This is a genomic window from Haliea sp., assembly GCF_041395985.1.
GTDB lineage: Bacteria > Pseudomonadota > Gammaproteobacteria > Pseudomonadales > Halieaceae > Haliea.
This window is the reverse complement of the sequence record NZ_JAWKZJ010000002.1, coordinates 100001-213537: the sequence shown is the minus strand read 5'-3', so window position 1 is coordinate 213537 and position 113537 is coordinate 100001. Positions and strand designations below refer to the sequence as shown.

The 113537-nt window shown below is 63.0% G+C and carries 105 protein-coding genes, 1 tRNA gene and 1 pseudogene (2 of these 107 running past the window's edge); 53 read left to right on the top strand and 54 right to left on the bottom strand.

All coding sequences use genetic code 11. From position 1 onward, the window contains the following. The 6 genes from R3E49_RS04545 to cysG form a co-directional block, all read left to right on the top strand. Positions 1-1069: the final stretch of a DNA translocase FtsK gene (locus R3E49_RS04545; protein ID WP_371293963.1), read on the top strand. 1244 nt of this gene lie to the left of the window's left edge; the window shows 1069 of its 2313 coding nt (coding positions 1245-2313); the start codon falls outside the window, past its left edge; its stop codon occupies positions 1067-1069. 37 nt (positions 1070-1106) lie between these two features. Next, a complete protein-coding gene (lolA, locus tag R3E49_RS04540; protein WP_371293962.1) occupies positions 1107-1730 on the top strand; it encodes an outer membrane lipoprotein chaperone LolA in 624 nt (207 codons plus the stop codon). Between the two features lie 3 nt (positions 1731-1733). Further along, positions 1734-3071: a replication-associated recombination protein A gene (locus R3E49_RS04535; RefSeq protein WP_371293961.1), complete on the top strand. Its 1338-nt coding sequence runs from the start codon at positions 1734-1736 to the stop codon at positions 3069-3071. 84 nt (positions 3072-3155) lie between these two features. Next, positions 3156-3530, top strand: a complete 375-nt coding sequence (crcB, locus tag R3E49_RS04530) for a fluoride efflux transporter CrcB (protein ID WP_371293960.1) — start codon at positions 3156-3158, stop codon at positions 3528-3530. 33 nt (positions 3531-3563) lie between these two features. Continuing rightward, the gene (serS, locus tag R3E49_RS04525) at positions 3564-4856 is read left to right on the top strand and encodes a serine--tRNA ligase (protein ID WP_371293959.1); all 1293 of its coding nucleotides are present in this window, start codon (positions 3564-3566) and stop codon (positions 4854-4856) included. A 28-nt stretch (positions 4857-4884) separates the two neighbouring features. Further along, positions 4885-6321 carry a siroheme synthase CysG gene (cysG, locus tag R3E49_RS04520; protein WP_371294291.1) on the top strand — a complete coding sequence of 479 codons (1437 nt, stop codon included), beginning with the start codon at positions 4885-4887 and terminating at the stop codon, positions 6319-6321. Positions 6322-6341: 20 nt separating this feature from the next. Here the strand turns inward: cysG and R3E49_RS04515 are convergent, their stop codons facing one another. The 3 genes from R3E49_RS04515 to R3E49_RS04505 all read right to left on the bottom strand — a co-directional run bounded on the left by R3E49_RS04515 (position 6342) and on the right by R3E49_RS04505 (position 9876). Then, a complete protein-coding gene (locus tag R3E49_RS04515; RefSeq protein WP_371293958.1) occupies positions 6342-6935 on the bottom strand; it encodes a DUF938 domain-containing protein in 594 nt (197 codons plus the stop codon). Positions 6936-6943: 8 nt separating this feature from the next. Further along, positions 6944-7654, bottom strand: coding sequence for a PAS domain-containing protein (locus R3E49_RS04510; protein WP_371293957.1), 711 nt, complete (start codon positions 7652-7654; stop codon positions 6944-6946). Positions 7655-7752: 98 nt separating this feature from the next. Beyond that, positions 7753-9876, bottom strand: a complete 2124-nt coding sequence (locus R3E49_RS04505; protein ID WP_371294290.1) for a carboxy terminal-processing peptidase — start codon at positions 9874-9876, stop codon at positions 7753-7755. A 192-nt stretch (positions 9877-10068) separates the two neighbouring features. Here R3E49_RS04505 and R3E49_RS04500 point away from each other — a divergent pair, with 192 nt between their 5' ends. Then, complete coding sequence (locus R3E49_RS04500) at positions 10069-11793, top strand: potassium/proton antiporter (RefSeq protein ID WP_371293956.1); 1725 nt, start codon at positions 10069-10071, stop codon at positions 11791-11793. Positions 11794-11797: 4 nt separating this feature from the next. Here the strand turns inward: R3E49_RS04500 and R3E49_RS04495 are convergent, their stop codons facing one another. Beyond that, positions 11798-13318, bottom strand: coding sequence for a 4-hydroxyphenylacetate 3-hydroxylase family protein (locus tag R3E49_RS04495; protein ID WP_371293955.1), 1521 nt, complete (start codon positions 13316-13318; stop codon positions 11798-11800). Positions 13319-13506: 188 nt separating this feature from the next. Between R3E49_RS04495 and R3E49_RS04490 the strand changes: the two genes are divergently transcribed. The 3 genes from R3E49_RS04490 to R3E49_RS04480 are packed head-to-tail and all read left to right on the top strand — an operon-like array spanning position 13507 to position 16989. After that, positions 13507-15117: an amidohydrolase family protein gene (locus R3E49_RS04490; RefSeq protein ID WP_371293954.1), complete on the top strand. Its 1611-nt coding sequence runs from the start codon at positions 13507-13509 to the stop codon at positions 15115-15117. Position 15118: 1 nt separating this feature from the next. Further along, a complete protein-coding gene (locus tag R3E49_RS04485) occupies positions 15119-16105 on the top strand; it encodes an NADP-dependent oxidoreductase (RefSeq protein ID WP_371293953.1) in 987 nt (328 codons plus the stop codon). A 20-nt stretch (positions 16106-16125) separates the two neighbouring features. Continuing rightward, a complete protein-coding gene (locus R3E49_RS04480) occupies positions 16126-16989 on the top strand; it encodes an SDR family NAD(P)-dependent oxidoreductase (RefSeq protein ID WP_371293952.1) in 864 nt (287 codons plus the stop codon). A gap of 11 nt (positions 16990-17000) precedes the next feature. Here R3E49_RS04480 and R3E49_RS04475 read toward each other — a convergent pair whose 3' ends face one another. After that, positions 17001-18569, bottom strand: coding sequence for a fatty acyl-CoA synthetase (locus tag R3E49_RS04475; protein ID WP_371293951.1), 1569 nt, complete (start codon positions 18567-18569; stop codon positions 17001-17003). A 218-nt stretch (positions 18570-18787) separates the two neighbouring features. Here R3E49_RS04475 and R3E49_RS04470 point away from each other — a divergent pair, with 218 nt between their 5' ends. After that, positions 18788-19837: a Dabb family protein gene (locus R3E49_RS04470; protein WP_371293950.1), complete on the top strand. Its 1050-nt coding sequence runs from the start codon at positions 18788-18790 to the stop codon at positions 19835-19837. 51 nt (positions 19838-19888) lie between these two features. After that, positions 19889-20743 carry an SDR family NAD(P)-dependent oxidoreductase gene (locus R3E49_RS04465; protein WP_371293949.1) on the top strand — a complete coding sequence of 285 codons (855 nt, stop codon included), beginning with the start codon at positions 19889-19891 and terminating at the stop codon, positions 20741-20743. Between the two features lie 25 nt (positions 20744-20768). Here the strand turns inward: R3E49_RS04465 and R3E49_RS04460 are convergent, their stop codons facing one another. After that, the gene (locus R3E49_RS04460) at positions 20769-23387 is read right to left on the bottom strand and encodes a cation-translocating P-type ATPase (RefSeq protein WP_371293948.1); all 2619 of its coding nucleotides are present in this window, start codon (positions 23385-23387) and stop codon (positions 20769-20771) included. Between the two features lie 61 nt (positions 23388-23448). Next, complete coding sequence (locus R3E49_RS04455; RefSeq protein WP_371294289.1) at positions 23449-23898, bottom strand: YaiI/YqxD family protein; 450 nt, start codon at positions 23896-23898, stop codon at positions 23449-23451. Positions 23899-24442: 544 nt separating this feature from the next. Here R3E49_RS04455 and R3E49_RS04450 point away from each other — a divergent pair. Further along, complete coding sequence (locus R3E49_RS04450) at positions 24443-25180, top strand: endonuclease/exonuclease/phosphatase family protein (RefSeq protein WP_371293947.1); 738 nt, start codon at positions 24443-24445, stop codon at positions 25178-25180. Positions 25181-25209: 29 nt separating this feature from the next. Here the strand turns inward: R3E49_RS04450 and R3E49_RS04445 are convergent, their stop codons facing one another. Continuing rightward, positions 25210-25656, bottom strand: coding sequence for a nuclear transport factor 2 family protein (locus R3E49_RS04445; RefSeq protein ID WP_371293946.1), 447 nt, complete (start codon positions 25654-25656; stop codon positions 25210-25212). 178 nt (positions 25657-25834) lie between these two features. Here R3E49_RS04445 and R3E49_RS04440 point away from each other — a divergent pair, with 178 nt between their 5' ends. The 3 genes from R3E49_RS04440 to rimK all read left to right on the top strand — a co-directional run bounded on the left by R3E49_RS04440 (position 25835) and on the right by rimK (position 29025). Beyond that, positions 25835-26773 (top strand): NAD(P)-dependent oxidoreductase, encoded by a 939-nt coding sequence (locus R3E49_RS04440; RefSeq protein ID WP_371293945.1) that lies wholly within the window; start codon positions 25835-25837, stop codon positions 26771-26773. Positions 26774-26799: 26 nt separating this feature from the next. After that, positions 26800-28035 (top strand): DegT/DnrJ/EryC1/StrS family aminotransferase, encoded by a 1236-nt coding sequence (locus R3E49_RS04435; RefSeq protein WP_371293944.1) that lies wholly within the window; start codon positions 26800-26802, stop codon positions 28033-28035. A 72-nt stretch (positions 28036-28107) separates the two neighbouring features. After that, on the top strand, positions 28108-29025 hold the full coding sequence (rimK, locus tag R3E49_RS04430; protein ID WP_290739443.1) for a 30S ribosomal protein S6--L-glutamate ligase: 918 nt from the start codon (positions 28108-28110) through the stop codon (positions 29023-29025). A gap of 5 nt (positions 29026-29030) precedes the next feature. On the opposite strand, the gene R3E49_RS04425 is transcribed toward rimK, so the two are convergent. Next, positions 29031-29657: a trimeric intracellular cation channel family protein gene (locus R3E49_RS04425; protein ID WP_371293943.1), complete on the bottom strand. Its 627-nt coding sequence runs from the start codon at positions 29655-29657 to the stop codon at positions 29031-29033. Between the two features lie 81 nt (positions 29658-29738). Here R3E49_RS04425 and R3E49_RS04420 point away from each other — a divergent pair, with 81 nt between their 5' ends. Further along, a complete protein-coding gene (locus R3E49_RS04420) occupies positions 29739-29957 on the top strand; it encodes a hypothetical protein (protein WP_371293942.1) in 219 nt (72 codons plus the stop codon). Beyond that, a complete protein-coding gene (locus tag R3E49_RS04415) occupies positions 29941-32202 on the top strand; it encodes a fatty acid cis/trans isomerase (RefSeq protein ID WP_371293941.1) in 2262 nt (753 codons plus the stop codon). Before R3E49_RS04420 ends, R3E49_RS04415 begins: the two co-directional genes overlap by 17 nt. A 9-nt stretch (positions 32203-32211) precedes the next feature. On the opposite strand, the gene sohB is transcribed toward R3E49_RS04415, so the two are convergent. From sohB to R3E49_RS04390, 5 genes are read right to left on the bottom strand one after another with little or no spacing between them, the layout of a single operon-like run. Beyond that, the gene (gene sohB, locus R3E49_RS04410) at positions 32212-33267 is read right to left on the bottom strand and encodes a protease SohB (protein ID WP_371293940.1); all 1056 of its coding nucleotides are present in this window, start codon (positions 33265-33267) and stop codon (positions 32212-32214) included. Positions 33268-33271: 4 nt separating this feature from the next. Beyond that, positions 33272-34087: an NAD(+) diphosphatase gene (gene nudC, locus R3E49_RS04405; RefSeq protein WP_371293939.1), complete on the bottom strand. Its 816-nt coding sequence runs from the start codon at positions 34085-34087 to the stop codon at positions 33272-33274. Beyond that, positions 34084-34806, bottom strand: a complete 723-nt coding sequence (gene dnaQ / locus R3E49_RS04400) for a DNA polymerase III subunit epsilon (RefSeq protein ID WP_371293938.1) — start codon at positions 34804-34806, stop codon at positions 34084-34086. Before dnaQ ends, nudC begins: the two co-directional genes overlap by 4 nt. 23 nt (positions 34807-34829) lie before the next feature. After that, on the bottom strand, positions 34830-35303 hold the full coding sequence (rnhA, locus tag R3E49_RS04395; RefSeq protein ID WP_371293937.1) for a ribonuclease HI: 474 nt from the start codon (positions 35301-35303) through the stop codon (positions 34830-34832). After that, positions 35300-36055 (bottom strand): class I SAM-dependent methyltransferase, encoded by a 756-nt coding sequence (locus tag R3E49_RS04390; protein WP_371293936.1) that lies wholly within the window; start codon positions 36053-36055, stop codon positions 35300-35302. Before R3E49_RS04390 ends, rnhA begins: the two co-directional genes overlap by 4 nt. 80 nt (positions 36056-36135) lie before the next feature. Between R3E49_RS04390 and gloB the strand changes: the two genes are divergently transcribed. The 5 genes from gloB to R3E49_RS04365 all read left to right on the top strand — a co-directional run bounded on the left by gloB (position 36136) and on the right by R3E49_RS04365 (position 41605). Continuing rightward, a complete protein-coding gene (gene gloB, locus R3E49_RS04385) occupies positions 36136-36912 on the top strand; it encodes a hydroxyacylglutathione hydrolase (protein WP_371293935.1) in 777 nt (258 codons plus the stop codon). Between the two features lie 53 nt (positions 36913-36965). Then, positions 36966-38276: a LysM peptidoglycan-binding domain-containing protein gene (locus R3E49_RS04380; protein ID WP_371293934.1), complete on the top strand. Its 1311-nt coding sequence runs from the start codon at positions 36966-36968 to the stop codon at positions 38274-38276. Next, positions 38260-39423 (top strand): class I SAM-dependent methyltransferase, encoded by a 1164-nt coding sequence (locus tag R3E49_RS04375; protein ID WP_371293933.1) that lies wholly within the window; start codon positions 38260-38262, stop codon positions 39421-39423. Before R3E49_RS04380 ends, R3E49_RS04375 begins: the two co-directional genes overlap by 17 nt. A gap of 123 nt (positions 39424-39546) precedes the next feature. After that, entirely contained in the window at positions 39547-40416 is an 870-nt protein-coding gene (locus R3E49_RS04370; protein ID WP_371293932.1) for a TIGR03619 family F420-dependent LLM class oxidoreductase, read from the top strand. A 109-nt stretch (positions 40417-40525) separates the two neighbouring features. Beyond that, on the top strand, positions 40526-41605 hold the full coding sequence (locus tag R3E49_RS04365; protein WP_371293931.1) for a 3-deoxy-7-phosphoheptulonate synthase: 1080 nt from the start codon (positions 40526-40528) through the stop codon (positions 41603-41605). A 25-nt stretch (positions 41606-41630) separates the two neighbouring features. Here R3E49_RS04365 and nfuA read toward each other — a convergent pair whose 3' ends face one another. Further along, positions 41631-42206 (bottom strand): Fe-S biogenesis protein NfuA, encoded by a 576-nt coding sequence (gene nfuA / locus R3E49_RS04360; protein WP_371293930.1) that lies wholly within the window; start codon positions 42204-42206, stop codon positions 41631-41633. A 166-nt stretch (positions 42207-42372) separates the two neighbouring features. Between nfuA and metH the strand changes: the two genes are divergently transcribed. Both metH and R3E49_RS04350 read left to right on the top strand, forming a co-directional pair. Then, on the top strand, positions 42373-46062 hold the full coding sequence (gene metH, locus R3E49_RS04355; RefSeq protein ID WP_371293929.1) for a methionine synthase: 3690 nt from the start codon (positions 42373-42375) through the stop codon (positions 46060-46062). 46 nt (positions 46063-46108) lie between these two features. Further along, positions 46109-46357, top strand: coding sequence for a DUF2970 domain-containing protein (locus tag R3E49_RS04350; protein WP_371293928.1), 249 nt, complete (start codon positions 46109-46111; stop codon positions 46355-46357). Here the strand turns inward: R3E49_RS04350 and R3E49_RS04345 are convergent. Then, positions 46354-46467 (bottom strand): methionine synthase, encoded by a 114-nt coding sequence (locus R3E49_RS04345; RefSeq protein WP_290739492.1) that lies wholly within the window; start codon positions 46465-46467, stop codon positions 46354-46356. The genes R3E49_RS04350 and R3E49_RS04345 overlap by 4 nt on opposite strands. Before the next feature lie 235 nt (positions 46468-46702). Here R3E49_RS04345 and R3E49_RS04340 point away from each other — a divergent pair, with 235 nt between their 5' ends. Both R3E49_RS04340 and R3E49_RS04335 read left to right on the top strand, forming a co-directional pair. After that, positions 46703-48367 (top strand): nitrite/sulfite reductase, encoded by a 1665-nt coding sequence (locus tag R3E49_RS04340; protein WP_371293927.1) that lies wholly within the window; start codon positions 46703-46705, stop codon positions 48365-48367. After that, complete coding sequence (locus R3E49_RS04335) at positions 48351-48830, top strand: DUF934 domain-containing protein (protein WP_371293926.1); 480 nt, start codon at positions 48351-48353, stop codon at positions 48828-48830. The genes R3E49_RS04340 and R3E49_RS04335 overlap by 17 nt, the downstream gene beginning before the upstream one ends. On the opposite strand, the gene R3E49_RS04330 is transcribed toward R3E49_RS04335, so the two are convergent. The 4 genes and pseudogenes from R3E49_RS04330 to istA all read right to left on the bottom strand — a co-directional run bounded on the left by R3E49_RS04330 (position 48827) and on the right by istA (position 55185). After that, entirely contained in the window at positions 48827-50239 is a 1413-nt protein-coding gene (locus R3E49_RS04330; protein ID WP_371293925.1) for a phospholipase D family protein, read from the bottom strand. The genes R3E49_RS04335 and R3E49_RS04330 overlap by 4 nt on opposite strands. Before the next feature lie 110 nt (positions 50240-50349). Further along, positions 50350-52770 (bottom strand): annotated as a pseudogene (locus R3E49_RS04325) (Tn3 family transposase); the annotation flags it as partial. 105 nt (positions 52771-52875) lie between these two features. Continuing rightward, a complete protein-coding gene (istB, locus tag R3E49_RS04320) occupies positions 52876-53631 on the bottom strand; it encodes an IS21-like element helper ATPase IstB (protein WP_371293924.1) in 756 nt (251 codons plus the stop codon). 12 nt (positions 53632-53643) lie between these two features. Further along, positions 53644-55185: an IS21 family transposase gene (gene istA, locus R3E49_RS04315; protein WP_371293923.1), complete on the bottom strand. Its 1542-nt coding sequence runs from the start codon at positions 55183-55185 to the stop codon at positions 53644-53646. Positions 55186-55312: 127 nt separating this feature from the next. Here istA and R3E49_RS04310 point away from each other — a divergent pair, with 127 nt between their 5' ends. Then, complete coding sequence (locus R3E49_RS04310) at positions 55313-55846, top strand: integrase core domain-containing protein (protein ID WP_371293922.1); 534 nt, start codon at positions 55313-55315, stop codon at positions 55844-55846. Between the two features lie 38 nt (positions 55847-55884). Here R3E49_RS04310 and R3E49_RS04305 read toward each other — a convergent pair. From R3E49_RS04305 to rpsU, 7 genes are all read right to left on the bottom strand, one after another. Continuing rightward, a tRNA-Ile gene (locus R3E49_RS04305) sits at positions 55885-55961 on the bottom strand. Between the two features lie 82 nt (positions 55962-56043). Further along, positions 56044-56790 (bottom strand): hypothetical protein, encoded by a 747-nt coding sequence (locus tag R3E49_RS04300; RefSeq protein ID WP_371293921.1) that lies wholly within the window; start codon positions 56788-56790, stop codon positions 56044-56046. Positions 56791-56948: 158 nt separating this feature from the next. Further along, positions 56949-57941 carry a glycosyltransferase gene (locus tag R3E49_RS04295; RefSeq protein ID WP_371293920.1) on the bottom strand — a complete coding sequence of 331 codons (993 nt, stop codon included), beginning with the start codon at positions 57939-57941 and terminating at the stop codon, positions 56949-56951. 65 nt (positions 57942-58006) lie between these two features. Beyond that, positions 58007-59815, bottom strand: coding sequence for an RNA polymerase sigma factor RpoD (gene rpoD / locus R3E49_RS04290; protein WP_371293919.1), 1809 nt, complete (start codon positions 59813-59815; stop codon positions 58007-58009). Between the two features lie 235 nt (positions 59816-60050). Continuing rightward, on the bottom strand, positions 60051-61898 hold the full coding sequence (dnaG, locus tag R3E49_RS04285; protein WP_371293918.1) for a DNA primase: 1848 nt from the start codon (positions 61896-61898) through the stop codon (positions 60051-60053). A 119-nt stretch (positions 61899-62017) separates the two neighbouring features. Beyond that, positions 62018-62473, bottom strand: coding sequence for a GatB/YqeY domain-containing protein (locus R3E49_RS04280; RefSeq protein WP_371293917.1), 456 nt, complete (start codon positions 62471-62473; stop codon positions 62018-62020). Between the two features lie 34 nt (positions 62474-62507). After that, complete coding sequence (gene rpsU / locus R3E49_RS04275; protein WP_027950376.1) at positions 62508-62723, bottom strand: 30S ribosomal protein S21; 216 nt, start codon at positions 62721-62723, stop codon at positions 62508-62510. A 233-nt stretch (positions 62724-62956) separates the two neighbouring features. On the opposite strand from rpsU, the gene tsaD reads away from it, so the two are divergent. The 3 genes from tsaD to folK all read left to right on the top strand — a co-directional run bounded on the left by tsaD (position 62957) and on the right by folK (position 64988). Then, positions 62957-63982 (top strand): tRNA (adenosine(37)-N6)-threonylcarbamoyltransferase complex transferase subunit TsaD, encoded by a 1026-nt coding sequence (gene tsaD, locus R3E49_RS04270; RefSeq protein WP_371293916.1) that lies wholly within the window; start codon positions 62957-62959, stop codon positions 63980-63982. A gap of 131 nt (positions 63983-64113) precedes the next feature. Then, a complete protein-coding gene (gene folB / locus R3E49_RS04265) occupies positions 64114-64476 on the top strand; it encodes a dihydroneopterin aldolase (RefSeq protein WP_371293915.1) in 363 nt (120 codons plus the stop codon). Next, on the top strand, positions 64473-64988 hold the full coding sequence (gene folK / locus R3E49_RS04260; protein WP_290741848.1) for a 2-amino-4-hydroxy-6-hydroxymethyldihydropteridine diphosphokinase: 516 nt from the start codon (positions 64473-64475) through the stop codon (positions 64986-64988). Before folB ends, folK begins: the two co-directional genes overlap by 4 nt. Before the next feature lie 24 nt (positions 64989-65012). Here folK and R3E49_RS04255 read toward each other — a convergent pair whose 3' ends face one another. Genes R3E49_RS04255 through rsmA form a run of 4 tightly spaced genes read right to left on the bottom strand, consistent with a single transcriptional unit; the run spans position 65013 to position 68300 of the window. Further along, the gene (locus tag R3E49_RS04255) at positions 65013-66242 is read right to left on the bottom strand and encodes a multifunctional CCA addition/repair protein (RefSeq protein WP_371293914.1); all 1230 of its coding nucleotides are present in this window, start codon (positions 66240-66242) and stop codon (positions 65013-65015) included. Further along, positions 66239-67075: a symmetrical bis(5'-nucleosyl)-tetraphosphatase gene (locus R3E49_RS04250; RefSeq protein WP_371293913.1), complete on the bottom strand. Its 837-nt coding sequence runs from the start codon at positions 67073-67075 to the stop codon at positions 66239-66241. Before R3E49_RS04250 ends, R3E49_RS04255 begins: the two co-directional genes overlap by 4 nt. Positions 67076-67084: 9 nt before the next feature. Beyond that, positions 67085-67507, bottom strand: a complete 423-nt coding sequence (apaG, locus tag R3E49_RS04245) for a Co2+/Mg2+ efflux protein ApaG (RefSeq protein WP_371293912.1) — start codon at positions 67505-67507, stop codon at positions 67085-67087. Between the two features lie 4 nt (positions 67508-67511). Further along, entirely contained in the window at positions 67512-68300 is a 789-nt protein-coding gene (rsmA, locus tag R3E49_RS04240; RefSeq protein ID WP_371293911.1) for a 16S rRNA (adenine(1518)-N(6)/adenine(1519)-N(6))-dimethyltransferase RsmA, read from the bottom strand. Between the two features lie 154 nt (positions 68301-68454). Here rsmA and R3E49_RS04235 point away from each other — a divergent pair, with 154 nt between their 5' ends. Continuing rightward, positions 68455-69228 (top strand): ABC transporter permease, encoded by a 774-nt coding sequence (locus tag R3E49_RS04235; RefSeq protein ID WP_371293910.1) that lies wholly within the window; start codon positions 68455-68457, stop codon positions 69226-69228. Continuing rightward, positions 69225-69932 carry an ABC transporter ATP-binding protein gene (locus tag R3E49_RS04230; RefSeq protein WP_371293909.1) on the top strand — a complete coding sequence of 236 codons (708 nt, stop codon included), beginning with the start codon at positions 69225-69227 and terminating at the stop codon, positions 69930-69932. The genes R3E49_RS04235 and R3E49_RS04230 overlap by 4 nt, the downstream gene beginning before the upstream one ends. Before the next feature lie 24 nt (positions 69933-69956). Here the strand turns inward: R3E49_RS04230 and pdxA are convergent, their stop codons facing one another. Genes pdxA through R3E49_RS04215 form a run of 3 tightly spaced genes read right to left on the bottom strand, consistent with a single transcriptional unit; the run spans position 69957 to position 74737 of the window. Then, a complete protein-coding gene (pdxA, locus tag R3E49_RS04225; RefSeq protein ID WP_371293908.1) occupies positions 69957-71000 on the bottom strand; it encodes a 4-hydroxythreonine-4-phosphate dehydrogenase PdxA in 1044 nt (347 codons plus the stop codon). 7 nt (positions 71001-71007) lie between these two features. Continuing rightward, positions 71008-72288 (bottom strand): peptidylprolyl isomerase, encoded by a 1281-nt coding sequence (locus tag R3E49_RS04220; RefSeq protein ID WP_371293907.1) that lies wholly within the window; start codon positions 72286-72288, stop codon positions 71008-71010. Continuing rightward, positions 72278-74737, bottom strand: a complete 2460-nt coding sequence (locus R3E49_RS04215; RefSeq protein WP_371293906.1) for an LPS-assembly protein LptD — start codon at positions 74735-74737, stop codon at positions 72278-72280. Before R3E49_RS04215 ends, R3E49_RS04220 begins: the two co-directional genes overlap by 11 nt. Between R3E49_RS04215 and R3E49_RS04210 the strand changes: the two genes are divergently transcribed. The 8 genes from R3E49_RS04210 (at position 74736) to trpC (ending at position 82152) form a co-directional block, all read left to right on the top strand. Further along, positions 74736-75764, top strand: a complete 1029-nt coding sequence (locus R3E49_RS04210) for an aminoglycoside phosphotransferase family protein (protein ID WP_371293905.1) — start codon at positions 74736-74738, stop codon at positions 75762-75764. The two genes, R3E49_RS04215 and R3E49_RS04210, sit on opposite strands and share 2 nt — an antisense overlap. Before the next feature lie 5 nt (positions 75765-75769). Next, a complete protein-coding gene (murU, locus tag R3E49_RS04205; RefSeq protein ID WP_371294288.1) occupies positions 75770-76456 on the top strand; it encodes an N-acetylmuramate alpha-1-phosphate uridylyltransferase MurU in 687 nt (228 codons plus the stop codon). Between the two features lie 55 nt (positions 76457-76511). Further along, complete coding sequence (gene rpe / locus R3E49_RS04200) at positions 76512-77192, top strand: ribulose-phosphate 3-epimerase (RefSeq protein WP_371293904.1); 681 nt, start codon at positions 76512-76514, stop codon at positions 77190-77192. Continuing rightward, positions 77189-78679, top strand: a complete 1491-nt coding sequence (trpE, locus tag R3E49_RS04195) for an anthranilate synthase component I (protein WP_371293903.1) — start codon at positions 77189-77191, stop codon at positions 78677-78679. Before rpe ends, trpE begins: the two co-directional genes overlap by 4 nt. Beyond that, positions 78676-79578: a class I SAM-dependent methyltransferase gene (locus R3E49_RS04190; RefSeq protein WP_371293902.1), complete on the top strand. Its 903-nt coding sequence runs from the start codon at positions 78676-78678 to the stop codon at positions 79576-79578. Before trpE ends, R3E49_RS04190 begins: the two co-directional genes overlap by 4 nt. Positions 79579-79709: 131 nt before the next feature. Next, a complete protein-coding gene (locus R3E49_RS04185) occupies positions 79710-80303 on the top strand; it encodes an aminodeoxychorismate/anthranilate synthase component II (protein ID WP_371293901.1) in 594 nt (197 codons plus the stop codon). Beyond that, on the top strand, positions 80303-81349 hold the full coding sequence (gene trpD, locus R3E49_RS04180) for an anthranilate phosphoribosyltransferase (RefSeq protein ID WP_371293900.1): 1047 nt from the start codon (positions 80303-80305) through the stop codon (positions 81347-81349). Before R3E49_RS04185 ends, trpD begins: the two co-directional genes overlap by 1 nt. Further along, positions 81349-82152 (top strand): indole-3-glycerol phosphate synthase TrpC, encoded by an 804-nt coding sequence (trpC, locus tag R3E49_RS04175; RefSeq protein ID WP_371293899.1) that lies wholly within the window; start codon positions 81349-81351, stop codon positions 82150-82152. Before trpD ends, trpC begins: the two co-directional genes overlap by 1 nt. Here trpC and crp read toward each other — a convergent pair. Next, positions 82149-82793, bottom strand: a complete 645-nt coding sequence (gene crp / locus R3E49_RS04170) for a cAMP-activated global transcriptional regulator CRP (protein ID WP_371293898.1) — start codon at positions 82791-82793, stop codon at positions 82149-82151. The genes trpC and crp overlap by 4 nt on opposite strands. Before the next feature lie 122 nt (positions 82794-82915). On the opposite strand from crp, the gene R3E49_RS04165 reads away from it, so the two are divergent. Then, positions 82916-83344: an OsmC family protein gene (locus tag R3E49_RS04165; protein ID WP_371293897.1), complete on the top strand. Its 429-nt coding sequence runs from the start codon at positions 82916-82918 to the stop codon at positions 83342-83344. 35 nt (positions 83345-83379) lie between these two features. On the opposite strand, the gene coq7 is transcribed toward R3E49_RS04165, so the two are convergent. From coq7 to dusB, 5 genes are read right to left on the bottom strand one after another with little or no spacing between them, the layout of a single operon-like run. Beyond that, positions 83380-84024, bottom strand: a complete 645-nt coding sequence (gene coq7, locus R3E49_RS04160) for a 2-polyprenyl-3-methyl-6-methoxy-1,4-benzoquinone monooxygenase (protein ID WP_371293896.1) — start codon at positions 84022-84024, stop codon at positions 83380-83382. Between the two features lie 24 nt (positions 84025-84048). Further along, the gene (gene purD, locus R3E49_RS04155; RefSeq protein ID WP_371293895.1) at positions 84049-85332 is read right to left on the bottom strand and encodes a phosphoribosylamine--glycine ligase; all 1284 of its coding nucleotides are present in this window, start codon (positions 85330-85332) and stop codon (positions 84049-84051) included. Positions 85333-85343: 11 nt separating this feature from the next. Next, complete coding sequence (gene purH / locus R3E49_RS04150; RefSeq protein WP_371293894.1) at positions 85344-86918, bottom strand: bifunctional phosphoribosylaminoimidazolecarboxamide formyltransferase/IMP cyclohydrolase; 1575 nt, start codon at positions 86916-86918, stop codon at positions 85344-85346. A 17-nt stretch (positions 86919-86935) separates the two neighbouring features. After that, on the bottom strand, positions 86936-87250 hold the full coding sequence (gene fis / locus R3E49_RS04145) for a DNA-binding transcriptional regulator Fis (protein WP_371293893.1): 315 nt from the start codon (positions 87248-87250) through the stop codon (positions 86936-86938). Then, the gene (dusB, locus tag R3E49_RS04140) at positions 87247-88233 is read right to left on the bottom strand and encodes a tRNA dihydrouridine synthase DusB (RefSeq protein ID WP_371293892.1); all 987 of its coding nucleotides are present in this window, start codon (positions 88231-88233) and stop codon (positions 87247-87249) included. Before dusB ends, fis begins: the two co-directional genes overlap by 4 nt. Positions 88234-88377: 144 nt before the next feature. On the opposite strand from dusB, the gene R3E49_RS04135 reads away from it, so the two are divergent. Then, positions 88378-89223: an SDR family NAD(P)-dependent oxidoreductase gene (locus R3E49_RS04135; protein ID WP_371293891.1), complete on the top strand. Its 846-nt coding sequence runs from the start codon at positions 88378-88380 to the stop codon at positions 89221-89223. Between the two features lie 4 nt (positions 89224-89227). On the opposite strand, the gene prmA is transcribed toward R3E49_RS04135, so the two are convergent. From prmA to R3E49_RS04110, 5 genes are all read right to left on the bottom strand, one after another. Next, positions 89228-90121, bottom strand: a complete 894-nt coding sequence (gene prmA / locus R3E49_RS04130) for a 50S ribosomal protein L11 methyltransferase (protein ID WP_371293890.1) — start codon at positions 90119-90121, stop codon at positions 89228-89230. Continuing rightward, a complete protein-coding gene (gene accC / locus R3E49_RS04125; protein WP_371293889.1) occupies positions 90121-91473 on the bottom strand; it encodes an acetyl-CoA carboxylase biotin carboxylase subunit in 1353 nt (450 codons plus the stop codon). Before accC ends, prmA begins: the two co-directional genes overlap by 1 nt. Positions 91474-91516: 43 nt before the next feature. Then, positions 91517-91984, bottom strand: coding sequence for an acetyl-CoA carboxylase biotin carboxyl carrier protein (gene accB / locus R3E49_RS04120; RefSeq protein WP_290741790.1), 468 nt, complete (start codon positions 91982-91984; stop codon positions 91517-91519). 25 nt (positions 91985-92009) lie between these two features. Beyond that, positions 92010-92453, bottom strand: a complete 444-nt coding sequence (gene aroQ / locus R3E49_RS04115; RefSeq protein ID WP_290741788.1) for a type II 3-dehydroquinate dehydratase — start codon at positions 92451-92453, stop codon at positions 92010-92012. Positions 92454-92686: 233 nt separating this feature from the next. Next, positions 92687-94423, bottom strand: coding sequence for a protein-disulfide reductase DsbD family protein (locus tag R3E49_RS04110; RefSeq protein WP_371293888.1), 1737 nt, complete (start codon positions 94421-94423; stop codon positions 92687-92689). A 154-nt stretch (positions 94424-94577) separates the two neighbouring features. On the opposite strand from R3E49_RS04110, the gene R3E49_RS04105 reads away from it, so the two are divergent. Then, entirely contained in the window at positions 94578-95045 is a 468-nt protein-coding gene (locus tag R3E49_RS04105; protein WP_371293887.1) for a copper chaperone PCu(A)C, read from the top strand. 28 nt (positions 95046-95073) lie between these two features. Continuing rightward, positions 95074-96111, top strand: coding sequence for a DUF2333 family protein (locus tag R3E49_RS04100; RefSeq protein ID WP_371293886.1), 1038 nt, complete (start codon positions 95074-95076; stop codon positions 96109-96111). 7 nt (positions 96112-96118) lie between these two features. On the opposite strand, the gene R3E49_RS04095 is transcribed toward R3E49_RS04100, so the two are convergent. Next, complete coding sequence (locus tag R3E49_RS04095; RefSeq protein WP_290741780.1) at positions 96119-96463, bottom strand: pentapeptide repeat-containing protein; 345 nt, start codon at positions 96461-96463, stop codon at positions 96119-96121. Positions 96464-96534: 71 nt separating this feature from the next. Between R3E49_RS04095 and R3E49_RS04090 the strand changes: the two genes are divergently transcribed. Continuing rightward, entirely contained in the window at positions 96535-98919 is a 2385-nt protein-coding gene (locus R3E49_RS04090; protein ID WP_371293885.1) for a DNA polymerase II, read from the top strand. A gap of 32 nt (positions 98920-98951) precedes the next feature. Here the strand turns inward: R3E49_RS04090 and R3E49_RS04085 are convergent, their stop codons facing one another. Beyond that, the gene (locus tag R3E49_RS04085) at positions 98952-99950 is read right to left on the bottom strand and encodes an adenosine kinase (protein WP_371293884.1); all 999 of its coding nucleotides are present in this window, start codon (positions 99948-99950) and stop codon (positions 98952-98954) included. A gap of 65 nt (positions 99951-100015) precedes the next feature. On the opposite strand from R3E49_RS04085, the gene mrcB reads away from it, so the two are divergent. Together mrcB and R3E49_RS04075 are read left to right on the top strand one after the other, a co-directional pair. Next, a complete protein-coding gene (mrcB, locus tag R3E49_RS04080) occupies positions 100016-102295 on the top strand; it encodes a penicillin-binding protein 1B (protein ID WP_371293883.1) in 2280 nt (759 codons plus the stop codon). Next, positions 102295-102732 (top strand): tetratricopeptide repeat protein, encoded by a 438-nt coding sequence (locus R3E49_RS04075; protein ID WP_371293882.1) that lies wholly within the window; start codon positions 102295-102297, stop codon positions 102730-102732. Before mrcB ends, R3E49_RS04075 begins: the two co-directional genes overlap by 1 nt. Here the strand turns inward: R3E49_RS04075 and R3E49_RS04070 are convergent. Continuing rightward, complete coding sequence (locus R3E49_RS04070) at positions 102729-104207, bottom strand: ATP-binding cassette domain-containing protein (RefSeq protein ID WP_371293881.1); 1479 nt, start codon at positions 104205-104207, stop codon at positions 102729-102731. The two genes, R3E49_RS04075 and R3E49_RS04070, sit on opposite strands and share 4 nt — an antisense overlap. Before the next feature lie 80 nt (positions 104208-104287). On the opposite strand from R3E49_RS04070, the gene R3E49_RS04065 reads away from it, so the two are divergent. Continuing rightward, entirely contained in the window at positions 104288-104908 is a 621-nt protein-coding gene (locus R3E49_RS04065; RefSeq protein ID WP_371293880.1) for a CoA pyrophosphatase, read from the top strand. A gap of 10 nt (positions 104909-104918) precedes the next feature. On the opposite strand, the gene R3E49_RS04060 is transcribed toward R3E49_RS04065, so the two are convergent. From R3E49_RS04060 to R3E49_RS04045, 4 genes are all read right to left on the bottom strand, one after another. After that, complete coding sequence (locus R3E49_RS04060) at positions 104919-105581, bottom strand: delta-aminolevulinic acid dehydratase (RefSeq protein ID WP_371293879.1); 663 nt, start codon at positions 105579-105581, stop codon at positions 104919-104921. A gap of 10 nt (positions 105582-105591) precedes the next feature. Next, entirely contained in the window at positions 105592-106599 is a 1008-nt protein-coding gene (gene hemB, locus R3E49_RS04055; protein WP_371293878.1) for a porphobilinogen synthase, read from the bottom strand. A 16-nt stretch (positions 106600-106615) separates the two neighbouring features. Then, a complete protein-coding gene (gene hemL, locus R3E49_RS04050) occupies positions 106616-107896 on the bottom strand; it encodes a glutamate-1-semialdehyde 2,1-aminomutase (RefSeq protein ID WP_371293877.1) in 1281 nt (426 codons plus the stop codon). A gap of 97 nt (positions 107897-107993) precedes the next feature. Further along, positions 107994-108413, bottom strand: coding sequence for a CopD family protein (locus R3E49_RS04045; protein ID WP_371293876.1), 420 nt, complete (start codon positions 108411-108413; stop codon positions 107994-107996). 182 nt (positions 108414-108595) lie between these two features. Here R3E49_RS04045 and argC point away from each other — a divergent pair, with 182 nt between their 5' ends. The 4 genes from argC (at position 108596) to erpA (ending at position 111231) form a co-directional block, all read left to right on the top strand. Beyond that, complete coding sequence (argC, locus tag R3E49_RS04040) at positions 108596-109627, top strand: N-acetyl-gamma-glutamyl-phosphate reductase (protein WP_371293875.1); 1032 nt, start codon at positions 108596-108598, stop codon at positions 109625-109627. Then, entirely contained in the window at positions 109602-110387 is a 786-nt protein-coding gene (locus tag R3E49_RS04035; RefSeq protein WP_371293874.1) for a DUF6776 family protein, read from the top strand. The genes argC and R3E49_RS04035 overlap by 26 nt, the downstream gene beginning before the upstream one ends. After that, positions 110374-110808, top strand: a complete 435-nt coding sequence (locus R3E49_RS04030) for a polymer-forming cytoskeletal protein (protein ID WP_371293873.1) — start codon at positions 110374-110376, stop codon at positions 110806-110808. The genes R3E49_RS04035 and R3E49_RS04030 overlap by 14 nt, the downstream gene beginning before the upstream one ends. A 69-nt stretch (positions 110809-110877) precedes the next feature. Beyond that, positions 110878-111231, top strand: coding sequence for an iron-sulfur cluster insertion protein ErpA (erpA, locus tag R3E49_RS04025; RefSeq protein ID WP_371293872.1), 354 nt, complete (start codon positions 110878-110880; stop codon positions 111229-111231). Here erpA and R3E49_RS04020 read toward each other — a convergent pair. Both R3E49_RS04020 and R3E49_RS04015 read right to left on the bottom strand, forming a co-directional pair. Then, the gene (locus tag R3E49_RS04020) at positions 111224-112384 is read right to left on the bottom strand and encodes an anhydro-N-acetylmuramic acid kinase (protein WP_371293871.1); all 1161 of its coding nucleotides are present in this window, start codon (positions 112382-112384) and stop codon (positions 111224-111226) included. The genes erpA and R3E49_RS04020 overlap by 8 nt on opposite strands. 1 nt (position 112385) lies before the next feature. After that, positions 112386-113537, bottom strand: the 3' portion of a protein-coding gene (locus R3E49_RS04015) for a peptidoglycan DD-metalloendopeptidase family protein (protein ID WP_371293870.1). It continues 243 nt past the right edge of the window; the window shows 1152 of its 1395 coding nt (coding positions 244-1395); its start codon lies off the right edge, out of view — the gene reads right to left on this strand; it ends in the stop codon at positions 112386-112388.

Genomic DNA, 113537 nt, shown 5'->3' with positions numbered 1-113537 from the left:
CCACCTGCTGGTGGCAGGTACCACAGGGTCTGGCAAGTCCGTCGGGGTTAACGCCATGCTCCTCAGTCTGCTGTACAAATCCACCCCCGCCGATGTGCGGTTGATCATGGTCGACCCGAAAATGCTTGAACTGTCGGTATACGACGGGATCCCACACTTGCTGACGCCGGTGATCACCGACATGAAAGACGCAGCCAATGGGCTGCGCTGGTGCGTGGCGGAAATGGAGCGACGTTACAAGCTGATGGCGCATCTGGGCGTGCGCAACCTGGCGGGCTACAACCGCAAGCTGGCAGACGCAGAGCGCGAGGGCACCCCGATCACGGACCCGCTGTGGAAGCCCGACCCGATCCTGGCGCTCACCGACGAGGAGCAGGAGGCACCGCCGCTGGAGCGCCTGCCTTCCATCGTGGTTGTGATCGACGAGTTCGCCGACATGATGATGATCGTGGGCAAAAAAGTGGAAGAGCTTATTGCACGGATCGCACAGAAGGCGCGTGCCGCTGGTATTCACCTGATCCTGGCCACGCAGCGACCCTCTGTGGATGTCATTACCGGGCTGATCAAGGCCAATATTCCCACCCGCATTGCCTTCCAGGTGTCCTCGAAGATCGACTCGCGCACCATTCTTGACCAGGGCGGGGCAGAGCAGTTGTTGGGACACGGCGACATGCTGTACCTGCCTCCGGGTTCCGGGCTGCCTACACGGGTGCACGGTGCGTTCTGTTCCGATGAAGAGGTGCACCGGGTGGTCGCGGACTGGAAGCGACGCGGAGAGCCCCGTTACATCGAGGGCCTGCTGGACGAGGGCAGCAGTACGCCGGTGACGGCAGGGGAACTCCAGGCCAGCAATGGTGACGAAGATCCAGAGAGCGACAACCTGTATGACGAGGCCGTACACTATGTGACCCAGAGTCGGCGGGCGTCGATATCGTCGGTACAGCGCAAGCTGCGTATCGGTTACAACCGGGCCGCGCGCCTTATCGAAACCATGGAGCAGGCCGGAGTGGTCAGCGAAATGGGCAGCAACGGGCAGCGCGAAGTGCTCGCGCCGCCGCCGGCAGAGTGAGCCAGCCAATGAACCCTCTTTGCACAGGACTGACAGAGTGCCCAATTCACTGACATTATTGCGTCTTTGCGCGCTGCTTATGCTCCTGGCGCCCTTGCCACTGCGTGCGGAAGCCGTTGACGAACTGCTGCAGGCCCTGCAGCCCATCGAGCGCCTGCAGGGCGAGTTCCAGCAGCGGCAGTACGCCGCGGACGGTGACGTCGTAAGCGAGTCGGAAGGGCGTTTCCGGCTGCTGCGGCCCGGCTACTTTGCCTGGGAGATACGCGCGCCTGACAGCCAGTTGATCATCGCCAACCGCGACTACCTGTGGCACCACGACCGCGACCTGGAAACCGTGACGCGCCGCCCGGTCGTGGGCAGTGAAGCCATGACGCCGCTGCAGGTGCTGGGGGGCGACAGCGAAGCGCTGCGGCGGGACTACACCGTGCATCGGGATGAGCAACAGCGCTTTGTCCTCGTGCCCACGGGCACCGGCAGCGGGTTCCGGGAACTGGCGCTCTCGCTGGCAGGCAATACCATTCTCGGCATGGAGGTGCGGGATAACCTCAACCAGCGCGTGGTCATCACCTTCAGTGCGCTGGACACGCAAACACCGATGACACCTGCCGAGTTCGACTTCGCACCGCCGCCCGGTGCAGACCTGTTCTATCAGGCAGAGTAACCCTTGGCGGAGGATCTGTTCAGCGCCGCGGGCGAAGCCGGTTACCAGCCCCTGGCAGCGCGCCTGCGGCCCGACACGCTGGACAGCTTCGCGGGGCAGTCACACCTGCTCGGACCGGGCAAGCCGCTGCGCCAGGCGATCGAACGACGCCAACTCCATTCAATGATCTTCTGGGGGCCGCCCGGGGTCGGCAAGACCACCCTGGCACGCATTGTCGCGGGCGCCGCCGACGCGCATTTTCTGCAGCTTTCAGCCGTGTTGGCCGGTGTGCGCGAGATTCGCGAGGCGATCGGAGAGGCGCGCCAGCACCGCGTCGCCGGGCGGGACACCGTGCTGTTTGTGGACGAGGTGCACCGGTTCAACAAGAGTCAGCAGGACGCCTTTCTGCCTCACGTGGAAGACGGCACCGTGATCTTTGTTGGCGCCACCACCGAAAACCCTTCCTTCGAATTGAATAACGCGCTGTTGTCGCGGGCGCGTGTCTACAAGCTGCGATCGCTGGGATCCGACGACCTGCAACAGGTACTGCTGCGCGGGGTTGCGCTGTTGGTGCCGGCAACGGCCATCGACAGTGACTGCCTGCGACAGATCGCCGAGCAGGCGGACGGTGATGCCCGCCGCGCACTGAATCTGCTGGAACTGGCTGCAGACCTCGCCACCGAGGAGCACGGTCGCCGCCGGATTACCGCCGTCACGCTCGAGGAAGTTTTGCAGGCCTCACTGAGGCGCTTCGACAAGGGTGGTGACCTGTTCTACGACCAGATCAGTGCATTGCACAAGGCCGTGCGCGGTTCGGCACCAGACGCTGCAGTCTACTGGCTGTGCCGTATGCTGGATGGTGGTTGTGATCCGCTGTACCTGGCTCGACGCATCGCGCGCATGGCCAGCGAGGACATCGGTAACGCCGACCCGCGCGCACTCACCCTGTGCCTTGATGCCTGGCAGGTACAGGAGCGGCTGGGCAGCCCGGAAGGCGAACTCGCGCTGGCACAGGCGGTCATCTATCTCGCCTGCGCGCCGAAGAGCAACGCAGTCTACAGCGCCTACAAGGCTGCCCTCGCGGAGGTGCAGAGTCAGGGCAGCGTGGAGGTGCCCTTGCACCTGCGTAATGCGCCGACTGCCTTGATGAAAGCCGAGGGACACGGCGAAGATTACCGCTACGCACACGACGAGGAGGGGGCCTACGCAGCGGGGGAAAGCTACTTTCCCGAAGCACTCAAGGCCCGACGCTATTACTTTCCCGTCGCACGGGGCCTGGAGCAGAAGATCGCCGAAAAACTCGAGTACCTGCGCAGCCTGGACGAGACCAGCAGCCGGCAACGCTATCCGAACAAGTCGTGACACTGACGCGCCCCCCGGACGCTGCCCCCTGCCGCTAAAAATCAGTACAATACGCATTGGCAATTGCACCCTGCGGGTTATTCCATGAAGTACCTGGTCTTCGTTGCATTGGGGGGCGCAGCGGGCTCGGTCTCGCGCTATCTGCTCTCACAGTGGACCCAGGCGCAGTGGCAGGGCGGTTTTCCGCTGGGCACACTGCTGGTCAACCTCCTTGGCTCCTGCGCCATCGGTGTCGTGTTTGCCCTGCTGGAGAGGCAGGTTCTGCACCCGGACTGGAGAGGCCTGCTCATGGTGGGATTCCTCGGGGCGTTTACCACCTTCTCGACGTTTTCACTGGAGGCGTTTGCGCTCTGGGAATCCGGACAGACGCTGCAGGCATTGGGCTATGTGCTGGCCAGCGTCACGTTCTGCATTTTCGGCGCCAGCCTCGCAATCACCCTGACCCGGGCCTTGCTCTAGCAGCCCGACACAACAGACAACAGGAACAGAACGATGCTGGATATCAAGGCGGTGCGACAAGATCCGCAGGCAATCGCGGCGCAACTGGCGCGACGCGGTTTTAGCTTCGACGTCGCCGTTTTCGAGGCGCTTGATGCGCAGCGCAAGCAGGCCGACATGGACAGCCAGGCGCTGCTGGCCGAGCGCAAGCGCGCCTCCAAGACCATCGGCCAACTGGTCGGACAGGGTATGAGCGTCGATGAGGCCAAGGCCCAGGTCAACCTGACGTTGGACAAGATAGCCTCACAGCTGGATGAGCTGACTGAACAGGCGAAGGCAGTACAGGGCAGGCTCGAGGATTTCATGTTGGGTGTACCCAACCTGCTGGCACCCGAGGTACCGGATGGCGCGCGCGAAGAGGACAATGTCGAGGTGGCACGTGTCGGCGCCCCGCGGGCATTTGATTTTCCGCTCAGGGACCACGTGGCGCTGGGCGAGGCACTCCAGCAACTGGATGCGGAAACGGCGGGCAAGATTACAGGCTCCCGTTTCACCGTAATGTACGGGCCCCTCGCGCGCCTGCACCGGGCACTGACCCAGTTCATGCTCAATCTGCATACCGGGGAGCATGGTTACCGAGAGGTCTATGTGCCCTACATTGTGAACCGCGATTCCCTGCGCGGCACCGGGCAACTGCCGAAGTTTGAGGAAGATCTGTTCAAACTGCAGGGCGAGCAGGACTACTACCTCATACCCACAGCCGAAGTGCCGGTCACCAACATTGCCCGCGACCGCATCTTTGAGGACAGCGAACTGGGTGAGGAGGGGGTGCGCTTCGTCTGTCACACCCCCTGCTTCCGCAGCGAGGCAGGCAGCTATGGCCGGGACACACGCGGCATGATTCGTCAGCACCAGTTCGAGAAGGTCGAACTGGTGCAACTGGTCCGACCCGCCCAATCGGCCGCAGCCCTGGAGGCGCTGACCGGCCATGCCGAGCGCGTTCTGCAGTTGCTTGAGCTCCCCTACCGTAAAATGGCGCTGTGCGCAGGCGACACCGGGTTCTCTGCACAACGCACCTACGACCTTGAGGTGTGGCTGCCGGCACAGGACACCTACCGGGAGATTTCTTCCTGCAGCAGTTTCGGTGACTTCCAGGCGCGCCGCATGCAGGCCCGCTGGCGCAACCCGGAAAGCGGCAAACCAGAGCTGCTGCACACGCTGAACGGCTCCGGACTGGCGGTGGGCCGCACCCTGGTGGCGCTGCTGGAAAACTACCAACAGGCCGACGGCAGTGTCAGCATACCCGCCGTGCTGCAGCCCTATATGGGCGGATTGACCCAGCTCTGAGACGATACTCGACCGGGAGGCTCCTGCCATCGAATCGCTGCCACTGTTCCTGAAGCTGCAGGGCGCGCCGGTCGTGTTGATCGGCGGCGGCCAGGTAGCGACCCGCAAGGCGCGGCTCCTGCAGGCAGCAGGCGCATGTGTCACGATTGTGGCACCGGAAGCGGGCGAGGAACTTCTGTTACTCCTTGGGCTGCAAGGCGAGGTTGCCGAGCACCACCAGCACCGCTGGCTGGCAGAGCCCTACCGGGGCGTGGAGCAACTTGCCGGCGCGCGGCTGGTGGTGGTGGCCACCCCGAACCGGACACTCAACGCCGTCATCTCCGCCGACGCGACCGCGGCGGGTATTCTCGTCAACGTGGTCGACTCTCCCGACCTGTGCAGCTTCATCTTCCCCGCGATAGTCGACCGATCGCCGCTGGTCATTGCCATCGGCAGTAACGGCGCCAGCCCGGTGCTGGCAAGGCAGCTGCGGCGACGCATAGAGGCCATGGTGCCCGCCGCCTACGGTCGCCTGGCGGCTTTCGCACGGGATTTGCGCGATACCGTGGCACGGGCGCTTCCCGATGTGGAACACCGGCGGCGCTTCTGGGAGCAGGTCATCGATGGCCCGATCGCAGGACAGGTGCTCTCCGGGAATGCAGAGAACGCGAAGAGCAGCCTGACGGCACTGCTGGCACAACAGCAGCGAAACCCGAAGAGCCTGAATCAGGGAGAAGTCTACCTGATCGGTGCCGGGCCGGGAGACCCGGACCTGATGACCTTCAAAGCGCTGCGGCTATTACAGTCGGCGGATGTTGTGCTCTACGACAGGCTGGTGAATCCGGCCATCACCGACCTGGCACGGCGGGATGCGGAGCGCATCTATGTGGGCAAACAGCGCTCGGATCACAGCGTGCCGCAGACCCGGATCAACCAGCGCCTGCTGGATCTAGCCCGTGACGGCCGTCGCGTCGCGCGCCTGAAGGGTGGGGATCCCTTTATCTTTGGCCGCGGCGGCGAGGAGATCGAACTGCTTGCGCGGCATCAGATCCCGTTTCAGGTGGTACCGGGGATTACCGCCGCCAGCGGCGCAGCGAGCTACGCCGGCATTCCGCTGACGCACCGTGAACATGCACAGTCCGTGCGGTTCGTCGCCGGCTACCTGAAAGACAACCGCCTTGAGCATCGCTGGGAGGAGTTCCTGTCACCCAACGAAACCCTGGTGTTCTACATGGGCCTTGCCGGCTTGGAGGTGATTTGCAGCGAGCTGGTCGCGCATGGCCGTGACCCCGCCACGCCGGTGGCCGTCATCGAACGGGCGACCCTGCCCGAACAGCGCGTCATTACCGGGACACTGAGCAGCATCAGCGAGATCGTCGCCAGGTCACGGCCCGTGGCGCACACGCTGATTATCATCGGCTCTGTGGTGGACCTGCAGTCAGAGCTGGCCTGGTTCGGGCCCGACACACCGCAAACCACGGGATAACAGATGTCGCCGCCCCGCGGCTAGCGTCTGCGCCATACCAGCAGCTGGTTGTTCGCCGGCATTGCAGTATCGGATTCCAGCTCAAAGCCGGTCTCGCGGGCGAGTACCCGCAGGTCATCAAGATCCCGCAGCCCCCTATGCGCGGCGCGGGCCTGCAAGCTGGCATCGAAGGCGGCGTTACTGGCGCTGGTGTAGCGTCCGGCATACCTGAAGGGGCCGTACAGGCAAAACGCGCCTTGCGCCGGCAACACCCTGGCCAGCCCCCGGAACATTGACTCGACTTCTGTCCAGCACATGATGTGCGCCGTATTGGCGGAATAGGCCATGTCGGCGTGTACCACAGGCCACAGGGGCTCGGCGACATCCAGTGCCAGCGGTTCAGCGATATTGGGCAGCGCCGCCGCCCGCACCCGCTCCCGACAATTGTCCACACTGTCCGGATGATCTGTCGGTTGCCAGCGAAGGTAGGGCAGGGCGGCGGCAAAATGCACCGCATGCTGGCCTGTCCCCGAGCCCACCTCAAGTACCGTCCCCGCATCGACAAAGAGCTGCCGCAAACGGACCAGAATCGGCTCCTTGTTGTTTTCGCAGGCTTGTGAGAAGGGCAGCGGCATGGTGGTGCCTAAACCGGAGACCGGTCGTAGCGCGGGAAACCGGGCACGGTGTCCGTCACCACGGGGAAAATCGTCTGTCTGGCAGGCACCATCTCGTCAGCATAATTGCGATAGATAGCCGCGCGCAGGGCACCGGCAGTTGCGTAGCCAGTCTGGTCCGCCAGATCGTCCAGTATGCCTCGCACGCGGCTGGTGGTCAGCCCATGGCTGCGTGCGATTTCCTGCAGACTGTCGCCCGCGATGAAGTCCTCAAAAACGCGCATGGTTTCCAATGTCCAGCGTGCGCCAAGGGAGCCGACAATGGTGCCGTCGGGTTCCGCGCGTACCAGGCTGCGCGTAAACGGATCCTCCACATTGGCCAGATACGTGAGAAAGCCGGTGTCCAGCTTGATGACGTTGAGAATGGCGCGAAACATACGGCCGGAAGGGGTCAGCAGCCAGACCCAGGCCGTGGCATTGCCATACAGGCGCGCGGCGTCTTCCAGCAGGCCGCCAACCGGGTCCTTGATCAGCGGGGTATTGCGCCGCCAGACGCCGGGCAAAATGTTGGTCATCGACTCGCGGTGGGCGAGTTCGGACAGCGTCTTGCCGCGCGCCTCCTCCAGGGTCATGCCGTGCATGCGCAACGCTGCGGGGGACATGTCCACCACGCGCATATCGTCGCCCAGGCGGGTCACCGGGAGTACCTCCCCCAAGCCTTCAATCCAATCCATTGTCATCAGCCAGTGCCTGTCTCTTGCAAGCTTGGAGCTCACCGTCCGGCCATGGACGGCGGGCGAAAATACCTGCGGCCCTTCACCGCAGGCTGCATCGTCTGTTATTTGTCGCCAGTGCGACTTGCGCTGTGCTGTGCAACCTGCTGCTGGCGCAGGAGCAACGCGTCTACAAGGATGTTACCGGCCTCGGTGAGTAGCACGTCGGGGTGTTCCGGGTCTTCTGTAGCGCCGTCGTCTTCGGGTTCGATGACGTCCTCATCGGTCTCGCCAAACTCATCATCGAGGGAGGTCAGCAGCTCCTCGCCGAGGGCCGCCCGGCGACGATTTTCAATCGCCAGGGCCTTGTTTTCCTGCGTCTCGCGCATGGCGATACGGGCCTTTTCATTCAGCGGCAACGCCTTCACGGCGCGTGCCTCTTCCGCCAGGTGGACCTGCTCTTCAAGGTAGACGAAATCCGGGTTGCTCACGCTGCGTTCACGGAACAGTCGGGTCAGCTCCGGGACAACAGCGTTGATGTCACCATAGCGCCGATGCTTGACCGGATTGATCTGGTCCCAGTTGAGAGCGTGATCCAGTGCGCTCTCGCCAATCTCGTCCGGGTCGAACAGCGACGGGAAGACCACGTCAGGCACTACCCCGCGGTGCTGCGTGCTGTCTCCCGAAATGCGATAGAACTTTGACTCGGTGAGTTTCAGTTGCCCTTCCGTGAGCGGCACCATGGTCTGCACGGTTCCCTTGCCGAAAGAGCGGTCCCCGACAATGATGCCGCGCTGGTAGTCCTGTATCGCGCCCGCAAAGATTTCCGAGGCAGAGGCGCTCAGGCGGTTGATGAGAACCACCAGCGGGCCATCGTAGTAGGGGCCGCGCATGCGCTTGCCGTCACGCCACACCCGTCGCGAGGAGTGGCGGATCTGCACGGTTGGACCGTACTCAATAAACAACCCGGTCAGCTCGTTGGCCTCCTGCAGTGAGCCGCCTCCATTATGGCGCAGGTCGATCACGATGCCGTCAACACCTTCGGCTTCCAGTTCGGTCAGCAGCTTGTGCACGTCGCGGGTGGTGCTCTTGTAGTCCTCGTCACCGCGGCGCATGGCTTCGAAGTCAATATAAAACGCGGGAATATCGATCACACCGATCTTTGCTGTGTGGTCTCCGCTGGGCACTTCGAGAATTTTTTTCTGGGCCGACTGTTCCTCCAGTTTGACCTGGTTGCGCACGATGGTGATTTCCTTGCGCGCATCCGTGGAGGCGGCCTTGGCAGGAATCACCTGCAGGCGAACGGTGGAATCTTTGGGGCCGCGTATCAGCTCAACCACCTCGTCCAGGCGCCAGCCAATCACGTCTTCAAAAGGGCCATCCTCGCCCTGCGCAACGCCCACGATCCGGTCGGACGGTTGCAACTCTCCCTGCTTGTCCGCCGGTCCTGCTGCGACCAGCCGGGCAACCTTGGTGTATTCGTCCTCCATCTGCAGTACTGCGCCAATGCCTTCCAGCGACAGGCTCATGTTGATATTGAAGTTTTCCGAGCGCCGGGGAGACAGGTAGTTGGTGTGCGGGTCATACAGTTCCGTCAGAGCGTTGGCATAGACCTGGAACACATCCTGGGCGTTGTACTGTTCAATCCGCTTGAGCTGGTTGCGATAGCGCTTCTCCAGCGTCGGGACAATGTCCTCGGCCTCTTTCTCCGCAAGTCGCAGGCTCAATACCTGATTTTTGAGGTGGCGACGCCAGCGATCATCAAGCTCTTCCTCGCTGCGCGCCCAGGGGCGTTCCTCGCCATCCAGTTCATAGGCTTCGTCCACGGTGAAATCCATGGACGCTACGCGCTCGTCGAGTGTCTCCACAATGCCGCCGAGACGCTCCTGCAAGCGCTGCTGAAAGCGGTTGAAGATATCAAAACCGATCTGCAGGTTACCCTCGTGGAGGTCCTCATCCATGACCGTGCGGTAGCGCTCAAAGTCGGCCAGATCTGCCTGGGTGAAGAACATCTTGCCCCCGTCCAGACTTTCTATGTAATTGTCGAGGTGCAGGGAGGACAGGTTGTCATCGTAGACCAGCTTGGCGTAATGGCGCTCCTCCAACTGTTCGATCAACTCAACAATGGTTTCCCGCTGGCTGTCCGTATAGGCGATGGCGGCGCCCGCAACCCCAGGCAGCCCTGCCACCAGCAGGGCCACAGCGCCCAGGAAGAGGGCGCGGAAGTCGGTCGCTCTGAAAGCCGGTATGGTAGGCAAAGTTCGTGTCTCCTGTAGACTGAGTCAGCAGTGTAACCCCACGCAGGGTTGCATCCAATCCCATTGTAACGGTGTACGGGCTGTTGTCTCAGACAGCGCTGATTCGCGCGTGTTCCCATCCCCGCGTTACCGGACTGGTGTAACATACCGGTTGCAGCCAGCGGACCAGGGCCCCTTGAGCGCGTGAACCCGATCGAACTGACCAACAGCATGATTTTCTGGGGTGCCCTGCTTGCACTCATGTGCGTCATCGCCAGCGGGCTCTCCCGTCGGGTGGGTGCCCCGGTGCTGCTGGTGTTCCTTGTGCTGGGCATGCTCGCCGGCGAAGAAGGGCTGGGCGGTCTGCAGTTCAACGATGTCAGCCAGGCCTTCCTGTTCGGTAGCCTCGCCCTTGCCATCATCATCTTCGATGGAGGGCAGGGCGCGCGTCGCGACACCTTCAGGGTCAGCCTGGGGCCGGCGCTGTCACTGGCGACGATTGGTGTGGTGCTGACGGCCGGTATCACCGGGCTGGTGACACACGTCATTTTGGGGCTCAGCTGGCTCGAGTCTCTTTTGATCGGCGCCATCGTCGGCTCCACCGACGCCGCAGCCGTGTTCGGTCTGCTGCGCTCGGCGGGCTTGCAACTCAAGGAACGTACCAGCGCGACGCTTGAGGTGGAATCCGGCAGTAACGACCCCATGGCGATCTTTCTGACGATCACGCTGGTGGAACTGCTGTCACTGCAGGCGGAAGACCCCGGGATACGTATTCTGGCGGCCTTTGCGGAGCAGATGGGGCTGGGGCTCGCCATTGGCTTCGCCGGCGGCTATCTGCTTGTGCGGCTCCTGAAACGCCTCTCACTGCCCGTATCCATGTATCCGCTGCTGGCGCTGGCCGGCGGCATCAGCGTGTTCGGGGTAACCAACCTGTGGGGCGGCAGTGGCTTTCTGGCCATCTACCTGGTGGGCATCCTGATTGGCAACGCATCGTTGCCGCACGCCAAGGACATCCGCCGATTCCACGACGGCATCGCCTGGCTGGCGCAGATCGGCATGTTTCTCATGCTCGGACTGCTGGTCACCCCCAGCAGCCTGCTGCCCCTGGTGCTCCCGGCTCTCGGCATTGCGTTGGCGCTGATTTTTGTCGCGCGCCCCCTGGCCGTGGCCCTGGCATTGCTGCCTTTCCACTTCCCCTGGCGCGAACAGGTGTTCATCAGTTGGTGCGGCCTGCGCGGCGCAGTGCCGATTATCCTCGCACTGTTTCCGTCTCTCGCCGGGCTGGAGCATGCGGATATTTTCTTTGAGCTGGCTTTCTTCGTGGTGCTTGTTTCGCTGGTGCTCCAGGGGTGGACCATCGCGCCCATTGCCCGCTGGTTGGGCATCGAGGTGCCGCCGGTGCTCGTCGACCCGGAACATCTGGTCCTGAGAATACCCGACGAGCAGGAGAAAGAGGTTCTGGTATACCGGGCGGTGGCGGGGAGCCTTGCCATTCACATGCGGGCAGGGCGCCTGCCGCTGTCCGGCGGCGCACAGTTGGTGGGGGTTGTTCGCCAGGGGGTGTTGCTGGATAACCCTCGTGAGCAAGACATCGAGCTGGAAGACCACGTCATGGTCCTGGGCAATGACGGAGCCGCCCCGGCGCTCGCTCGCCTGTTTACACCAGTGGATGCACGCAGTTCAGAAAAAGCCTCGGCATTTTATGGCGACTTTGTCCTCAAACCGGGCGCGCGCCTGGCCGATATTTCACTGATGTACGGTGTTGCCGTACCGGAGGCCCTGCAGGCGCTCACTGTGGGCGAGTTTATCAACCGGCAGTTTCATCACAAGGCGGTCGTTGGCGACCGTGTCTCGCTGGATAGCGTTGAGTTCGTGGTGAAGAAACTTGATGGCGACCAGATCGCCGTGGTCGGCCTTAAACTCGGATAGTCATTCAGCGTGCATCGCCATCCGCGTCCGTTGCAATAATGTCGATGCCGGCGAGGTCCTGCGCATAGCGTTTCTTGCGCGGCAGATCCATGCCACGCAGAATCTGGATGCGCTGGGCCTGTGGTGAACCGGCGCCGTGCAGCGATTCTGTGAGGTAGCCCACCGCGTTGCGGCCCAGGGTCATGTTCTCGATCAGGCGCAGCATGCGGGTGCGGCTCTCTACCGGAATGTCAGCGCGTCCCAGGAAATACTTGTGCAACAGTGGCCCGGCTTCCTCATGCTCGAAGTCCGCCTGGGACGGCAGGGTCACCATCAGGCCGCCGGCGAGGTCCTGGGCAAAGCGTGCTATTTCGTAGGGGAAGCGTGTGACATTGTGCTTGCACACATTCGCCAGCATTTCGTCATTCATCCAGATACCCGAGTCCAGCTGCGTCGCCTCGTGGGAGGACGCGATGGCCGACGAATAGATGGTTTCGTTGAGATGCGTCATCTCCACCAGTTTGTCCTTGATGTGACTGGCGGCGTCAGCCCCGTTGTATTCGGCGATAGATGCCGCAGCGCCGACCATGACATCGCCAAGGCCGGTTTTGCAGACATAGCTGGCGCGATGGTAGGCGGTAAAGCGTGACACCATCGGCTGGGCAAACTCGTATTCGCCATCCATGAGTACATGCTCCCAGGGTATGAACACATTGTCGAAAACCACCAGAGTTTCCTGTCCGCCGAAGCGCGCATTCCCCTTGTCGATGTCGCCTGCCTCTAGTGCGCGGGTGTCACAGCTCTGGCGCCCGTAGATGTAGATGAGTCCCTCAGCGTCGCCGGGCACCATGCCAACGACTGCATAGTCACGATCTGCCTCGCTCAGGTTCATCGTGGGCATTACGCAGATCCAGTGACTGTTCAGGCCACCGGTCATGTGCGCTTTGGCGCCGGTAACAAACAGGCCCTGCTCTGTGCGGCCCGTTACGTGCAAAAACAGGTCGGGGTCGGATTGCTGGTGAGGGCGTTTACTGCGGTCCCCCTTGGGGTCCGTCATGCCGGCACCAATAATGACGTTGTGGCGCTGGGCTTCGCGCATGAAGTCGAGATAGCGCCGGTGGTATTGCGTGCCGTACTTGCGGTCGATGTCCCAGGTGATGGAATGCAGGACACTGATCGTATCCAGCCCGGCACAGCGTTGGAAGCAGGTACCTGTGATCTGCCCCAGACGTCGCTGCATCCGATTTTTCATCACCAGGTCCTGCGGTGATTCGACAATGTGCAGGAAGCGATTGACCCGGGCATCTATCAAGGATGAATGCGCCGTTGCCAGCTCAGGCTCTTCCAGAGCCAGGTCGTAGGTGGCACTCAGGGCGTTGATGGAGGGACGGATAATCGGGTGATCCACGGGCTCTGCGATCCGCTCCCCCAACAGGTAGACCGTCACATCACGGCCACGCAGACTTTGTACATACTCCTCGCCCGTGCGGATGGGCGTAAACCGTGCCCAGCGGCTCGTTGCCGTCTCCTCAGTGCGCCCTGTCATTACCTTGTTCACCCTGTTCCTCCCACGACATATTCTGCAGCTCAGCCCCGGGGTTCGCCGGCCAACTGTGCGCGCAATCCTCTGGTCACAAACCCTTGGCTGTCTGTTGTATGCTAAATTGACCAGGTTGTCGATTGCAGTCAGCACGCAACACGGTAACGTAGTCACCATAATCCGTTGGGGAACTCATGAAACACCCGCACACTGGGCCTAAGAACCCTGCTGGCAATCTCGGCGCCGCACTGCTGACGGCGCTGGCCTTCGCGATCCTGGCGAGTCGTCCGCTGGCAGCCGTGGAAGTCCCCTATGATCTGGTTATCGCCGGGGGACGCGTGATCGACCCGGAGACCGGGCTGGATGCGGTCCGCAACCTGGGTGTCCGCGGCGCAGAGATCGCTGAGATTTCCCGGGCGCAGCTGGTCGGTGAGCGCACTATCGATGCCACGGGTCTGATCGTTGCCCCCGGGTTTATCGACCTGCATTCTCATGGGCAGTCGCTGGTCGCAGACAGAATGCATGCTTACGATGGCGTGACCACCACACTGGAGCTTGAATCCGGTGTGCTGCCGGTCGACGAGTGGTATCAATCACAAGCGCAGGCGGGCAGGGCACTGAATTACGGCACGTCTGCCGCCTGGACCTTCGCGCGCATCGCGGAGTTTGAGGGGCTGACACCCCGCGCAGAGGTGCAGTGGTTCCGTGATGCCTTCGCCCGCAAGCGCTGGGTTAGCGAACCCGCATCGAGTGAACAGGTGCAGAGCATCACTGCCTATCTTGAACAGGGGTTGCGCGACGGGGCACTCGGTATCGGGATAAACGGTGGCTACGCGCCAGGGGGAGGGTTTCGCGAACTTCTTGCAGTGCACAGCCTGGCCGCTCGCCATAACGTACCTACCTTCACGCACATCTCCTGCGACAATCCGCAGGACCCCGACAGCTCGGCGGAGTGTGTCGGACAGGTTATAGCCCTGGCGGCCAGTACCGGAAACCCGGCGCACATCTGCCACTTGAACAGCAGCAGTGTGCGGGCCGTTGATATTACGGCCGGGATGATTCAGTCGGCGCGCGCTTCCGGGGTTCCGATAACGACAGAGGCCTATACCTATGGCGCCGCCAGCACCACCATCGGTTCGGCGCTGTTCAGCCCGGATGCAATGGCGGCCAAGGGCGTGAAGGCGCAGGACATTGAATACAACGGCCAGAGGCTCAATGAAGAGAGTTTCAAAGCCCTGCGCGCAGAGCAGCCCGGTGCCATTATCGTAAAACACTTTCTGGATTTACCGGCGGAACGCAGCGTGTTGGACACCTCGGTTCTGCTCCCCGGCGGGGCGATAGCCAGCGACAGCATGCCCTGGATCGACGCGAACACGGGCGCGCTGATCCCCCATGACGCGTGGCCGCTGCCGGAAACAGCCTACGCCCACCCCCGGAGTGCCGGCACCTTCAGCCGCCTGCTGGCCGAATGGGTGCGCGAAAGCGAGTCGCTGAGCCTGACGGAAGCCCTGCGCAAGACATCGCTGATACCGGCAACGATCCTGCAGTCCTCGGTGCCGCAGATGCGCAAAAAAGGCAGGCTGCAGGTGGGTATGGATGCCGATATCGCCATCTTTGATTTGAACGCGCTGGAGGACAGGGCCACCTTTGCCAACCCCCGACAACCCTCCGTTGGCATGCGCTACGTGTTGGTCAACGGCGTGCCCGTAATTGACGAGGGAGAATTGCGCATGGACAGCATGCCGGGGAGAGCAATCAGGCGGCCACCGCAGAACACCATCAACGATAGACAGCAGGGACACTGACATGTTTGCCATGATCATAGAAAAGACCGGCGGCCCGGAAGTTTTCCGCAGAGCCGAGGTTCCGACACCCACACCTGCGGCCGGTCAACTACTGATTCAGGTTGCCTGCGCGGGAGTCAATCCTGCCGACTGGAAAAACCGCGAAGGGCACCTGGCCCAATACAGGCCTTACGTATTTCCCTACATTATCGGCTTTGACGCGGCCGGGCGGGTGGCGGCGATAGGGGAGGGGGTGCGCGGATTCACGGTGGGCGACCGGGTGTTTACCCCCACCAATCACGGCCAGGGTGGTCAGGGCAGTTATGCGGAATACACGCTGGCCGACGCCGACCGGGTGGCGCACATTCCCGAGGGACTCGGCTTTGCAGAGGCTGCGGCACTGCCTGTTGCCGCACTGACTGCGTGGCAGGGCCTGTTTGATCGGGGTGGCCTGGCACCCGGGCAATGGGCACTTATCCACGGTGGATCAGGTGGGCTGGGCAGTTTCGCCGTGCAATTTGCGCGCCGGGCAGGCGCACGCGTGGCGGCGACCTGTTCAACATCCAACGTGGAGTACGTGCAGGGGCTGGGCGCCGAACGGGTCATCGACTACCGCAGTGAAAGTATCTCCGGGGCGATCGCGGACTGGGCGTCCGGGGGTCTCGACTACCTCATGGACGCCGTGGGTGCCAGCACCTTGCCCGACGGCCTTGACCTCGTCAGACCGGGTGGCACCTTCGTCAGCATCCCCACCCTGGTCGATGACGGGGATATCCCGGCAGCGGCCGCGATGGCCGCCGAACGCGGTGTCAAACGGGTATTTTCAACCATGGACGACACCGACTGTGCCGCAACATTGACCAGAATCGCGCAGCTGCTGGTCAAGGGGGAGATCAGGCTGCCACCTATTGAGCAATACCCATTGGCGGCGGTCGCCGACGTCCACAGCATTCTGCAGGAAGGCCACAACCGCGGCAAGAAGGTGCTGAATGTCGCCGATCTCGACTAATCTCAAACAAGGAATCAAGCATGTCTGATCCACTAGCGGCCCTGAAGGGCAACGTCGCCGTCATTACCGGAGCCGGTTCCGGAATTGGTGAGGGCCTCGCGCACTGTGCCGCAGCTGCCGGCATGCAGGTGGTTGTGGCCGATATCGCGACAGATCGTGCAGAGAGCGTCGCAGGTGCGATCTGCGAGGCTGGTGGTGATGCAACGGCAATGCATGTGGATGTGGCACGTCCCGCGGCCATAGATGCGCTGGCGGATGCGGTTCATACGCGCTTTGGCGACGTGACAATGCTGTTCAACAATGCCGGTGTCGAAACGGTCGGTTACAGTTGGGAGCTCAGCAGCGAGCAGTGGGAGAAAACACTGCAGATCAATATCCACGGCGCGATTCATGGTGTACGCGCCTTTGCGCCCCGTATGCTCGCCAGTGGCAGGCGCGCCTGGATCGCCAATACCTGCTCAATCGGCGGGCTGGGAATGATGCCGCTGCAGACCTCATACATTCTCAGCAAACACGCCATGATCTCCTACAGTGAATGCCTGTTCCTGGAGATGCAGTTGAAGGGTGCGCCGATTCACGTCTCGGCGGTTCTCCCCGGACCGGTGGCGACCCGCATATTTGCCGATGGCGGCGGCGGGCAGGACGAGGGCAGTGTGCAGCACCGGGCTATGATGGACGCCATGCTCCACTCGGACGGTATTTCAGGCCTGGAGGCAGCGCAGCGCATTTTTCCCCAGGTGGTCGCCGGCGCATTCTGGGTGTCCACCCACCCCGAGGTCACACAGCAGATGGCCGCGGGTCGCGCTCAGCACCTCAGCGCACTGTCGACGCCCGCCTTACCGGCAGAGATTCTCGCCAGCATGGGCCTTGCCGTTCCGGAGTAAAGTGTGCGCCATCAGCCGGCTGTAAAGGCCGCTGCATGGGCCTCACGCAGCGTGCGCTTGAGTATTTTTCCCGAGGGATTGCGCGGAAGATCGGAAGCGATAATCACACGCTTGGGGACTTTGAACCCTGCCAGACGACCCTGACAATGTTCGATGACCGCCTGCTCATTGACGGCGCTGCCAGCATCTGCCTTGGCCACCACCACGGCCGCAACAGCCTCCACCCAGGTCGGATGGGGCAGGCCGATCACGGCGACCTCAGCCACCCATGGCAGCTGGTAAATGGTTTCTTCAACCTCGCGACCGGAGACGTTCTCACCACCGGTTTTGATCATGTCCTTTTTGCGGTCAACGATGGTCAGGTAGCCGTCATCGTCGAAAGTTCCCAGGTCGCCGCTGTGGAACCAGCCACCGGCAAAGGCCTCAGCGGTCTTTTCCGGGTTCTTGAAGTACTCGGTAAGGAGCTGCGGCGAGCGGTGCACCACTTCTCCGATGGCGCCCACCTCAACGTCATTCCCCGCGTCATCCACCAGGCGCGTTTCCACATGTAGCACCGGCTTGCCGGCCGAGCCGGCTTTTCGCAGCTGGTCCTCCGGCTTGAGGATCGTGGCCGTTGGGGCAATCTCGGTTTGTCCGTAGAGGTTCCACAACCGGAGTTGCGGCAGCCGCGCCTGTATTTCCTTGAGCACCTCCACCGGCATGATCGAGGCCCCGTAGTAGCCCTTGCGCAAGGCGGTGAGGTCCGCAGTGTCAAAACCGGGCGCCCGCAGCAGTGATATCCACACAGTCGGTGGTGCAAAAAACGACGTGATGCGCTCCTCCTGCAGCAATCGCAACAGGTTCTCGGCGCTGTTGTCGTCGGTAATGATGTTGGTACCACCCGCCTGTAATGAAGGGCCGAGGAAGCAGTCCAACTGCGCGCAGTGAAACAGCGGCAGGGCGTGCAGCAGCCGGTCGTGGCCGGCGACCTCGGCATCGGCAAGAATACTGCCGTACTGCCACAACACGGCGGCATGACTGAGCACCGCACCCTTCGGAGCCGACTCCGTGCCGCTGGTGTAAATGATTTGTGCGGGGGTACGCTCATCAACCGCTACCGGCTGTGACAGCGGCTCCACCTGCAGCAACTCCGAAAAAGCGCCCAGGCCCTCCGCTGGCGGACTGTCAAGATTCAGCCACAGTAGCGCCTCCACACGAGGGCAGAGACTGGCAACGGCTCGCGCCTTGTCCACTTCCGTTGGCCCCACGAGCAACAGGCGCGCTTCGCTGTGGTCGACGATATAGGCGGCCTCCTGCGCATTGAGCATGAAGTTGACAGGCACCAGGACTGCTCCGGCAGCAGCAATCGCGAATCGGGCCACGGCAAAGGCATTGGAATTGCGCGACAGAATCGCCACACGATCGCCGGGCTGGATACCCCGCGCCGCCAGACCAGCCGCCGCCGCACGGCACAGGTGGTGGAACTCTTCATAGGTCCAGCCAACACTGTGCTGGCGAATGGCCAGTTTTTGCGGGTGGCGCGCGGCGCTGCGCCGCAGTATGTCGTAAATGGATTGCTGACGAAGTGCGTTTTCGGTCATGGTCCTGCCAACTCCCTGGATTCTTGATTATATTTCACTGCTGACCCGGTGAGCGCCTGCTGGGGTTTGCATTGAACCAGTGCTTCAGCGGGCAGACAAGCCACCGCGCTGGTATGCCTCCTTGTGATTCTATACGCCTTTGCATGCCGTGACATTGACGACAGCAGCCACGGCAGATAGCTTGCGGGTTGACAATAATGAGCAGTGAAGTCCGCCCAATGATCATCGCACAAGACGAAATTGTCGTGAAAGCGCAGCATCTGTCTGCAGTCGAGGCGCTGTTTCAGACACACTATCGGGAGGCTGCGGAGGCACGTGGCATGCGCTTTCAGTCTCTGCACGTGTCGCCTCCGGTCGCCATCACCGAAGCGCCGGTGACACTCTGGCTACGCTGGACCATTGCCGACCCGGCGGCCTGGTGGGTCATGCGCGCACAGTCAGGGACGAAAGAGGTCGCCAATTTCTGGGCTGCTGTCGATAAACAGAGTCTGTCCCGCAGGCGCACCTACCTGATGGAGCCGGACGCAGCGGAACTCACGCTGCCAGGTGCCGAGCGCTCCACGGCAGCCAGCAGAGGCTACCGCGAGACCGCACAGTTGCAGATTTGCGCGGACAGTGCGGATGTACTGCAACAGGCGCTTTCCCTGTGGCTGCCGCGACTTCCGGGGCTGGCGTCAAGCGAGCTCGGCAGCAACCTCGCCCCCGAGTACGCAGCAGGGCACCTGACACTGGACCTGCTGTACCCGGATGCCAGCACCGCGGCGCGGGCGCAGGCGAGTGATGTGTGGCAGCGCCAGATTCTTCCTGAGCTCTCGCGGAACTGCAGTGCCGTGCATGCACTGGCGCTGGAAACCGTCGGTGCCGGTCTGCGGGAGCCCGACCTGGCTGGCGGGATCAAACGCACAGCATTCTTCAGACTGCAATCCGGCCGCGAGAACACGACTGCAGAGGCCTTTGAACGGGACCTGCTCGCCATGCCACACCACATTCGCGAAATTCGCAACTGGCGCCTGAGCCGAGCTGTCCCGGTGGATTGGCAGCATGCTGTCTGTGCGCCATGGACCTGGGTATGGGAGCAGGAATTCCGCACCGTCGATGACCTGTTGGGGCCATACATGGTGCACCCACACCACTGGGCCCATATTGATCGCTGGTTTGACCCGGAGTCGGGTGCACAGGCTATCGATACAGCGCTCTCACACGCATTCAGCCCGTTTGGCAGCAGCGTGCTGGCGCGAGAGCTCGTGGAGCAGGGTGAGGGGATCTGAAGGGTCCTGCAATAGAGTCCAAAGACACAGTTTATTCAGGAGGCCATTGACATGGGAACACTGCTGGACGGTAAAGTTGCTCTGGTTACGGGTGCCAGCCGGGGCATCGGTCGTGCGCTTGCCCAGCGCCTTGCTGCCGAGGGCGCGACGGTCGTGCTGACGGCACGCAGCCTCGACAGTGCGGGCACCTATGCAGGCACACTGCATGAGAGCGTAGCGCTGATTGAAGGGCAGGGTGGAGTGGCCTATCCGCTGCAGGCGGACCTCGAAAGTGACACGGATCTCGACTCTCTGATAAGCCGCACGATTGCACTCACCGGTGGGCTGGACATCCTGATCCACAGTGGCGGCAAAGCCGAATACGCCCCGACGGCGATCATGGACCCGGCAACCTTCGAGCGTACTTTTCATCACTATCTGCGCGCGCCGTTTCGGCTGATCCAGCACGCAGTACCCGAAATGCGCAAACGTGGCGCTGGCTGGATTGTCACGCTGGGGTCGGTAACTGCCCTGCCACCGACCCGCCCCTATGATGTGTTTGCGACCCAGGGGGGAGGCACTGTCTATGCGTCCATCAAGGCCGCGGTGCACCGCATGACCCAGGGTCTGGCCGCGGAGCTTCTGGCTGACAACATTGCCGTAAACACCCTGAGCCCGAGCACCGCTATCCGCACACCCGGAGCCAGTGAGTACATTCCGGAAAGCTACCCGACTGAGCGCATTGAATACATCGCGGAGACCGGCCTCGCACTCTGCCACCTGCCGGCCGCTGAGCGCACTGGGCTCACTGCCTACAGCCTGCATTTTCCGCTGCAGCATGCGCTACCGGTCTACTCACTCGACGGGTGCCAACGTATTGAGGATCCAATACTGCCCGCCTACTCGCACCCCGGCATCGATTCATAGCCAGGGGCGGGCGAAAGGATCAGCCTCACAGTGACCCGAAGCGCCGCGCCAGACGGCGCAGGAGAGGGGCCAGCAACACCGGGAGCACACTCGCCAGCGCAACCAGCAGCCAGCCATCGGGCCCTGGATGGACGAGAGACAGGACCGCGGCAAGGGGGGGGAAGTACACCGCAGCCGCGATAAGTGCACTGCACAGCCCGAGTGCCGCCCAGATCCAGGGGTTGCCGGTGATTTCATTGCGCAGCCAGCGCCCGCTGTCCTCGCGAATATTGAACACGTGCCACATCTGCGCCAGGGCCAGGGTGAGAAAGGAGACGGTCACCGCCTTGCTGGCGTCGAAACCGAGTATCAGACGGCCGACCGCCATCGCGCCCAGTACCACCAGGCCAATCAGTGCCGCATACAGGCCGATGAGCACCCAGTGCTGGCGCATCAGTACACGCTCCCCGGGGGATCGCGGCGGGTGTTGCATGGCACCCGGTGCACCTTTCCCTACACCCAATGCCAGCGCCGGAAACACATCCGTCACCAGGTTCAAAAACAGGATCTGCAGGGGCAACAGGGGCAATGGCGCACCCGCGACTGTCGCCAGCACGACCACCAGCACTTCGCTGATATTGCAGGACATCAGATAAACAACGAATTTGCGGATATTGCTGAAGATCGCCCGACCTTGCGCAATGGCAGCGACAATCGTGCGAAACTCGTCATCCTGTAACACCATGGCGGCGGATTCCCGCGCGATGGCTGTGCCCCGAATACCCATCGCCACACCAATATCGGCTTTTTTCAGCGCTGGCGCATCATTGACCCCATCGCCCGTCATGGCGACGACCCGGTCTGCGCGCTGGTGCAGATCAATGAGCTTGAGTTTCTGCTCCGGTGTGACACGTGCGAACACGCGTACGTCCAGCAGTTCCTCCGTCGCCTCGCTTTCGAAGACCTGCTGCAAGGCCTCGCCATCTACAACCCGGGGGGGCTGACCCTCTGCGACAATGCCCGTGTCCAGCGCGATGCGCGCGGCCGTCGCCGCGTGGTCTCCGGTCACCATGACCACAGTGACCCCCGCGGCGTGGCACTGTTCGATGGCCTCTTTCACGCCCTTGCGCGGGGGATCTTCCATGCCAATAAGACCGAGTAGCACGAGGTCGCTGTACGGTGAGTCCTGCTCAGACGCGAGCCGTCGCTCGGCTATCGCCAGCGTGCGCAGCCCGGTGGCTGCCAGATCTTCTGCACGCTGTAACCAATGCTGGCGGCCCGCATCATCCAGGTCATGCACGGCTTCGCCCTGCTGTTGTGCACGACACAGTGGTAGCACACTCTCTGGCGCACCCTTTACGGCGGCGAAAACGCCATCGGCATCGCGGTGGATCGTGGCCATGCGCTTGTCTTCGGCACTGAAAGGCTCCTCACGAATCTCGGGCATGGCTGCCAGCAGAGCAGGGCGGTCCAGTCCCAGTCGGGCGGCAGCAGCCAGCAGGGCCAGTTCCGTGGGATCACCCGTCGCATGCTTCTCGTCCTCGGCCTCGTCACCCAGAGAGGCGTTGCAGCACAGAGCTGCGCGTTCAAGCAGGCGGCGAGTTACCCCCGTGTCCCCGGTGCTGTCTCCTTCGCTCTGGAAGCCGATATCCGCGTCGGCCAGCAGCACCTGAGTTACCGTCATCCGGTTTTCCGTGAGGGTGCCGGTCTTGTCAGTGAGAATAACGCTGGTCGCCCCGAGTGTTTCAACCGCGGACAGACGGGTAATCAGCGCGTTGCGTCGGGCCATGCGCCACATGCCGCGAGCCAGCGCGATGGTCGCCACGATGGGCAGACCCTCGGGGATCGCAGCAACGGACAGGGCAATCGCAACCTCGATGGCGAGAGCGAGGTCACGACCGGTAAGGACGCCAATCACTGCCAGCATCACGGCCATCACCAGCACCAGCCACACCAGACGCTTGCCCAGCGCGTCAAGGCGCTTTTCAAGCGGCGTCTGGCGCGGCTGCGCGGTGCTCACCTGAGCGAAAATACGGCCGAATTCGGTATCCATTCCCGTGGCAACCACAAGGCCGCTGCCGCTGCCACGGGTGAGTGCGGTGCCGCCGAAGGCAATATTCGGCCGTTCCAGCAACGATGCTTCTGCCGCAACTGCGTCGACCTGTTTCCGTACCGGAAGTGACTCGCCGGTGAGCACTGATTCATCCGCCTGCATCCGGGCGGCTTCCTGTAAACGGAGGTCCGCCGGTATCACATCGCCGGCTTCCAGCAGTACCACATCACCGGGTACCAGCCCGGAGGCCGGTATGCGCTCCGCACGCCCGCCACGCAGCACCGTGGTCTCCGTCCGGGCGATACGTCGCAGCGACTCCATGGAGCGTGTTGCCCGCCATTCCGTGGTGAAGCCCAACACGGTATTGAGCGCGATAACAACCGCAATGGCCATCGCCTCTATGGTGTCGCCCATAAACAGGGCCATCCCGGTAGCGACGAAAAGCAGCAACACGACAATGCTCCGCAGCTGGGCCAGCAGAATCGACAGGGCAGGGCGTGGCTTGCTCTCACGGAAGACATTGGGGCCGAAATGCTGTCGACGACGCCGCAGTTCGTCTGCCGCCAGTCCCCGCGTGGGATCAACAGCCAGCGCTTCTGCAACGTGCTCCACAGGGTGCATCCAGGGCTTCGCCAGACGAGGGTCGTCAGCCCCGGCGGGCAGGCTCCCGCAGCTAGCGTCGCGTTGCGGCGAGTATCTGGTCAAGCTGGTTGGCAAAGCGTTGTTTGTCCTGATTGTTGAGTGCCGGCGGGCCGCCCGACTGAATCCCGCTGGCACGCAGGGTGTCCATGAAATCCCGCATATTGAGTTTCGGCTGAATATTGTCTGTCGTGTAGCGTTCACCCCGTGGTGTCAGCACCAGGGCACCCCGGGCAATCACTTCGGCCGCCAGTGGGATATCCGCGGTAATGACCAGGTCTCCCGGTTTCGCTAGCCTGACGATCTCATCATCCGCCACGTCAAAACCGGCGCTCACCTGCAGCGAGCGGATATTCGCATCCGCAGGGACTTGTAGCGGACGGTTTGCCACCAGGGTCAAACACAGGCCGGTGCGACGGGCCGCCCGAAACAGAATGTCCTTCGCCATGCCCGGGCAGGCGTCGGCATCAACCCAGATATCCAGTGCGTGTTCCTCCTTTGTGATCGCCGCATGGTGCAGGCGCGAGAACGTCAGTGTATCCCAGCGACCTGTGAGCCGACAGTGAGGTCATCCGCTTGCGCGACCTATCGCTGTCACGCCTGGTGGCTGGCTCTCATCAACACAGCCCTGGGCAAGCAGGGGGCGCCAGCCCGCACCGGCCTGTGCATAACTGTGTGTCCGAATCCTTTATTTAACATAATATATATTATACGCAGTTGTGGATTCTTTTGATAATTACAGATTTGCCGGTTTTTACAGGGCGCCGGACACATTTTCGCCTGCAAACTGGCGTTCGCGCCCTGGGCTGTCGTCCGCGGCATGGCCTGTGACCGGCGCGCATGACGTCCGCCGTGGCGTGCAAGCGCCCCTGCACTGACCAACATGAAGAAGTGTGGTAGCGTTCTGGTCTCGCCGGCTGAACAGCCGGTGAATTGACGCGGTGCTCTCTCGTAGTAGCCAGATGCCTGTGACGTTGGATCAATCGATGCGAAATGACCCTGCTCCCGCCAAACGGCAGGAGGTTACCGTGCTCACCTACAATATCCACAAGGGGTTTTGCACTGGCAACCGACGCTTTGTGCTGGAAGGCATTCGTGAACGAATCGTGGAATCCGGCGCTGACGTGGTTTTTCTGCAGGAGGTACACGGCTGGGCGCACGCCAGTCCGCGACGGCAGAAGCGTTTCAGCTACCCGGAAGAACCGCATTTTGAATATCTGGCGGATCAGGTCTGGCCGCACTACGCCTACGCGCGCAATGCCATCTACCGTAAGGGGGATCACGGCAACGCCCTGCTGAGCCGCTTCCCCATCGTGAGCACGGAGAACATCGATGTGTCGCTGTTTCCCCGCTCCAGCCGAAGCATCCTGCACAGCGTCCTGGCGCTGCCGGGTTCGGGCACCCGCCTGCACACACTGTGTGTGCATCTTGGCCTGCTCGAGCGCGAAAGGCGCACACAGCTGGCGACGCTGGTGCGCCGGATAGAGGCCCACGTCCCGCATGACGAGCCCCTGATCCTGGCCGGGGATTTCAACGACTGGCGCCAGCGCGGAGCGCAGTACCTGCAATCCCAGCTGGGTCTCGAGGAAGCCTTCCTGGCGCTACAGGGCAGGCATGCACGCACCTTCCCGGTATGGGCACCGGTGTTTCCGGTCGACCGGATTTATTACCGTGGCGTACAACCGATCAGCTGCCAGCGCTTGCGCGATGGGCATTGGCGGGACCTGTCGGATCACGCGGCCCTGCTGGCCCAATTTGCGCTATGAGCCGCTGCAGCGCGGCTGACGCAACAGCCCTACCCCCTGTCCACGCGCAGCCGGCTCAGCCGTATCGCCTGAATATGCCAGTGCCCATCCAGTTTGACGTAGCGCTCGTGGTAGTGCCCGTAACCGTGTAGCCAGGCAAAGGGCAGAGCCGAGCCCGGCCCAGGCCATAACTTGTCCTCCATCGCCCAGACACCAGCGGCCGTTGTCGGTGACTCAATCGTGATCTCAGGCGTGTGCCCATGATGCACGGTAACCACCTGCTCGAGAACCGGTGCGAGACCCGCCACATAGGCCGCCGCACCGTGGGTCAGCAGGGTGTCATCATAGACGCCCGTCGCGGCGCGGAAGTCGGCAACAAGGTCCGGTGCGAACACGGCTTCGAAGGCCTGCCAGTCCTTGCTGTCCAGCGCACGAAAATAGCGCGCCTTCAGCGCGCGAATGGCCTCAATGGCCACCAATTGTTCGATATTGGTCATCGACACTCTCCTGTTTGTCCGCACCGGGGCCGGTGACCTGAACCGTTGCTTGTTTTCTGCGCCGGGCAGCCCGCCAGCGCTGGCCTCGCCTCGCTGAGCCAGATATAAAAGGGTTTCAGTGGGCGGCACTGATTTCAGTCACGCCTCAACCACAGGCAAACTCACCGGAGAACTCGCCATGCGCATCGCACTACAACCCAACATCCCCGGCCTGGTTGACCAGCTCCAGGCTCTGGGGCACGGGATTGAGGTGCTTATAGTGCCCAGTGATGCCAGCCTCGCGCAACAGCCCCTTGCTGCCGATGTGCTGCTGTGTACAGCGACCGGTAGTGGCGACCTCCCCTCACTCCTGAGCGCCTGCCGGGGGCTGCGCTGGATTCACGTGCTGGGTACCGGCATTGATAATTTCCCCCTGTCGCTGGTTGGGGATGCCGTGCTCACCTGCTCTCGTGGCGCCACAGCCACCCCCATGGCCGAGTGGGTCCTGGCGATGATGCTCTGCCATGAAAAACAGCTGCCGACACGCTGGATCAATGAGCCGCCCGAGGCGTGGTACCTGGCGGATCTCGGCTGCCTTGAGCAAAAAAACCTCGGGCTTGTGGGCCTCGGCGCGATTGGCGAAGCCGTCGCCCGGCGCGCATTGGCTTTCGACATGCAGGTCATCGCCAAGGTGCGCTCCTACCGAGACAGCCCCCTGACCGGTGTACAACTGGTGGAACACCTGACCGAATTGTTGCAGGCGGCTGACCATGTGGTACTCGCCCTGCCCGCTACGCCTGCAAGCCGCGGCCTGATCGACGCCCAGGCGCTGGCCACGATGAAGCCCGGCGCCCATTTGATCAATGTGTCTCGCGCCGCACTGGTCGATCAGGATGCATTGAGGCTCGCACTGGATTCAGGCCAACTGGCCCGGGCCTCTCTTGATGTCGTCGACCCCGAGCCACTGCCCGCGGGCCACTGGATTTACGGGCATCCAAAGATCAGGCTGAGTGCCCATGTTTCCTGGAGCGGGCCCAATATGGCCCAGCGTCTACTCGCGCCGTTCATCGCCAATGTGCAGGCATTTATTCGCGGCGAACCCCTGCAGGGGCTGGTCGACACGCAAGCGGGCTATTGAAACCGATAACGACTGAGGATATCAGCATGAACAAGAACAAACTCCCCCCACGTGTCGTGCGCTACGGCGGTGCGATGTATGGCGAGGCGGAAATCAGCAATGTGAACGCGGTGCTGGCCGACCCGATGGGCCTGGTGCCCGGCAATCGCGTGTGTGAGTTCGAACGCCGCGTTGCGGACTTCATGGGCAAGCGTCACGGGGTCATGGTCAACTCCGGTTCTTCGGCCCTGATGATTGCCATGCGCCTGCTCAACCTGCCGGCGGGCTCCGAAGTCATCACCCCTGCCCTCACCTTCTCTACCGACGTCGCCAGCATCTACCAGGCGGGCTACAAGCCGGTGTTCATTGATGTAGGGCTGGACGACTACCAGATTCTGGTGGACCGTGTGGAGGAGGTGATCACCGAGAATACCCGCGCGTTGCTGGTTCCGGACCTCATCGGCGGCATTTGCGACTGGGATATCCTGCGCAGCATCGCGGACCGACACGGCCTGCTGCTGGTGCACGACTCTGCCGACACGCTGGGCGGCAGCCTGCGCGGGCGCAAAACCGCCACCCGCGCCGACATTTCCATAACCAGTTTTTCGATCTTCCACATCATCACCGCGCTGGGCAACGGCGGCATGGTGTTTTTCGATGATGACCGCTACCTGGATGCCGCTCTCAGCCTGCGCGCCTGGGGCCGCTCGTCAGAAAAGTACATGTTCGGCACCAAGGTCAGCGAGAGCGACGGACGCTTCCTGGAAAAGCTGGATAACCTCGATTACGACTCCCTGTTCATTTTTGAGGACCTGGCCTACGGGTTCATTCCCAATGAAGCCGGGGCGGCCTTCGGCATCGGCCAGATGGACCGCATCGACGAACTGTGGCGCCTGCGCAACGAGCGTTTCCAGGGTTACTACCGGTTTTTCGAGCGCTACGCTGACAAGTTCATCGTCCCCACGACGCTGCCCGAGACAGAAACCACCTGGATCTGCTTTCCGCTGCAGATTCGCCCCGAGACCGGCTGGCGCCGCAAGGCGCTGCAAATACATCTGGAGGACAACGGTATCTTCTCCCGCGTGATCTTCTCCGGCAACATTACCCGGCAGCCCATGCTGCAGGGCCGGGATTTCCGTGTGCATCCCGCGGGGCTGGCCAACTGCGACCAGATCATGGAGTTTGGCATCATGCTGCCCTGCCACCCCACGATGACCGCCGAGGACTGCCGCTATGTGGAGCAGGTGCTGGAGGCCTTCATCGAGGCCGACGGTGCACCCTAAACGCGCAAACTCGCCCCAGACCAGCTATCATAGAGGCCGGTAACACATTCCTCTGGCTCACAAGGGCACCCTATGAAAATTGGCATCCTGTCGCGCAACCGCAGGCTTTACTCCACACGTCGCCTGGTAGAGGCGGCAGCGGCGCGCGGCCACGATGTCAGTGTCATTGATGTGCTGAAGTGCTACATGAACATCACCGCCAACGACCCGACGGTCATCTACCAGCACTCCGCCGAACGGGTCGAGGCGCTGGATTTCGAGGCCGTCATTCCGCGGATTGGCGCCAGCATCACCTCCTACGGCTGCGCGGTTCTGCGTCAGTTCGAGGTGGGACACGTGTATTCTCTGAATGAATCCATCGCCATCACCCGCTCGCGCGACAAACTCCGCGCGCACCAGCTACTTGCGCGGCGCGGTATCGGCCAGCCGGTGACCAGCTACGCGCACTCGGCGCGCGCCACCGACAAGCTCATCGAATCGGTGGGCGGCGCCCCGCTGATCCTGAAGCTGACTGAAAGCACACACGGCAATGGCGTGCTGCTGGCGGAAACCAAAAAAGCGGCAGAAGCCTTGATCAATGCCTTTCGCGGTATCGGCTCGGATTTCCTGGTACAGGAATTCATCCGCGAGGCAGGCGGCTCAGACATCCGCTGCTTCGTGGTGGGCGACAAGGTGATCGCCGCCATGCAGCGCAAAGCGGTGAAGGGGGAATACCGCTCCAACCTGCATCGCGGAGGCACCGCAGAGGTGATCAAGCTGCGCCCGGAAGAGCGCCGACTGGCGGTCAAGGCGGCGCGGGTGATGGGGCTGGATCTCGCTGGCGTGGATATCCTGCGCTCGAATCATGGCCCCCTGGTGATCGAGGTCAACTCATCTCCTGGCCTGGAGGGCATTGAGAAGGCCACCGGTATCGATATCGCCAGCAAGATCATCGAATACGTGGAGAAGGACTCCCAGGCGGGCCCCAACAAGCCGACTGGCAAGGGCTGAACGGCCTAATCGGAGCTCTTGGGCTGGTATTTCGGCAAACGCAGGTCGAAGAGAATCGCCGCGGCACGCAGCGCGAAGGCCGCCGCCACGGCAGCCGGCAACGCGATCTGCTGCCCCCAGGGCTGCGCATCCAGGGCGACATAGCTCACCGCTCCCAAGGCGGCCGCGGTGACGTAGATATCCGGCTCCAGCAACACCGGCGGGCGACCGAGCAGCCCGTCGCGGATCAGTGACCCAAAGGTCGCAGTCATCATGCCCATCCCGATGGCAACCAGCACCGGCGCATCAAAGGCCAGCGCTTTCTGGGTGCCAAGCACGGAAAACAGCGCCAGCCCCAGGGCATCCGCCCAAAGCAACACACGGTGCAGGGATACAAAGAGGTGCGCCAGAAACCAGGTGGCTACCCCCGCCGCAACGCACATCCACAGGTAGGCCGTATCGCCAATCCAGAACACCTCACCCGTGTGCAGCAGCAGGTCACGCAGCGTACCCCCGCCGATACCCGTGACGGTGCCAAAAAGCAGGAACCCAAGAATATCGAGGCGCCTTTCTGCGGCCGCCAGGGCGCCGCTGATGGCGAACACCCCAACACCGACAAGATCGAGGCTGTAGACAACTTGGGTCAACTCCATAATGAACCGGCAGTCTGCTGCGGAAGGGCCTGTAGTATGCGTGCTATGATCGTCTGGAACCAACCCCGAGTTTGCACACTTATGCTCAAAAACCCCTGGTATCTGTCCTTGCTGTCCCTGGTTGCAGGACTGCTGATTATCGCGGTGCTGTACTGGTTGACCCTGGAGCCTGAGAAGGACCCTTGCAGTGCGCTGAACCAGGATGTCGGCGCCGCGGTGCTGGCGGACGACAACGGTGACCAGGACGCGCTGATGAACCGTGCAATCATACAGCGAGGCGACTGTGAACCTGCGCAGTAAGCTGCTCGGCCTGCTCAGTCTTGTTGTGCTGCCCACGACGGCAGCCGCGGACAACGCACTCGCCGACCGCGCACACCGGATTATCGAGCAGCGCTGTGTGGTGTGCCATGCCTGCTATGACGCACCCTGCCAGCTCAAGTTGGAAGCCCACGAAGGGCTTGTACGCGGCGCCAACCAGACGCTGGTCTACGATTCCACACGCCTGCTGGCCGGCGACCTGACCCGGCTGTTTGATGACGCGCAGGGGGAAGCCGCATGGCGGAAAAAAGGCTTTTACCCGGTGCTGGACAGCGCCGACCCCGCCCGGGGTGTGCTGCGACGCATGCTGGACCTCAAGCAGGCAAACCCCCTCCCCGCGAGCGGCCCCATGCCCAAAGGCTTCGATTTCCGGCTGCACCGCGATCAACAGTGCGTGCAAGCCGACGACTTCGACCAGTTTGCCGAGGACTACCCGCTGTGGGGTATGCCCTATGGTCTGCCGGCTCTGCAGCCGGACGAACACGCCACAGTGGTGAGCTGGCTGGACGCGGGTGCACCGGCAAGACGGCAGGCGCCACTGGCGCCTGACTTGCAGGCGGAAATTGTCGCCTGGGAGCAATTCCTGAACGGCAAGGACAACAGGTCACGGCTGATGGCCCGCTATGTCTATGAGCACCTGTTCCTGGCCACGCTGTACCTGGAGGCGCAGGAGCAGCCGCGCTGGTTCAGGCTGGTGCGGTCTGCGAGCCCGCCAGGCGAGCCGATCGACCTGCTGGCTACCCGCCGCCCCTTCGACGACCCCGGTGAAACCACCTTCTTTTATCGCTTGCAAAGCCTGCCCATCACGGTAGCGGCCAAGAGCCACCAGCCCTACCGTTTTGATGCGCAACGCCGCGACTGGTATCGGTCACTCTTTCTCGCGCCAGACTATGACGTTGCCACCCTGCCCGGCTACGATGAAAAGACCGCGGGCAACCCGTTCAAAACCTTCGCGGCACTGCCGGTCCGCTCCCGCTATCGCTTCCTGCTCGAGGAAGCCGAATTTACCATCATGAATTTCATCAAGGGGCCGGTCTGCCGCGGCCAGATTGCGCTGAACGTCATTGATGACCGCTTCTGGGTCATGTTTATGGACCCCGACGAACTCGACCCGGAACTGGACGGCGCGTTCCTCGAACGCGAGGCGCGCAATCTGCGCCTGCCGGCAGCCCGCACGGGTACCGTTATCGATTTGCTGCAGTGGCGGCGCTACGCCCGTGGGCATGACCGCTACATGCGCGCCAAGGCCGAGTACCTTGAACGCCAGTATGTGGAGCAGGGTCGGCGTCCGGGCCTGGAAATCATCTGGGACGGTGACGGCAGCAACCCCAATGCTGCACTGACCATCGCCCGGCACGTAGACACAGCCTCCGTGGTCAAGGGATTCGTCGGGGAAACCCCCAAGACGGCGTGGTTCATCACCTATTCGCTACTGGAGCGTATCCATTACCTGCTGGTTGCCAATTTCGACGTCTACGGCGCGGCGTCACACCAGTTGGAGTCGCGTCTTTACATGGACTTTCTGCGCATGGAGGGGGAACTCAACTTCCTGATGTTCCTGCCGGCGAGCCAGCGCCAGGCGCTGTGGCAGCACTGGTACAGGGGCGCCCCGGAATCTGCGCGTGAGCACCCCTTTGTGCACAGCGAAGCCATGCAGCAGGAGACGCCGCTGGTTTTCAGGTCCGCTGACCCCAAGTCAGAATTCCTCGGCTGGATGCGGGCGCGCCTGCACGGCGCCGAGGCCGCCAACTTCGACTACCGACGCAGCGCCAGCCCGGCTATGGTCGACGCCTTCGATAAGCTGGTCAGCGCCCGCGGGAGCCACAACAGCTTCCTGCCGGCGGTGAGCTTCGTCAATGTCATTGGCCCGGGGCGCGACGAGGCCTATACCCTGTTGCACGATGCCGGTTACAGCAACATTGCCCAACTGTTCCGGGAAGATGAGCGACGTCTGCCCGGGGAGGACGCCGTCACGGTGGTTGCCGGCCTGATCGGCGCACACCCCAACCAGTTTTTCCAGGTACATGAAAAACAGGTCCCCCTGTTCGTCGAGGATATTCTTGCCCTGCGTACGCAGGAAGACCTCAGCCTGCTGCGTCAGCGCTACGGCGTACGACGCAACTCACCCTGGTTCTGGGCGGTCAGCGACCGGCTTCACGCGCTGTTCCGCGAGCAGGACGGGCTGGCCGCGGGCGTGCTGGATTACAACCGCTACGTGGGTTACTGAAGCGCGCGTTCAGGCGTGAGGCCCGCGATTGTGCTGCCAGAGTTTCAGCAGCGCGCGTTCAATCGCCCCCTGCGCCGCCACCCCCAGTTTGTCCTGCCAGTTCTTGCGCTCGACCCAGGACACTTCGAACACATCGCGATCCTCCAGCTGTGACTGAACGTAGGCATCGCTGGTCTGCACGTCATCAATCAGTCCGATGGCAACGGCTTCACGCCCATACCAGACCTCACCCGTGGCAACCTGCTCGATATCCAGCGCCGGCCGGTTCTCCGTCACGAAGGCCTTGAACAGGGTGTGCGTTCTTTCCAGATCTTCAATGAACTTCTCCCGACCCTTATCGGTATTCTCGCCAAACAGCGTCAACGTGCGCTTGTACTCCCCCGCAGTGAGCAGTTCGAAGTCGATATCATGCTTCTTCAACAGGCGATGGAAATTGGGCAGCTGCGCCAGCACCCCGATGGAGCCGAGGACCGCAAACGGCGCGGCGATGATGCGCTGGGCGACGCAGGCCATCATATAGCCGCCGCTGGCCGCCACCTTGTCTACCGCCACTGTCAACTGTGCTCCCGCAGCGGTGATCCGCTGCAGTTGGCTGGCGGCAAGACCATAGCCATGGACCATTCCACCGGGGCTTTCCAGCCGCAGAAGGATCTCGTCACCCTCGCCAACATGCGGTAGCACAGCAGAGATTTCCTCCCGTAACTGATCGCAGGCGCTGGCTTTTATGTCGCCATCAAAATCTAGTATAAACAATTTGTTACGCGATTTTTCTCCTTTAGATTCTTGCTTTTTTGCGCGCTTCTTCGCCGCTTTGGCTTCTGCCTTCTTCGCTTTCTGGCGAGCTTTCTCAGCCAGTTTCTGCGCCGCGGGGTCGGTCATCGCGGCGCGCATGGCGTCGGCGATATCACGGTATTTTTCGTTCACTTTACGGATTTCGATGTGGCCTTCAGCGCGGGCCTTGTGCCGCTGACCAAGGGCAACCACGCCAGCAACCAGCAACAGCGCCGCCACCACAAAGGTCAGTGCCTGGGCCAGAAACAGGCCGTACTCGTAGAGATATTCCAAAGGTTTACTCCCGTGTCAATTCGCTGATGTAGTGACGGATAAGCTGCCCGGCAATGGAGCTGGGAGGCGGGACCTGGGGCAGCGCACTGTAATGAAACCAGCGTGCGTCGGCAATTTCACCGGGCTCGCAGACGATATCGCCACCCGCGTACTCGGCGAAAAAGCCCAGCATCAGCTGGCTGGGGAACGGCCAGGACTGTGAGCCGAAGTAACGCAGCCTTGTGACCTCCACGCCCACCTCTTCACGGACTTCTCGGTGCAGCGTAGCCTCTGCGCTCTCGCCGGCTTCAATAAACCCGGCCAGCGTGCTGTACATCTGGCCGGGGAAATTCGCGTTGCGCGCCAGGAGGAGCTCTTCACCACGGGTGACCAGCGTGATGACACAAGGGTTGATACGGGGATAGACGATTGTCGCGCAGGGCTCGCAGCGCATGGCGCGCTCGCGGACATCCAGCGTCATCGCCGATCCGCAGCGGCCGCAGTACTGATGGTCACGCTCCCAGGCAAGCAACTGGGATGCGCGCCCGACCAGCGCGAAGAGTCCGTCGTCAACCCGTCCCAACAACTGGTAAAGGCTGCCACGCACGAAGCGCATTGGATCCGGCTCTGCGCCGCTGTCAATCTCCACCGCGAAACACGGTTGACCGTGCCAGTAGCCGAGAAACTGCTCGCGCACAACCACCCAGCCCTGCTGCTGCAGATCGGACCTGGGCATCAGCGGCTCCGCACGCATGTCGCTGACCAGTTGGCCTGCCTGGAAGACCAGGTGCAGGGCCTCCTCGACAGATTGTGGCGCCTGGTTGTGGAATTCGACACTCATGAGGGAAATACCTCCCGCCACAGGGCACGACCGCCACTGCTGCGTTCAATGGCCTGCAGCTGCGCCTCGTGGGCGGCGAGCTCGTCGGCGCTGGCGACAATGACCGGCAGCGGCTTGCGGTCGGCGGGCAGCCGCTGGATACCCTCTCGCTTACCGCCACCCTCCTCGCCCGGACCGCGGTCAGCAAGCTGAAATGTGGTTTGCCCGCCGGTCATCGCCAGATAGACGTCGGCGAGGATCTCGGCGTCCAACAACGCACCGTGCAGGTCGCGTTGGGAATTGTCCACCGTGTAGCGACCGCAGAGCGCATCGAGGTTGTTGCGCTGCCCGGGATGGCGCTTGCGCGCCATCACCAGGGTGTCGGTCACCGTGCACAGCTGCTCCAGGCCGGGATGCTGCTCATCCAGCCGGCGCAGTTCCGCATCGAGAAAGCCGATGTCGAAGGGCGCATTGTGGATGATCAGCTCGGCGCCGCGCACGAACTCGAGAAAGTCAGCGGCTATCTGTGCGAAAACCGGCTTGTCTGCCAGAAACTCGGGCGTGATGCCGTGCACCTCAATGGCGCCCTGGTCAATATCACGCTCGGGGTTGATGTAGCGGTGAAAGTGGTTGCCGGTCAGGCGCCGGTTGACCAGTTCAACGCAGCCCACCTCAATAATTCTGTGTCCCTGGCTCACTTCCAGGCCAGTGGTCTCGGTGTCGAGTACGATCAGTCTCACAGCATGCTTCCATTTGTGCGTGTTTATCGATCAGCGAGGCGCGTTGCAGCGCCTTCGGCGACGTTTTGCAGCTCGTCGATGCCGCGATTGGCGAGCTGGTCAGCAATCTCGTTTTCCTGGTGACCGCTATGTCCCTTTACCCAGTGCCAGTGAATGCGATGACGCTGATTCTGCTCATCCAGTGCCTGCCACAGGTCAACGTTTTTCACCGGCTGCCGGGCGGCGGTTTTCCAGCCCTTTTGTTTCCAGTTCGGCAGCCATTTGGTGATGCCGTCGCGCACGTACACGGAGTCCGTCGTCAAATTGACCTCGCAGGGCTCCTTGAGGGCGCGCAGCGCTTCGATGGCGGCCTGTAATTCCATGCGATTATTGGTCGTATCTCGCGCTCCACCGTACAGGTGACGCTCGCGGCCGGCAAAGCGCAGCAGCGCACCCCAACCGCCGGGCCCGGGATTCCCGCGGCAGGCGCCATCGGTAAAGATATCCACCTGCTTCATGCCGCGTGGTCCCCGCGCGGCGCAGCGGCCGGATTGGGTACCGCCAGCCCGATCAAACGTGCACTGGGCCGTACCCGGCGCACCGGCAAAACACGCCCGCCCACCTGCTTGATGGCGTGCACGAGGTACAGCTCGCCCAGGGGCAGGCTGGCTGCCTCGCTCCACTGGTTGGCGCGCCGAGCATAGCGGGCAAGGCGCCCCTGGCCAATGACTGGCAGTGGATGCAGGTAGCGCAATGACTGTGTTTCCAGCCCCAGCAAGCGCAGCCAGTCGAGCAGTCGATGCGCACTCACGGGCGACAGGCCCTGCCACAGGGGATGCCCCGTAAAACCGCGCAGCCGGCGCGCGCCGCAACCGGGCGCGAGCGGGTTGAACCCGAGCAACAGCAACTGCCCGTGGGGAGTCAGTACCCTGTGCAACTCGCGTAGCACCTCGTGCGGGCGCTCGGTGAAGTCAAGGCAGTGATGGGCGATAACGACATCGACACTGTCACTCTCTACCGGCAGCTCATCGTGGCGGGCCACCGCGGAAACACCCGCGCCCGGCACCGGCGCCAGGTAGGCGCAATGGCCGATGCGGCTACCGGTGTAGAGCGGCTGTCCCCGGGTCTGGCCGATCTGCAGCAAATGGTAGCCAAAAGCGGTTTCCAGCAGCGGTTCCAGCGCCCTGTTCACGGCAGCGTGCAGGTGGCGGTTTGTTTCCCTGCCATACCAGGATTCCAGTTCGGCCGAAATGTCGCTACACTCGCGCATCAGTTCCCATGGTCGTTGACCGGCTCTCGTTTCATTGAGCGGCCATGTTAATGCATTTGAAGGGGTTTTGAACGTCGTCCATGCTGACAATTGAACCGATACCGGCCTTCAACGACAACTATATCTGGCTGCTGCACGATGGCACCGCGTGTGCCGTGGTTGACCCCGGCGACGCCGAACCCGTGATCAGGGTGCTGCAACAACGCGGGCTGCAGTTGACCACCATTCTTGTCACCCATCACCATTTCGACCACGTCGGTGGCCTGTCCGCACTGCTGGCGTACGCACAGCCCCGTGTTTACGGCCCGGAGAACCCCGCCATTGCCGGCATCACCCACCCTGTCGGTGCAGGGGACTCTCTGGAGGTGCTGGGCAGAACATTCAAGGTCCTGGCTGTTCCGGGCCACACCCTGGATCATATCGCCTACTTCGGCGGTGCCGTCGATGCGTCGCCACCGCTGCTGTTCTGCGGGGACACCCTGTTTGCGGGTGGCTGTGGGCGCATGTTTGAGGGAACTGCACCCGTCATGCACGCCTCACTCAGCGCACTGGCAGCACTGCCTCCAGATACCCAGGTGTACTGCGCGCATGAATACACACAGGCGAATCTGCGCTTTGCCGGCGCAGCCGATCCGGATAATGCCGCGCTTGCTGAACGCACCCGTGGCGTTGCCCGCCAACGGGCGCAGAATGAGCCTACGGTACCTTCGTCAATCGCCGTTGAGCGCGCCACCAATCCGTTTTTGCGCTGTACTGAACCGGCTCTGATTGCCTCACTCAAGCGCCAGGGGAAGTGGCAGGGCGACGCGCCCGAGTCCGTCTTTGCCGCGCTCCGATCGTGGAAAGACGAATTTTGAATATTTATCATAAATTCAAATATTTAAAGAACTTAATTCTAGTTGTTTCTGGGTTGATTCTGATCGCCGGCTGCCAGAGCCTGCCCCCGGATGAGCCCACCGAGTCAGCGAGCCCGGCGACGCTATCGGCGACTGCAGTGGCGGCGCGACGCGGCCTTGAGAACCGCAGCGTACGACTGCCCCACACCAACCCGGACGACCTCTGGGGGCGTATTCAGCACGGCATGCAATGGCAGATTCCCGAAAACCCGAGGGTTGCTGATGCGCGTGATTACTACCTGGGCCAGACGGCGGCGCTGCAGCGTGTCCTCGCCGAACGCGGGCAGCTCTATCTCCACTACATTGTGGAAGAGGTGGAACGCCGCGGCATGCCGCTGGAAATCGCCCTGCTGCCTCTGGTAGAAAGCCAGCTGGATCCTTTCGCGGTGTCGTCGCAGCAGGCCGTCGGCCTGTGGCAGATCATACCCAGCACCGGTAAAACGCTGGGCGTCAGCACGGACTGGTGGTTCGATGGGCGCCGGGACCTGCGGGACTCCACCCGTGCAGCGCTGGACTACCTGGAATATCTGCACGCCACGCTCGGCGGCGACTGGCTCAATGCCCTCGCCGCTTACAACGGTGGCGTTGGTCGCGTCACGCGGGCGGTGGCGAGCAACGAGGCCCGGGGGCGGCCGGCAGACTTCTGGTCCCTGCCCCTGCAGGGGGAGACACGCAACTACGTGCCCCGCCTGCTGGCCCTGAGCAGCCTGATCGCAGAGCCCGAGCGCTGGGGGTTGGAGCTGCCGCCGCTGCAGAACCGCCCCGCTTTCGTAGCTGTGCCTACCGGCGGCCAGCTGGAGCTGGCACGCGCTGCCCAGTTGGCAGGCGTACCCAAGGCCAGCCTGCACGCGCTCAACCCCGGGCACCTGCGCTGGGCGACGGCACCGCAGGCAGAGGAGTTGTTGCTGCCACCTGATCGGGCAACCGCATTCCAGCAACAGCTGGCACAGCTGGGGAAGGATGAGCGTGTACAGTGGGCCCACTACCGGGTACGCAGGGGCGATACCCTCAGCCGTATCGCACGACTCTATGGCACCCGCGTGGACCTGTTGCGCGAAGCCAACAACCTGCACAGCAATTTCATTCGCGAGGGCGCGACGCTCATGATTCCGCGCAGTGACGACGCCACCTTGAGCGTTGCCAGTCGCGCGGGCACCAAAATGCCCACCGTGAAGGATTACAAAGTGCGGCCCGGTGACTCGCTGTACCGGATCGCCGGCCGCTTCAAGGTCCGGGTTGAAGACATTCTCGCCTGGAATTCCCTGAATGCACGCTCACCGATTTTCCCGGGGCAGCAACTGACAATCTATGTCGGGGGCGGCTGACCCTCCAGGACCCGGCGCAGTTGCAGTCTGCCAATCTGCGCTGGGCGACTACGTACTGCAACGCTATCCCGCGCGTCGCAATGAGCAACTGCGCGCGTGGACGGGGGCAGACCTGCTGCTGCTGGACGCAGTGGCGGCCCTGCCATCACGGCCCGCGGCGGCCCTCGTGGTCAACGATGAGCACGGTGCCCTCTGCACCGCCCTGTCCGGCTGCGACATCGCCACAACCCTGTGGACCGACTCCGCGCTGTCCGCCCGCGCCAGCACGCTGAACGCGGCGCACAACGGTTTGGCGCCGCCTGAACTTGTCTGGAGCACGCAGCAACCCCAGGGGAGCCCCCAGCTGGTGCTGCTGCGCATTCCCAAGCAAAAGGCCTTGCTGGAGCAGCAGCTGGCAAGCCTGGCCCGCGCACTGCAGCCGGGTTCGCTACTCCTCGCTGCCGCCATGGACAAGCACAGGCCTGTAGGCCTGGAGCGGGAACTCGCGTACTGGATAGGCCCGACGGTGCGCGAGCGTGGCCGTCTCAAGGCACATCTCTGGCGCACGCAGGGCGGCATGCAGACAGTGCCTGAAGCGCCAGCGCCCGGCGTGGAATATGCCTCTGAGGCGCTGGGTATGACGCTGTATTCGGAGGCCAACGTTTTCAGCCGGGACGGCCTTGATATCGGCACACGGTTTCTTCTCGACCAGCTGTCACGGCTGCGCCCGGTTTCTCGCGCCGTCGACCTCGCCTGCGGCAACGGCGTTATAGGCCTGGCTGCGCTCGAGGCCGGGCTGGCAACTGAGATGTGGTTTTGCGACGAATCCGCCCAGGCCATTGCATCGGCGCGAGTCAATGCCGGTCGCTTGTTGAAAACCGCCACCCACAGCGCCAGGTTCCTGCACGGCGACGGCCTGCTGGACTGGTCGGGGCCAGCACCGGAACTCGTGCTGTGCAACCCGCCTTTCCACATCCAGCACACCGTAGACGACTTCGTTGGACGCCGCCTGATACAGCAGGCAGCGCACACTCTGGCGCCGGGCGGTGCCCTGTGTATGGTGGCCAACCGGCACCTGGACTATCGCGCCGCTTTACGCCAGGGGTTCCGGCACTGGCAGGTGCTGGCGGAGAACCGCAAATTCCGCGTTTACCTTGCCGAGCGCTGAGCGGGGTATGATTTTTTGGACGACCGTCGGGTCGTTGCGCGGCGGCAGCCAGCCCCGCTGCTGTCGGCACCCGCATCTTGCTAGAGTGCCTCATGACAATAAGATCCCCTACGGAGTCTCCCTGTGAAGTTTGTCCTCTCCACATCGTTCAGCACGGTTTCCCACCTGACACACATCGCACCTGTGGCGGATGACTACGGCTGGGAAGCCATGTCCTTCTCGGACCACGTGGTTCACCCGGAACAGATCAGCCAGCCCTACCCCTACACCGAGGACGGAAGTCGCCGCTGGGGCGCGTTTACCGACTGGCCCGACCCCTGGGTGGTGATCGGTGCGCTGGCCACCATCACCAAACGCCTGCGCTTTACCACCAACATTTTCGTGCTGCCGATGCGCAACCCGTTCATGGTGGCCAAGGCGATCAGCACGGCAGCTATCGTGTCCGATAACCGGGTAACGCCGGCCTTCGGTGTCGGCTGGTCCGCGGATGAGTTCGCTCTCATGCAACAGGATTTCAAAACCCGCGGCAAGCGCACCGACGAGATGCTGGAAATCATGCGTCTGCTCTGGACGGGTGAAATGGTGGAATACCACGGCCAGTACTACGATTTTGACCGACTGGAAATGAATCCCGCGCCCAGCGCGCGTATCCCTTTCTGGATCGGCGGTATATCCGACCCGGCGATGCGCCGGGCCGCGCGCCTCGCAGACGGCTGGGTCACCGACCTGCAGCCCTCAAGCGAGATCATCGAGAGCATTGGGCGTATTCATCAATGGCGCAAAGAATACGGGCGTGAGAATGAGCCCTTTGAGGTTATGGCGACGCCCAATGACGCCTGGGACGCCGACGGCTACCGGCGCCTTGAGGATGCCGGTGTCACCCACATCCTCACCATGCCCTGGATGTTCTATCACGGGGAGACGGAAGATCTCGCGCTGAAGATTGACGGCGTCAAGCGCTATGCTGACGAGGTTATCGCCCCACTATCCTGACCGCGCCCGGGCACTTTCTGTTCAAAGCCGCGACGCTGCTATAGAATGCTGCGCCTCAGCGGCCCGCGTCCGTGTGTCCGCCAGAAGCCAGTCACCAGGTAACTACGTCATGAGCCATACGGAAGTCTACAACGTCAATGTCGCGTCGCAGGACGTGCTGATCACGCCTGCCAAGTTGAAACAGGCACTGCCAATGAGCCCCGCGGCACGCGCGCAGGTTGCCGGCAGCCGTGAAGTCATCGAGAACATTCTCGACCGCAAGGATCACCGGCTGTTCGTCGTTGTGGGCCCCTGCTCTATCCACGATGTCGAGGCAGCCATGGACTACGCAGGTCGCCTCAAGGCACTGGCGGATGAACTGCAGGACACGCTGTACATCGTGATGCGTGTGTACTTCGAGAAGCCGCGCACCACGGTGGGCTGGAAGGGGCTGGTTAACGACCCCTACCTGGACGATTCTTTCAAGATTGAAGAGGGTTTGCACCTCGGTCGCAAGCTGCTGCTGGATATTCTGGAACTGGGCCTGCCCACGGCCACCGAGGCACTGGACCCTATATCACCCCAGTACCTGCAGGATCTGATCAGCTGGTCGGCAATTGGCGCACGCACCACGGAGTCACAGACGCACCGGGAAATGGCCAGCGGCCTGTCTTCCGCCGTGGGTTTCAAGAACGGCACGGACGGCGGCCTGACGGTGGCCAGCAATGCGCTGAATTCAGTCGCCAAACCGCACCGCTTTCTCGGTATCAATGGCGACGGCGAGGTGGCCGTGATCACGACGCGTGGCAACCGCTACGGCCATATCGTTCTGCGCGGCGGCAGCAACGGCCCCAACTACGACTCGGTGCACATCAAACTTTGCGAAGAGGCCCTGCAGAAGGCAGGCGTGCCACTGAATATCATGGTGGATTGCAGCCACGCCAATTCCAACAAGCAGCCGGAACTACAGCCCCTCGTGGTGGAAAACGTCGGCAACCAGATTCTGGAAGGCAATCGCTCGATTGTCGGGCTGATGATCGAAAGTCACCTCAACCCGGGCAGCCAGTCTATCCCTGAGAAGCTCGAGGACCTGCAGTACGGCGTGTCTATTACCGACGGCTGCATCGGCTGGGAGGATACCGAGGCCTGCCTGCGTAAATTGCACGCCGCCCTGCGTGATGCCCTGCCTCGACGCCTTGAAAAGGCCTGAACGCGGGGCTGAGCGGCGGCGCTGATCAGTAGTAGGCGTTGCTGCGGTCCGAGTGGTCGGTAGTGTCGCGTACCCCGCGAAGCTCCGGAAGCTGCTCCAGAAGCGTCTTTTCCACGCCGCCCTTGAGGGTCTGGTCCACCATGCCGCAGCCCTGGCAGCCGCCACCGAACTTGAGGATTGCGTAGGTGTCCGGTGTCAACTCAACCAGGCTGACTTCCCCACCGTGGGCAGCAAGGGCCGGGTTCACCTCGTTGTAGAGGATGTAATTGATCCTGTCCTCCAGGGGGCTGTTTTCATCCACACGCGGAAGTTTGGCATTGGGCGCCTTGATCGTGAGCTGGCCGCCCATGCGGTCCTTGGCATAGTCGACCAGGGCGTCTTCCAGGAAAGGTAGGCTGCGGGCATCGAACCAGGCGGTAATGGCGCCGAAGTCGCGCTTTTCATCACCTTCGACGATGTCGCTCTCACGGCAGTAGGCGATGCAGGTTTCCGCCTTGGGGGTTCCGGGCTGATTGATGAATACCCGCACACCCAGGGCGTCTTCCTGCTTGGCGAGCAGCTCCGCCAGATATCCCTGCGCTGATTCCGTGATGGTAACCATGGCCCTCTTCCATTCCGAGTAAATTGGTCAAGTATTCTAGCAAAGATCCCGGGGACAGTGCGAGCGGAAATCCCACAGCCCACGCGAGCAGCAATATCTGTTAAGATTGCGGGCTTTTTACAGGCCGGTCGCTGCTGCACCGGTGTCTCGACAAACAGGTACAGACATGGCTCCGGATATCCACTCAGACCACCCACTTGCTGCGGCCCTGCGCGAGCGCATCCTGATCCTGGATGGCGCCATGGGGACCATGCTGCAGGCGGAGGGTCTGGAGGAAGCGGACTACCGCGGCGAGCGCTTTGCCGATCACCCGGGTGACCTGAAAGGCAATAACGATCTGCTGTGTCTCACGCAGCCAGCCATCATCGCGCGCATTCAGAAGCGCTACCTCGAGGCGGGCGCCGATATCATTGGTACCAACACCTTCAACAGCACCCGCGTAGCGCAGGGAGACTACGACCTCTCGGAACTGGCGGCAGAGTTAAATCTTGCCGGAGCACGAATCGCGCGGCAGGTTGCGGACGAAATGACCGCCCGCGACCCCTCACGGCCACGTTTTGTTGCCGGCATACTGGGGCCGACCCCCCGCACTGCCTCCATATCCCCGGATGTGAACAACCCGGGCGCGCGCAACATTCGCTTTGATGACCTCGTAGCTGACTACAGCGAGGCCGCCCGTGCCCTCATTGAGGGTGGTGTCGACCTGATAATGATCGAGACGATTTTCGATACACTGAATGCCAAGGCCGCCATCTTCGCCGTCCAGGGTGTGTTTGCCGAACGGGGCCAGAGCCTGCCCCTGATGATCTCCGTGACATTTCCGGATACCAGTGGCCGTGTGCTGTCCGGGCAAAGCCCGGAGGCGTTCTGGAACGCCATCGCCCACGCCCACCCACTCATCGTGGGCAGCAACTGTGGGCGCCGCTTTAAGGAAATCCGGCCGTTTCTTGAGGAGCTGTCCTCGGTCGCCGAATGCTACTTCAGTGCCCACCTGAACGCCGGGCTGCCCAATGCCTTTGGCGAATACGATGAATCGCCGGAGGATATGTACGCGGATTTTCGCGGCTTCGCCCAGCGCGGCTTTCTCAACCTGGCGGGGGGCTGTTGCGGCACCACGCCCCACCACATCGAAGCTATTGCACGGGCGGTGCAGGACGTGCCGCCGCGCCCGCTACCCCAGCGTCACCCTGCCTGTCGGCTGTCGGGCCTGGAGCCCTTCAACATCGACGCCAACAGCCTCTTCGTCAACGTGGGTGAACGCTGCAACGTAACCGGCTCCGCCGCGTTCAAGCGCCTCATTTTATCCGGGGACTACGAAGCGGCGCTGGCCGTGGCGCGTACCCAGGTGGAAGACGGCGCGCAGATTATCGACATCAACATGGACGAGGGCATGCTCGATGCCGAGCAGGCCATGGTGACCTTTCTGGACCTGGTCGCCTCAGAGCCGGACATCTCCCGCGTGCCGATCATGGTCGACTCCTCCAAATGGTCGGTCATCGAAGCCGGGCTCAAATGCATTCAGGGCAAACCGGTCGTCAACTCCATCAGCCTGAAGGCTGGCGAGGCGGAGTTCATTGAACAGGCTACGCTCTGCAAGCGTTACGGTGCGGCCGTGGTGGTCATGGCCTTTGACGAGGACGGCCAGGCTGACAGCCTTGAGCGCCGCAAGGCGATTTGCCGGCGCTCCTGGGACCTGCTGGTCGACCGGGTCGGATTCAACCCCAACGATATCATTTTCGATCCGAATATCTTTGCAGTCGCCACGGGTATCGAAGAGCACAACAACTATGCCGTGGAGTTCATCGAAGCCACGCGCTATATCCACGAGCACCTGCCCGGAGCGTTGATCTCCGGGGGTGTGTCCAACGTGTCCTTCTCATTCCGCGGCAACAATGTGGTCCGCGAAGCCATTCACTCGGTGTTCCTCTACCACGCCATACGTGCCGGGATGAACATGGGTATTGTCAATGCGGGGCAGCTTGCCGTGTACGACGAGCTGCCCGCCGAGCTCCGCGACGCCGTTGAGGACGTCATCCTCAATCGCAGCGAAAACGCCACAGAGCGGCTGCTGGAACTCGCCGAGATCTACCGTGACAGCGGCAGTGGCAGTGCGCGGGTCGAAGACCTCAGCTGGCGGGATGCCCCGGTAGCGAAACGTATCGAGCACGCATTGGTCAAAGGTATCAACACCTGGATCGTAGAGGACGCCGAGGAAGCCCGGCACGCCTTCGAGCGGCCGATCGAGGTGATTGAAGGCCCCTTGATGGACGGTATGAACGTAGTCGGAGACCTCTTCGGCGACGGCAAGATGTTTCTGCCACAGGTGGTCAAGAGCGCCCGCGTCATGAAACAGGCAGTGGCCTACCTGCAACCCTACATCGAGGCGGAAAAAACCGAGGCCACGCAGACCAACGGCAAGATTCTCATGGCTACGGTCAAAGGGGATGTGCATGACATCGGCAAGAACATCGTCGGTGTGGTGCTCCAGTGCAATAACTTTGAGGTGATCGACCTTGGCGTCATGGTGCACTGCGAAAAGATTCTCCAGGTCGCCCGTGAAGAGCAGGTGGATATCATCGGCCTGTCAGGCCTGATCACACCGTCGCTGGATGAGATGGTGCACGTGGCCAGCGAGATGCAGCGGCAGGACTTTCACGTGCCGTTGATGATTGGCGGCGCGACCACATCGAAAGCGCACACCGCGGTGAAGATCGAGCCACGCTACAGCAATGACGCCGTGGTCTATGTACCTGACGCCTCCCGCAGCGTCTCCGTTGCCACGGCCCTGCTGGGGCGCGGTAAAGCGCAATTCATTGCCGAGCGGCGCGATGAGTACGCCCAGGTGCGTGAGCGGGTCGCCAACCGCCAGCCACGCACCCGCCAACTCGCATACGAAGAAGCCGTTGCCCGTGCACCGGCGCTGGACTGGGACAACTACACTCCGCCCCGCCCCAGCTTTCTGGGCACGCGGGTACTGGAGGACTTCCCGCTGGAGAAACTGGTCGAGACCATCGACTGGACACCGTTCTTCATTTCCTGGGAGCTGGCGGGCAAGTACCCCCGCATTCTCGAGGACGAGGTTGTCGGCGAGCAGGCCCGCGCACTGTTTGCCGACGCCCAGGCGATGCTGGACAAGCTCATCAGCGAGAAACTGATCACCGCCAGCGCGACCCTCGGATTCTGGCCCGCCAATCGCAACGGTAGCGATGATATCGACCTGTTTACCGATGAGAGCCGCAGCGAGGTTCTTGCCACCCTGCACCACCTGCGCCAGCAAATGGACAAGCCCAATGGGGAGCCAAACCTGTGCCTGGCCGATTACGTCGCACCCCCGGGTGCAGCAGCGGACTATGTCGGGGCCTTTTGCGTCACGACCGGGCACGGCGTCGATGCGCTGTCGGAGCAATACCTGGCGGAGCACGACGATTACAACAGCATCCTGCTGAAATCACTCGCTGATCGGCTGGCTGAGTCCTTTGCCGAATACCTGCACCGCTGGGTGCGCACCGAACTGTGGGGCTATGCGCCCGAGGAAGCTCTGAGCAACGAGGATCTGGTGCGTGAGCGCTACCGTGGAATCAGGCCTGCCCCCGGCTACCCCGCGTGCCCGGACCACACTGAGAAAGCGACCCTGTTCGAATTGCTGCAAGCTCCGGCAACCTGTGGTGTAACCTTGTCAGACAACTACGCAATGTCACCGGCGTCCGCGGTCAGCGGTTTCTATTTTGCACACCCCGAGGCGCGCTATTTCGCGGTTGGCAAGATCGGTCGCGACCAGGTCAACAGTGTGGCGCGCCGCAAGGGAATGAGCGTGGATGAAGTGGAACGGTGGCTGGCACCGGTGCTGGATTACTGACCCTGTGCACAAAATCACATCAACCCTGAGTAAGGAGTCGACAACCATGTCTGAGCCGGCTGAGACACGGCAAGCAACCCCGGGCGAAACCCAAGACAAGCCCCCCCTGCGTCCCTGGCAGGTGGTCAGCAGTGTGTTCGCCGCGGGCCTGGGCGTACAGAGTAGTCGCAACAGGGAAAGGGACTTCAGTCAGGGCCGGATCGGCGTGTTTATCGCCGCCGGCCTGATCTTCACGATACTGTTTATTGTTGCCGTGGTGGCTGTGGTGCAGATCGTAGTCAGCAGTGCCGCCTAACCCGGCATGGCAGCGAGCCACAGGTACAGTGCAAACACCACGATGCTGATGATGGCAGTGGCGGCGATGGCGTCTGCCACGCCGTCATTCTGGTTCGTGGATCCGGACATAGTAAGCGCTCCTGAGAAGTCATGGTTACCGGCCAGGCCGGGGCCTGGCGCCGGCGATTATAGCAGGAAACCCCGCCTTTCCAACGGATTCAGGTCCGCCGCCAGTGCTGGCGCGGGCATGCCGAGCGGGCCGCGATTCACGTTCTAAACTTATAAAAAATCAGCATAATTCGGCGCAGCGCTTTCTGGTAAGGTACCGCCTCGCAAAACTGGCGGCAGGTGACAGGGCCCATCGATGTATATTTACGACCAGTACGACCAGCGCATAGTCGACGAGCGCGTGGCACAATTCAGAGACCAGACCCGGCGCTACCTTGCCGGCGAATTGAGCGATGCGGAGTTTCTGCCATTGCGCCTGCAGAACGGTCTCTACGTACAGCGCCTGGCGCCCATGCTGCGCATCGCCGTGCCCTACGGCCTGCTGAGCAGCACCCAGGTACGCAAGCTGGCACACATTACGCGCCACTACGACAAGGGCTACGCTCACGTCAGCACCCGCCAGAATATCCAGCTCAACTGGCCTGTCCTTGAGGAAGTGCCCGACATTCTGGCGGAGCTGGCCAGTGTGCAGATGCACGCGATACAGACCAGCGGTAACTGCATTCGTAACACCACCACGGACCAGTTTGCCGGCGTCGCGGCAGATGAACGCGAGGATCCCCGTCCCTGGTGCGAGATCATTCGCCAATGGTCAACCCTGCACCCCGAATTCGCCTTTCTGCCGCGCAAATTCAAGATCGCGGTATGCGCCAGCGAACAGGATCGCGCCGCGATCCACGCCCACGATATCGGCGTCGAGTTGCTGCCCAACGCAGCAGGCGAGCTCGGCTTCAAGGTGCTCGTGGGCGGCGGCCTTGGGCGCACCCCGGTGATCGGCTCGGTGGTCTGCGAGTGGCTGGAGAAACGCCACCTGCTCACCTACCTGGAGGCCATCCTGCGGGTCTACAACCAGCACGGTCGGCGCGACAACAAATACAAGGCACGTATCAAGATACTGGTCAAGGCCATGGGTGTTGAGGCTTTCCGCGACGCCGTTGAGGCCGAGTGGGCGCAACTCAGGGATGGTCCCAGCACGCTGACAGAGGACGAGGTGGCGCGGGCAAAGTCATTCTTCACCAGCCCACCCTACGCGGACATCGACGGTGAGGCCGCCCGGGAAGCGCTGGCGGCGCGCGCCGCCGCCGACCCCATTTTCGGCAACTGGCTCACCCGCAACACCCACCCGCACCGCGTGCCCGGGTATCGCGCCGTGACCATTTCCCTGAAGGCAACGGGGATTGCCCCGGGAGACATCACGGATCGTCAGCTGGACCTGCTGGCGGATCTCGCTGACAGTTACAGCTTTGGCGAGCTGCGCACCACCCATCAACAGAATATGGTGCTGGCCGACGTTGAGGAAACCGCCCTCTACGGTCTCTGGCAGCGCCTGCAGAAGGCCGGTTTGGCGACCGCCAATATCGGCTATCTGACGGATCTCATCTGCTGCCCCGGCGGCGACTACTGCTCCCTGGCCAACGCCAAGTCCATCCCGGTGGCGGAGGCAATTCAGGCACGTTTCGAAGATCTCGACTACCTGTACGATCTGGGGCCTCTGGAACTCAACATCAGCGGCTGCATGAACGCCTGCGGGCATCACCACATCGGCCACATCGGTATCCTCGGCGTCGACAAGAAAGGCGCCGAGTTCTATCAGGTCAGCCTGGGCGGCAGCCAGTCCAAAGATGCAGCAATCGGCAAGATTCTCGGCCCATCCTTCAGTCAGGATGCCATCCCCGATGTAGTGGAAAATCTCCTCGCGACCTTTGTCAGCCTGCGACAGGGCGATGAGACCTTCCTGCAGACCTACAACCGGGTCGGGATTGAGCCATTCAAGGAGCGCGTCTATGCCAAAGCTGATTAAGCAGGATACCCTCTGCAGCGACGACTGGCTGCCGGCGCGTGCAGAGTCAGATCAGGTGCCGCAACATCACTTCCCTACCCTGCCCCAGTGGCGGGCAGCCGCAGGGGGCGCGCTGCGCACCGTGCAGCTGCAACCCGGGGACGTTGTCGCGGAGCTGGCCGGCGCGCTGGACACGCTGGAGATCATTGCCGTGGACTTCCCGGTACTGACGGATGGGCGCGGATTTTCCTACGCGCGTGACCTGCGGGAACGCGGCTATCGAGGGGAATTGCGCGCTACCGGCCACTTCATGCCCGACCAGGTGCATTACCTCCGCCGCTGTGGCTTTGATGCCTTCCAGCCCGCTGATGACTCGCGCATCGAGGAGTATCTGCGGCAGTCACGGGTGTTCTCCGAGCAGTACCAGGCGAGTATTGACCAGCCGCTACCGCTGTTCCGTCGTCGCGAGGCGCAGACCCGCTAGAGCATGCTCTCCGGCACAATCAACGACAGCGTGCCCACCACGAAGCGCTGCCACCAGCTGGTTTTCGGCTCATGCGCCAGGGGCTCGCTGCCGGGCATCGCCGGGTCCAGCCAACGCAGGTCCCCGTCATCGTCGAGCACAACCGCATAGGCGTTCTGCGCCACCACACGCTCAAAGGCCTCGCGCATCTGTGCCGCCAGCGACGCATTGTCTATGATGATTCCCATTTCGGTGTTCAGGGCGACTGATCTGGGGTCCAGGTTAAAGGAGCCGACAAACAGGTGTTCCGCATCGGATCCGAGCGTTTTCGCGTGCAGGCTGGCGGCTGAAGACCCGGTCCAGCGTTTGTGCCTTTCCTGCTCTCCGGGCTCCGGCTTAAACTCGTACAGCGCGACCCCGGCCTCCAGCAAGGCTTCGCGATAGCGCATATAGCCGGCATGGACCAGCCCGACATCGTTTGCTGCCAGGGAGTTGGTCAGGATGCGTACGTCGACGCCACGCTGTTCCAGATCAGCGAGAAAGCTGACCAGCGCATCGCCGGGGACGAAATACGGCGATACGATGAGCACCTCCCTGGACGCTCCCTGCAGCATTGGGAGCAGCTGGGGCGCAAGGTGGGTCTCCGCATTCACCTCGCGATTCAGGGGCTTGTTCGGATCATCGAAAATGACCGTGGCCGCTCCCCAGACAAACTGCAGCTGATCCAGCTGCAATTGCTCCAGCCAGGGCGACGCCTGAATGGCCCTGACATAGTCGGAACCCATCGCCGTACGAGCCACGGCTTCGAACGCCTCGCGCGCAGCCGGGAGCCGTTCGACGTCGATATCGTCCTCGCGCGCAAACGCCGCCATGGGGTAAACCACATCACTGTTCCAGTACTGGTCAAACATGGCGGACACCGCGCCCACAACCGGCCCTATTGCCAGCACATCGAGATCGGAAAAGGCCGTGTGCGCCTGCGCATTGAAGTACTCGTTGCCGATATTGCGCCCGCCCACCACGGTCAGCAGATTGTCAGCCGTGAGGGACTTGTTGTGCATACGGTGATTCAGTCGGGACAGGTCTGAGGCGAAACCGAGACCGCGGTTGCCGCGGTAGGCAAATGGGTTATACACCCGGACCTCGATATTCGGATGGGTGTCGAACTGGCTGAGAAAGGTGTCCTTGCCGGCGGTATCCAGGTCATCCAGCAGCAATCTGACGCGCACACCGCGATCAGCGGCCCGCAACAATTCACCGGCCAGCAGTTGCCCGCTGGTATCGTCGTGCCAGATGTAATACTGCACATCGAGGCTGCGCTCGGCGGCGCGAATGAGCCCCACGCGCGCAACAAAAGCACGCATACCCTCGGCGAGGGGAATGAAGCCGGAAAGCCCATCGCTGTCCGGAGCCTGCCACTGGGCAGACAATCGGGCCAGCCTTGTATCGCCGGTATCCGTAATCGGGGTCCTAGGGATTTTGCCTCCAAATATTGCAAAAACCGCTGCAGGCCGCGCCAGCTGTGGTTTCTGGAGGCCCATTACTTATCGATTGTCGGCCGGTAGCCTTCAATCGATGCCATTAGATCCTCAAGTTTTGGCAATTCACCTGTCGGTGCGAATGTGTATCTACCCCGGAGGTTGATATTCTCCCAGGCTACAGGTGAGGCCCGCTTTACTGTTTCCAGAGACATTGCATTGCCTTGATCCTCAAAGCTGTCCAGCAGATTACTGAGCACTTTTGAGTTGAAGTAGATGATGGCATTTGCCACCAGTCTGGCACTTTCGTTCCAGATCTGGATCTCCTCATCGCTATTACCCCGGAATCGGTCGCCATTGACGTGGCTAATCGCCCGTCTCAGCTGGTGATAGGCTTCACCCCGGTTCAACGCTCGCTGAACGTGATTTCTAAGGCTGGCGTCGTCAATGTAGTTCAGCAGATATTGGGCTTTCAGCAGCCGGTTATATTCGGTCAATGCCTCCAGTAATGGGTGATTGTGCTTGTAACCGGATAGTTTACGCACTAACCTGGCCTGACTGGTCTTGCGCTGAGCCAAAGAGACGGCAATCCGCTGGATGGTGTCCCAGTGAGCCATGATACGCTGCGTGTTGATCGGCTTGCGCAACGATATATGCACTTGCTGGTTCTTGTCTTCGGTGATGTTGAATAGTTCATTGATGACCCTGCCGACCTGGGCATATCGAGGTGCGAACCGATATCCGAACAGGTCGAGCAGGGCAAAGTTCACATGGTTTACTCCATGAGTGTCAGTTGAGAGCATGTCGGGGACTATCTCAGTACTGTTGTTCATCAACAGGTCAAAGATGTAATGGGATTCATGCTCATTGGCCCCGATTACCCGGGCATTGATGGCCATATGATTGGCATTCAGACTGACCGCGGACACGCCTTTGCTGGTCCCGAAGTATTTTGAGGAGTACCGCGTGCGGAATGTCTCGCGTTTGGCTTCGAACTTCTGACCATCGGCACTGGCGTGCAGAATATCTTCCTGAATGTTGTAGTGCTTGAAGATACTCAGTCGTGTAGTGGCGTTGTTGATGCGGTCATTGGACGCATTCAGGGTTTCCAACCGAAGGTAGTTCGCTTGGATAGTGCTGAGTTGTTCATAGGTGCAGTCAGAAATCTGCGCGATGCCATAGATGCCCTGATTAGTGGCATTGGCAATCAGTATCGCCAGCAGATCCACTTCGTACTGACGGCTTTTCGAGCTCAAGCCCAGCACATGTTGGAAGTCGTCAATGAACCCGGTATCCCGATCCACTACGCGCAATACATCGGCGATGCTGACCGCTTTCATTTGCTGGAAGAACGGGTTATTCACTAGGTGCTTCTTGCTGGCTGTAGGCAGCCGCCAGTGATGTTTGCCGTCTTTCGGTCGCAAAATTACGTCCCTGGTATCTGAACGCTCCAAATAGTGGCTGACTTCGTGCAACCGAAGGGTCAGCTCATCCGCCATGCGTGGAATCAGACGTTTCGGATCCTCGCTGATATTGGGTTGCTGAGTGCCCTCCACCAAGGACCCCTTCTGGTTTTTCCAGATCTCTGGCTTCACGAGATCATCCTCTAACGCCCGATATCGAATGACTTCCGGCAGCGTCAACTGGCCGTTTAAGCGGTTGGGTATCTGCAGATACAAAAACCATTCATACTTGGATTTGTCTATACTGCCATCGGGTTTCGACAGCAATGGCCGTGTGGCTTTCGGTAGTAAACGCTGATCAATGCTGACATCGCCGAGCCTATTACCGGCGACCAAATCCAACCGAGCTTGGGCCAGGGCCCCGGCTAACCGCCGCGTTTTGTCGGTACCGTCAAAACGCAGACAGCAAAAGAGCGAACGCAACAGTCCGGCTCGCAATGTGGACTCCGTATCCAGGTGCTGCCAAAATGCCTCCTCCGCCGACTGTTTCTGATTACTCAGGTATCGGCAGACTGAGTTCAGGTCGCTGACATTGAGAAACTGGAACGCCCGTTGCTGTACAGCTTGAAACGACGTATCAGGATCGATGCTGTCATCAACGAACAGGTGTAAGATATCAGCAGCTTTGCTCACATTGCGAGCTGCCTTTTGCCAATCCCGATAGACCCGTTCTTGGGCCATTTGATGCGCACGTTGTTTCACTTGCCGGAGGTGATGTATGAACCCTTCCGCAATACGTTCCAGGCCCTGCTGGTGCCGCGACTGCAGATAGCACAGCAAGTACAGGCGCTGGTTAGCAAGCGATTGACGTTTAAGTTTGGCTCCGTAGTAGTCAACCCGTTCGGCATAGTGTTGCTGGTTTTTCTGAGAGAGAGAAAGTGACTCGAGTACAGTCGTCACATCCGTCATCCACGGCTGAATATGGTGATGCACGGCTATTTCTTTTTGCAACTCGGTGCCGGTAAAATTGCGGGCGCTCTGGCGTAGTTGCTGGAATGTAAACTGGCCTTCACCGGAAACCTGCGTATACCGCTGAAGCCTGCCACCCATTCCATCTGAAGGCTGCCACCCGGACCGGGGCAAAGCTGCCACCCATCGGAGCGTAGCGACGCGGGGTTTTCATTGTTACTCGGAACCGGTGGTGCTCGTCAACTTTGCTTTGCGTTTCCGCATAGATTCTCCTCTCAGATTGATCTTATAGGCGTTGTGCACGAGGCGATCCAGAATGGCGTCTGCCAGGGTCGGATCACCGATAACAGCGTGCCATTCATCGACGGGCAGCTGGCTGGTAGCGATAGTCGAGCGCGTACCGTGGCGGTCTTCCAGTACCTCCAGTAAGTCCCGCCGGTTCTCCGCACTCAACTTCATCAGGCCCCAGTCGTCCAGGATCAGGACATCGACTTTGGCGAGGTTGGCCAGCAGCTTCGGGTAGCGCCCGTCCCCCTTGGCGATCATCAACTCCCGCAGCAGCCGGGTTAAACGCACGTACTGGGCCGTGTAGCCTTCGCGGCAGGCCTTCTGCGCCAAGGCACACGCCAGCCAGGTCTTGCCTACACCCGTGGGGCCGGTGACGAGGATGTTGAGATGCTCTTTGGCCCACTGGCAGGCCGCCAGTGATTGGATCAGACCTTTGTCCAGGCCCCGGGGGTTGTGGTAATCAATGTCTTCCAGGGCAGCGTTGTGGCGGAGTTTGGCGCGGCGCAGCCGGCTGGTCAGGCGACGGTTCTCCCGCTCGGTGATCTCCCTATCCACCAGCAAGCCGAGACGCTCCTCGAACCCCAGGTCATCGATATCCGGCGTGGCCATCTGGTCGGTCAGGGCCGCAACCATACCGGTAAACTTGAGTGTCTGGAGTTTATCCAGGGTGGGATGCTTTAGCATGGTGTTCTCCTGTCAGTGGTAGTACGCGGGGCCGCGGATATTGTCGTGGGTATCGGGTAGCGCCAGCTCCTGTTGCGCCTCAAGCGGCTGCTCATCCAGCCGATGCTTGAGGATGGACTCGATACTCTTGTAACGGCAGCTGCCCAACGTTAATGCCCGCCGGCAGGCGGCCTCCAGGCGCTCATCGCCATAGGGTTTGCCGAGTCGCAGGATGCCCAGGCAGGACCGGTAAGCCTGTTGCGGATGTTTGCGCGAGCCGAGCACCGTCTGAATGAGCTTCTCCGTTGCCGGCCCGGTCTTCGACGCCCATCGCATTAACCGTTCCGGCGACCACTCCCCGGCCTGGCGGTGCGACTCCGGCATATGTGCGGTGACGGTGGTATGGCGCCCCTTGTGGTGCGACCGCGGGTGGCTGGCCACCCGGTTGCCTTTGTGGAAGCACTCGATGGTATTGCGGGTGATGCGTATATCGACCTCCCTCTTAATCAGAGCATAAGGTACGGAGTAGTAATGCCCTTCGAAGGCGATGTGGTAATCAATGTGCACCCGGGCCTTCTTCCACTCGGCATAGACGTAGGGTGTTACCGGCAGGGGCTGTAGGGCCGGTCGGTCCAGTTGTTCGAAGTGCTCCCGGCGGCAGCCCGGCAATTTCCTGAAGGGCCGGGCATTGAGCTTCTCCAGCAGTTCGCCGATCACGGCGTTAAGTTCGGCCAAGGAGAAGAACTGACGGTGACGTAGTGCGGCCAGTATCCAGCGCTCGACGATCAATACGCCACCTTCAGCCTTGGCCTTGTCGCGAGGTTTGCGGACCCGAGCCGGCAAGATTGCGACACCGTAGTGCGAGGCCATATCCTGGTAGGTGGGGTTGATGTCGGGCTCATAGCGGTGGGCCTTGCTCACGCCAGAGCGCAGGTTGTCCGGCACCACCAGCTCGGGCACGCCGCCCAGGAAGTGCAAACAGCGCACATGGGAGCCAATCCAGTCCGGTAGGGTCTGGCTCCAGGTCGCCTCGGCATAGGTGTAGTTGGAGGCCCCCAGCACCGCCACAAAGATCTGTGCCTCGCGGACCTCCCCGGTGGATCGATCAATGACCGGTACCGTGTGACCAGCGTAATCGACAAACAGCTTCTCGCCGGCGCGGTGGTCGTGGCGCATGACCACATCCAGCTTGCCCTGCCAGGCCCGGTAGTGCTCACAGAACCAGCTGTACTGATAACCGTCGGGGTGACTGGCCCGGTACTCCTGCCAGAGCAGGAACAGGGTTACACCCTTGTGCTTGAGCTCGCCGTGGATATGCGACCAGTCCGGAATACCCCGTTCCTGGGCGGGCAGGTCCGGTGGCAGCGGGAACAGGAGCCGCTCAAGACAGGAGTCGTCCAGATCGGCAGGGAGGGGCCAGGTCAGACCGGCTTCTTCGGCCCGGCGCAGGTACTCGCTGACCGTGGGGCGGCCAATGCCGCAACTGGTGGCAATCTTGCGATTGCTCATGCCCTGCGCCCATTTAAGACGCAGGACTTCTTTGATTTTACGCATGGATAACCTCTTTGCTGGCATCTATTCCCCTCCGTTTGGAAGGGGTCAGAATACCGGTTAGTTATCCCGCGTCGGTGCGCTCCTGTGGCTGCCCTCAGGCAGGCTGCCAGGTTGGCAGCTTTGCCGTGGAATCAGTGGCAGCATTCGCGTGGAATGGGTGGCAGGCTTCGTCTGGAATCAGTGGCAGGCTTGGTCTGGAATACGCACGCAACAGAATGGGCGCCACGAGCGCATGAATTTGACCCTGAAAAAGGAGGCCAGCAAACCGGCCTCATTCAATTTCTTGCAACAGCAAGATCGCTTCCATAGCTTCATGCAGGTTTACAATAACGAGCGCCCGCACCAGTCGCTGAACGGCCAATACCCGGGTGACCTGTATACACCTTCAGTCCGTGCCTACCGACCTCCTGAAGAGCCTGAATATCCTTATCACGATCGCTTGGTCCGCGTGACCCAATGTGGCCGAATCTGCATCGGCAAACGCAAAATCAACCTGAGCACAGTATGTGCCGGGCAAACAGTGGGAATACGGGAAGTTGAAGGCCGGGTCTGGCTTGCCGGAAGGCCGGACCCCAGCTTCTTGGATTATGATCTAGGCTTTTTTGACCAGACCGAGAACAGGGTGGAGCCAGTGGGTGTGAACCCCTTTGCTCCAAAAGTGTTACCCATGTCCTCGGAATAAAGTGCAACCTATGTGACCGGAATGCACCTTGAAAAATATGGTGGGCCCAGTAGGACTTGAACCTACGACCAATCGATTATGAGTCGACTGCTCTAACCAACTGAGCTATAGGCCCGATAATGCAGGTGGGGGATTATAGAGAAGAACCCACCGCAGTCACAGCCCTGTGTGGGGCTGATTGCGGCGGGTGGGTGCGCCTAGGGAGCAGCGATAATATTCACGGCATCGTAGAGGTTGGGTGAGCTGCAGTGCGCAACATCATCCATGGTGGCGTTGGCCCTGGCGATACCACCGCCGTTCATGTACGCCTCAAAGGCCTTGCCCAGTGCGGCATAGGACGGCCATGCGGCTACGTGATAATAGTCGAACTCAACATCGCCGACGCCCAGGGAGGGCGCCAGGATCCAGCTCGCGCCGGGCGCTTCCATCTCCACCATCATGGCGCTGACACTGCTATGGCCGGCCATGGCGTCAGCCATGCCGCTGTCGTCGTCGAGGGAGCAGCGAGCGAACCAGACCACACCGTCGCCCGGCTCGCCGTCGGGTTCCAGGATGGTGTAGGACGCCATCAACGCGTGGCTGCAATCCAGTGCATCGGTATAGGCCTGTGACACTGCTCCCGACTCGTGCACCCATTTCTGCATCTGCGCGCCGAACTGTTCAGCGTTGTCATAGGCGCCTATGAAGCCCACCTCAAACGGCATCTCCCCGGTGCGGAACTGCGGCGTGATCATCCACGCATTGTAGCCGCGGCTGTGTTTCGCGGCCCATTTCTTCAGGCCCTTGTTGGCGCTTTCAAGGTCGGCGAATCCCTTTCCTTCCTTGAAGGTACAGGCATAGAGCTCGAGGGGTTGAGCTGTTGCGTTATCCTGGGCACTGGACGGTGCAGCGCTGGCCGCGGCCAAGACGAGCGCCGCTGCAGCGGCATAAGTTGCTGTTTTCATGGCAGTATTTCCTGTAATTGTTATGAGGGCTATGCCAGTGAGACCAGCTTCGGCATCCACTAAGCGTAGGTGACGCGGGGGGCCTGTCAATTGTGGGGCCCCCGGCGGGGCCTGGGGCGACCGCCGCAGGCTGTCGGGCATCAGTGGCGATGTGTGCCTTAGCGTGCCTGCAGGCTCTCGATGTTGCGCCGGATCACGGCATTGATTTCAGCGCTCAGGCCACCGAGGTCGAGGCATTCCTGCAGGAGTGTGGCAGCGCCTGCGTGGTCGCCCGCCTTGACCGCGAGGTTCGCCCGGTTCAGGCACATGGCGGGTGTGCGGTGGCCCGTGGCCTCCGCGCGCTGGTAGAGGTCGCTGGCGGCGCCGAAATCCTGTGCCCGGTAGCAGGCCTCGGCCGCCCCCTCCAGACTGTGCCCGGGACGGTAGCCCATCTCGGCAGCGCGCACAAAGTAGTCGCGTGCGCGGGAGAAGTCCCCCGCATGGTACATCGCGCTGGTCGCGGCGATGCTGTAGAGCCTGCCGCTGGGCTGAGTGGCCAGTTCGCGCTCCATCAGCGCCAGATAGCGCAGTGAGCGCGCGCTGCGCGGTCGCGCCGGGTTGGCGTCGATGTAGTGGTGGATCGGGATGTGCAGCGTTCCCTGACGGTGTTCGTCTATGGAGGCATCTACCGTCTCGTGGATGCTGCCGGCGTAGCGGATGTCCGGGCGATTGCGGAACAGGCGCAGGATGGGGTTGACGGTATAGCCGCTGAAGCCGCGGCTGAGCTCGAGGTCCTGCGCAGCCTGCCAGCCATAGGCCGTCTGGTCGTTGTTGTAGTTGTACTGTTGCAGGAAAAAGCCATCGAGGTCGGTGCGTGCGATGACCTGGTGCAGGGCAGAGAAGTCGGTGGGGGTGATGAACTCGTCGGCGTCCAGCACGAGGATCCAGTCGTTTCGCGCCTGTGCCAGGGAATAGTTGCGGGCGGCGGCGTAGTCATCGTGCCAGGTGTAATCGAACACCCGGTCGGTAAAGTCACTGGCGATGGTCCGGCTGTTGTCGCTGGAACCGGTGTCAACAACGACGAGTTCGTCGACATGCGGTGCGGCAGCGCTGAGGCAGTCGCGCAGGAAAAAGGCTTCGTCCTTGACGATCATGCACAATGACACGGGCATGTTCGGGCTCCGGCGATAGGCGGTGTGCGCAGGCGCCGTCCGTGGCGACCCGCGCGGGTCAGTCCTTACTCGTCCAGGAAGCTGCGCAGGTAGTCTGAGCGCGTCGGGTGGCGCAGCTTGCGCAATGCCTTGGCCTCGATCTGGCGGATACGTTCGCGGGTGACATCGAACTGTTTGCCCACTTCCTCCAGGGTGTGGTCAGTGTTCATGTCGATGCCGAAGCGCATGCGCAGCACCTTGGCCTCGCGCGCGGTCAGGCCGGCGAGCACTTCCTTGGTCGCTTCCTGCAGACCCTGGCCGGTAGCCGCTTCGATGGGCGAGCTGATGGTGATGTCCTCGATGAAATCGCCCAGATGCGAATCTTCGTCATCACCAATCGGGGTTTCCATGGAGATGGGCTCCTTGGCGATCTTGAGCACCTTGCGCACCTTGTCCTCGGGCATGTCCATGCGCTCACCGAGCTCTTCCGGTGTGGGCTCACGGCCCATTTCCTGCAACATCTGCCGCGAGATGCGGTTCAGTTTGTTGATGGTTTCGATCATGTGCACGGGAATGCGGATGGTGCGGGCCTGGTCCGCGATGGAGCGGGTGATGGCCTGCCGAATCCACCAGGTGGCGTAGGTGGAGAACTTGTAGCCGCGGCGGTACTCGAACTTGTCCACCGCTTTCATCAGGCCGATGTTGCCTTCCTGGATGAGGTCGAGGAACTGCAGGCCGCGGTTGGTGTATTTCTTGGCGATCGAAATGACCAGGCGCAGGTTGGCCTCGACCATTTCCTTCTTGGCGCGGCGCGCGCGGGCCTCGCCCATGGACATGCGGCGGTTGATGTCCTTGATTTCGTTGACCGAAAGCCCGCACTGCTCCTCGACCGCGATAATGCGGCGCTGCAGGCGCAGGATGGTGTCCTTCTGGGCAGTGAGCCGTGCGACGTAGTCTTTCTTGCCTCGGGTCTGGCGCGTAATCCACTTGAGGTCCGATTCGGACCCCTGGAAGGAAGTGATGAAGTCTTTACGGGGCATGCCGCAGTCACGGACGGCGATCGTCATGATCTGGCGTTCCTGCTCACGAACAGAAGCCAGCACCTTGCGCGGCCCTTCCATCAGCGGGTCAAAGACCCGCGGGGTCAGCTTGAAGAACTTGAACAGCTCGCCCAGCTTCTCCATTTCCTTGATGGCGGTCTTGTCGTTACGGCCTTTGGCGGCGATCGCCTTTTCGGTCTTGTTGAACTGGCGCTTGAGCGCTGTGAAGCGCTTCTTCGCCTCTACGGGATCGGGCCCTGACTCGGTTTCCTCGTCGGAGGTGTCGGGCTCGTTGTTGTTGCTCTCGGCGACTTCAGCGGCCGAAGGCACATGGTCGGCCGGGTCCAGGTAGCCAATCATCACATCGCCCAGGCGGCGTTCTTCCCGGGTCACCAGGTCGTACTCGTCCAGGATCTGCTTGACGGCACCTGGGTAGTGGGCGAGGGCCGCCATCAGTTCGCGAATACCCTCTTCGATGCGTTTGGCGATGACGATTTCGCCTTCGCGGGTAAGCAGTTCCACCGTGCCCATCTCACGCATGTACATGCGTACGGGGTCGGTGGTGCGACCGGCTTCGGTTTCCACGGCCGCGAGGGCTGCTGCAGCCTCGGCGGCGGCGATGTCATCCGCCGAGCTGTCGCCTTCGGTCATGAGCAGCTCATCGGCATCCGGCGCCACTTCAAACACCTGGATGCCCATGTCGTTGATCATCTGGATGATGTCTTCAACCTGATCCGGATCGGAGATATCCTCGGGCAGGTGATCGTTGACCTCGGAGTAGGTCAGGTAGCCCTGATCCTTGCCACGGGCGATGAGATCCTTGAGCCGGGACTGCTGTTGGGCGGCGTTGGTCATTCGGCAGACACCTTCGAATAAAATACAAAAAAAACGTAGCCGGAAATTATAGCCGGAACAGAGCCGACCCTCCAGTGCAATCCCCGGTATTAATTGGAGCGCTTTGGCGTGAGCGGTGCGCGGCTCAATGCGGTCAGGCTCAGGGCTGTTGCTCCTGCTCCGCTCAGGGCTGTTGCTCCGCTCAAGGCTGTTGGGTCGCTCAAGGCTGCTGCATCGCTCAAGGCTGCTGCATCGCTCAAGGCTGCCGCTTCTTGCGGGCCTCATCCAGACGCTGCTTTTCCTTCAGCAGATCCCTGAGTTGTTGCTTGTCCGCTTCGCTCATCTCAGCGTAGTTGGTCGCTTTCAATTTGTCGACTCGCGCTGACAATTCGCTGCGCTGGGGCAGCTGCGCCAGCGCTTCCACGGTATCGATAAACTGCTGTTCGATCCCCTCGCGTGGAATCAGTCGCTCCTCCCCGGCCAGTCGGCTGAGCAGCTCACCTTCCGGTGTGCCATACCAGTGACCGAGCAGCATGGCGGTGTTGGAATCCGGGCGCCGCTGCAGCAGTGCCAGCAGCTCGCGCAGCAGCACGATGTCCTCGCCTTCCAGCGCGGCGATGGCGGCAACCTCCACGCGGGCCGCGATGTCGGGCTGGTGCAGTAGCAGGGCGATGGCCGCCTGGGCCAGATTGCTGTAGCCCAGCGGTGCGCGGCCGCTGGGATTGCGGCGCTTCGGCCCGCCGCCCTCGGGTTGCTCTCCTGGCGCCTTGTTGGTCGGCCCAGGCGCGGGTGCGAGCGGTGGTGCCTCCAGGTGCATGAGCTCTGCAACGGTCAACCCGGTTCGCTCGGCGAGTGAGCGGAACATGAGCTGGCGGAACACGCCCTCGGGCAGCTGGCGCAGCCACGGCAGGGCGAGCTTGCTGAGGCGCGCGCGTCCCTCCAGGGTGGTGGTGTCGAGGTCTTCGCTCACAGCCTCGAAGAGGAAGGTCTCCAGCGGCGTCGCGCGCCTGACCAGCTCACGGAAGGCGTCACTGCCCACTTTGCGCACCAGGGTGTCCGGGTCCTCGCCTTCATCGAGAAACAGGAAACGTGCCTGCCGTCCATCCTCCATGCAGGGTAGTGCTGCTTCCAGCGCACGCAGCGCCGCCTTGCGCCCGGCGGCATCGCCATCGAAACAGAATACAACCTCGGGTGTCAGCCGATACAGGCGCTCCAGATGCGCCTGGCTGGTCGCGGTGCCCAGTGTCGCGGTGGCCTGGGTAATGTCGTGCTGGGCCAGCGCGATCACGTCCATATAGCCCTCCACGACCAGCACCCGATCCAGCTTGCGGTTGGCCTGGCGTGCCTGGTAGAGGCCATACAGCTCGCGGCCCTTGGAGAAAATGGGCGTCTCCGGGGAGTTCAGGTACTTGGGTTTGTCGTCGCCAAGCACCCGCCCACCGAACGCGATAATGCGGCCGCGCTGGTCGCGAATCGGAAACATGACGCGATCGCGGAAGCGGTCGTAGGTGCGCCCTGCCTCGTTCTGCACCAGCATCCCGGTCTCGAGCAGCCATTTGCGCTGTTCCTCGCTGTCACCGAGGGCCTGCAGCAGGTTGTCCCAGCCCGGCGGGGCGAATCCCAGGTCAAAGCGTTTGGCAATTTCGCCGGTGAGTCCGCGCTGCTTCAGGTAGTCCACGGCGCGGTGCGCCTCGGGGTGGCTGCGCAGCTGCTTCTGGTAGTAGCGCGCGGCCTGTTCCAGCAGGGCGTACAGCGGTTTGCCGGTTTCCTCCCTGCCGGGCTGGGGGCTGCCGGGCCGTGTCTGCTCCCGCGGCACTTCCAGGCCCAGGCTGCTGGCCAGCGTTTCCACCGCCTGGGGGAAATCCACGTTCTCGTAGTCCATGACGAAGCCGAGGGCGTTGCCGCCGGCACCGCAGCCAAAGCAGTAGTAGAACTGCTTGTCGGGGTTGACGCTGAAGGAGGGGGTTTTCTCCTCGTGGAAGGGGCAGCGGGCGCTGTAGTTCTTGCCGGTTTTTTTCAGTTTCACCCGGCGATCGATCACCTCCACGATGTCCACGCGGTCGAGCAGGTCGTCGAGGAACTTTTGTGGAATGCGTCCGGCCATGGAAGATCAGCGATACTCAGTATAGCCGGCCATTGAAGCACGGCGCCGGAGGCTTGTCAGCGGTGAGCGGCGTGGCGGCAGCATCGACGCGCATGGAGGGCGGGCCGGCAGGCCACCGGTCAGGCGGTCAGGCGCGCCTTCACCAGCCTGCTGACCGCGCCCACGTCGGCGCGGCCCTGCAGCTGGGGTTTGAGCTCGGCCATCACGGCGCCCATGGCCTGCATGCCGCTGCCTTCAGCGCGGCTGATGGCGGCATTGACCAGTTCGTCAAGCTCGGCTTCACTGAGCGGGCTGGGCAGGAATTCCTGGATAACCGCGATTTCCCGTTCTTCCTGGGCTGCGAGCTCGGGGCGTTCCGCGGCGTGGTACTGCTGCGCCGAATCGCGACGCTGCTTGATCATCTTGTCGAGGATGGCGAGGGCGCGCGCGTCATCGATGTCGATGCGCTCGTCAACCTCAATCCGCTTGAATTCCGACTGAATCAGCCGGATGGTGCCCAGGCGTTCCTTGTCACGGGCCTTCATGGCCGCTTTCATGGCGGCCTTGATGGTTTCTACAAGTGTGGCGCTGCTCATGGGCTGGGCTGCCTGTGTGCTGCCTGGCAGGGAATCAATACAGGCGGACGCGCTTGCGGTTTTCCCGGGACAGCTTCTTCAGGTGGCGCTTGACGGCAGCAGCCGCGGCGCGCTTGCGGGTCGTGGTGGGCTTTTCGTAGTGCTCACGCTTGCGCACTTCTGCCAGTACGCCAGCCTTTTCACAAGAGCGCTTGAAACGACGCAGGGCGACGTCAAAGGGCTCGTTTTCCTTCAATTTGATATGCGGCATTAACTCTTTACCTGTTTCGTCTGTTCGTGGCCTGCACACCCGCTGCCGGAGCGTTGAGCCGTAAAAGGTCGCGCATTCTATACCCATGTGGCGGCATTTGCAAAGCCCGGGGCGCGTAGCCCGGGACGCGCAGTCCGGGGTGCGTAGCCCGGGAAGTCCGGAGGGCCTGACCAGCCTCGCACGCCCCGGCACAACCCGGTATTATCCCCCGCTGCAAACATTATGGAGCCCTCATGCGAATTCTGGGCCTGGAAACGTCCTGCGACGAAACCGGCGTGGCCATTTTTGACACCAGCCGCGGCCTGCTGGCGCACGCCTTGTTCAGCCAGGTCGACATACACGTGGAATATGGTGGTGTGGTCCCCGAGTTGGCCTCGCGCGACCACGTGCGCAAGACACTGCCGCTGGTGCACCAGGTGTTGCAGGAGGCGGGCCTGAGCCCGGCAGAACTGGATGGCGTGGCCTATACGGCGGGACCGGGACTGGTCGGCGCCCTGATGGTGGGCGCCACGCTGGCGCAGACGCTGGCCTGGGCCTGGAATATCCCGGCCCTGGGCGTGCATCACATGGAAGGCCATCTGCTGGCACCCATGCTGGAGAAGGAGCACCCGGAATACCCCTTTGTCGCGCTACTGGTGTCCGGGGGCCACACACAGCTGGTGCGGGTCGACGGCATCGGTCGTTACCGTCTGCTGGGAGAATCGCTGGACGATGCTGCCGGTGAAGCCTTCGACAAGGCGGCCAAGATGCTCGGGCTACCTTACCCCGGTGGCCCACATATCGCCCGGCTCGCCGAATCCGGTGACGCCACCCGCTTCGATTTTCCACGACCCATGGTCAATCGCCCGGGGCTCGATTTCAGCTTCAGCGGCCTGAAAACCTTCACCCTTAACACCGTGAACGCCTGCCGTGAGGAGAGCGGCCTGAGCGACCAGGACAAGTGCGACATCGCCCGCGCCTTTGAGGAGGCCGTGGTTGCCACGCTGGTGATCAAGTGCCGGCGCGCGTTGGAGCAGGAGGGCCTGTCGACCCTGGTCATGGCCGGTGGCGTCAGCGCCAATCGCAATTTGCGTGCGCAGTTGCAGTCCGCACTCGGCAAAACCGGGGCCCGTGTCTTCTACCCGGCACCGCAGTTCTGTACCGATAATGGTGCGATGATCGCCTTTGCCGGGGCCCAGCGTCTGGCGGCGGGTCAGGTGGACGGCCCCGTGACGACCGTGCGCCCCCGCTGGCCAATGACCGAACTCCCGCCGCTCTAGGGAGTCCGTGGCAGCGGTGTCGGCTGGTCGGGCGCCGCCGATGCCAGTATCATGCGCCACTGCTCAGTGAAGGCCTGGATTATGTCCCGAGATACGTGTCGCCGCCCCGCTGCGGCGCAGGAACGGCCGCCGTGGTAGATATTGTCTTTATTCGTGAATTGCGCGCGGATGCCGTGATCGGCGTCTACGACTGGGAGCGCGGAATCCGGCAAACCCTGCTTATCGACCTGGAAATGGCCTGGGACAATCGCCCCGCCGCACAGGGGGATGATCTGTCCCGCGCACTGGATTATGCCGCGGTGTCCCGGCGGGTGATCGACTGGGTGGAGGCCTCGCGCTGCGAGCTGCTGGAGACGCTTGCTGAGGAGCTTGCCGAGCAGGTGCTTGGCGGCTTCGATGTGCCGTGGTTGCGCCTGCGTCTGTGCAAGCCGGGGGCAGTGCTGCAGGCGCGCGACGTCGGTGTGCTGATCGAGCGCGGGGTACGCCCGGCGTGACCCGTGTTTTTCTTGGCCTGGGCAGCAATATCGAGCGTGAACGCTATCTTGTTGCAGGGCTGGATGCGCTGCAGGCGCTCTTTGGCGCCCTGGAACTCTCACCTGTGTACGACAGTGCCGCCATCGGCTTTGACGGACAACCCTTCCTGAATATGGTTGTTGCGGTGGAGACCCGATTGCCGCTGGCCGACATGGCGACTCGCCTGCGCGCCATCGAGACCGAGCACGGTCGCCCGCTGAATGCGACCCGCTTCTCCGCCCGGCAGCTGGACATCGATATTCTCACCTACGGCGATCTGGTGGGCGAGCACCACGGCATCAGCCTCCCCCGCGGGGAGATACTGGAAAACGCCTTTGTGTTGCGCCCCCTGGCCGAGTTGGCACCGGCGCACCGGCATCCCGCTACCGGTTCGAGCTACGCCGAGCTGTGGCGCGCGTTTCGGCAGGACAGCCAGGCGCTGAAGCGGGTCGACTTTGCCTGGCGCGGGCGCTGGATATCCCGCGCCGAGTGAATACGCCGGGCGCGCTGCGCCGCCTCAATCGGCGGGTGTTGTGCGCATGGCGTCCAGCAGGCGGATCTGTTCCGCCGCCAGTGCCTCGCCCAGCGCCTTGCCAGCAAGCCCCTGCGCCACGAACGCCTCGGCACTGACCGATCTCGCCCTGCGCAGCGCCTCGCGCAGGTAGGCCGCCTGTGGATAGGGGCGCTGCTCGCTGCCCGCACGACCGCGGGCGTCGGCCTCGCAGGCCTGCAGAAATGCCTCGAACCGCTGTGGCTGGCGCAGGGCGCCGGTTCCACGCAGCAGCTTCAACAGGGTTTTGCCTCGCAGTTCCCGCGCCCGATGGCAGAGCAGGTGGAATTCGCAAACCTGTAGCGCCAGGTCCCGGTACTGGTTGGGTGCGCGCAGTCGCTGGCAGACATCGCGCACCAGCGCCAGGCCACGCTGCTCGTGTGCGATGTGCCGTGGCCACTCGGCTTCCGGCGTTATGCCCTTGCCCAGGTCATGCAGCAGGGCCGCAAAGCGCACATCCGCGGCGGGGGTGAGGCGGGCTGCCTGCTGCAACACCATCAGGGTGTGCAGGCCGGTATCCACTTCCGGGTGATACTGCGGGCTTTGCGGCACGCCGAACAGCCTGTCGACCTCCGGCAGCAGTGCGCGCAGCGCGCCGCAGTCGCGCAGTACCGTGATGAAGGTCTCGGGGCTTCGTTCAGCGAGTGCTCTCTGCATCTCGATCCAGACGCGCTCCGCCGGCAGATGCTCCAGTTCACCCTGGTTGACGATGTCCGTCATCAACGCCAGCGTCTCCGCTGCAACGGTAAAGCCGAGGTGCGCGTAGCGGGCGGCGAAGCGCGCTGTGCGCAGCACCCGCAGTGGGTCTTCCACAAAGGCTCCGGACACGTGGCGCAGCACGCGCTGGCGCAGGTCCCGCTGGCCACCGTAGGGGTCGATGATCTGCCCGGTTGCGTCGCGGGCCATCGCGTTGATCGTCAGGTCGCGGCGCAGCAGGTCCTCTTCCAGCGTGACTGCGGGATCGCAGTGCACTACAAAGCCGGTATAGCCGTGACCCTGCTTGCGTTCTGTGCGCGCCAGGGCGTGTTCTTCCTTGGTTTCCGGATGCAGGAAAACGGGGAAGTCTTTGCCCACTTGCTGATAGCCCAGGGCCAGCAGGGTGTCTGGTGTGGCCCCCACCACCACCCAGTCGCGTTCGCTGCAGGGGTAATCGAGCAGGGCATCGCGCACAGCGCCGCCGACCAGGTAGGTTTTCACGCCCGACAGCGCCCGTTCTTGCAGGCGCAGGAGGTGCGCTCGCCGGTGTCCAGGTTGTACAGGGTCATGGCGCCACCCCACACGCAGCCGGTGTCGAGACCTATGGTGTTCGGGCTGTCGGTAACGCCCTCTATCGAGGCCCAGTGACCGAAAATGATCTTGTCGCCCGCGGTCTTGCGTTTCTTGTGGCTGAACCAGGGAGAGACCTTCTTGCTGTCGCCTTCCGGCCGGGGGTTGGGAATGGGGCCCTTGCTCAGCAGGTCGAGCACGCCCTTCTTGGTGCAATAGCGCATGCGCGTAAGGTAGTTGGTGATCACCCGCAGCCGCTCCATGCCCTGTAGCTCATCGGACCAGACTGCCGGCTCGTTACCGTACATTGCCGCCAGGAACGTGATGCAATCGGGGCTCTGCAATACGGCCTCCACCTCCCAGGCGCGGTGCATGGCGTCTTCCACGCTCCACTGCGGCGGGATGCCCGCATGCACCATGGTGTAGCCGTGCTCGTAGTGCAGCAGCGGTCGGTGCGTCAGCCAGTTGAGCAGCTTGTCCCGGTCCGGTGCGGCGAGAATCTTGCCCAGCGTGTCGGAGGGCGAGGGTGCGCGCACACCGGCCGCGACAGCCAGCAGGTGCAGGTCATGATTGCCCAGCACCATGACCAGGTTGTCGCGCATGTCATACAGAAAACGCAGGGTTTTCAGGCACTTGGGGCCTCGGTTGACGATGTCGCCAACCGACCACAGGGTGTCGCGATCGGGGTTGAACTGCACGCGCTTGAGCAGGTGCTTCAGTGGCTGCAGGCATCCCTGTATGTCACCGACTGCATAGATCGCCACAGCGGCTACTCAGTTCAGCGCCGTGGGAGTGTGCAGGGTGAAGGCGCGGATGGGCACATCGAAGCGCTGCTCGGCCTCACCGCCCGCTGCCCCCCCGGTGCGGGTGACCATGGTGTAGCTGCCTTCCATGAAGCCGACCGGGGTGGCCAGGGTTGTGCCGCTGGTATAGCGGAAATACGCGCCCGGTTGAATCACCGGCTGCTCGCCGACCACGCCCTCGCCGCGAACCTCCTGCTGCGCCCCTTCCGCATCGGTAATGATCCAGTGCCGCGACAGCAGCTGCACAGCCTGGCGGCCACTGTTGCGGATCGTGATGGTGTAGGCAAAGGTGTACTGCCCGTCGGCGGGACGTGAATGGCGCGCGAGGTAACTGGTCACCACATCAACGTTCACCAGGGAGGGGTCGAAGGGGCTGGGTGTTCGGGTTTCCATGGTGTCAGGCATCGCTCAGGTGGTTGGCCAGGCGGATAAAATCCAGCAGCTGCAGCGTCTCTGCGCGGGCACCGGGGTCAACCCCCAGCTGCTCGAGTTCGTGATCGGAGAGTATACCCTTTAAATTATTGCGCAGCGTTTTGCGGCGCTGGGCGAAGGAGGCCTGCACGATCTTGCGTAAACTGTCCTCGTCGCACTCTGGCCAGGGCGAATGCGGGTAGGGGGTCAGCCTGACAATGGCTGACTGGACTTTCGGCGGCGGATAAAAAGCCTCGGGCGGCACATCGAACAGGTGTTCCACCGCGCAGTGATACTGGGCCATGATGCCGAGACGCCCCCAGTGCTTGCCCCCGGGCGTTGCTGCCAGGCGGTTGACCACCTCCAACTGCAGCATGAAGTGCATGTCCTGCAGCAGGGGGGCGAACTCCAGCAGGCGAAACAACAGGGGCGTGGAGATGTTGTAGGGCAGGTTGCCTACCACCCTGAGCGGCACACCATCGCGGGCCAGTGTGGCGAAGTCGAAGGCCAGCGCATCGGCGCTGTGCAATTTGAAACCCGGGTAGATGCTGAAGGCCGCCAGCAAGCCCGTCACCAGATCCCGGTCCAGTTCCACCACGTCGAGGCGTATTTCGCGACTTATCAGTGCCGCTGTCAGCGCACCCTGGCCGGGCCCGATCTCCACCAGGTGCTCACCGGGTTGCGGGTGTATGGCATTGGCGATCTCGGCAATGATGCCTGCGTCCTGCAGGAAATTCTGGCCGAAGCGCTTGCGCGGTGTGTGGGTGGTTTTCATGGGCGCATTGTACGGGGCATGCCGGGCAAAGTGCACGTTTTCACACGGGCGATGGCCAGCGGGCATTCCGGACTGGTGTCTCACTGGCCACCGCACTTCTCCTGCCCCGGCTGTTATACTCCCGCCCCATATCGATGAGCTACCAGAACGCCGCATGACACTCTCGCAGTACGCCACACTCATGGACACCATGGCTCGCCTGTCACTGAAGGCCGATGCCTCGCGCTATTTTTTCGGCTACGTGTGGTGGGTGCTTGAGCCCTTACTCTATGTGCTGGTGTTTTATGTGGTCTTCGAGCTCATCCTGCAGAACCGCAAGGAAGATTTCGTGGTGTTCCTGATGTGCGGGCAGCTGGCGTTTGTCTGGTTTTCCAAGTCGCTGAACCAGGCGGCCCGCAGTATTCTCGGCAGCAAGGGTCTGGTCGGCCGGGTCGATATTCCGAAGAGCCTGTTTCCCCTGGCCACCATTCAGGAGGGCCTGTATAAACAGGCCGCGGTCTTCCTGTTGCTGTTTGCGGTACTCCTCGCCAAGGGTTATACGCCTTCACTGGTGTGGGGCTGGCTGCTCCCGGTGATGCTGGTGAACTACCTGCTGATCGTGGCCTGCTCGCTGTTTGCGGCCTATCTGGTGTGCTGGGTGTTCGACTTCCACGTCTTTATCTCCATGGCGACCATATTTCTCATGTTCACCTCCGGGGTGTTCTGGGACCCCCGTGACCTGGATCCGGCCATGACCCACTGGGTGCTGACACTGAACCCGCTCGCCTTCCTGCTGGATGCCTACCGGCAGATCCTGCTGGCGGGTGTGGCGCCGAATGCCGTGCATCTGGCGATTGTCGGCAGTGTTGCGCTGCTGATGGCTCTGGCGGGACTGGCAGTGCTGCGGCGTCACAGCCGCTTTATCGCCCTGCGGGTAATCACCTCATGAGCGACCTGCCGATGCTGGAACTGGTGGGCGTCTCCCATCACTACATGGCGCGCAAAAGCAGTTTCGACCATGGCCTGCACCATGTGCTGGACAATGTCTCCCTGCGGGTCATGCCGGGAGATACCCTGGGTATCGTCGGTCGCAACGGGGCCGGCAAAACCACGATGTTGCGCCTGATGGCCGGCATCATCGAGCCGCGGCAGGGGGTGATTCGCCGCCGCGCCGGTGCCAGCTGCGCGCTGCTCAGCCTGGGGCTGGGCTTTCAGGATTCCCTCTCCGGTCGCGACAACGCGCTCATCTCCGCCATGTTGCAGGGGGTGAGCAAGCGCGATGCGCTGGCCAGCCTGGACGCTATTCGCGAGTTCACAGAACTGGGCGACTCATTCGAGGAGCCGGTGAAAACCTATTCCTCTGGTATGCGCGCCCGTCTGGGTTTTGCCAGCGGCCTGCTGACGCGGGTGGATATCCTGCTGATCGACGAGGTGTTGAGCGTGGGCGATGCGCAGTTCCGCGACAAGGCGTTGGCCGCCATGCAGCAGCGCCTTGGCGGCGAGCAGACGGTGGTGTTTGTCTCCCACGCCGAGGGGCAGCTGAAGGCGCTCTGTGACCGTGCGGTGTGGATTGAGCAGGGGCAATTGCGCGCTGAGGGGAGTCCGGAGGAGGTTATTGCGCAGTACCGGCAGCCGGTGGCTGCTTCGCGCTGACGGCTACGCCGATGGGACCGCGTGCTACGGACTACGTTGCTGGGCCAGCTTCACGGCCAGGCCTAGCGCCGCGCGCAGGCTCCCATCACTGGCCAGCCCGGTGCCCGCCAGTTCCAGCGCTGTCCCGTGGTCCACACTGGTCCGCAGGATCGGCAGGCCCAGCGTGATGTTGACCGCGTTGCCGAACCCCGCATATTTCAGCACCGGCAAGCCCTGGTCGTGGAACATGGCGAGGTAGGCGTCCGCCTGTTCCAGCAGTGTCGGGCTGAAGGCGGTGTCTGCGGGCAGCGGCCCCAGCAGGTGCATGCCCTCCGCGCGCAGCTGCTCCAGCAGTGGCGTGATGATCTCTATCTCCTCGCGCCCCAGGTGGCCGCCTTCGCCGGCGTGCGGGTTGAGGCCCAGCACGGCAATGCAGGGTGCCTGGATACCAAATTTGCCCTGCAGATCCGCGTGCAGAATGCGCAGGGTGCGAGCCAGTGAATCGCGTGTGATGGCCTGGGCGACAGCCGACAGCGGCAGGTGCGTGGTGGCCAGCGCCACCCGTAACTCATCGGCGGCGAGCAGCATCACCACCTGTGCGGTATGGGTCCGGGCGGCCAGGAACTCGGTATGGCCGCTAAAGGGGATGCCCGCGTCATTGATGATCGACTTCTGTACCGGTGCGGTGACCATCGCGTCAAAACACCCGGAAAGGCAGCCGTCTGCCGCCAGCTCAAGTGTTTGCACCACGTAGGGCGCATTCGCCCGGTCCAGGCTGCCCGGCAGCACCGGCGCAGCCAGTGTCGGGGCGAACAGGCCTGACGCGCCTGTCGTTGTCTTGTCCTGGCTGGGCGCCGAGGCGGGCAGCACGGTCAGGGTGCCTGCCGCCTGCGCGCGCGCAGGCGCCGCGAAGTCTGCACGCTGCAGGTTCAGCGGCAGCCCCAGCAGCTCCGCTCGTTGCAGCAGCAGGCCCGGTGCCGCGATCACTACCAGTTCCGCGGGCCAGTCCTGCTGGGCAAGCATGACAACGATATCCGGCCCGATACCCGCAGGTTCCCCGGCGGTGATGGCGATTCTGGGAATCGTCACGTCGGCGTTATTTGATGTCGACGAACGCTTCGTCGCGAATTTTCCGCAGCCAGGCGTCCAGCTCTTCGTCGTATTTGCGTTGGTGCAGCGCCTCGGTCGCACGGTTGCGAATGGCCTGGGCGGTCATGTCCTGCTCGCGGCGCTCCATCACTTCGAGGATGTGCCAGCCAAACTGGCTTTTCACCGGCTCGGATATCTCCCCTACGGCGGTATCGGCCATCGCCGCCTCGAATTCGGGCACCATCTGCCCGGGGGTGGTCCAGCCGAGGTCGCCGCCCTCCGCGGCGGAGCCGATGTCCTTGGAGTACTTGCGCGCCAGTTCGGCGAAGTCCTCGCCCTGCAGGATACGGCTCCTCAGCTCCCGTGCACGAGCTTCAGCCTGCTCTTCCGTCATGATTTCGGAGGGCTGGATGAGAATGTGGCGCACACGGGTCTGGTTGACCATCTGCTCACCGCCCTGCATATCGGCGAGGTTGATCAGGTGCAGGCCGGAGGGGCTGCGGATCGGGTCGGATGTGGCGCCGACTTCAAGATCCGGTGCCACATCGCTGAACAGGCTCGGCAGATCCTCCAGCTTGCGCCAGCCCAGGTCGCCTCCGGAGAACGCGTAGCGGCCATCGTTGGAGGAAATGACCTGGTCGAAGGGCTCGCCTGCGCGGATGCGGCGCAGCAGGCCGTTGAGATAACTGCGCGCCGCTTCGACGTCACTGCTGGGTGCATCCTCCGGCAGGGGCAGCAGGGCGTGAAGAATGCGGTACTCCGGCTGGGTCAGCTTCTGTCCCTCCGGTGAGGCGAGGAAGTTGCGCACCTCCTGCTCGGATATCTGGATACGTTGATTGACGTTGCCGGCCTGAACCCGCTGGATGATCATCTCGCGCCGCACCTGTTCGCGCATGGCCGCGTAGGATTGCCCCTGCTGCTCCAGTGCCGCACTGAAGTCGGCCAGGCTCATGCGGTTCTGTGCGGCTACGCGTTCCATTGCCTGGTTGAGCTGTGCATCTGAGATACGTGCACCGACGCGGTTGCCCAACTGCAACTGGATGCTCTCCAGAATCAGCCTGTCCAGGGTTTCGCGAATCAGCACATCCTCCGGGGGCAATTCGACCCCGCGTGACTGCAGGCTCTGGGTGATGGCTGCAACGCGCTCGCGCAGCTCGCTGGCCATGATCACGTCATCGTCCACGATGGCCACAACCTGGTCGAGTATCTGTGTTTGTGCCTGCACCTGGCTGCCAAGGAGCAGGGACGCAGCAAGGCCGGCGGCCAGCAGTGCGGATTTAATAGTCACGTTCGTCAAAACCTCGAATCATGTCTTCAAGCAGGTCGGTGACCCGGCTGCCAAAGCCGCCCATGCCCTTCAGCAGGACCTGGACCTGTGTGGAGTAACGCCGTTCCAGGTTGGGATCCGTAAAGTCCGGATCTTGCCCTGACGTCGTATCGATATAGCGCAGATGCAGCAGGCGCACGCGCCAGCAGCAGCTATCGTATTCGATTCCGAACATATCTTCCACGCTGGTACTGCCCTCGACGCTGAAGTTCACGGCGCCGAATACGCTCCAGCGATTGTTCACGGGGTAATAGGCGGACAGGTGGGCCTGCTCGGTGACGGTATCGTTGTCGACCAGCGTGACGGGGCGTCGATAGGAGTAGCCCACGTTGAATACCGCGTTGTCCGAGCGGCGGTAACTGGCGTAGGCGCTGCCGGCGTTCATGTTGCCACTGTCCGGGTCCCAGACCAGGCTGTTGCGCAGGCTCAGGCGCTTGTTGGGGGTGAAGGTGATTTCCCCGGCCATTTCAGAGCTCGACTGCTCCAGCGCCGTGTCATCCGGGTTCAGCCGTACGCGCCGGTCGCGCAAATAGAAAATCTGCCCGACGCTGGCGCTGAGATACTCGCGACCGTCCTCGGCGCTGATATAGCGCGTGGTCAAACCCAGGGACAGGCGGTTGGCATCGTCCAGGCGGTCCCGGCCGGAGAATCGCGTATCGCGAAACAGCTGGTTGTAGGTGAACGTCAGTTCGGCGCTGTCGAAGTCAGGCTGCGTCGACTGGTCATCGTATTCGCTGATCAGATAATAGGCGCGAGGTTCCAGCGTTTGCAGCAGCGGCTTCCCTGCAAGGCTGGTGGCGCGTTCGAAGAACAGGCCGCCGTCCAGGCTGGCCAGCGCCGAGCCCGCCGACGGGCTGTCATCACCCAGTTCGCCGTTGTCATTCAGCGCATACTCGAGATAGCGGTACTTGGCGGTGGAGTTGAGAAAGCCGTACTGCCACAGCATGGGGTAAGTGGCACCGCCCTCGAGATACATGCGCTGACCGGTGACGACATCATCGTTGGAGTCGAAGTACGAATACTGCGACAGGAACAGGGGCGCAACCGTGAAGGGCGTATTCTCGCCGCGGTAGCGCGCGGTGATCTGCGGCAGTTTCTGGTAGTCGTTGTCGAGGTCGTCGGCGAGTGACTGGAACTCCTGCAACTCCAGGCCCACAAGCCACTGGTCTCCCAGGTAGTCGAGGGTGCCGAGTTGCAACAGGCTGGTCTGGCGCTTGGTGTCCAGGTTGGAGGTATTGAGGTCCTTGAAGTAGTCCACGTCACTGACCCGGGAGTAGTCAATGCGCGAGCGCCAGCGCTGCTCGAACAGCCCGTTCTGGCGCACATTGGCCAGCCAGCGCGAATCGTCCCCGGCATCCGGGCGCTCGCGTGCGTAGCGATCATCACTGCCCATCCAGGTGCCGCCGACTGACCAGAACCCGGTGTTGCGGTTCAGGTAGCGTGTTTCAAGCTCGTGGTTCAGCCCGCGCTCCTGAATGTAGCGCGGCGTATACAGCGCATCGTAGTTCGGCGCCAGGTTGAGATACACCGGTACGGCGAGGTCCAGCCCGCCATTGGTGTCGGAGCTGATGTCGGGCCACAACAGGCCGGTGCGACGACGGTCGTCCAGCGGAAAGCGCACCCAGGGCAGGTAGAGCACCGGCACGCCGGCGACGTCGAGTTTGGCGCCGGTTGCCGTGCCCAGCCCTTCCTCGAGGTCCAGCTTGATGTTGTCGGCACGCATCGCCCACTCTTCATCATCCGGGGCGCAGTAGGAAAGACGCCCGTCCTGGATGAACAGCGTGCCATCCGCGGCGCGGCGCAATTGCGCCGCGCTGCCATGCAGGTGCTGTTGGTGCAGGACGAATTCGCTGTCGCGGATACTGGCCTCACCGCTGTTGGCCGAATAGCGGGCCTCCTCCCCGCGCAACAGGACGCCCGGCTCACGCAGGGTGATACCGCCGCTGACGGTACCCTCGCGCTCGGCACGGTCGAAATAGCCGTCCTCGCCGCGCAGTTGCCGATAGCCCTGGTCGACAGTCACCCCGCCGCGCAGGTAGACATCGTCACCCTGCAGTTCGGACTCGGTGGCGCGGGCACGAATGTCTGAGGTTTCCGGGGTGTCTGCCGGGTCTGATTCCGCCAGCGGGTCGACATAGCGGCCGCCGCATCGCAGGCATTGCGGGTCGCGCTGCGCCTCGGGCGTTGCCGAGGTGGGCACCCAGTCCAGCTGCGCCGCATCATCCGCCACAGTCTGCAGAGACCACAGTGCGCTGAGGCTCAGGGCGATGGCGAGGTGGCGCAACCGGGGGTGGACGGGGCTGTGCGGGCGCGGGGTCATCAGGTTTGGGTGCATTTTTTGGTGTAAAACGGGATGATAATGCATCGCCCCCGGCTTGTCCGGGTCTTTTTCGTTGCGGGAGCTTCTCATGTCCTTACCGCCAGGCGGCCTGCTTTCCTGGTCCATGCAGGCGCTGTCAATCAACGCCGATGACGCGCCCACTCTGCACCCGCTGGCGGGAGATGCCAGCCAGCGTCGCTACTTCCGGCTGCGCACGCGGGCGCAGGTTTATATTGCAGTGGACTCGCCCCCTGCCTCGCAGAAAAACCGCGAGTTCCTTGCCGTTCGCGCCTGCCTGGAGGCCGGCGGAGTGCGCGTGCCGGCGCTGCTCGCGGCGGACCTCGAACAGGGGTACCTGATGCTGGAGGACCTCGGTGACAGCCTGCTGCTGGATCGGCTGACCGCCGACGCTGCCGACGGCTGGTATCGACAGGCCCTGGCCCTTCAGCGGCGCATGGCGGACCTCCCTGCCGACACCATTGCGCTGCCCGCGTATGATGCGGGATTGCTGGGTGAGGAGCTGGCGCGTTTTCCCGAGTGGTTCCTGACCGCGCTGCTCGGCCTCGCGCTCTCGGATGACGAGCGCGCCGCGCTGGCGGAACTGGACGGGCTGCTCGTCGCAAATGCCCTGGGCCAGCCCCGGGTGCTGGTACACCGTGACTTTCACAGCCGCAACCTCATGTGCATGGCGGACGGGCAACTCGCGGTGATCGACTTCCAGGATGCCGTGTCCGGGCCTCTCACCTACGACGCGGTGTCCCTGCTGAAAGACTGCTACGTTCGCTGGCCGCGGGACAGGGTTGCAGGGTGGGCGCTCGACTACCGCGATGCACTGACGGCCTCAGGGCGACTGCCGGCGCTGGATGACGCCACCTTCCTGCGCTGGTTCGACTGGATGGGCCTGCAGCGGCACCTCAAGGTGCTGGGCACCTTTGCACGGCTGGCGCTGCGCGACGGGAAGACCGACTACCTGCAGGATCTGCCGCGGGTGCTGGCGTATGTACAGGAGGTGTTCGCCCTGTACGCGGGGCAACATCCGGCGCTCGATGGGATAGCGGGTTGGTTTGGCCAGCGGGTATTGCCGGTTATCCAACGCCAGCCCTGGAGCCGCACGTGAAGGTCATGATCCTGGCGGCGGGATTCGGCGAGCGCATGCGGCCGCTCACGGAGCATACCCCCAAGCCCCTGCTGCAGGCGGGCGGCCGGCCTCTGATTGCCTGGCACATTGAGGCTCTGGCAGCGCTCGGGCTGGACGACCTGGTGATCAATGTCGCGCATCTGGGGCAACAGATTGTCGACTGGTGTGGCGACGGCCAGCGCTGGGGCGTGCGCATTCGCTATTCGCGGGAGCCAGAGCCGCTGGAGACGGCGGGCGGCATCCAGCGCGCGCTGCCGCTGCTGGGCAGCGCCCCATTTCTGGTGGTGAATGGTGATGTGTGGACCGAATACCCCCTGCAGCGCCTGCTTGCACACGCCCATCTGCCGGACGGTACCGCACATCTGGTGCTGGTCGACAATCCACCGCAGCACCCGCTGGGCGATTTCCAGCTGACGGACAGCGGCCGTGTGGTCCCCCGGCCACCCGCGGCTACGGGGTTGACCTACGCGGGTATCGGGGTGTTCAGCGCCGGTTTCTTCGCCGACATGGCGCCGGGGAAGTTGCCCCTGCGACCACTGCTGGATACCGCAATAGCCGCCGGGCGCCTGTCGGGTGAGCATTTCACCGGCGCCTGGGCCGATGTCGGCACGCCTGAGCGCTTGCAGGCGCTGGATGCCCGACTCCGTGCCGCTGCGGACAGCACGGGATGATCTGTCAGCACTTAGCCGCTAGAATAGCCGCCTGTTCAGTTTCCGGAGCCAGCACATGGCTGATTACCTGATTGCCCCCTCTATCCTGTCGGCGAATTTTGCTCGGCTCGGCGAAGATGTGGATGCCGTGCTGGCCGCTGGCGCCGATGTGGTGCACTTCGACGTCATGGACAACCACTATGTCCCCAACCTCACCATTGGCCCGATGGTGTGCAAGGCGCTGCGCAAGCACGGCGTCACGGCGCCGATAGACGTGCACCTGATGGTCAGCCCGGTAGACAGGCTGATCGGCGACTTCGCCGAGGCCGGCGCCAGCTATATTACCTTCCATCCCGATGCGTCGACCCATGTCGATCGATCCCTGCAGATGATCCGCGATGCCGGCTGCAAGAGCGGGCTGGTGTTCAACCCGCACGCGGGGCTCGAGGCGCTGCGCTACGTGATGGACAAGGTGGACATGGTGTTGCTGATGTCAGTCAACCCGGGCTTTGGCGGCCAGTCCTTTATTCCGGCGACGCTGGATAAACTGCGCGAGGCGCGGGCCCTGATCGACGCCTCGGGCCACGACATCCGGCTGGAGATCGACGGCGGCGTCACCGCGGCCAATATCGCGGACATTGCGGCAGCGGGCGCCGACACCTTCGTGGCCGGCTCGGCCATTTTCAATGCACCCGACTACCGCGCCGTGATTGCGCAGATGCGGGCGGCGCTGGCGGAGGTGCAACAGCCCCGATGAACGAGGCAGAATTCAGCGCCCTCGCGGCACAGGGTTACAATCGTATCCCGGTCAGCACCGAAGTGCTGGCAGATCTCGAAACTCCGGTCAGCACCTATCGCAAGCTGGGTGAAGGGGCCCTCTCCTACTTCTTCGAGTCCGTGCAGGGCGGCGAAAAGTGGGGGCGCTATTCGATCATCGGCCTGCCCTGCCGCACGCTGTTGCGGGTGTTCGGCAACCGCGTCGAGGTGCTGGTGGATGGCGCTGTGGTCGAGCAGGCCGAGGTCGCCGACCCGCTGCAGTACGTCGAGGACTTCCAGCAGCGCTATCGCAGCGCACCGGATGCCGGCCTGCCGGTATTCCACGGTGGGCTGGTGGGTTACTTCGGGTATGACACGGTGCGCTACGTGGAGCCTCGGCTGCGCGCTGGCGCCCCCCGGGACGAGCTCGGCAACCCCGATATCCTGCTCATGGTGTCGGAAGAGGTGCTGGTGTTCGACAATCTGTCCGGCACCATCCGCCTGATCATCAACGCCGACCCGCAGCGGCCCGGCGCGCTGCAGGAGGCGCGGGAGCGCCTGAGCAGGCTCGCGCTGAAACTGCGTGAACCCATGCCGCCGTTACCGGATGTGGCGCTGGGCGGCGCCGATAGCGATGCGCTTGAGGCCTCAGCGACGTCGCATTTCGACGAGGCGGGCTTCGCCCGGGTTGTAGAGCGTATCAAGGACTATGTGCTGGCCGGCGACGTGATGCAGGTTGTGCCTTCGCAGCGCCTCCAGGTGCCGTTCAGCGCGCCGCCCCTGAATCTGTACCGGGCGCTGCGCAACCTGAACCCCTCGCCCTATATGTACTATCTGGATCTCGGGGACTTCCATATCGTGGGGTCGTCCCCGGAGATCCTCGCCCGCCTGCAGAACAATGAAGTGACCGTGCGCCCGCTGGCCGGGACCCGCCGGCGCGGCTACAGCGAGGCCGAGGACAAGGCGCTGGAGGCGGAATTGCTCGCGGACCCCAAGGAGATCGCCGAACACCTCATGCTCATCGACCTGGGGCGTAACGACATCGGTCGTATTGCCCGTATCGGCTCCGTCACCCTCAGCGACAAGATGGCGGTGGAGCGGTATTCCCACGTCATGCACATCGTGTCCAATGTCTGTGGCCAGTTGCAGCCGGGCAAGTCGGCGATCGATGTACTGCGGGCCACCCTGCCCGCCGGCACCCTGAGCGGGGCGCCCAAAATACGTGCGATGGAAATCATTGACGAACTGGAGCCGGTAAAGCGCGGCGTTTATGGCGGCGCCGTCGGGTATCTGTCCTGGGCCGGCGAGATGGACACCGCCATCGCCATCCGTACCGCGGTGATCAAGGACGGCAAGCTGTACATCCAGGTGGGCGCTGGCGTGGTCGCCGACTCGGTGCCCCGCCTGGAGTGGAAGGAAACTCACAATAAGGCGCGCGCCATGTTCCGCGCGGCGTCCATGGTGCTGGCCGGGCTAGACTCGCCGTGAGCGTGCGCGAGCAGCTGCAGGCTCTGCTGGCACACTGCGAGCACCCCTACGCGCTGCTCGATGAACTGTATCTGCCTGAAGACCAGGCCCGCGTGCTGCGCACCCGCAACCTGCGGCTGATACCCGGGGAGAAGCGGCGTCGCGGTGGCAAGTATGCCTATGCCGAGTGGGCCCACGTTATCGGCATCTTCCAGACGCTCATTGGCCAGCATATCGGCTGGCGGGAAGACCTGCGCGTGCTGGATGTCGGCTGTGGTGCCGGCCTGCTGGCCATTGCCTGCGAACCCTTTCTGGGTCGCGGCGGCTGCTACACCGGCCTGGATGTGGCTGCCGAGCAGCTTGCATTCTGTCGCCAGCACTACCAGGGTGAGCACTACCGTTTCCTGCACCTGGACACCGCCAATCCGTTCTACGCGCCTGACCAGACAGCAGCGGGCGCCCCCTGGCCGATCGCCGACGCTGGGCAACAGCTGGTGACTGCACTGTCGGTGTGGACGCATTTCAACGAACGGGACGCCCGTTTCTATATGGCGGAGCTGGCGCGCGTGCTGGAGCCCGGCGGCAAGGCGCTGGTGACGGTGTTTCTGCTGGATGAGGCGTATCACGCCACCTTGCCGCGCGCTGCGGACAAGGCCGCGCGCTTTCACGCCACGCCGCTTGAGCGCTGGGTGTTCGACCAGCCCGCTTACGGCTCATCCGAGTGGTTGTGTCCCGGCTGGGCGCAGGTGCCGGAGGAGGCCATCGGCATGACGCCGGTGGGCCTGGCCAGCCTGCTGGAGGCCAGCCAGCTGCGGCTCGCCGCCCACTATCACGGCAACTGGAAAGAAGTGCCGGGGCCGTTTTTCCAGGATGTACTGGTGCTGGAAAAGCCCCGGGAGCGCCGCGCCCCGGCTGAGTAGCAGGGTGCAGCGGCCTCTTTCGCGGGCCAGGGCTGTGGGCCGCAGGTATCTTTACCGGGTGCGTTGTGAGCTGCCCTCTCGCAGCGCCCTGAGGCATGGTAAACTCACGCCCCACGCTGCAAGGGACGACCATGCCTGACATTCTGATGATCGATAACTACGATTCCTTCACCTGGAATATCGTGCAGTATCTGGGTGAACTGGGCGCCGAGGTGCAGGTGGTGCGCAACGATGAGATTGGCGTTGCCGATATCGCTAACATCGCCCCGCGCAAGATCGTGATCTCTCCCGGACCTTGCACGCCCAACGAGGCGGGAATTTCCATGGACGTGATCCGCACCTATGCCGGCCAGCTGCCGATCCTCGGCGTCTGTCTCGGCATGCAGAGCCTCGGGCAGGTCTACGGCGGTCAGGTGGTACGCGCGCGGCAGGTGATGCACGGCAAGACATCGTTGATTCACCACCGTGGCCAGGGCGTATTCCGCGGTCTCAGCCAGCCCTTTGAGGCGACGCGATACCACAGCCTGGTGGTCGCTCGGGAGGGCTTGCCGGCTTGCCTGGAAATCACCGCCTGGACGGAAACCGCTGACGGCGAAATGGATGAGATCATGGGGCTGCGGCACCGGGAACTGGCGGTGGAAGGCGTGCAATTCCACCCCGAGTCGATTCTTACCGCGCACGGCCATGACCTGCTGCGCAACTTTCTGCAACAGGAGGCTCGTTGATGACCCTGCAGGACGCCCTTGCCCGCCTGGTGGATCACCAGTCACTCACCCGTGATGAAATGGCGCAGGTCATGCGGCTGGTCATGTCCGGCGCAGCAACCGATGCCCAGATTGGCGGCCTGTTGGTGGCCCTGCGCATGAAAGGGGAGAGCACCGAGGAAATCGCGGGTGCGGCGCAGGTGATGCGCGAGCTGGCGACGCCGGTGGAGGTCTCCGGTGAGCACCTGGTCGACCTCGTAGGCACCGGTGGCGACGGTGCCAATCTGTTCAATGTGTCGACGGCGGCCACCTTTGTCGTCGCGGCGGCCGGCGCGCAGGTCGCGAAGCACGGCAACCGCTCCGTTTCCAGCACATCGGGTAGCTCCGACCTGCTGGAGCATCTCGGGGTGCCGCTGGACCTGACGCCAGCGCAGGTGGCGCGGGCGATTGGCAGTGTCGGCCTGGGCTTCATGTTTGCCCCGGCGCACCACGCCGCGATGCGCCATGCAATCGGCCCGCGTCGCGAGCTGGGTATGCGCACGCTGTTCAATGTGCTGGGTCCCCTGACCAACCCGGCCGGTGTGCGCCGCCAGGTGATCGGCGTGTTTGACCCGGCATTATGCCGCCCTCTCGCGGAGGTTCTGAAGCTGCTGGGCAGCGAGCACGCGCTGGTTGTGCACGGGGAGGGCGGCCTGGATGAGATTACCTTGAGCGGCAGCACGGAAGTGGCCGAGCTGTGTCGCGGTAATATCGCCAGCTACCGCATTGCCCCCGAGGATTTCGGGATGGAGCGGCAGAGCCTCGAGGGGCTGTCGGTAGGCAGTGTCGAGGAGTCGGCGGCGCTGATTCGTGCGGCGCTGGCGGGGCGTGATACGCCAGCGGCACGCAAGGCCGCCGCAATGATTGCCCTGAATGCGGGTGCCACCATCTATGTCAGCGGCCTGGCGGCGACCATCGCCGATGGGGTGGCGCTGGCTGAGGACCTCATGGCGACAGGGCAGGCGCGGGAAAAGATGAAGGAGTTTGTCGATTTTACCCAGATGATGAGTCAGGGAGGTCACGCCTGATGGCTGCCGCCCCGACCATCCTGCGCCAGATTCTGGCGCGCAAATACGAGGAAGTGGCGGCAGGGCGCCGCCGTGAATCCCTCGCAGACCTTGAGTCCCGCATCTCGGAAAAGTCCGCCCCGCGCGGTTTCGTGGAGGCGCTGCGCCAGCGCGTGGGCGCAGCGCAGCCAGCGGTGATCGCGGAGGTGAAAAAAGCCTCGCCCAGCCAGGGTGTGATTCGCGCAGATTTTGATCCCGCCGCGATCGCGCGCAGCTACCAGTCCGGCAACGCCGCCTGCCTGTCGGTGCTGACCGACGTCGATTTCTTCCAGGGCAGTGATGCATATCTGGAGCAGGCGCGCGCCGCCTGCACCCTGCCTGTATTGCGCAAGGACTTTACCGTCGACACCTGGCAGGTGGTTGAGGCCCGCGCCATCGGCGCCGATGCAGTGCTGCTGATTGCGGCAGCGCTGGAGGATGCACAGATGCGCGAGCTGGCCAGCAGTGCCACTGAATACGGGCTTGACGTGCTCGTTGAAGTGCATGATCGCGCCGAACTGGATCGCGCGCTGGACTTGGGCCTGCCGCTGCTCGGCATCAACAACCGCGACCTGCACAGCTTCAAGACCGCCCTCGATACAACCCTGAACCTGCTGCCGCATATCCCAGGCGATCGCGTGGTGGTCACGGAAAGCGGCATCCACAGTCCGGAGGACGTGGCCGTCATGCGGGACGCGGGTGTCTTCAGCTTCCTGGTCGGCGAGGCATTCATGCGCGCCGAGGAACCCGGCGAGAAATTGCGGGAGCTGTTCTTTCCCGACTAGCGGGTGCCCAGCACCACCATGGTTTTTCCGGAAACTGCCACCAGACCCTCTTCTTCGAGGTTTTTCAGCACCCGCCCGGCCATTTCCCGCGAGCAGCCGACAATCTTGCCCAGCTCCTGACGGGTGACCTTGATCTGCATGCCGTCGGGGTGGGTCATGGCATCCGGTTGTTTGCACAGGTCTATCAGGGTGTGGGCAATGCGCCCGGAGACATCGACAAAGGCGAGATCCTTGAGTTTGCGTGTGGTCTGGCGCAAACGCATGCCCATCTGGTTGGCGATGGCAAAGAGAATGTCGGGGTAATGGCTGCGGATTTGGTGGAATCGGGCATAGGAAATCTCGGCGACCTCGCACTGCTCCCTGGCGACCACCATGGCGCTGCGCACTTCTTCGCTGGCGCCGAACAAGCCCATCTCCCCGAAGAAGTCACCGGCATTCAGGTAGCTGACCACCATCATGTGATCCGCATCGTTTTCATCCTGCACCATCACGGACACCGAGCCTTCGAGAATGAGGAACAGGCGATCGCAGTTGGCGCCCTCCTGCAGAATGACATGCTTGGCGCGGTAGATGGATCGGTTGCAATGACGGAGGAAGTTCTCCACACCTGGAATGGCACTGGTGACTTGGTGCTTCAGCATGCTGGGATTTCCTTCTTCTTGCCATGCGACCTGTAGGCCAATATTACCCCACGCGTGCGGCAAGTAAAACGTAAACCCCTGTGCTAAGCTCGCGCCGTCTTGCGAACAGGAGAAGCCGAGCGATGCAGGCAACCGTGAAGTGGGTGGATGGCGCCATGTTTCTGGGTGAGTCCGGTAGCGGCCACAGCGTTGTGATGGACGGGCCGCCCGACCTTGGCGGGCGCAATCTTGGCCCGCGCCCGATGGAGATGCTGCTGCTGGGGGTGGGGGGATGCTCGTCGTTTGACGTGATGAGCATGCTGCAGAAATCCCGCCAGCAGGTGGTTGACTGCCGCGTAGAGCTGCAGGCCGAGCGCGCCGATGCTGTGCCCGCGGTGTTCACCCGTATTCACATGCACTTTGTGGTGACCGGCGTAAACCTGAAGGAGAAGCAGGTGCAGCGGGCCGTTGAACTCTCCGCAGAAAAATACTGTTCGGCATCCATCATGCTGGGTGCTGCCGGCGTGGCGATGAGCCACAGCTTCGAAATACAGGTGTTTTCCCCGTCCTGAGGGGCGCTGCACCGCCCCGCAGCGGAGCAGGCAACTTACAGGTAGTAGCTGCTGCGGGTCATCAGCTTTGACACGACGCTCATCAGGTCCTTGACCGGCGCGGGCAGGTCTGCGCCGCCCGCTGCCAGGGCGTTTTCGCCATGGCGCTCTTCGTCTTCCAGCATCTTTTGCAGAATCAACTGGGATTTGCGGTCGTCGGCAGGCAGCTGTTGCAGGTGGTCGCGCAGGTGGCGACAGACCCGCTCTTCCGTGGCGGCCACGAAACCCAGGCTCCATTTGTCGCCGATTGCGCCGGCGCTCGCACCGAGCAGGAAAGACATTCCGTACCAGGCGGGGTTCAGATGGCTGGGGCGGCTACCCAGCTCCTGCAGGCGTTGGGCGCACCAGGCCAGATGATCCTCTTCTTCGCGCGCGGCCTCGCGCATGTCCTCGCGTACAGCAGGCAATTTGGCGGTCAGCGCCTGACCCTGGTACAGTGCCTGCGCGCAGACTTCACCGGTGTGGTTGACGCGCATCAGCCCCGCGACGTGGCTGCGCTGCGCCGGATTGAGGGTGCAGTCCCGGTGACCCTCGGCGGGAGAGGGGCGTGTGGCGGGCCTGCCGCGATTGCTGAGGGTACGCAATACGGTATCGGCTTCCCCCAGCAGGCGGTCCACGAGCGTCAGTTTTCGGCTATGCATGGCGTGCTCCATCACCGTGAAGCGCTAACTATAGCGGTCAATCGCGCGCCAACCAATATCGTTGCGTCGGGTCACGCCGTCCCACTGGATATGCTCAGCGGCGTCGTAACAGCTGCGCTGGGCGGCGGCGATATCCTCCCCCAGTGCGGTCACGCAGAGTACGCGGCCACCGTTGGTGACGACCGTGTCACCCCGAATGGCGGTGCCTGCATGGAAGACCTTGACGTGCTCCGGGAAGGCGTAATCGAGCCCGGAGATTGGCAGTCCTTTGGCGTAATCCCCCGGATAGCCGCCGGCGGCGAGCACCACGCCGATGGCGCAGCGGCTGTCCCAGGTGGCCTCGGCGCGATCCAGCTCACCGTCGAGTGCCGCAGCACACAGTGAGACCAGGTCGGATTGCAGACGCAGCATGATGGGCTGGGTTTCCGGGTCGCCGAAGCGACAGTTGTACTCGATGACTTTCGGGTCACCCGCGGGGGAGATCATCAGCCCCGCGTAGAGGAAGCCAGTGTAGTCATTGCCTTCTGCGGCCATGCCGCGCACGGTGGGCAGGATGACCTCATCCATGACGCGCTGGAACACGGCATCGGTGACGACGGGGGCCGGGGAGTAGGCGCCCATGCCGCCCGTGTTCGGCCCGGTGTCACCGTCACCGATGCGCTTGTGGTCCTGGCTGGTGGCCATCGGCAGCACGTGTTCGCCGTCCACCATAACGATAAAACTGGCCTCCTCACCCTGCAGAAACTCCTCGATCACGACACGGCAGCCGGCATCGCCGAAGGCGTTGCCCGACAGCATGTCAGTCACCGCTGCTTCGGCTTCAGCGAGGGTCTCGGCGACGATCACGCCCTTGCCCGCCGCCAGGCCGTCGGCCTTGACCACGATCGGCGCGCCCTGGGCACGCAGGTATGCGAGCGCAGGTTCCAGCTCGGTAAAGTTGCCGTAGGCCGCGGTGGGAATGTTGTGGCGGGCGAGAAAGTCTTTGGTGAACGCCTTCGATCCTTCCAGCTGGGCTGCGCCCTTGCGCGGCCCAAAGCAGCGCAGGCCGCGTTCCTGGAAGTAATCCACAATGCCTGCAACCAGTGGTGCCTCGGGTCCGACGATGGTGAGTGCGATGTTCTCCGCGACCGCGAAGTCGGCCAGCGCGGCGAAGTCCATGGGGTCGATGGCGACGTTCTGCAGGCCGGCTTCAGTAGCAGTGCCCGCGTTCCCCGGCGCGACGAATACACACTCGACGTCGTTGCCCTGTGCCGCTTTCCAGGCCAGCGCGTGCTCGCGGCCGCCGCTGCCAATCACCAGAATGTTCATCAATTGCTCTCTCAGTGGCGGAAATGGCGCATGCCGGTAAAGACCATGGCCATATCGTGTTCATCGGCGGCGGCGATAACTTCCTCGTCGCGAATGGAACCGCCCGGCTGAATGACGGCGGCAATACCGGCGTTGCCGGCGTTGTCGATGCCGTCTCGGAACGGGAAGAACGCGTCGGACGCCATCACCGAGCCGCGCACGGTGAGGCCCGCGTGCTCTGCCTTGATCGCGGCGATACGGGCTGAATTGACCCGGCTCATCTGGCCGGCACCCACGCCGATCGTGCGGCCATTTGCCGCGTAGACAATCGCATTGGACTTGACGAACTTGGCGACTTTCCAGGCGAACAGGAGATCCTGCATCTGCTGCGGCGTCGGTTGCCGCTTGCTGACAATGCGCAGATCCGCGCTGTCGACCATGCCCAGGTCGCGATCCTGGACCAGCAGACCACCATTTACCCGCTTGTAATCGAGCGCCGGGATGCTGTGGCCCCAGTTGCCGCAGGCGAGCAGTCGCACGTTCTGCTTGGCCGCGACCACCTCCAGCGCCGCGGCACTCACAGCCGGCGCGATGATCACTTCGACGAACTGTCGCTCGACGATGGCCTGTGCGGTTTCTGCGTCCAGCTCCCGGTTGAAGGCAATGATGCCGCCAAAGGCGGATTCCGGGTCGGTGGCAAAGGCGAGGTGGTAGGCGTCCAGCAGCGTCGCGGCGACGGCCACGCCACAGGGGTTGGCGTGTTTGACGATCACGCAGGCCGGTTCGGCGAAATTCTTCACACACTCCAGTGCGGCGTCGGTGTCCGCCACGTTGTTGTAGGACAGTTCCTTGCCCTGCAGCTGCCGGGCGGTGGCGATGCCGGCCTCGGCAGGGCGTGCTTCGACGTAAAATGCCGCTTTCTGGTGCGGGTTTTCCCCGTAGCGCATCTCCTGCGCCTTGTGGAACTGTGTGTTGAACGTGCGCGGGAACGCCGCTGAGCCGCCCGGAGTCAGTTTTCCGAAGTGGTTGGCGATGGCGCCATCGTAGGCGGCGGTATGCTCATAGGCGCGAATCGCCAGGTCGAAGCGGGTTGCCAGTGTGGTGGCGCCCTGCTGGCTGCGCATCTCCTCGATGATGCGGGTGTAGTCGCCTGCATTCACCACGATATTCACCCAGCGGTGGTTCTTTGCAGCGGCGCGCACCATGGTCGGGCCGCCGATGTCGATGTTCTCGACCGCCTCTTCCAGCGTGCAGTCCGGTCTGGCGACGGTGGCCTCGAAGGGATACAGGTTGACCACGACCATATCGATGGCATCAATGCCATGCTCAGCCATCACCGCGTCGTCCTGCCCGCGACGGGCGAGGATGCCGCCGTGGATCTTCGGATGCAGTGTTTTCACACGGCCGTCCATCATCTCGGGAAAGCCGGTGTGGTCGGCAACCTCGGTGACTGCGAGGCCGGCATCGCGTAGCAGGCGGTAGGTGCCGCCAGTCGACAGCAGCGCAACCCCGAGTTCCTGCAGGGCCGTGGCAAATTCAACGATGCCGGTTTTATCGGAGACGCTGATCAATGCGCGTCTAACGGTTACGAGATGGGAGTCGCTCATGGTGTATGGGGTGCCTGTCAGCTTTTGTCGGAAATGAGTTGGTACTGCTTGAGTTTCTTGCGCAGGGTGCCGCGATTCAGGCCCAGCATATGGGAAGCGCGGGTCTGGTTGTTGCGTGTGTAGTCCATGACGGCGCGCAGCAGGGGCGCCTCAACCTCGGCCAGCACGAGTTGGTAGAAATCCGTTGTCGACTGTCCATCCAGTGCCTCGAGGTACTCCCCCACTGCGCGTGCCACGGCATCGTGCAATCGCTCCGGTGCGGGCGCTGCAGGCGTGCTGTCGGGGAGGGTTGGGACGTCGGGTGTAAACGAGGGTGGGTCGGATTTCTTCATGCAGCCATGTTCTCTGCGGCGGTGCCTGTAAACAGTCGGTCAATCATGTGGAGTTGGGCGGCGCTGTCGTCGAGGGCGTTGAACTCGCCCCGGAACATGAGCCACTGTGGCTGGTGTTGCAGGAACCAACCGACATGCTTGCGCGCGATGCGCGGCCCCAGGAAGTCGCCGTAGAAGCGGTGCAGGGCGCGGACGTGGCCATGCAGCAGCGCGACCTGCTGCGCCAGCGAAGGTGCGGGCGGTGTGCTGCCGTTGGCCAGCCTTGCGGCGATCTGGCCGCAGAGCCAGGGGCGCCCCTGTGCGGCGCGACCGACCATGACGCCGGCGGCGCCGGTATGGCGCAACACCGCTACCGCCTTCTCGGCAGACTCGATGTCGCCATTGGCAAAGACCGGGATATCCACGGCGGCGACAATGTCAGCGATGGTGTCGTACTCCGCGCTGCCGCGGAAGGCACAGGCGCGGGTACGGCCGTGCACCGCCAGCGCGGCGATGCCGGCATCCTCGGCGATTCGCGCAATGCTGACGCCATTGCGCGCCTGCGGTGAGGGGCCCGTGCGGATTTTCAGGGTGACCGGGACCTGCACGGCCGCGACCACGGCCCGCAGGATATCCCGCACCAGAGGTTCGTCAGCGAGCAGCGCGGAACCGGCTGCCTTGCGGCAGACCTTCTTGGCCGGGCAGCCCATATTGATATCAATGACCTGCGCACCCAGGGCAACGTTATAGCGCGCTGCGGCGGCCATCTGCTGTGGGTCGTTGCCGGCAATCTGTACCGAGCGGGGTTCGATTTCAGCATCGTGGCGGGTGCGTAGCCGGGTCTTGTCGGTATTCCGCAGGCGCGGGTTGCTGTTGACCATTTCGGACACCACCAGCCCCGCACCGAGTCGCGCACAAAGTTGCCGGAACGGCAGGTCGGTGACCCCCGCCATGGGTGCCAGCGCTACGGCATTGGTCAGTGTGTAAGGCCCGATTTGTGGCATTGCGGGAGACTGTGAGGTCGCTTCAGAGAGCAGCCTATGATACGCCACCGCGGCCTGCGGTTAAAGCGCGCTGTGGGCTGCGGCGCGGGCAGGTTAGACTGGGGGCCGGTCTTGGAATCGAAAATAATGAAAACAGGAGGATGTATGAGCACAGCAAAGAGTCTGCAGGGCAAGACGGCACTGGTCACTGGCGGTGCCGGCGGCATTGGCGCGGCCTGCGCTGCGGCACTGCTGCAGGATGGCGCCGCTGTGGTGCTGATGGGGCGTCGTGAGGCGGCATTACAGGCGGCGCGCGCCGCCTTGCTGGAGAAGGTACCCGGCGGCGAGGTGCGTCTGTGTCCCGGCGACGCCCTGCGAGAGGAGGATGTGTGCAGGGCGGTGGACATGGCGCACGCTGTGGCCGGGCGGCTGGATATTGTGGTGCCCACCGTGGGCGGCGGGGGCTTCAAGCCGCTGTTGCTGCAGGATCTGGATGGCCTGCGTCGGGAACTGGACCTGAATATCGGCTCGGTATTTCTCGCCGTGCGCCACGCGGCCCCCTTGATGGCCCGTGGTGGCAGCATCGTCTGCATCTCCTCGACGACAGCAGGCATGCCGTTTCCCTGGTTGTCTGCCTATTGCGCGGGCAAGGCCGGTCTGGAAGGGCTGGTGCGTGCCGCCGCGGATGAGCTGTCCTATCTTGGGCTGCGGATCAACGCGGTGCGGCCCGGGCTGACGCGCAGCGAAGCCACGGGTGATCTCTTTGCCAGCCCCGAGGTCATGCAGGCGTTCGAGGAGCAGATACCGCTACGGCGGCCCGGTGAACCGGAAGACATTGCCGCCAGCGTGCGCTATCTGGCGGGCCCCGAGTCGTCCTGGGTGACGGGTCAGTGCTTCAATGTTGATGGCGGACAATGCCTGCGCCGGCACCCTGACATGACCGGATCGCTATCCTACCTGTTCGGTGACGCGCAGATGGCCGCTGTGCTGGGGCGTGAACCCCAGGATTGACGGCTCAGGCCCGGGACAGCTCGCCGCGCAGGCACACCCAGTCCTCGCGCTCTCCAGCCACGGTGAGCTTGATGCGCGCCGCGTAGTGCTCGCACAGGGCCGCCGCCTGGCTGTTGAGCAGGCCTGACAGCAGCAGGGTGCCGCCCGGTTTGAGCAGGCTGAGCAGGGTATTCGAAAGCTCCGCGAGTGGCCCGGCAAGAATATTCGCCACCACAACATCCGCCTGGCCCTGCCAGGCGGCATTGGTGGCGGCATCCGGCAGAGTGACGCTGAAGCGTTCATCTGCAACGCCGTTGCGCCGGGCGTTGTCGCGGCTGGCGACCAGCGCCTGCGGGTCGTTGTCCACCCCCAGGGCGCGTTCGGCGCCGAGCTTGAGTGCCGCCACCGCGAGGATGCCTGAGCCGCAGCCGTAGTCGACGAGGGTGTGGCCCCGCAGCGGCAGCTGGTCGAGCTGGCCAAGGCAGAGCGCCGTGGTGGGGTGTGTTCCGGTGCCGAAGGCCAGCCCCGGGTCCAACAGCAGATTGACGGCGTCCGGATCCGGCGGGTCGATCCAGCTGGGGCAGACCCACAGTTTTTCGCCAAAGCGCATGGGCTGGTAATGGCTGATCCACTCCCGCTCCCAGTCCTTGTCCTCGAGGATTTCCACCCGCTGGTTGCACCCCTCCAGGAGTGTGTCCGGGATGCGTTCCAGCACCGACGGCATGTGGGTGTCTGCGGGGAACAGGCCGGTCAGGCGTATGTGTTGCCAGAGCGGGGTTTCCCCCACGCCGGGTTCCAGCACCGGCTGGTCGGCATTGTCTTCCATGGTCACCGCCACTGCACCCGCCGCCAGCAGCTGTTCCTCAAGGGCAGCGGCGAGCGTCGGGCTGGTGTCCAGTCGCAGCTGTAGCCAGCTCACTAGCTCCAGTCTTCCAGCTTGCTTTCGAGGTAGTGAATGCTCACACCGCCAGCCTGGAAGGAGCGGTCCCGCACCAATTCCCGGTGCAGTGCCGTGTTGGTGCGGATGCCCTCGATGACCAGTTCGTCAAGGGCCTGCCGCATCCTCGCCAGGGCGATCTCGCGGCTCTCACCGTAACTGATGATCTTGGCAATCAGGGAGTCGTAGAACGGCGGTACGGTGTAGCCATCGTACAGGTGTGAGTCGACGCGGATGCCGGGACCGCCGGGTGCGTGGAACGTGGTGACCTTGCCCGGCGAGGGCATGAAGGTCTGGTGATCTTCGGCGTTGATGCGACATTCGAAGGCGTGGCCGCGAAAGACTACCTGTTCCTGGGTGACCGACAGCGGCAGGCCGCTGGCGATGCGCAGTTGCTCGCGCACGATGTCGATGCCGGTGATCATTTCCGTCACCGGGTGCTCCACCTGTACCCGGGTGTTCATTTCGATGAAGTAAAAACCACCGTCTTCATAGAGAAATTCGAAGGTGCCGGCACCGCGATAGCCGATTTCGATACAGGCGTTGACGCAGGCCTCGGCGACCTGGGCGCGCAGGTGTTCGTCGACACCGGGCGCAGGCGCCTCTTCCAGTACCTTCTGGTGACGGCGCTGCAGCGAGCAGTCCCTGTCCCCCAGGTGAATGGCGTTGCCCTGCCCGTCTGCGATGACCTGCACTTCCACATGCCGGGGTTTTTGCAGGAATTTCTCCAGGTAGACGACACCGGACCCGAAGGCGGCCGCTGCCTCGGCCTGGGTCAGCTGCACCGAGTTCAGCAGGGCCGCTTCATTGTGCACAACCCGCATGCCGCGACCGCCACCGCCGGCGGCAGCCTTCACGATCACGGGGTAGCCGATGCGCCGGGCAATCTCCAGCGTGCGCTCGGCGTCATCGGTGAGGGGGCCATCGGAGCCCGGAACCGTGGGCACACCGGTCTTTTTCATGGCCTCGATGGCCGACACCTTGTCGCCCATGAGACGGATGGTGTCGGCTTTCGGGCCGATGAAGATGAAGCCGCTCTTCTCTACCTGTTCGGCAAAGTCCGCATTCTCGGCCAGAAACCCGTAACCGGGGTGGATGGCGCTCGCGTTGGTGACTTCCGCGGCGCTGATGATCGCGGGTACGTTGAGATAGCTTGCGGTGGAGGCTGCGGGGCCGATGCAGACCGCCTCGTCGGCGAGGCGCACGTGCATCAGCTCGCGATCCGCCTTGGAATGGACCGCCACGGTCTTGATGCCCATCTCCTTGCAGGCCCGGAGAATCCGCAGGGCGATCTCACCGCGATTGGCGATGAGAACCTTTTCCAGCTTGGCCATGATGTATTCCTCTGCTTGCGGCGCGCAGGCGCCGGTGGCTGTGTCAGACGATGGAGAACAGAGGCTGCTCGAATTCAACTGCCTCACCGTTGTCGACCAGGATGGCCTCGATGGTGCCGGATTTGTCCGCTTCGATCTGGTTCATCATTTTCATGGCTTCGACGATGCAGAGGACATCGCCTACCTTCACGCTCTGGCCCACTTCGACGAACGCGGGCGACGTGGGCGAGGGGGAACGGTAGAAGGTGCCCACCATCGGCGAGGTGATGAGCTTGCCACTGTGTACCGGTGCGCTGGGCGCTGCCGCTTCTGCCGCGGGTGCAGGGGTCGCCGCTGGAGCACTGGGTGCCGGAGCCGCAGCAGGGGCTGGTGCCTGTGCATAGGCCGCCATCAGGGGTTGCGCGCTGTTGCGGCTGATGCGCACAGACTCCTCCCCCTCCTTGATTTCTATCTCATCGATGTTGGACTCTTCCAGCAATTCGATCAGCTTTTTAACTTTGCGAATGTCCATGACAGGGCTCTCTCTGGTTTTCGTTTCAGGGCTGTTCCAGTTGCCGCAGGGCGGCCAGTAAAGCGAGTTCGTAGCCGTGTGCACCCAGTCCACAGATCACGCCGACCGCCAGATCGGAGAAATACGAGTGCTGTCGAAAGGGCTCTCGGGCGTGGGTGTTGGACAGGTGCACCTCGATAAAGGGAATCGCCACCGCAGCCAGGGCGTCCCGCAGCGCGACGCTGGTGTGGGTAAACGCCGCCGGATTGATCAGGATGAAGTTCACGCCTTCGCGCCGCGCATCGTGGATGCGCTCCACGAGTTCGTATTCCGCGTTGCTCTGCATGGCGAGCAGGTGATGTCCCTGCGCGGTGGCAACGTGGGTCAGACGGCTGTCAATGTCGGCCAGGGTGGTGTGGCCATAAACGGCGGGTTCACGCTCCCCCAGGAGGTTGAGGTTGGGACCGTGCAGTACCAGAATGGTGGCCATGGTTATTCGCCTGTGCGTTTTTTGACCCATTGCGGCAAAGTCTGGCTGAAAAATCCGTGGCTGTCCATCAATGAGCAGGATTTTTTAGAAAATAGCGGATGTTAGCCGCCAGTTAGGCGAATTTTTCCCATTTCCGGGAGATGGCGACACAGAAGCCCGCGAAATAGGCGAGATGGCTGAAGTTGCGCGAAAACAGCCATATTTCCGGCAAACCGCGAGGATATCAGCGGGATCTAGCCTTTATCTGCCGAAATACTCTCCAGCGAGCTGATAACCCCGTTGCGTGTCAGTACCTGGGGCAGGAGCACGGGTGCCGCCGCGGGGTCGGCTGGATACAGCACATACAGGGGAATACCGGAGCGGCCGTGGCTGCGCAGGTAGTTGGCGATATCGGCATCATAGTTGGTCCAGTCTGCCACCAGGAAGGCGACATTGTGTGCCCGGAACGCAGCCTGCACCGCCTCGGTGTAGAGCACGCCCTGCTCGTTGGCGATGCAGGTGATGCACCAGTCTGCGGTGACATCGACGAAAACCGGGCGACCCGAACGGCGCAGCTCCTCCACTCGTTCCTCTGACCAGGCCGATGCGTCACCGACCCCGATTGCGACTGTGTCCGGGCCTGTGGGTATGCGCCAGAGTCCCAGCGCCAGTGCCCCCGCCAGGCTGGCGAGCGCGAGTACCCTGCGTGCCGTCCGGCCAGACGAGGTGTCTCCCTGCCACAACCACAGTGCCAGCGCCAGTAGCAGGCCACCGCTGAGGGCGGCCGCCATGGTATCCACGCTGGTCTGGCGTCCGGCAACCCACAGTAACCAGATGGCTGTGGCGTAGAGCGGAAAGGCCAGCAGTTGCTTCAGGGTTTCCATCCAGACACCGGGCCGCGGCAGCCAGTCACGGGCCCGGCTGCTGTAGCTCAGCAGTAACATTGGCGCTGCCATACCCGCCCCGAGGGCAAAGAAGATGGCAAGTGACACCAGCGCGGGCTGGGTCAACGCGAAACCCAGTGCAGTGCCCATGAACGGCGCCGTGCAGGGACTGGCCACGACCACCGCCAGTACACCCGTAAAGAAGCTGCCCGCCGATCCCTGGCGCTCGGCCAGGCTGCCGCCCAGGTTCATCACGCTGCTGCCGAGCTGTACCATACCGGACAGCGAGAGCCCCATGGCCAGAAACAGGTAGGCGAGCGCAATGACAAAGCCCGGGGATTGCAGCTGGAACCCCCAGCCCACCGCTTGCCCCGCGGTCTGCAGGGCGATCAGTACGCCGGCAACAGCCAGGAAGCTGGCGATAACCCCCAGGGTGTACAGCCAGCCGTGGTGCAGGCGTTCATGTCGACCGGTATTGGCAAACCCGAGGACCTTCAGCGAGAGCACAGGGAATACACAGGGCATCAGGTTCAAGATGGCGCCACCGAAGAACGCCAGCAGCAGCATGTAGGGCAGGGTCGACAGGCCTGCACCGGCGGCAGGCAGGCTGGCAGTCGCGGCGACCGGTGCCTGGGCGACCGGGTTGGCCTGGCCCGTACCGAAGTCTATGTCAAAGACTTCGGTGCGCGGCGGGTAGCATAGCCCGGCGTCCGCGCAGCCCTGTGACTGCACGCTGAGGCGGGCAAAGCCGGGCGGTTCCCGGACCTGCAGCAGTACTTCAACCTCGTTGTAGTAAACCTGCACATCGCCGAAGAATTCGTCACTGCGCGCCAGCCCGGGTGGCACCTCGGCGCTGACCTGCAGGGACTCACCGCCGCGCTCGAGACGGAAATCGAAGGCGTGCTGGTAGAGGTAGTAGCCCTCCGCGATTCGCCAGTAAAGCCTTACGCGGCCATCGTCCGTGGGCTCCACAGCAAGCTGGTACGCCTCTTCCACCGGCAGGAAATCGGGTTGTGCGAACGGGTTCGACCCCGATGTGCCGGTGGGAAACTGGGCCAGCACCAGGCTGCTGTACAACCAGAGCAGGCTGGCAAGCACGAAACGCATGAGCAATCCTTGTAGGGTAACGGCTTGTGCCGCGTCGCGATTGTAGCAGCCTGCGGCGGGCGGCCCAACGAAATGGCGCCAACCGGCGCTGCGCGCAAGTGTTATAATCTGAGCCTTCTATATCGTGATAGTTTCATTGCAGGAGAGAAAAAGGGTGAGCCAAAAGAGTTATCGTTCTGCGCTGTTTCTGGCTGTGCTCGCACTGCCGCTGGCTCAGACTGCGGCCGCTCAGGTGGTGCTCGAGGGGGCCTGGGTGCGCGCACTGCCGCCGACCCAGACGCGTACCGCGGCCTATCTGACGGTGCGTAACGCCGGCGCTGAAGCGGTTGTCATCAGCGGCGCCAGCACGCCCATCGCCGGGCGCGTGGAGCTGCACGAAACCCTGCAGAGCGAGGGCATGATGCGCATGGAAGAACAGTCTGAGGTTCGGGTGCCGGCTGGCGCTGCGGTGTCCTTCGCTCCCGGCGGTTTGCACCTTATGCTGCTGGACCTGGACACCATGCCAGCAGTGGGCGATGCGGTGGAGCTGTGCCTGACGATCGACGGCGCGCCGCTGTGCACCACGGCGGAGACCCGTCGTGATGCTGCCCCCGCAGCCCATCACGACCACCAGCACCACTGACGGCCTTTGCGCCAGGGAGTGAACAACCATGACAGAATTGCAGGATCGCATCGCCAACTGGCGTGATAGCGCGCTGCCCGGTGGCGTCTGGGCGCGGCGTCTGGGTGGCACAGTGCTGGTGTACCTGCTGTTGGCCGTGCTCGTGGGTGCCTACTGGAGCCTGACGCCCGCGCCCTTCGATGTCGCGGAGCGTGCTAGCAGCTATTCCACGCGAACGGGCGGCCAGGTCGCCGTGGGTTCCACCACCACGGCAGCCTTGATCGGCGCCGTGGAAACCCTGCTGGAGAAGCCCGGTGGCTACCTCAGTAACGATGTGGCCCCGCCCGGGCTCTGGCTGGACAACCTCCCCAACTGGGAGTTTGGGGTCTTGATACAGTCCCGTGATCTGGCACGCGCCCTGCGCGAGGTCTTCAGTCGCTCGCAATCCCAGTCGCGGGAAGACCCGGACCTGGCACTTGCGGAGCCGCAGCTCAACTTCAATTCCGACAGCTGGATCCTGCCGACAACCGAGGCCCAGTACCGGGATGGCGTGAACCACCTGCACAGCTATCTCGCGCGCCTGGAAGATGATAACGACAGCGATGCCCAGTTCTACGCCCGTGCTGACAACCTCCGCTACTGGCTGGCGACCGTGAGTTCCCGCCTGGGCAGCCTGTCCCAGCGGCTGAGCGCCAGCGTGGGGCAGCGTCGCCTGAATACGGATCTGGCGGGCGACGGCAGTGCGCGGCAGTCAACACCGGCCCCGGCCGAGATGCTGGTCAGCACCCCCTGGCTGGAGATCGACGACGTGTTTTTTGAAGCACGTGGTACCGCGTGGGCGCTGATTCATTTCCTGAAAGCGGTCGAAGTGGACTTCGCGGACGTACTGGCCAACAAGAACGCGCAGGTCAGCGTGCAGCAGATTATTCGCGAGTTGGAAGCCACCCAGGACGTGGTGTGGAGCCCCATGATTCTCAACGGCAGTGGCTTCGGCCTGCTGGCCAACCACTCGCTGGTCATGGCGTCCTACATCAGCCGCGCCAATACGGCCATGATCGACCTGCGCGATTTGCTCGCCCAGGGCTAGCGGGGTACTACTTGCGGTCGTAGCGCAGCCGGGTACCGGTATCCAGCGAGAGCCGGATCTCGTCCGCGCTGATGGCCTCGGGGAAGTAGGTCCCCGACAGTTTGGCGTCGAGCAGGCTGGCGCCTTCCAGGTTGGTTTCGCGGAAGTCGATACCACTGAGATCCGCATTGCGGAAATAGGAGTTACTGAAATCGAGGCCGCGCGCATTCATGTTGCGCAGGTCTCGGCCGCGGTAATCGCCACTGCGCAGTTCGCCCGTGTCCAGTACATCGCGCTGTTCGTTGAAGCCTTTGATATCTTCATTGCGCAGCAGCTGGTAGAGCGGGTCTTGCTTGATTTCAGGTTTGCTCATTGTGATCTTCCAGGGAGGCGGGCATGGTCCGGTCGGTGTTATGTCCGTTAGCTTAAGGCACCTGCAGCGATATGCCTAGCACGTCGGCGCCGGAGTCGGTGGAACTGGCTGGTTTTCTGCTCACACGGCAGTGGCGTGAGAGCCAGGGTGGCATTGTCGTTGAGCTCTGGTTTGCCACAGCGCGCGGTCCCGTGCAGGTGGAGATCGAGGGTGAGCGTGCGGTGTTCTTTCTCGCCGCTCCGGAGGCGGAGCAGCAGCGTGCACTACTGGCGCTGCAGGCCGGCGTGGAGCTCAAGCCACTGAGTCTGCGCAATTTCGCCATGCAGCCCGTGGTGGGTGTCTACAGTACCGGCTACCGGCAGTCCCGAGCGCTCGCTGACCGCCTGCTGGAGCGCGGCGCGGACCCGCTGGAGGCGGACATCAATCCGGCCGATCGTTACCTGATGGAGCGGTTCATCACCGGGGGCGCCCAACTGGCGGGTCAACTGGAGCAGCGAACGGGTCACGGCTATATGCGCAACCCACAGCTGCGTCCCGCGGCACTGCGTCCGCAATTGACCATGGCCTCTTTCGACATTGAAACGGCCATGGAAGGCCTGCAGCTGTATTCGATTGCCGTGCACGTGACACCTGCAGCAGGGGATTCCGCCGGCCAGCAGTTGCGACGCGTTTTCATGCTGGGCGCCTGCGACGCCGGGGAGCAGGTTGAAGCGCTGCCCACGCAACGCGCGGTGCTGGAACGTTTCCTTGACTTCATTGCCGAGGTCGATCCGGATGTGCTGGTTGGCTGGAATGTAGTGAATTTTGATACCTGGTACCTGCAGCGACTGGCGGATGCCCTGGGTGTACCACTGCGTCTGGGTCGCGCCGGCACCACAGTACACTGGCGCACACTGGATGAGGACGGAGAGCGGCGCACCGCGCGACTGACGGGGCGCCTGCTGATTGATGGCATTGAACTGCTGCGCGCTGCCTTCTACCGCTTCGAAAGCTTCGCTCTGGATGCCGTGGCGCACGAGTTGCTCGGTACCGGCAAGCTGCTTAAGGGTGCCGGGCGCGGCGAAGAAATCGGCCGCCTGTTCCAGGAGGACAAGGCACGGTTGGCGGCGTACAACCTGCGCGACTGTGAGCTGGTGTCGGATATTTTCGCCCACACGGGGTTGCTCGACTTCGCCGTCGCGCGCACTGTCATGACGGGGCTCAACCCGGACCGGCTCGGGGGCTCCGTTGCCTCATTCGACAACCTGTACCTGCCCCGGCTGCACCGCGCTGGCTTTGTTGCACCCAACCCGCAGCGCGATCAGGAGCCGAGTCCGGGCGGCGTCGTGCTGGATTCGCGTCCTGGCCTTTACCGGCACGTGCTGGTGCTCGACTTCAAGAGTCTGTATCCCAGTATCATTCGCACCTTCTGTATCGATCCGCTGGGCCTCGCCCTGGGCCTTGCCGATGCCCGGCAGGGGGCATCGGTGCCGGGCTTTGCCGGCGCTCGCTTTGCGCGCCGCGGGCACATTCTGCCGGCCCTCATTGAGACGCTCTGGCGGCGGCGGGACGCGGCCAAGCAGGCGCAGGATGCACCGCTCTCGCAAGCGATCAAGATCATCATGAATTCGTTCTATGGGGTGCTCGGCAGCCCGGGGTGTCGCTTCTTCGACGCTCGTTTGGCCAGCAGTATCACTCGCCGCGGGCATGAGATATTGCTGCGTACCCGGGAGCGCATTGAGTCCCTGGGCCATCAGGTGATCTACGGCGACACGGATTCCGTGTTCGTGTGGATTGCTGATGCCGCCGATGACGCAGCGGCGGAGGCCGCGGGGCGTATCCTGCAGCGCGATCTCAACCGCTGGTGGCAGCAACAGCTGCGCGACGAGTTCGCCCTGGACTGTGTCCTGGAATTGGAATTCGAAACGCATTACCGGCGGTTCCTCATGCCCACCATTCGCGGCTCGGAGAAAGGCTCAAAGAAGCGCTACGCCGGCCTGGTGGGGACGGGGGCAGCCGAGCATGTGGTGTTCAAGGGCCTGGAGAATGTGCGCACGGACTGGACCAGGCTCGCACGCGACTGTCAGCAGGAACTGTACCGGCGCGTATTTCTCGACCAGCCCTGGGACCTGTGGCTGCAACAGCTGGTAGCGGCGGTGCTGGCAGGTGAGCACGATGGGGATCTGGTGTACCGCAAGCGGCTGCGCCGTCGCCTGATGGATTATGAGCGCAATGTGCCGCCCCATGTGCAAGCCGCGCGTCGCTATGCCGACCACGGCCTGTCGCCTCCGGCGCGGGGCGACTGGGTGGAATACGTGATGACGACCTCGGGACCCGAGCCGGCCGCCGCTCCCCGGGCGCCGCTCGATTACGGGCATTATCTGGAGCGGCAGCTGGCGCCGGTGGTGGACGGCATACTCGGTTTTCTCGACACGTCCTTTGCGGCGGTTACCGGGCGCCAGATGGACCTGTTCTAAACCTGCCGGGCAGCCGCATGTCGCAGCGACGTTCAGTCGCCGAAAAACTCCGCGCGCAGGGCGGGGTAGTCGGCTGCGGGGAGTCGTGGTCCGTAGTTGGCAACCACGCGTCCCGCGGCAAGGCTGGCGAAACGGCCGGCGGTGGCGTAGTCCTCGCCGCGGCCGATGGCATAGAGGAATGCGCCCGCAAACATGTCGCCGGCGCCGTTGCTGTCCACCGCCTGTACCCGGTGTGGGGGGATTTCGTTCAGGGTGACGCCATCCCAGGCGAGTGCGCCAGCGGCGCCGCAGGTCACGACAAAGCGGCGCGCAATCGGTTTCAGACGTTCCATGGCGGTGTTCAGGTCGTCGGTGTCGCCCCAGCAGAGGGCCTCGTCCCGGTTGCAGAACACCAGGTCCACCTGCGTGCCGATCATGGCCTGTAGGCCTTCGCGGAAGAACTCCACCATGCCCGGGTCGGAAAAGCTCAGTACCGTCTTCACACCCGCGGCTTCGGCCAGCTCCCGGGCGCGAATGGCGGCTGCACGCCCCGTGTCCGAGGTGACCAGATACCCCTCGATATACAGGTACTCTGAGTCGGCCAGTGCGGCAGGATTGAGCTCGTGTACGGACAGCGTTTCACTGATGCCGAGGAAGGTGTTCATACTGCGTTCGGCATCGGGCGAAATCAGCACCAGGCATTTGCCGGTAGTGCCCTGCGGCCGTTGCGCCATATTGTGCGCCACACCCGCCTGCTCGAGGTCCCTGACGTAGATGGCGCCGTCGGCATCGTCGGCGACCTTGCAGGTCATGTAGGTCGGCACGCCGAACTGGGCGGCAGCGATCATCGAATTGCCGGCGCTGCCACCGCTGGCGTGACTGGCCTTTACCAGGTGACCTTGCAGCAGGCCAAGCAGCTCAGCCTGACGGGCCTCATCCACCAGTGTCATCAGGCCCTTGTCGACCCCCATGGTGGTCAGTTCAGCGTCCTGCACCTGGATTTCGGTGTCGACCAGGGCTGCACCCATGCCGTAGATCGTGTATTTCTTCATCTGCCTGTGGCTCCCTCCAGTTCAGGCGGCTATTATCCCGATCCCCCAGTCAAATGAAAGCGGGTGTGCGCTACACTCCCCCCATGGCCAGAACCCGTCGCCCATTCCTGAAGCTGTTTCTAGCGGCCTGCGCTGCAGGCCTGCTGGTGGTTGTGTACCTCGACGTGCGGATTACGTCGACATTCACCGACAAGATGTGGGAGTTGCCGGCCAAGGTGTATGCCCGGCCACTGGAACTGTTCGCCGGTGCCGCCCTGTCGGCCGATGACCTCGCCTGGGAGCTGGAGGTGCTGGGCTATCGCAAGCAGGCTGCGGCGCGGCGCCCCGGTGAGGTGTCCCGCGCGGGGAATCGTTTCGACCTGTATACCCGGGGCTTCAGCTTCCCCGGGGAGCGCGAGCCGCCGCGGCTGGTGCGGCTGGAAGTGCAGGGCGATCGCGTGGCCGTGTTGCGCGACGCCCAGGGCACCATCGATCTGATGCGGCTGGATCCGGTACAGATCGGCGGCATTTATCCACACCACGGTGAAGACCGCATTCTGGTGCGGCTGGAAGATGTGCCCGAGAGCCTGCGCGCAACGCTGCTGGCCGTAGAGGACCAGCGCTTCTATGACCACTGGGGATTCTCGCTGACCGGTATTGCCCGTGCGGCGCTCAGCAACCTGCGCTCCGGGCAGGTGGTGGCAGGTGGCAGCACCATTACCCAACAGCTGGTGAAGAACTATTACCTGACGCCGGAGCGCACCATCGTGCGCAAGCTCACCGAAGTGGTGATGGCGGTGCTGCTGGAGCTCCACTTCAGCAAGGAGCAGATCCTCGAAAGCTATCTCAATGAGGTGTACCTTGGGCAAGAGGGGCCGCGCGCCATTCACGGGTTTGCCCTGGCCTCGCTGCACTACTTCGACCGGCCGCTGCAGCAATTGGGTTTGCACCAGCAGGCGCTGTTGGTGGGCATGATCAAGGGGCCTTCCCTGTACAATCCGCTGCGCAATCCCGAGCGCGCCCGATCCCGACGCAATGTCGTGCTGGATGTCATGGTCGAGCAGGGATTGGTGTCGAGAGAGCAGGCGACCGTCGCTCAGGGCATGCCGCTCGATCTCAACAACCGCGACGGCATTCGCGACAGCTTCCCCGCCTTTCTCGACCTGGTGCGGCGGCAGTTGCGCCTCGAGTATCGGGATGAAGACCTGACCACGCTTGGCCTCAGCATTTTTACCAGTTTTGACCCCCTGCTGCAGCGGCAGATGGAGCGCAGCAGCACGGCGATTCTGAAGCAGGTCGACGGCACCGGTAAACTGGAAACGGCCTCGGTGGTCACCCGTTTCGACAGCGGCGAAGTGGCGGCGCTGGTGGGTGGTCGGCAGGTACGCTATGCCGGTTTCAACCGGGCGCTCGACGCCCGTCGACCCGCCGGTTCCCTGCTCAAGCCGGCTGTTTACCTCGCGGCGCTGGAACAGCCGCGTCGCTATACGCTGGCCACACCCCTGGCGGATACCCCGCTGCGGGTGCCCGGGCCAAACGGGGACGTCTGGGAGCCCCGCAATTTTGACCGGCAGGCCCATGGGCAGGTACTGCTGCATCGCGCGCTGGCGAATTCCTATAACCTGGCCACCGCCCGCCTGGGCCTGGATCTCGGCATCGACCGGGTTGCCGACATGCTGCGCCGGCTGGGCGTGGAGGGTGACATCCCGGAGGTGCCGGCGCTCACACTCGGCGCTGGGGAATACTCACCCATGGACATGGCAGCGATGTACCAGACCATCGCCGCGGGTGGCTTCCGCATGCCGTTGCGCAGTATTCGCGAGATTGTCGATGCAGACGGGGAGCCGCTGCGCCGCTACCCACTGGAATACGATCGTACCGTCAGCCTGCAGGCAATGCACCTGCTGCATTATGCGCTGCGCGAGGTCCTGCGCGAGGGAACAGGGCGGGGTGCCTATGCGTATCTCGACAACAGCTTCCAGGCGGCGGGCAAGACCGGCACAACCAACGAGGGGCGTGACTCCTGGTTTGCCGGTTTCTCCGGCGACCTGCTGGCGGTCACCTGGGTCGGTCGCGACGACAACAGCGCGACCGGGCTCACCGGCAGTACGGGCGCCCTGAAGATCTGGTCCCACTTCATGGCCAACGCGAGCCAGCGTTCACTGGGGTACCGCATGCCTGAAGACATGCAGCCCCAATGGATAGACAGCGCCACCGGTTATGTGACCGGCGAGGGCTGCCCCGGCGCCCGTTTGATGCCCTTCGTGATCGGGTCCGAGCCACGCCAGCGCAGCCAGTGCAGCGGTGGCAGCAAGAGCAGCACCATCCGCGACTGGTTCCAGTCACTCTTCGGGGGGAATTCCTGATGCCCATCGCCACCCGGCTGCCACGCAGCGCCCTGCCAGTGCTGCTGCTGGCGCTATCCGGTTGCACCATCTACTCGCCCCCGCAGGGACCTGCGCCGATCGAAACACGCCCCGAACCCGGCGTGGTGACCCAGCAGAAGCAGCCGCCTGTCGCGCCCCAGCCCCCGCCCGCCAGGGAGCCCAACGCCGTGGCCGCGTACAGCGGCCTGGTGAGTAAAGCGCGCGCCGCCAGCGCGCAGGGCGACTACAATGGCGCCCTGTCCTTGCTGGAACGCGCCCAGCGCATCGACCCGGATAGCGCTGAAATCTACCTTGAGCTGGCGCGAACCTACGCCGCCCAGGGGCAAATGGAACAGGCGCGCGCCACTGCGGCCCGCGGCACCCTGTACTGCAGGAGCCAGAGCGAGTGCGAGGCTCTGCGCGCCCTGGCGCGCTAGGCGTTTTCGCAGACTACGCGAAAGCCGTCTGCAGCGGGCTCGAAGCGCAGCTGCTGATTGATGCAGTCCGGTATATCGCCCGCCGAGTGGCTGACAAAGATGATCTGTGTGTCGCTGTGACGCGCAATGTGATCAATGGCCTGCAGCAACCGCCTCCGGTGATTGCCATCCAGACCCAGGGTCGGTTCATCCAGCAGCAGGATCAGCGGCGATTTCACCATCGCCCTGGCCAGCAGGACCATCCGCTGTAGTCCGAAGGACAGGGTGTCGTAGCTCTGCATCGCCAGTTCGCCGACGCCGAGTGCATCCAGCCAGGCCTCTGCGGCGCGGCGCTGTACGTCGCCCCAGTTGTCAAACAGCCCGACGCTGTCGAAAAAACCGGACACCACGACCTCGACCACCTTCATGGAACGCGCGAAGTTCAGCTGCAGCTGGGTGTCCAGCTGACCGTACTTCTGTTTGATGTCCCAGATGCTCTCGCCGCTGCCACGCTTGCGACCGAACAGGGTGATGTCCTGTCCGTAGGCTTTGTGGTTGTCCCCGGTGATCAGGCTGAGCAGGGTGGTCTTGCCGCAGCCGTTGGGTCCGGATACACAGCAGTGCTGGTGGCGGTCGAAGCGCCAGTTGAGATGTTGCAGCACGGTCAGGTCGCCATAGCGCACCGCCACATCGTGCAGCTCCAGCAGCGGGCCGTCGGGCAGATGGTAGGGGCGTGGCGCCGGCGGTGGCAGTTCGCAAAGCGGTGGGAGGGGAGGCGCCATCAGGCGCAGCACGTCGTCGCGCGCGAGGACCTCGGCGGGGCTGCCCTGGCAGACAACGCGCCCTTCATCGAGCACGAGAACCCGGTGTACGCCCGCTGGAATGTCCTCCAGCTGGCGACAGAGGATGATCAGGTTCCGCCGCCCTTGCAACAGGCTTCCCAGGGCATCATTCATCGCCTGCTGACTGGCGTGATCCAGGCCGTCCAGGGGGTTGTCGAGAATCAGCAGCGCGGGGTTGCTGAGCAGCGCACGTACCAGCAGCGTCTTGCGCATTTCACCGGTGGAGATGTAGCGCAGGCCGCGGTCGAGGATATGCTCCATGCCCAATCGGCTGACCCACGCGAGAAAGTGCTCGTCGGCCTCCTGCCCTGCGAGTATCGCGTCCCGAACCCGCGTACCGGGGTCGGCCGCATCGGCGCGGTACTCGGAGTCATCCAGTTTGCGGTCGCGAGCGCACAGCGCCTGCGCCTGTTCGAAACACACGTAGGCGACACCGCTGGTCAGCAGCGGTTCCGAGCTGTGGTAGTCGCCCGAAAAGTGAGTGGTCTGGTGACTCAGTATGCGTGCCAGGCTGGTTTTGCCACTGCCGTTGGGCCCAACGCAGGCCCAGTGCTGACCGGCAGGCACGCTCCAGTTGAGCTGCCTCAGTGCCGGGCGAGCACGGTATACAAGGTTGATATCGCGCAGTTCAAACAGGGTCTGTGTCGCGGTCATGCGGTTATCCTGGTAGGAGGCGGCTTGTCATGTTCTACCCTGGCTGGCTTAATCACATGCCAGTCTGCAGGAATCCGCCGGTGTCTGTCTCTCTGCTGCACATGATCGAAAGCCGCCTGGCCGCGCATCGGCCCGCGCGGCCCTGGTTGCGGCCGTTGATGAAACGCTCCGCGGTAGCGTTAGTCTTGCAGGTACGAGAGGGCGAGCTGCACATTCTAATGATCAAGCGCGCAGAAAGGGAGGGGGATCCCTGGTCTGGGCATATGGCATTCCCCGGTGGCCGCATGGATCCAGGTGATGCCCATGGCTACGCAGTTGCGCTGCGCGAAACGCGGGAGGAGGTGGGGCTTGACCTCGCGCGCCAGGGTCGCTGCATTGGCCGTCTGTCCGACCTTAACGCGCGACCGCACCGCGGAACCTTCGGCATGGCGGTCAGCCCCTTTGTCTTTCGTGTGGATCGCAGCTTGCATTTCCAGCTCAATTACGAAGTCGCCGAAGTGGTCTGGGTGCCGCTGGAGTTTCTGCTCGACAATGCCAATCGCGACACGATGCGCTGGCAGCGCAACCGCATCACCCTGAACATGCCCTGCTATCACTTCGGCAAATACCGCATCTGGGGCCTGTCGCTGGCGATGCTGGATGAACTCATGGACCTGATCGAGGGTGGCAGTCAGCGACGTCGCAGCTGGCGCAGGCGCTAGCCCGGGCCTGTTACTGTGCCTCGCGCAGGAACTCGCTGGTATCCAGCATCAGCTCACGCAGGGCGGGGTCCTCGCGACTGGCCTGCCGCAACGCCTCCCGGCTGATGTCGCCGCGAACATAGGCGGCAAGGAGGTCCAGCAACACGGGCGTCATTTTGGGCTCGCGCTCCCAGCGCGGCGCATCGACCAGGTTACCCGTGACCCGGTCATCATGGCGTTGCAACCAGTAGCCACCGCAGCTGGACAGGTAATAGTCGCCGAGCCTGCCGTAGCTGATATTCGGCGTCATCGGGTCGAAGCCGCCGGGTACCTGTTCGGTGATGCGGTAGAGTGCCATCACCCAGCGGCTGTTGGCGGAAAACTCGGTGGCGTCCGGGCGGCAGTAGTCGCGTGCCTGCAGCCACAACCTGATGCTCTGGTTGTACTCGCGCCCGCGCAGGATGCTGTCGACGGCAAGGTCGACCGAATTACCCTTACCGCCGGTGACGGTAACGGCAGCGACGAGGTCCGCCCGGTCCTGCACGTCGGCAAAACTCCCTTCCCAGAGACACAGGCAGGATGCTTCCGGTGTACTGTTCTCGGCCGTTTCGTCGTCTGCCTTGCCCGGGTCGGCGAAGGTGAGGGTGGCGAGCAGGGAAAGCGTGATGCTGGCCAGCACTGCGTAGCGTCTCACGACAGCCCGCCTAGTCCTGCAGGGCGCGTGCCGCCTGCAGCGCGAAGTAGGTCAGTATGCCGTCACAGCCGGCGCGCTTGAAGGCCAGCAGTGACTCCAGCATCACCGGCTCCTGTGCCAGCCAACCTTGCTGGAAGGCCGCCATGTGCATGGCATATTCGCCGCTCACCTGGTAAGCGAAGGTGGGGGCCTGCAACTCCGTCTTCACGCGGCGCACGATATCGAGGTAGGGCATGCCCGGCTTCACCATGATCATGTCAGCGCCTTCGGCGAGGTCGAGGGCGCACTCGTGCAGCGCTTCATCGCTGTTGCCCGGATCCATCTGGTAACTGTACTTGTTGCCGCCCTTGATGTTGCCCGCGGAACCCACGGCATCCCGGAAGGGACCGTAATACGCCGATGCGTATTTTGCGGCGTAGGCCATGATCAGGGTGTTGGGGTGGCTGTGCTGCTCGAGCATGTTGCGAATCGCTCCGACGCGCCCGTCCATCATGTCAGAAGGTGCCACGATGTCGGCACCGGCTTCGGCGTGAGACAGCGCCTGCTGTACCAGTGCTTCGGTGGTAACGTCGTTGAGTACGTAACCGCTGTCGTCAATGATGCCGTCCTGCCCGTGCGTGGTATAGGGGTCCAGCGCCACGTCTGTGATAAGCCCCAGCTCCGGTACTGCGTCCTTCAGCGCCTTTACGGTGCGCTGGACCAGCCCGTCCGGGTTCCAGGCCTCCTCGGCCCGCAGGCTTTTGCGCTCTGCCGGTATCACGGGGAATATGGCGAGGGCGGGTATGCCAAGATCATGGGCCTCGCGCGCGAGATCTGTCAGCAGGTCGACACTGAGCCGTTCAATCCCCGGCATGGACGCCACGCTTTCCCGCTGCTGACGACCCTCCAGTACAAACACCGGATAAATCAGGTCGGCTGGGCTGAGCGCATGTTCACGCACCAGCCTGCGGGAGAAGGCGTGCGCGCGCAAGCGGCGCATGCGGGTCTGTGGAAAGGGGCCACGAGAACTCTGGAACATGGGCGCGTTTCTCCGTTCAGAGGCTGGCAAATGCGCTGCGCGCTGCCGCCACGGTCTGCTCGATGTCATCGTCGGTATGGGCTGCCGATGTGAACCCTGCCTCGTAAGATGCCGGGGCAAGGTAGACGCCAGCATCCAGCATCAGGTGGAAAAAGCGGTTGAAGGCTGCGCTGTCACAGGCCATGACCTGCTGGTAGTTGCTGACGTGGTCAGCATCGGTGAAGAATCCGCCGAACATGGTACCGGCGTGATTGGTGGTAAACGGCACCCCGGCGCTGGCAGCCGCCTGTTCGAGTCCCTCACAGAGCGCGGTGGTGCGGGCAAACACCGTTTCATAGAATCCCGGCGCGGAAATCACCTCCAGGGTCGCGAGGCCTGCGGCCATGGCGATGGGATTACCCGAGAGCGTGCCGGCCTGATACACCGGCCCCAGCGGTGCAATGTGCTCCATGATATCGCGCTTGCCACCGAAGGCGCCTACCGGCATGCCGCCACCGATGACTTTGCCCAGGCAGGTGAGGTCTGCCTCAATGCCGTAAAAACCCTGTGCGCCCTGCAGGCCGAAGCGGAAACCGGTCATGACTTCATCGAGTATCAGCAGGCTACCGTGTGCGCTGCATACCTCGCGCAGCGTTTCCAGAAAGCCCGGTTGCGGGGGGATGCAGTTCATGTTGCCCGCGACCGGTTCGACGATGACACAGGCGATCGCGTCGCCGTGCTCGGCAAAGGCGCGGCGGAGGCCCTCGCTGTCGTTGTAGGTCAGTGTCATGGTGTGATCTGCCAGCGCCGCCGGTACGCCTGGTGAGCTCGGCACACCGAGGGTCAGCGCTCCGGAGCCGGCCTTGACCAGCAGGGAGTCAGAGTGCCCGTGGTAGCAGCCCTCGAACTTCACGATGGTGTCACGCCCGGTGAAACCGCGAGCCAGCCGTATGGCGCTCATGGTGGCTTCGGTTCCGGAGTTGACCATGCGCACCATATCCATGCCTGGCATGATTTCGCAGATCCGGTCGGCGAGGCGAATTTCCAGTTCCGTCGGGGTGCCGAAGCTCAACCCCTTCGCCGCCTGGCTGATCACGGCTTCGCGCACATGGGGATGGTTGTGGCCCATGAGCATGGGGCCCCAGGAGAGCACGTAGTCGATATAGCGCTTGCCCTCACAGTCGTAAAGGTAGGCGCCGTTTGCGCTGTCGATGAATACCGGCGTGCCGCCCACGGCCTTGAACGCGCGTACGGGAGAATTCACGCCGCCGGGTATATGGTGCAGGGCGCGCTCGAAGAGTTGCTGTGATGTACTCATGAAGTGGGTTCCTGGTCCGGTTTCGCGCTGTACTGTGTGGCGAGGCTGCGGATTATCACGTTTCGCGCGCAGTATAGCCAACCCTGCCCGGCTTCCGTCAAAGCGGTCTCACCACCGCCAGAACGATGATTGCGAAAAGAAACAACACGGGAATTTCGTTGAAGAACCGGTAAAACACGTGGCCGTGTCGGTTGCTGTCGGCGTTCGCCTCGCGCACATAGCGGCCGCATTGCAGGTGATACAGGACCAGGCCGACGACCCCCGCCAGCTTCACCCACAGCCACACGCTGGCCAGGTAGTAGCCCGGGTTGCTGGCGACCAGCGCCAGCCCGAAGGCAATCGTCAGGAACATGAACGGGGTGACAAAGCGGTACAGCTTGCGCGCCATGACGGCCAGCTGCGCGCGCGTCGCGGCATCCTGACTGGCGGCAAAGTACACCAGAATGCGCGGCAGGTAGAACAGGCCGGCAAACCAGCACACCATGAAAATCAGATGAAACGCTTTTAGCCAGAGCATGCAGGTGCAATCCGTCGGTCGCTGTGGGGTGACGGGCGAATATTAACAGTTATCTGCACTGAATTTGCTCTTATACTACGATGTTCGCGGGCGGCCTGCGATCGGGCGGCCTGCGTTCAGGCGGCCTGCGATCAGGCGGCCTGTGCTCAGGCAGATGTTGTGTTGTGGTCTTGGGAGGGTGAATGATCAGGGCAGGTATTGTGGGCGGCACGGGTTACACCGGGGTCGAGTTGTTGCGGCTTTTGGCGTCTCATGCAGATGTCGAGGTGGTCGCGATCACCTCCCGTGCCGAGGCGGGGCGTCGGGTGGATGAGCTCTACCCCAACCTGCGCGGTATCTATGACCTCGCGTTCGAAGAGCCGGACGTGGCCTTGCTGGCGGGTTGCGATGTCGTGTTCTTTGCCACACCCCATAACGTAGCGATGCATATGGTGCCGGACCTGCTCGCCGCGGGTACGCGCATTATCGACTTGTCGGCGGATTACCGGATTCGCGATGCCGAACTCTGGTCACGCTGGTATGGCGAGCCACACGCCAGCCCCGAACTGCTGGCGCAAGCCGTGTATGGCCTGCCCGAATTGCACAGGGAAAAGATTCGCGACGCACAGCTGCTGGCCTGCCCGGGCTGTTACCCCACGGCGATCCAGCTGGGCTGGTTGCCGCTGCTGGCGGCGAGCAAGGTCGACCCCGCAAGCCTGATTGCCAGTGCCGCCTCGGGCGCCAGCGGCGCAGGACGCCAGGCAAAAGTCGATAACCTGCTGAGCGAAGTGGCGGGTAGCTTCAAAGCCTATGGCGTAGGCGGCCACCGCCACCTGCCGGAGATAGAGCAGGGTCTGACGGAGGTTGCGGCGGGCCCGGTGTCGGTCACTTTCGTGCCGCACCTGCTGCCCATGGTGCGCGGTATACACGCGACGCTCTTCGCGCGGCTGCAGGAGCCCGCCGCCGATCTGCAGGCCCTGTTTGAAGCGTACTATGCCACGGAGCCCTTCGTCGACGTGTTGCCGCCGGGCGTGTTCCCGCAAACGCGCACCGTGAAGGGAGCCAACCGCTGTCAGCTCGCCATCAGCGTGCCCCAGGGCCGCGACACCGTGGTGGTGATGTCGACTATCGACAATCTGGTGAAGGGTGCGTCCGGGCAGGCACTGCAGTGCATGAATATCATGTTCGGACTGCAGGAAACCCGTGGCCTTGAGCAGGTGGGTCTGTTGCCTTGAGGCGCCTGTGAGCAGCGGCGCGGAGCGCTACCGCACAGTTGTACGGCGCTACCATGTCCGGCACCATCAGTTCGTGGTGCTGGGGTTGGCGCTCGCAGCATCCCTGGTGCTTCTCGTGGGCTTTTTGCTGGGCCGCCAGGCGGCGTTCAGCGGTTCCGGTATCGACCCTGTAAAATACCGCGAGCAGGGCAGGGCAATGCGCGCTGCGCTGGCGGAGAACGCCGAGTTGAATCGGCAGGTGGGTGTACTGGCTGCGCGACACGAGGTGGACCGCGCTGCGCTGGAGCTGGTGCGTCAGGAACTGGCTGAGCAAAAGGAACTGATTGCCGGGCTGGAAGAGGGTGTGCGTTTTTACCGCAGCCTGATGACGCCGGGGGAAATCGCCCAGGGGTTCAGCTTGCGTGCCATAGAGCTGGTGCCGCGCGACGAGCCCGGGCGCTACGGATTTCGCATTGTGGCGCAGCAGGAGGCGCGCAAGCACAGCACCCTGCAGGGCGAGTTGTATGCCGAGATTACCGGCCAGGAAGCAGGCAAGGTCCGCAGCTACCCGCTGTTTGACCTGAGTCCCGACATCGAGCATCGCCTGCTACCCTTGCGGTTCCGCTATTTTCAGTCGATTGAAGGTGACCTGGTGTTGCCTGAAGGCTTCGAGCCTCAGGCCATCAGCGTTGTGGCAACGGTCAAGGCGCCGCGCAAGGCAGAAGTGCGCGAGCAGTACCCGTGGCAGGTTCAGGAGAGATTTACGCATGTTGGGAAATAAGCGCGGCACATCGGCGGTCGCTGGCGGCACAACCCTGATCTCACGTGAGACGCGGATCATCGGTAACGTGCACTTCAGTGGCAACCTGGAGATCGAGGGTGAAGTGGTCGGGGACGTGCTTGCAGCCCCGGGGAGCGACGCTATGGTGCGTCTGGTCGAAGCCGGCTCCATCCAGGGTGAGATCCACGCGCCGAGGGTTATGATCAATGGCTCCGTGGAGGGCGCCGTGCATGCCACGAGCCACCTGGAACTGGCGCCCCGGGCCCGGGTCGCGGGGGATGTCCACTACCACATCATCGAAATGGCCGCCGGTGCCGAAGTAAATGGCCGCCTGTTGCACTGCATGGAGACGGCTGCGGACCCGGATGACGCTGGCAGCAACGCTGCGGCGTTGCAGGCACCCGCGGCTAAAGTTGACTAAAATAGTCGGACTTACCATAATGGTGCACTGGAAATCATTGCGGGGAAACGCGATACCCCGGAGAAAGGTATGTCGGTAGCCGAAGCATTCAATCCCGCCGGGATCAATCTGACCGCCCGCGCCGTCAACAAGGTGCGAGAGCTGGTAGAAGAAGAGGAGAATCCCTCGCTCAAGCTGCGCGTCTATATTACCGGCGGCGGCTGCTCGGGCTTTCAATACGGTTTTACCTTTGAGGACACCAGTGCGGAAGACGACACCGTGATTGAGCGGGAGGGCGTTGCCGTTCTGGTGGACCCCATGAGTTTCCAGTATCTCGTCGGGTCGGAGGTGGACTACACAGAAGGCCTCGAGGGCGCTCGCTTTGTGATCAACAACCCGAATGCCACGACCACTTGTGGCTGCGGAGCGTCGTTCTCTATCTAGCTGAAAGCCGCGTTGCGCCGGCACCCGAGCGCGTGGCCCCCGGGTAAATGCCCCCCAGTACCCGAGCACCTGCTGCGCCGGTGACTTCAGCGGCGCTGCCGTTCAGGTTGTTCAGCGTTCGCCATGCCAACCAGGCAAAGGCAGCACCTTCCACCCATTCCGGTGCCAGGCCCAGTTCCGCGGTGGTGGTGAGCCGCGCTGGCGCCAGTCGTTGGTAGAGGCGGCGCATCAGGTCTGTGTTGTAGGCGCCGCCCCCGCAGACGTAGATCTCGTCCACGGGCACGGCGCTTCCGAGAATACTGTCGGCGATGCATTGTGCCGTGAAGTCGGCGAGTGTCGCCTGCACATCCTGTGGATTCAGGTTTGTCAGCCCGGCAAGGCAGCGAGTCAGCCAGTTCAGATGGAAGGTTTCCTTGCCGGTACTGCGCGCGCCCTGCTGCGCCAGAAACGGGTGCTGTTGCATGCGCGCCAGCAGCTGCGGGTCGACGGCCCCTTCCGCTGCCCACGCGCCATCACGATCGTAGCGCTCCCCCCGGTGGTGGTGTACCCACTGATCCAGCAGCGTGTTTCCCGGACCGGTGTCAAAACCGGTGAGCAGCGTTTCGCCAACCAGCAGGCTGACGTTGGCGATACCGCCGATATTGACCACAGCGCGGTTCACGCCGGCTCTGGCAAATGCTGCCGCGTGGAAGGCAGGTGCCAGCGGGGCACCTTCTCCGCCGGCGGCCACATCCCGGCGCCGAAAGTCGGCCACGGTGGTGATGCCGGTGCGCTCTGCAATGGTACTGGGGTCGCCAATCTGTAGCGTGTAGGCGATGGCATTGCCTCCAGAGGGTGGGCGGTGGCGGATCGTCTGGCCGTGACTGCCAATCACGAACACATCGGACGCCGGTACACCGGCATGGTCCAGCAGTGCCGTGCAGGCATCGGCAAACAGCTCGCCCAGCTGGCGGTCCAGTACGCCCATGCGCTCAATTTCGTTGTTACCCGGCTGGCTGATGTCGGCGATGGCCTGGCGCAGACCGGGGGGGATGGGGTGTTCCAGCGTGGCCTGCAGTTCGTGGCCGTGGTGCGAGATGTGGGCCAGGACCGCATCGACGCTGTCGATGCTGGTCCCGGACATGAGCCCTATGCAGAGTGCGCCGCCAGACACCTCAGGGCGCGGGCGAAGCGCTACGGTCGTTGCTGCGCATGGCTAGGCGGCGGTCTTCCTGCAGGCCCGCCAGCTGCTGAGAGGAATCCGCGATGGCGCTGCGGAACGCCGGCAGTTCTGCCGCCGCCAGTGTTTTCGCCTTAGGTAATTCACGGTGCACTTTGCGTGGGTCCCGGTGCTGCCCGTCGATCAGGAACTCGTAGTGAAGGTGTGGTCCGGTGGCTGCCCCGGTGGACCCCACGGAACCGATCACCTGCCCCTGTGTTACGCGCTGCCCCTGCTTCACCTTGCGCTGGTGGAGGTGCAGATAGCGCGTGACGTAGCGGTCGCCGTGCTGCAGGAAGAGGTAGTTCCCGTTGGCCCGCGTAAAGCCGGATTTGATGACTTTGCCATCGCCGGCCGCATACACCGGCGTGCCCGTTGGTGCAGCATAGTCGGTGCCGCGGTGGGGGCGCGTGGTCTTGTAGATCGGGTGCAGACGGCGCGGGTTGAAGTTGGAGCTGATACGGGTGAAATCGACAGGCGCGAGCAGGAAGGCCTTGCGCATGCTGATGCCGTCTTCGTTGTAGTAGGCTACGTGGCCATCACTGTCCTCAAACCGGAAGGCGTTGTATGTTTTTCCCCGGTTGGTGAAGGAGGCGGCGAGAATGGCCCCGTCCTGGTATTTCTCGCCGTCGAGCAGCACTTCTTCATAGATGACGTGGAAGGTGTCACCCTTGCGTGGGTCCTGCACGAAATCGATGACACCGCCGAAGATGTTGGCAAGTTCGATAATCAGGCCGCTGGAGAGGCCGGCGTCCTGACCGGCCATGAACAGCGAGGAAGTGATCTCCGCGCTCACCCAGGTTTCCTGTATGTCGGTCTGGCGGATTTCCCGCGCGGTCTCAAAACCCGCCGAGCCCCGTTGGTAGGTAACCGACTCCAGCGGGGAAATGACATGACGCACTGCCTGCAGGCCACCGTCTTCCGCCGTCAGGAACGCAATGGTCTGCCCCGGATAAATACGGGACAGTGCCTTGCCCTCCGGCGCTTCATTGACCACCTGGTGTACGTGCGACGAATTGAAACCCGCGCGTTTGAAAATGAGAGAGAGATTGTCGCCGCGGCGCACCGTCTCTTCATGCCATTCAGGCTGCGCCGGTGCGGCGGCGAG

Excerpts from the sequence above, each read along its gene's own strand:
- dusB (WP_371293892.1), bottom strand. The coding sequence starts at position 88,233 with ATGCCACAAATCGGGCCTTACACACTGACCAATGCCGTAGCGCTGGCA.
- R3E49_RS04495 (WP_371293955.1), bottom strand. The coding sequence starts at position 13,318 with ATGACAGGGCGCACTGAGGAGACGGCAACGAGCCGCTGGGCACGGTTT.
- dnaG (WP_371293918.1), bottom strand. The coding sequence starts at position 61,898 with ATGGCCGGACGCATTCCACAAAAGTTCCTCGACGACCTGCTCGACCGC.
- R3E49_RS04110 (WP_371293888.1), bottom strand. The coding sequence starts at position 94,423 with ATGCGTTTCGTGCTTGCCAGCCTGCTCTGGTTGTACAGCAGCCTGGTG.
- R3E49_RS04350 (WP_371293928.1), top strand. The coding sequence starts at position 46,109 with ATGTCTGAGCCGGCTGAGACACGGCAAGCAACCCCGGGCGAAACCCAA.
- trpD (WP_371293900.1), top strand. The coding sequence starts at position 80,303 with ATGACCCTGCAGGACGCCCTTGCCCGCCTGGTGGATCACCAGTCACTC.
- R3E49_RS04470 (WP_371293950.1), top strand. The coding sequence starts at position 18,788 with ATGATCATCGCACAAGACGAAATTGTCGTGAAAGCGCAGCATCTGTCT.
- R3E49_RS04075 (WP_371293882.1), top strand. The coding sequence starts at position 102,295 with ATGCCCATCGCCACCCGGCTGCCACGCAGCGCCCTGCCAGTGCTGCTG.
- R3E49_RS04300 (WP_371293921.1), bottom strand. The coding sequence starts at position 56,790 with ATGAAAACAGCAACTTATGCCGCTGCAGCGGCGCTCGTCTTGGCCGCG.
- R3E49_RS04420 (WP_371293942.1), top strand. The coding sequence starts at position 29,739 with ATGCTCAAAAACCCCTGGTATCTGTCCTTGCTGTCCCTGGTTGCAGGA.
- istA (WP_371293923.1), bottom strand. The coding sequence starts at position 55,185 with ATGCCAGCAAAGAGGTTATCCATGCGTAAAATCAAAGAAGTCCTGCGT.
- R3E49_RS04440 (WP_371293945.1), top strand. The coding sequence starts at position 25,835 with ATGCGCATCGCACTACAACCCAACATCCCCGGCCTGGTTGACCAGCTC.
- R3E49_RS04345 (WP_290739492.1), bottom strand. The coding sequence starts at position 46,467 with ATGTCCGGATCCACGAACCAGAATGACGGCGTGGCAGACGCCATCGCC.
- R3E49_RS04425 (WP_371293943.1), bottom strand. The coding sequence starts at position 29,657 with ATGGAGTTGACCCAAGTTGTCTACAGCCTCGATCTTGTCGGTGTTGGG.
- hemB (WP_371293878.1), bottom strand. The coding sequence starts at position 106,599 with ATGTTCCAGAGTTCTCGTGGCCCCTTTCCACAGACCCGCATGCGCCGC.
- rpoD (WP_371293919.1), bottom strand. The coding sequence starts at position 59,815 with ATGACCAACGCCGCCCAACAGCAGTCCCGGCTCAAGGATCTCATCGCC.
- R3E49_RS04510 (WP_371293957.1), bottom strand. The coding sequence starts at position 7,654 with ATGACAATGGATTGGATTGAAGGCTTGGGGGAGGTACTCCCGGTGACC.
- R3E49_RS04095 (WP_290741780.1), bottom strand. The coding sequence starts at position 96,463 with ATGAGCAAACCTGAAATCAAGCAAGACCCGCTCTACCAGCTGCTGCGC.
- apaG (WP_371293912.1), bottom strand. The coding sequence starts at position 67,507 with ATGGAAACCCGAACACCCAGCCCCTTCGACCCCTCCCTGGTGAACGTT.
- R3E49_RS04465 (WP_371293949.1), top strand. The coding sequence starts at position 19,889 with ATGGGAACACTGCTGGACGGTAAAGTTGCTCTGGTTACGGGTGCCAGC.
- aroQ (WP_290741788.1), bottom strand. The coding sequence starts at position 92,453 with ATGGCCACCATTCTGGTACTGCACGGTCCCAACCTCAACCTCCTGGGG.
- R3E49_RS04435 (WP_371293944.1), top strand. The coding sequence starts at position 26,800 with ATGAACAAGAACAAACTCCCCCCACGTGTCGTGCGCTACGGCGGTGCG.
- R3E49_RS04030 (WP_371293873.1), top strand. The coding sequence starts at position 110,374 with ATGTTGGGAAATAAGCGCGGCACATCGGCGGTCGCTGGCGGCACAACC.
- fis (WP_371293893.1), bottom strand. The coding sequence starts at position 87,250 with ATGAAGAAATCCGACCCACCCTCGTTTACACCCGACGTCCCAACCCTC.
- R3E49_RS04485 (WP_371293953.1), top strand. The coding sequence starts at position 15,119 with ATGTTTGCCATGATCATAGAAAAGACCGGCGGCCCGGAAGTTTTCCGC.
- purH (WP_371293894.1), bottom strand. The coding sequence starts at position 86,918 with ATGAGCGACTCCCATCTCGTAACCGTTAGACGCGCATTGATCAGCGTC.
- gloB (WP_371293935.1), top strand. The coding sequence starts at position 36,136 with ATGCTGACAATTGAACCGATACCGGCCTTCAACGACAACTATATCTGG.
- R3E49_RS04045 (WP_371293876.1), bottom strand. The coding sequence starts at position 108,413 with ATGCTCTGGCTAAAAGCGTTTCATCTGATTTTCATGGTGTGCTGGTTT.
- accB (WP_290741790.1), bottom strand. The coding sequence starts at position 91,984 with ATGGACATTCGCAAAGTTAAAAAGCTGATCGAATTGCTGGAAGAGTCC.
- R3E49_RS04480 (WP_371293952.1), top strand. The coding sequence starts at position 16,126 with ATGTCTGATCCACTAGCGGCCCTGAAGGGCAACGTCGCCGTCATTACC.
- nfuA (WP_371293930.1), bottom strand. The coding sequence starts at position 42,206 with ATGGTTACCATCACGGAATCAGCGCAGGGATATCTGGCGGAGCTGCTC.
- R3E49_RS04165 (WP_371293897.1), top strand. The coding sequence starts at position 82,916 with ATGCAGGCAACCGTGAAGTGGGTGGATGGCGCCATGTTTCTGGGTGAG.
- hemL (WP_371293877.1), bottom strand. The coding sequence starts at position 107,896 with ATGAGTACATCACAGCAACTCTTCGAGCGCGCCCTGCACCATATACCC.
- R3E49_RS04210 (WP_371293905.1), top strand. The coding sequence starts at position 74,736 with ATGTCCTTACCGCCAGGCGGCCTGCTTTCCTGGTCCATGCAGGCGCTG.
- R3E49_RS04375 (WP_371293933.1), top strand. The coding sequence starts at position 38,260 with ATGTCGGGGGCGGCTGACCCTCCAGGACCCGGCGCAGTTGCAGTCTGC.
- R3E49_RS04070 (WP_371293881.1), bottom strand. The coding sequence starts at position 104,207 with ATGACCGCGACACAGACCCTGTTTGAACTGCGCGATATCAACCTTGTA.
- R3E49_RS04365 (WP_371293931.1), top strand. The coding sequence starts at position 40,526 with ATGAGCCATACGGAAGTCTACAACGTCAATGTCGCGTCGCAGGACGTG.
- R3E49_RS04090 (WP_371293885.1), top strand. The coding sequence starts at position 96,535 with ATGCCTAGCACGTCGGCGCCGGAGTCGGTGGAACTGGCTGGTTTTCTG.
- R3E49_RS04230 (WP_371293909.1), top strand. The coding sequence starts at position 69,225 with ATGAGCGACCTGCCGATGCTGGAACTGGTGGGCGTCTCCCATCACTAC.
- rpe (WP_371293904.1), top strand. The coding sequence starts at position 76,512 with ATGGCTGATTACCTGATTGCCCCCTCTATCCTGTCGGCGAATTTTGCT.
- trpC (WP_371293899.1), top strand. The coding sequence starts at position 81,349 with ATGGCTGCCGCCCCGACCATCCTGCGCCAGATTCTGGCGCGCAAATAC.
- R3E49_RS04085 (WP_371293884.1), bottom strand. The coding sequence starts at position 99,950 with ATGAAGAAATACACGATCTACGGCATGGGTGCAGCCCTGGTCGACACC.
- R3E49_RS04295 (WP_371293920.1), bottom strand. The coding sequence starts at position 57,941 with ATGCCCGTGTCATTGTGCATGATCGTCAAGGACGAAGCCTTTTTCCTG.
- R3E49_RS04235 (WP_371293910.1), top strand. The coding sequence starts at position 68,455 with ATGACACTCTCGCAGTACGCCACACTCATGGACACCATGGCTCGCCTG.
- R3E49_RS04515 (WP_371293958.1), bottom strand. The coding sequence starts at position 6,935 with ATGCCGCTGCCCTTCTCACAAGCCTGCGAAAACAACAAGGAGCCGATT.
- coq7 (WP_371293896.1), bottom strand. The coding sequence starts at position 84,024 with ATGCATAGCCGAAAACTGACGCTCGTGGACCGCCTGCTGGGGGAAGCC.
- R3E49_RS04490 (WP_371293954.1), top strand. The coding sequence starts at position 13,507 with ATGAAACACCCGCACACTGGGCCTAAGAACCCTGCTGGCAATCTCGGC.
- R3E49_RS04185 (WP_371293901.1), top strand. The coding sequence starts at position 79,710 with ATGCCTGACATTCTGATGATCGATAACTACGATTCCTTCACCTGGAAT.
- serS (WP_371293959.1), top strand. The coding sequence starts at position 3,564 with ATGCTGGATATCAAGGCGGTGCGACAAGATCCGCAGGCAATCGCGGCG.
- nudC (WP_371293939.1), bottom strand. The coding sequence starts at position 34,087 with ATGAGTGTCGAATTCCACAACCAGGCGCCACAATCTGTCGAGGAGGCC.
- R3E49_RS04280 (WP_371293917.1), bottom strand. The coding sequence starts at position 62,473 with ATGAGCAGCGCCACACTTGTAGAAACCATCAAGGCCGCCATGAAAGCG.
- purD (WP_371293895.1), bottom strand. The coding sequence starts at position 85,332 with ATGAACATTCTGGTGATTGGCAGCGGCGGCCGCGAGCACGCGCTGGCC.
- R3E49_RS04135 (WP_371293891.1), top strand. The coding sequence starts at position 88,378 with ATGAGCACAGCAAAGAGTCTGCAGGGCAAGACGGCACTGGTCACTGGC.
- crcB (WP_371293960.1), top strand. The coding sequence starts at position 3,156 with ATGAAGTACCTGGTCTTCGTTGCATTGGGGGGCGCAGCGGGCTCGGTC.
- R3E49_RS04335 (WP_371293926.1), top strand. The coding sequence starts at position 48,351 with ATGCCAAAGCTGATTAAGCAGGATACCCTCTGCAGCGACGACTGGCTG.
- metH (WP_371293929.1), top strand. The coding sequence starts at position 42,373 with ATGGCTCCGGATATCCACTCAGACCACCCACTTGCTGCGGCCCTGCGC.
- rpsU (WP_027950376.1), bottom strand. The coding sequence starts at position 62,723 with ATGCCGCATATCAAATTGAAGGAAAACGAGCCCTTTGACGTCGCCCTG.
- rimK (WP_290739443.1), top strand. The coding sequence starts at position 28,108 with ATGAAAATTGGCATCCTGTCGCGCAACCGCAGGCTTTACTCCACACGT.
- R3E49_RS04340 (WP_371293927.1), top strand. The coding sequence starts at position 46,703 with ATGTATATTTACGACCAGTACGACCAGCGCATAGTCGACGAGCGCGTG.
- murU (WP_371294288.1), top strand. The coding sequence starts at position 75,770 with ATGATCCTGGCGGCGGGATTCGGCGAGCGCATGCGGCCGCTCACGGAG.
- istB (WP_371293924.1), bottom strand. The coding sequence starts at position 53,631 with ATGCTAAAGCATCCCACCCTGGATAAACTCCAGACACTCAAGTTTACC.
- R3E49_RS04445 (WP_371293946.1), bottom strand. The coding sequence starts at position 25,656 with ATGACCAATATCGAACAATTGGTGGCCATTGAGGCCATTCGCGCGCTG.
- R3E49_RS04390 (WP_371293936.1), bottom strand. The coding sequence starts at position 36,055 with ATGCGCGAGTGTAGCGACATTTCGGCCGAACTGGAATCCTGGTATGGC.
- trpE (WP_371293903.1), top strand. The coding sequence starts at position 77,189 with ATGAACGAGGCAGAATTCAGCGCCCTCGCGGCACAGGGTTACAATCGT.
- R3E49_RS04215 (WP_371293906.1), bottom strand. The coding sequence starts at position 74,737 with ATGAGAAGCTCCCGCAACGAAAAAGACCCGGACAAGCCGGGGGCGATG.
- rnhA (WP_371293937.1), bottom strand. The coding sequence starts at position 35,303 with ATGAAGCAGGTGGATATCTTTACCGATGGCGCCTGCCGCGGGAATCCC.
- rsmA (WP_371293911.1), bottom strand. The coding sequence starts at position 68,300 with ATGAAAACCACCCACACACCGCGCAAGCGCTTCGGCCAGAATTTCCTG.
- R3E49_RS04100 (WP_371293886.1), top strand. The coding sequence starts at position 95,074 with ATGACAGAATTGCAGGATCGCATCGCCAACTGGCGTGATAGCGCGCTG.
- tsaD (WP_371293916.1), top strand. The coding sequence starts at position 62,957 with ATGCGAATTCTGGGCCTGGAAACGTCCTGCGACGAAACCGGCGTGGCC.
- R3E49_RS04475 (WP_371293951.1), bottom strand. The coding sequence starts at position 18,569 with ATGACCGAAAACGCACTTCGTCAGCAATCCATTTACGACATACTGCGG.
- accC (WP_371293889.1), bottom strand. The coding sequence starts at position 91,473 with ATGGCCAAGCTGGAAAAGGTTCTCATCGCCAATCGCGGTGAGATCGCC.
- crp (WP_371293898.1), bottom strand. The coding sequence starts at position 82,793 with ATGCTGAAGCACCAAGTCACCAGTGCCATTCCAGGTGTGGAGAACTTC.
- argC (WP_371293875.1), top strand. The coding sequence starts at position 108,596 with ATGATCAGGGCAGGTATTGTGGGCGGCACGGGTTACACCGGGGTCGAG.
- erpA (WP_371293872.1), top strand. The coding sequence starts at position 110,878 with ATGTCGGTAGCCGAAGCATTCAATCCCGCCGGGATCAATCTGACCGCC.